Raw genomic sequence first — 93592 nt, 5'->3', positions numbered from 1 at the left:
TCAGAAGTGAAACGCCGTAGCGCCGATGGTAGTGTGGGGTCTCCCCATGTGAGAGTAGGGAACTGCCAGGCATCAATTAAGTAGAGAGGCCATCCGCAAGGATGGCCTTTTTGCGTTTATACGCTGCACAAACTAATCCCCCAATACCCTGCTTATACGGTAAACTATCTGCGTTTTTGCATCAGGATAGCGTCTATGAACCACTCCCTTAAGCCCTGGAATACCTTTGGCATTCAACGGAATGCTAAGAACATTGTACGTGCCGATACTGCACAGCAACTGCTGGATGCATGGCAAAGCGCAACAGAAAATAATGAACCCGTACTGATTCTGGGCGAAGGAAGTAATGTCCTGTTTCTTGAAGATTTTTCGGGAACGGTGATCGTTAACCGCATCATGGGAATTGATGTGGAAGAGCGTGCCGATACCTGGCATGTGCATGTGGGGGCCGGAGAAAACTGGCATCATCTGGTGCAATTTACCCTCGAAAAAGGGATGCCGGGTCTGGAAAACCTCGCGCTTATTCCAGGCTGCGCCGGATCGTCACCCATTCAAAACATCGGTGCCTACGGCATCGAACTGAAACATGTCTGTGAATATGTCGACTGCATCGAGCTCGCAACCGGAACGGCTAAACGTTTAACGGCTGAACAGTGCCGTTTTGGCTATCGTGACAGTATCTTCAAACATGAGTATCAGGATTGCTATGCGATCGTCGCCGTGGGTCTGCGTTTGTCGAAGAACTGGCAGCCCGTATTGACCTACGGTGATTTAACGCGTCTCGATCCGGCTACCGTTACTCCCCGCGATGTTTTTGATTCGGTTTGCCATATGCGGATGACCAAACTTCCTGATCCAAAAATCAATGGAAATGCAGGAAGCTTCTTCAAAAACCCGGTTATCAGCAGCGAAAATGCAAAAGTCCTTCTTGGTGGATGGCCAACTGCGCCACATTACCCTCAAGTGGATGGCAGCGTGAAGCTGGCTGCAGGATGGCTTATCGATCAATGCCAGCTAAAAGGCACTTCTGTTGGAGGTGCTGCCGTTCATCAACAGCAGGCTCTGGTACTGATTAATCAATGCGATGCGACCAGCGATGATGTTGTACAGCTGGCACATGATATTCGCCAGCGTGTGGGTGAAAAGTTTAACGTCTGGCTGGAGCCAGAAGTTCGCTTCATTGGCCGCACAGGTGAAGTTAATGCCGTGGAGGCTATCGCATGAAAGACAATACCATCCCCTTAACCCTGATTAGCATTCTCGCTGACGGTGAGTTTCATTCTGGCGAGCAGTTGGGTGAGCAGCTAGGCATGAGCCGTGCCGGTATCAATAAGCATATTCAGACGCTCCGCGACTGGGGTGTTGATGTGTTCACGGTACCCGGAAAAGGGTACAGCCTGCCGGAGCCTATTCAATTGCTGAATGAAGAAGCGATCCGCAGCCAGATTGGACACGGCAATATTGCGGTGCTGCCGGTGATTGATTCGACGAACCAGTATCTGCTGGATCGTCTGCCCGAGCTGAAATCCGGCGATGCCTGTGTTGCCGAGTATCAGCAGGCCGGGCGTGGTCGTCGCGGCCGCAAATGGTTCTCACCATTTGGCGCGAATCTCTATCTCTCCATGTACTGGCGCCTGGAGCAGGGGCCTGCCGCTGCCATTGGCCTGAGTCTGGTCATCGGCATTGTTATGGCAGAAGTACTGCACGATCTGGGTGCGGATAAAGTCCGTGTAAAATGGCCGAATGATCTTTACCTAAACGATCGTAAACTTGCCGGCATTCTGGTCGAACTGACGGGAAAAACCGGTGATGCAGCGCAAATTGTCATTGGCGCGGGCCTGAATATGGTCATGCGCAATGTACAAAATGATGTGGTGAATCAGGCCTGGACTAACCTTCAGGAGGCGGGCATCGTTATCGATCGTAACACCCTCGCCGTGCGTATGATTAAAGAGTTGCGCAGCTCACTCACGCTTTTTGAACAGGAAGGGCTGGCACCGTTCCTGTCTCGCTGGGAAAAGCTGGATAACTTTATCAACCGTCCGGTGAAATTGCTTATTGGTGATAAAGAGATCTACGGTACCTCCCGCGGTATTGACGCTCAGGGCGCGTTGCTCCTGGAGCAGAATGGCGTGATCAAACCCTGGGTGGGCGGTGAGATTTCACTGCGAAGTGCTGAATAACCGGATTGAGTTAATTATGCGAAAACCCGTCTGCGCTACGCTGGCTGTGATGATGAGTGTGCTGTTCTCTCCTCTCTCTCATGCAGGTCAGGCCTGGGAAAGTTACAAGGCACGCTTTTTCAAACCGGACGGCCGCATTGTCGATACCGGCAATGGCGGCGTTTCGCATACGGAAGGTCAGGGTTTTGCCATGCTGATGGCAGTGGCCAATGACGATAAAGCCACGTTCGATAAGCTCTGGCAATGGACAGACAGCCGGCTGAAGAACAAAGAGAACGGCCTGTTTTACTGGCGTTATAACCCCGCAGAGACCAACCCGATCGCCGACAAAAACAACGCCGCAGATGGCGATGTGCTGATAGCCTGGGCGTTGTTAAAAGCCGATGCTCGCTGGCATGACAAACGCTACAGCGCCGCATCGGATGCGATTACAAAAGCACTGATTGGCCACAACGTGATCCGCTATGCGGGTTACCGCGTGATGTTGCCCGGCGCCCAGGGATTTAAGCTTGAGGGTGAAGTGGTCCTTAATCCTTCCTATTTTGTGTTTCCGGCCTGGCAGGCTTTTGCCGGGCGCAGTCATTTGCCGGTCTGGCGTGAATTAATTAAAGACGGGAAACGTCTGCTGGTCAAAATGGGCTCGGGTAAAGCAAATCTGCCCGCTGACTGGGTTTCACTGGCATCAGGTGGCAAGCTGGCACCGGCCACAGGCTGGGCGCCGCGCATGAGCTACGACGCGATTCGTATTCCGTTGTACGTAGCCTGGTCCGATAAACAAAGCCCGTTGCTGACGCCATGGAAAGCCTGGTTCGGTCAGTTCCCTCGGGAACAAACGCCTGCCTGGGTTAACGTCACGACCAACGAATATGCTCCCTACATGATGGAAGGCGGTCTGCTGGCTGTACGCGATTTAACAATGGGACAGTCTTCCGGAGAACCCGAAATCACGTCTAAAGACGACTACTATTCGGCAAGCCTGAAAATGCTGGTGTGGATCGCCCAGCAATAATGTCGATCTTGTCCCTCTCCCAGACAGGGAGAGGGACGTCATACCCTATTACTGCGGATACGGTACCCAATCCCCGCCGTTCAGGCGAACGTACGGTTTATTCTGATACTGAATCACCACCGCGTTGGCGTTCTCGGAGACTTCTGCCGTTTGCGGCAGTTTGCTGGTGAGCTGATCCCAGTTAACGCTATCTTCTACAAACAGCTTCCCGTCAACGGCACGGGCAACCAGTTCTGAGATCGCCAGATAGCTGGTTGGTTGGGTGATCTCAATCGGTGCGCCCTGATGCGGTGCCTTCATACCAAAGAACTTAATGCCTGCCGGCACGTTGGTAATCGACGGGCTTGGGATATCACGCAGACCTGAAACCTGCATTCTGTCACCTTTCAGCGCGCCACCGTGCTCAGGCACCACAACCACCATCACTTTACGGCCTGATTTTTCCAGCTCCGTGAAGAATGCGTCCAGCTCGTCAAAGAATTTCTGCGCACGCACTTTATAATCCGCCGTTTTGCTCACGCCCGGGAAGTGGTTACCGTCGTGAAGTGGCAGGGTGTTAAAGAACGTCGCACTGCGCGGATTACTGTCTTTTTCGATGGTCTGCAGCCAGCGTTGCAGTACGGCGGTATCGTCATAAACGGGCGAGCCGTCGAAGCCCAGCAGAGAGACCGGCAGCCCGGTTTGATCCATCAGCGGTGCCTGCATGCCACCCTGTTCGCGAACCTCTTTCAGGAAGTTACCGAACTGGCCGTTATGTCCCAGCATCAGATGCTGCGTAAAGCCCAGTTTTGAGAGGTTATCGAACAGATAACACTGGTTGCCGGCGGGTTGATACAGATTTTTATGCGATGCCTGACCACAGCTTGCACGGAGCAGGCGGATCGCCGCCGGGCCGCTGTACGAGGTGGCAGAGTTGAAATCTTTAAACTGAATGTCGAAATGCGACCACAGCGGATGAGACGTCAAACCGGCGGCATCCACGTCGGCCCAGGAGAGAGAGCAGATGTTGATCACCAGCAGTTCAAACGGCTGAGCATCTGCCGGCAGCGCGTCCGGGAATTTCGTCTGTCGCTTGTCTTCCGCAGTATAGAAACTGGAGAGCCAGGCGTTCAGATTGGTGGAGGTCGGCGGGGCCGTCTGGGTTGGGATATCGCCTACTACAGGCGTATCGCCTGCCGTTGTGACGGTTGCCGCTGCGCTTCCCCCGGTGGTGGTCACCGTGGTGGTCGGCTGTCCGGCAGGCCACAGCGAAAAGTTTGGTCCAGCCAGCGTCAACACGTTAAGCCAGATCATAATCGCGACGACAAACACCGTGACGCGGATCCACTGTGACAGGAACAGCCAGGCAACCAGCAGCACAAATACTGCGCCTATCATCTGCCAGTTAATAAAACGCTCGGTCAGGTCGAGGACGTAGCTGGCACTAAACCCCGCCACCTGCGAGCCCTGGCTCATAATACTGTCCGGCCCCGGTAGCCAGGTATCATGCCAGAACAGCGCAAAGCCGACAGGGATGGCTACCCAGTGGCGTAAGCGATGCAGCCTGATATTCGGCAGAGGCATCAGCAGGAAGGCCATAAATACCAGGTTGAGAAGGGGATGGAAATTCAGGTAGCCTGCCCACAGCAGACCAAACTTCACCAGAAAGTAGAAGTTCCAGCCGGAAAGACCGCGCCAGTATTGCCAGAGCGGCGAGGGTGACGAAGCGGTATAGGTAGAATTAGTCATGTTTTCGGTCTGCCTTGACGTGTGATGCCCGTGTCAGAGTTCCGGCTGGTTTAACATAGCGAGGTTTTATAAACAGCACTCTGGCCGTATCGCGGATACGACGTATGGAATGGCGCGCATAGTAGCCAAGCGGGAAAAAGATCAGCGCACAGAATATAACCAGTTGAATAATATCGCTGATATTCATGATGGTGCGTTCTCCGCGTTGTCTGTTAATAAGCGAAGGGGCTCCGGCACCCGACGCCAGACGTGTCCATCATGTCTGGCATTGAGGATCGGTTTGGCGTCGCTCGTCATCGCGAGCGGTTTAGCCCATTGTTCAGGCTGGAGCGCGCGCATCTGCACCAGCTCCGCGCTGATAGAATTATCTTCGAACCAAATCATACGATTCGAGAAAATATCCCCGGTAGGGAGGGGGAAGATATGGTTAAGCGCCGTATCGAGATCGTTTACCCGACAGAAGGACAAAAACAGTACCAGCCGATTGTCGCCAATGGTCATGATGTCCCCGGTACGGTTCGGGCGACATAAGGTGAGCGCCTGTTCGACGCGGATACCCGGTACAGGACGCAGGGCAACCATGACCCCTTTTCCGTCAGCGGGAAGGAGCGTGTTGTTCATCATGTTCCCAACGGCGTCGCAGAAGGTATCCCATTTTTGGTATCCCCGCAGTTTCATCGGCTGGGTCATGGAGAGCAGCGTAGAAATATCTTCCGGTACATGGCGGCTAAACTGCTGGCCCTGAACGCTTTCGATAAGCGTCAGGCAGCGTGACAACGGGGCATTCCATGGAATAACCATATTGGCACCGCAGCCCAAAAGCAGACGCTCATCGGTGGCGCGCAGGCTGGTATTATTTTCGCGCACGATAATTTTTAACGCGCTTCCACGCTGGCGGCGTAAGGTATGTATTTGCCTTGCCAGCGTCTCAATCTGGTTATTCTGCATCAATGAGAAAATAAGCGTTGCCGCCTGGGTGGTGCGGGCTTCATGGAAAAGGGCTTCGTTTGATTCAAACAGTGACCAGTTTTCCGACAGGGCAGGTGCCCCCTCTAAAACCGCGATATGGCTCAGGATGCGTTTTTCATCGCTGCGCGGTTGCACCACGGTTTCTTCCTGCTGCGCCAGGTGCCACTCGCCCTCAATATGTTTCAGCGTAAGCTGTTGCCTGGCGCTCACGCCTTTTTCATTACACCAGAATGCAATATCGTAGAGATAGCTACCCACCTGGTCACGAACACTTGCCAGACCAAACAGGGAGCGATATTCGCTCATTAACAGTGAGAACAGCTTGTCATTATTACTGCCGGGATTGACTATCAATAGCGTGCAATTTTGAAATTTTGCCCATTTATTGATTTTTTCCAGCCACGGCAGCAATTTTTCAGCAGGGAAATTTTGCAGAATGTTATTTGCACATTTCAGGATCACTAAATAGTGATCGGGATCAATCGTGCACTGAACATCGCGGGACAAAAAGTATAGACTATCGGCTTCCGATGTCATGGAAAATAATCGCACCGTCTGAGGGCCGCGGTTACTTTCAAGCGTGATAATTTTCTTCGGGTCTTCGCCCATGCTAATGACGGCCACGCGGGAATCCTTATCCTGAGCAGCAATTGTCTGGTTTACCAGACTGATAGCATCTTCATTACGGTCCGTATTAATCCACCAGACTCCTCCGACTGGCATGTGGCTCAATTCGTCCCATAATGACTGGATGCCAATAGAAAATATGGAGTCCACGGTGTCCCTCTTTTCGTCTAATTTATCTGTATCTCAGTTTACTAGCGAAAGCGTAGAAATAAACCTAACATTGAAATTAAAGAACATCAGATTTAGCATGTAAATGAAATTTCATAGGGCAGGATGCCTCGCTACTTCTGATCGGGCGATTCTACGCAAAGGGATGGAAAAAGAATGGATCATAATGAACCCGGTACCCCAGTCGATTCGACTCTGGGTTACACATTCCAAAACGATTTTCTGGCGCTGACGCAGGCCTTTTCTTTACCTGAAATAGATTACACCGATATTTCCCAGCGTGAACAGTTGGCTGCGGCTATTAAACGTTGGCCGTTATTAGCTGAATTAGCCCATCAACAATAAGGGAGCCATTGATGGCCATACTCGGATTACAGGGTGTCCGTGGCGGTGTGGGTACCACATCTGTTACCGCGGCGCTGGCGTGGTCATTACAGCTTTTAGGTGAATCGGTGCTGGTTATTGACGCCTGCGCCGATAATTTGCTGCGTATGTCGTTTAACGTCGACTTTACCCGCGATGAGGGCTGGGCCCGCGCGCTATTGGATGACAAAGACTGGCGGGATGCAGGTATGCGCTATACCTCCCAGCTTGATTTGCTGCCGTTTGGTCAATTGACCACAACGGAACGCGAGAATGAAGCCGCGTATCAGCGCCTGTTTTCTCAGTTCACGCTTGCGCTGCAGAGCCTGAAAGAAAAGGGGCACTACCAGTGGATCCTGCTGGATCTGCCGCACGGTGCCGGCACGCTGACCCGACAGCTTATCGCACAGTGCGATCAGGTACTCTCGATCGTCAACGTTGATGCGAATTGCCATATCCGTCTGCATCAGCAGGGGCTACCGCAAAATGGCCATATCCTGATTAACGATTTGCGCATTGGCAGCCAGATCCAGGACGATCTGTATCAGGTCTGGCTGCAAAGCCAGCGCCGTCTGCTTCCCATTGTCATCCATCGTGATGAGGGAATGGCGGAATGTCTTGCGTCCAAGCAACCGCTCGGCGAATACCGCAGCGATTCACTGGCGGCAGAAGAAATTCTGACGCTGGCTAACTGGTGTCTGCTGAACTTCGCCAACAGGGCGGAGCCTGCAGGGAGTTCTGTATGAGTCGTCTCGCCAGCTGGTTACTCATCCCACCGGTCAGTTCGCGTTTGAGCGAACATTACCGGCATTTCCGCCGGCATGGTGCTTCGGCATTTAGCGCCGCGCTCGGCTGTTTCTGGATGATTCTGGCCTGGATGTTCATTCCACTTGAACACCCGCGCTGGCAGCGCATGCGTGCACGACACAGTGAATTATATCCGCACATTAATCCCGATCGGCCGCGGCCTCTGGACCCGGCGCGTTATCTTATTCAGGCCATCTGGCTGGTGGCCACTTCCTCCCGTTCGGAGAAAAAAACGCCGCACTGGCGCAGCTTCTCCCGCGTGCAACAGTTACGTGAACGCTACCATCAGTGGCTGGACAGACTGCCCAACAGCGTGAGCGATAAGACCAGCCATCTGGATAACCATAAAGAACTCGGACATCTCCACCCGGGCTTGCGGCGTTTTATTCTCGGCGTCATCGTCGTGTTCTCGCTCATACTGGCGCTGGTCTGTATTACGCAACCCTTTAACCCTCTGGCGCAGTTCACCTTCCTGATCCTGCTGTGGGGCGTGGCGCTGCTGGTCCGCCGTATTCCGGGCCGCTTCTCGGCGCTGATGCTGATTGTGCTGTCGTTGACCGTCTCCTGTCGCTACATCTGGTGGCGTTATACCTCAACCCTGAACTGGGACGACCCGGTCAGCCTGGTGTGCGGCCTGGTGCTGCTGTTTGCTGAAACCTACGCCTGGATTGTGCTGGTGCTGGGCTACTTCCAGGTGATTTGGCCGCTCAACCGCCAGCCGGTGCCGCTGCCAAAAGACACCACGCAGTGGCCGACCGTCGATCTCTTCGTACCGACCTACAACGAAGACCTGAGCGTGGTAAAGAACACCATCTATGCCGCGCTGGGCATCGACTGGCCGAAGGATAAGCTTAAAGTCTGGGTCCTGGATGACGGCAACCGTCCGGCGTTTCGCCAGTTCGCAGAGGAAGTTGGCGTCGAGTACATCGCTCGCCCGACTCACGAGCATGCTAAAGCCGGGAACATCAACAACGCGCTGAAGTATGCCACAGGGGAGTTTGTCTCGATCTTTGACTGTGACCACGTGCCGACGCGCTCCTTCCTGCAGATGACCATGGGCTGGTTCCTGAAAGAGAAAGAGCTGGCGATGATGCAGACGCCGCACCATTTCTTCTCACCGGATCCGTTCGAACGTAACCTTGGTCGTTTCCGTAAAACCCCGAACGAAGGCACGCTGTTCTATGGCCTGGTGCAGGACGGTAACGACATGTGGGATGCCACCTTCTTCTGCGGCTCCTGTGCGGTTATCCGCCGTAAACCGCTGGATGAAATTGGCGGTATTGCGGTCGAAACGGTCACGGAAGATGCGCACACCTCTCTGCGCCTGCACCGTCGTGGCTATACCTCCGCCTATATGCGTATTCCTCAGGCAGCCGGTCTGGCAACGGAGTCACTGTCGGCGCACATTGGTCAGCGTATTCGCTGGGCTCGCGGCATGGTGCAGATTTTCCGTCTCGATAATCCACTGATAGGGAAAGGGCTCAAGCTGGCGCAACGTCTTTGCTACGTCAACGCCATGTTCCACTTCTTATCCGGTATCCCGCGGCTGATCTTCCTGACCGCGCCGCTGGCGTTCCTGCTCCTTCACGCCTATATCATTTACGCCCCCGCGCTGATGATTGCGCTGTTTGTTCTGCCGCACATGATCCACGCGAGCCTGACGAACTCGAAGATTCAGGGTAAATACCGCCATTCCTTCTGGAGTGAAATCTACGAAACGGTGCTGGCCTGGTACATCGCGCCGCCGACAATGGTGGCGCTGATTAACCCGCACAAAGGTAAATTCAACGTCACCGCGAAGGGCGGTCTGGTGGAAGAAGAGTATGTCGACTGGGTGATCTCCCGTCCGTATATCTTCCTTGTGCTGCTGAATATTGTTGGCGTCATCGCGGGTATCTGGCGTTACTTCTACGGCCCTGAAAACGAGATCCTGACGGTATTCGTGAGTATGGCCTGGGTCTTCTACAACCTGATTATCCTCGGTGGCGCGGTGGCGGTATCGGTGGAGAGCAAACAGGTTCGTCGCGCGCATCGTGTGGAAATCTGCATGCCTGCGGCGATTGCCCGTGAAGATGGACATCTCTTCTCCTGTACCGTGCACGACTTCTCTGACGGTGGTCTGGGGATCAAAATCAACGGTCAGGCGAAGGTGCTGGAAGGGCAGAAAGTGAACCTGCTGCTTAAGCGCGGTCAGCAGGAGTACGTTTTCCCGACGCAGGTCGTTCGTGTGACGGGCAATGAAGTCGGTCTGCAACTGATGCCGTTGACCAAAAAGCAACATATCGATTTTGTGCAGTGTACGTTTGCTCGCGCGGACACGTGGGCTCTCTGGCAGGACAGCTTCCCGGAAGATAAACCTCTGGAAAGCCTGCTGGATATTCTGAAGCTGGGGTTCCGTGGCTATCGTCACCTTGCAGAATTTGCCCCGTCGTCGGTGAAATTAATTTTCCGGTCACTTACTTCGCTGGTTTCCTGGGTCGTGTCGTTCATTCCTCGTCGTCCTGAGCGGGATGAGGCGAAGCAGGCGGACCCGGTTATGGCTCAACAATGATGATAACGCGATGAAAACAAAACTTTCCTGGTTATGTGCAGTGGCAATGGGGATGAATGCCCTCCCCGCAACAATGGCTAACGCAGCACCTGGTAACGCAGCGGCAACGCCTGCGCCAACGGTACCTGTCGTCGCGCAAGCAACCGATCCGGTTGTCACTGCGGCACCTGGTCAAACAGAAAACATCATGCCGAACCAGCCAACGGAGGGGAACACCCTGCCGGCAGACAGCCAGGTCATCGGGCAGGTGATGCCGGGCGTCCGGGGTGCGAATGCGCCAGTCGTCGCGGACAACGCGCCGTCGCGGGACGTGAAGCTGACCTTCGCGCAAATTGCGCCGCCTCCGGGCAGTATGGTGCTGCGTGGCATCAACCCTAACGGCGGCATAGAATTTGGCATGCGCAGCGATGAGGTCGTCTCTAATGCGGTGCTGAACCTTGAATACACCCCGTCGCCGTCTTTGCTGCCGACACAGTCTCAGCTGAAGGTCTACCTGAATGACGAGTTGATGGACGTACTGCCGGTCACGAAAGAGCAGCTCGGTAAGAAAACCCAGGCGCAGGTGCCGATCAACCCGCTGTTCATTACTGATTTTAACCGTATCCGTCTGGAGTTTGTCGGTCACTACCGTGATGTCTGCGAAAACCCTGCCAGCAACACGCTGTGGATGGACGTCGGGCGTAACTCCTCGCTGCAGATGACCTACCAGTCGCTGGCGCTGAAAAACGATCTGTCGGCCTTCCCGGTTCCGTTCTTTGATCCACGTGATAACCGTCCGCTCACCCTGCCAATGGTGTTTGCGTCGTCCCCGGACGTGACCGAGCAACTGGCGGCCACCATCGTGGCGTCCTGGTTTGGTTCACGTGCCGGCTGGCGTGGACAGAGCTTCCCGGCGATGTACGACAAACTGCCGGACAGAAATGCCATTGTGTTTGCAACCAACGCCAAACGCCCGGCCTTCCTGCGCGATCATCCGGACGTCAAAGCGCCGACTGTGGAAATGATAAGCCACCCGGAAAATCCGTACGTGAAGCTGCTGGTGGTCTTTGGTCGTGACGATAAAGATCTGGTGCAGGCAGCAAAAGCGATTGCCCAGGGCAATGTTCTTTTCCGTGGCAACAGCGTTGTGGTTGATGAGGTCAAACCGCTGCTGGCCCGTAAACCTTACGATGCGCCAAACTGGGTGCGTACCGATCGTGCGGTAACATTTGGCGAACTGAAAACCTATGAAGAACAGCTGCAGGCGACGGGGCTTGAGCCCGCGCCGATTAGCCTGTCAATGAATCTACCGCCGGATCTGTACCTGCTGCGTACCAACGGCATTGATATTAATCTGAACTACCGTTATACCGCGCCAGCGACCAAAGACAGCTCGCGCATGGATATCAGCCTGAACAACCAGTTTCTGCAATCGTTCAGCCTGCAAAGCACGCAGGATACTAACCGACTGATGCTTCGCCTGCCGGTGTTGCAGGGTCTGCTGGACGGTAAAACGGATGTCTCTATCCCGGCGCTGAAGCTTGGCGCGATAAACCAGCTGCGCTTTGACTTCCAGTACATGAACCCGATGCCTGGCGGTTCGGCTGAGAACTGCATCACCTTCCAGCCGGTTCAGAACCACGTCGTGATTGGTGATGAGTCGACCATCGACTTCTCGAAGTACTATCACTTCCTGGCGATGCCGGATCTGCGTGCCTTTGCCAATGCGGGCTTCCCGTTCAGCCGCATGGCCGACCTCTCTGAGTCCATTGTAGTGATGCCAAAAGCGCCAAACGAAGGACAGGTGACAACCCTGCTGGACACCATGGCGACCGTTGGGGGGCAGACAGGATTGCCGGCAATTAACGTCACGTTAACGGACGATGGCAGCCAGATTCAGAACAAAGACGCTGATATCCTGGTGATCGGGAGCATCCCGGACAAGCTGAAGGATGACAAACGTATCGATCTGCTGGTGAAAGCGGCCCAGTCCTGGGTTAACACGCCGCTGCGCCAGACCGAGTTCCCGAGCATTATGCCGGATGTGAACGATCGTCAGGCCAGCGCACAGACAACCGTAACGTCTCAGGGGGCAATGGCCGCGGTAGTGGGCTTCCAGTCCCCTTACAACGAACAGCGCAGCGTGGTGGCTCTGCTTGCGGACAGCCCGCGCGGGTATGAACTGCTTAATACGGCCATGAACGACAGCGGTAAACGTGCCGCGATGTTTGGCTCTGTGTCGGTGATCCGTGAGTCCGGCGTCAATAGCCTGCGAGTGGGCGATGTGTACTATGTGGGCCATCTGCCGTGGTTCGAACGCCTGTGGTATGCGATGTCTAACCATCCGGTTCTGCTCGCCATCCTGGCTGCGGTCAGTGTGGTATTGCTGGCATGGGTACTGTGGCGTCTGCTGCGAATCATCAGCCGTCGTCGTCTGAACCCGGATGAGTAAGATGTGATGAAAGCCTTTCGCTGGTGTGCATTAGCAGCGTTGATGCTGGCGGCGCTCCCTCTTCGCGCCGCCTGTACCTGGCCTGCCTGGGAGCAGTTTAAAAAGGATTACATCAGTGAGGGCGGGCGTGTCATTGATCCCAGTGACACGCGCAAAATTACGACCTCGGAAGGGCAAAGCTACGCCTTGTTCTTTGCCCTGGCGGCGAACGATCGCAACGCGTTTGATCAACTGCTGACGTGGACGCGCGATAATCTTGCCAGCGGTAATCTCAACGACCATCTTCCTGCCTGGCTATGGGGCCAGAAAGATAAAGAAAAGTGGGCGGTCATTGACACTAACTCCGCCTCCGATGCCGATGTCTGGATCGCCTGGTCACTGCTCGAAGCGGGTCGGTTGTGGAAACATCCGGACTATACCCGCACGGGTAAGGCACTGCTGAAACGCATTGCCAGCGAGGAAGTGGTGAAAGTGCCGGGGCTCGGCGTAATGCTGCTTCCTGGTAAAGTTGGTTTTGCCGATGAAAACGTCTGGCGCTTTAACCCCAGTTATCTTCCTCCCCAGTTAGCGAGTTATTTCACGCGTTTTGGTACCCCGTGGACCCAGCTTCGTGAAACCAATTTGCGCCTGCTGCTGGAGAGCGCGCCGAAAGGTTTTTCGCCGGACTGGGTGCAGTATCAGAAAAACAGAGGCTGGCGGTTACAGCAGGATAAGTCGCTGGTGGGTGGCTACGACGCCATCCGCGTTTATCTCTGGGTGGGAATGATGAGTGATAAAGATCCTCAGAAAGCCCGGCTGCTGACGCGCTTCAAGCCGATGGCGGCAAAGACAATGAAACGGGGTGTGCCGCCGGAGAAAGTGGATGTGGCGACGGGTAAACGCACCGGGAATGGCCCGGTCGGGTTTTCTGCCGTCATGCTGCCGTTTTTACAACAGCGTGATGCCCAGGCGGTTCAGCGCCAGCGCGTTGCAGACCATTTTCCCGATAACAATGCCTATTACAGTTACGTACTGACTCTCTTTGGTCAAGGATGGGATCAGCATCGTTTTCGCTTCACCGCTAAAGGTGAATTAATACCGGATTGGGGCCAGGAATGCGCAAGTTCACAGTAAATCTACTCAGTTTATCGCTTGGCCTGGCGCTTATGCCGTGGGCCCAGGCCGCCAACTCTCCGCAGCAGAAACAGTTGCTGGAGCAGGTTCGTCTGGGTGAATCGACACAGCGTGAGGATTTGGTTCGTCAGTCGCTCTATCGCCTTGAGCTGATTGACCCGAACAACCCTGACGTGATTGCCGCACGCTTTCGCTATCTGCTGCGTCAGGGCGATAACGCCGGCGCGCAAAAAGAGCTGGATCGTCTGAAAGGGATCGCACCGGGCTCGAGTGCGTACCAGTCCTCGCGCAACACGATGTTGCTTTCCACCCCGGATGGTCGCCAGCAGCTTCAGCAGGCGCGATTGCTCGCCACAACGGGACACACGCAGGAAGCCATTGCCGCCTATGACAAGCTGTTTGACGGCAACCCGCCGGGTGGCGACGTGGCGACGGAATACTGGAACGTCGTGGCGAAAGATCCTGCCCGCCGCAGTGCGGCTATCAACCAGCTCAAGAAAATAAATACCAGCAGCCCCGGAAATACACAGCTGCAGGCGACGCTGTCCCAACTTCTGTTCCAGAGCGGACGACGTGATGAAGGCTTTGCGGTGTTGCAGGAGATGGCCAAATCTACCAGTGGCCGCAATCAGGCGTCTGATATGTGGTATGACCAAATTAAAGGCCAGCCTGCCAGCAGCGCCAGCGTCAGCGCGCTGCAAAAATACCTGAGCGTATTCAGCGACGGTGATAGCGTTGCGGCGGCGCGTGCCCAGCTTGAAGCGCAGCAAAAACAGCTCGCTGACCCGGCGTTTCGCGCGAAAGCGGAAGGGCTGGCGGCGGTGGATGCCGGTCAGGGCAATAAGGCGGTGGCGGAGTTGCAAAAAGCCGTCAGCGCCAACCATACCGACAGTGAAGCGGTGGGTGCCCTTGGACAGGCTTATTCCCAGAAAGGCGACCGTGCCCGCGCGGTGGCACAGTTTGAAAAGGCGATTGCCCTCGATCCGCAGAGCGATAACCGGGGAAAATGGGACAGTTTGCTGAAGGTTAACCGTTACTGGCTGCTGATCCAGCAGGGCGATGCGGCGCTGAAGGCGAATAACCCGGCTCAGGCGGAGCGTTACTACCAGCAGGCACGCAATATCGATAATACCGACAGCTATGCCGTGCTGGGGCTGGGAGATGCCGCCGCGGCACGTAAAGATAACGACGCGGCGGAACGTTATTATCGCCAGGCGTTGCGTATGGACAGCGGCAACAGCAATGCGGTCCGCGGCCTGGCCAATATTTATCGCGCGCAGTCGCCGGAGAAAGCCTCGCAGTTTATCCAGTCTCTCTCCGCCAGCCAGCGCCGCAGCATTGATGATATTGAACGTAGCCTGACTAACGAGCAGCTGTCCGCCCAGGCAGAACAGCTGGAGAATCAGGGTAAATACGCGCAGGCAGCAGATATTCAGCGTCGTCGTCTGGCGCTCTCTCCGGGCGACGTGTGGATAACGTACCGCCTCTCGCGCGATCTCTACAGCGCAGGCCAGCGCAGCCAGGCGGATACCCTGATGCGTCAGCTTGCCAGCCAGAAACCGGCCGATCCGGATCAGGTTTATGCCAACGGGCTGTATCTTTCCGGAAACGATCAGGACCGGGCCGCGCTGGCGCATCTGGACACGCTGTCGCGCAGCCAGTGGAACGGCAATATTCAGGAGCTTGCCGACCGCCTGCAAAGCAATCAGGTGCTGGAAACCGCCAACCGTCTGCGTGACAGCGGCAAAGAGCAGGAGGCGGAGAATCTCCTTCGCCAGCAGCCGACCTCTACCCGTATTGACCTCACGCTGGCGGACTGGGCGCAGCAGCGTGGCGATCTCGACGCGGCGAAAACGGCCTACAGCACTGTGCTGCAGCGCGAGCCGCAGAACGAAGACGCGATCCTCGGCCTGACCGAAATCTACAGTGCGCAAGGCGACAAAGACGCTGCGCGCGCGGAGCTGGCGAAACTGCCCGCCGCGCAAAACGGCCAGCCGTTGTCGCTCAATATGCAGCGCCGGATTGCGATGGCGCAGGCAGGCCTGGGCGATTCCGCCGCCGCAGAGCAGACCTTCAACAAAATTATTCCGCAGGCTAAATCGCAGCCCGCCTCTATGGAAAACGCGCTGGTGCTGCGTGATGCCGCGCGTTTCCAGGCACAAAATGGCCAGCCCCAGCAGGCGCTGGAAACCTATAAAGATGCGATGGTGTCGACTGGCATTACGACGACGCGTCCGGCTGACAACGACAGTTTCACCCGCTTGACGCGTAACGATGAAAAAGATGACTGGCTGAAGCGCGGCGTGCGTAGCGACGCCGGTGACTTGTACCGTCAGCAGGATGTTAACGTCACGCTGCAGCATGATTACTGGGGCTCCAGCGGTACGGGCGGGTATTCCGATCTGAAAGCACATACCACCATGCTACAGGTTGATGCGCCGCTCTCTGATGGACGGATGTTCTTCCGCAGCGATCTGGTCAATATGGATGCCGGTTCGTTTGCGACGAAAGACGGGAAGTACGATCCGAACTGGGGTACCTGTTCTGCGACGCCGTGTAGCGGCAATACCCATCAGTCAGACAATGGCGCGAGCGTTGCCGTCGGCTGGCAGAACAAAACCTGGGCAATGGACATTGGTACCACCCCAATGGGCTTTGACGTCGTCGACGTAGTAGGTGGCGTCAGCTACAGCAGCGATCTGGGGCCTATCGGCTATACCGTTAACGCCCATCGCCGGCCAATCTCCAGCTCTCTGCTGGCCTTCGCCGGGCAAAAAGATACCAATACCGGCACCACGTGGGGCGGTGTTCGCGCCACCGGCGGCGGCGTAAGTATGAGCTACGACAAAGGGGAAGCGCACGGCGTCTGGTCAAGCCTGAACGCGGAAACGCTGACGGGTAAAAATGTGGAGGATAACTGGCGCGTCCGCTGGATGACGGGTTACTACTACAAGCTCATTAATAAAAATAATGAGCGCCTGACGGTCGGCGTCTCCAATATGCTCTGGCACTACGACAAGGACCTGAGCGGTTATACCCTGGGTCAGGGCGGTTATTACAGCCCGCAGGAATATGTCTCCTTTGCACTGCCGGTAACCTGGCGTAAACGCACGGAGAACTGGTCCTGGGAGCTGGGTGGCTCGGTGTCCTGGTCCCATTCAAAAACCAAAGACGGGATGCGTTATCCTATCCAGAGTCTGATCCCGGATAACCAGGTCGATGCCAATGGCGACCCGATGTATTCCGATAAACACGATCCCGAAACGGGCAGCTCGTCCTCAGGCACCGGTTACACCGCGCGGGCCATTATCGAGCGCCGGGTAACATCCAACTGGTTTGTCGGCGTGGGCGTGGATATCCAGCAAGCGAAAGACTATACCCCAAGCCATGCGCTGTTATATGTACGCTACTCTGCTGCAGGCTGGCAGGGCGATATGGACTTACCGCCGCAGCCGCTCATCCCTTACGCGGACTGGTAATCGGATTTTCCTTAATCCATTTGTAAGTCTCTCTTAATAGCGCAGCAATCGGGTATACTCAGGCGCGCCAGGTTTACACCCTGGTGCGCCCTGCGCTTTGAGTTTTGTGGAGAGTCATTTTGCGTGTCAGCCGTTCTTTAACGATCAAACAGATGGCGATGGTGTCTGCCGTCACCATGCTGTTTGTACTGCTCTTCTGCGTAATTTTGCTGTTTCATTCCGTACAGCAGAATCGCTATAACACGGCTTCGCAGTTAGAAAGTATCGCCCGCTCGGTGCGCGGCCCGCTTTCAGCCTCTATCCTGAAAGGGGATATTCCCGAAGCGGAAACCATTTTAAAACGTATTCAGCCAGCCGGTATTGTCAGCCGGGCGGACGTCGTGTTGCCCAACCAGTTTCAGGCGCTGCGGATGAGCTTTATCCCGGAGCGTCCCGTCCCGATGATGGTGATGCGCCTGTTCGAACTGCCGGTACAAATTTCGCTTCCCGTCTATTCGCTCGAACGCCCTGCGAATCCACAGCCGCTGGCCTACCTGGTGTTACAGGCGGACTCCTACCGCATGTATAAATTCGTCATGAGTTGGGTGGTTACGTTAGTGACTACTTGCTTACTTATGACGCTTATTCTCAGCGTGGCGCTGACCTGGTGCATTAACCGGCTGATTGTCCACCCGCTGCGCCATATTGCCCGGGAGCTGAACACGCTCTCTCCACAGGATCAGATGGGCCATCAGCTTAAGGTGCCGCGTCTTCATCATGATGACGAGATCGGTATGCTGGTGCGCAGCTACAACCTCAACCAGAAGCGCATCCAGCGCCAGCAGGATGAGTTAAACAGCAGCGCCACGCGCTTTCCGGTGTCGGAGCTTCCCAATAAAGCCTTCCTGATGGCGATGCTTGAGCAGACCGTTGCCCGCCAGCAAACCACGGCGCTGATGGCGATCGCCTGTGAAACCCTGCAGGACACGGCGGGTGTACTCAAGGAGAGCCAGCGCGAAATGCTGCTGCTGACCCTGGTGGAAAAAGTGAAGTCTGTCCTTGCCCCACGCATGGTGCTGACCCAGGTCAGCGGTTACGACCTGGTGGTGATCGCCAACGGCGTGAAAGAGCCATGGCATGCGATCACATTAGGTCAGCAAGTACTCACTGTCATTAATGAGCGGCTGCCCATTCAGGGTATCCAGCTTCGTCCAAGCGCCAGTATCGGTATCGCGATGTACTATGGCGATTTAACGGCGGAACAGCTTTATCGGCGCGCGTTCTCGGCGGCGTTCACCGCCCGGCGCAAAGGAAAAAATCAAATTCAGTTCTTCGAACCGGAAGAGATGGAAAAGGCGCAGCAGCGCCTGACGGAAGAGAGCGACATCCTGACCGCGCTGGATAACCACCAGTTTGCCCTCTGGCTACAGCCGCAGGTGAATTTGCTGACGGGAGAAGTGAAAAGCGCCGAGGCGCTGCTGCGCGTGCAGCTGCCGGATGGTTCATGGGAGCTGCCGGAGGGGCTGATTGAGCGCATTGAGTCCTGCGGCCTGATGGTCACTGTCGGCTATTGGATACTGGAAGAGTCCTGCCGTCAGCTTGCCGCCTGGCAGGGGCGTGGCGTGACGCTGCCGCTGTCGGTCAATTTGTCTGCCCTGCAGCTCATGCACCCGACCATGGTTTCAGAGATGCTGGAGCTGATCCACCGTTACCGGATCAAGCCTGATACGTTGACCCTGGAAGTAACAGAGAGCCGACGCATTGACGACCCCAATGAGGCAGTCGCGATTCTGAAGCCGCTGCGTAACGCCGGCATTCGCATTGCGCTGGACGATTTTGGCATGGGATACGCCGGGCTGCGCCAGCTCCAGCACATGAAAACCCTGCCGGTGGATGTATTAAAAATTGATAAAGCGTTTGTCGACGGCCTGCCGGGTGACAGCAGCATGGTGCAGGCGATTATCCAGATGGCGCGCAGTCTCAATCTGCATCTTATTGCCGAGGGGATTGAAACCGAAGCGCAACGCAGCTGGCTGGCAGAGGCGGGCGTGGAGAGCGGGCAGGGCTTCCTTTTTGCGCCTGCTGTACCTTCGGATGTCTTTGAAGAACGATACCTTTCTGGCAGTGAGAATCACGCAAACGTGTAATTTTGTTGCTGGCTTGTGCGAGCCAGCTCAAAGTTCTTAACATTTGTGTTTCAAATTTGAACTGAGTTTATTTCTGTCCTGTTATGTGGGTGTTATTTTAAAGCCGCAGGTTAACCATAACCTTACAAAGCCTGTGGTTTTTCTTCCCAAGGACACCTTATGAAAACCTCACTCTTCAAAAGTCTTTACTTCCAGGTCCTGACAGCCATCGCCATCGGTATTCTGCTGGGTCACTATTACCCCGAACTGGGCGCGCAAATGAAACCGCTTGGCGACGCGTTCGTTAAGCTCATCAAAATGGTCATCGCCCCGGTGATCTTCTGTACGGTAGTGACGGGCATCGCTGGCATGGAAAGCATGAAGGCGGTAGGTCGTACCGGTGCAGTGGCGCTTCTCTATTTTGAAGTGGTCAGTACCCTTGCGCTGATTATCGGTCTGATCATCGTCAACGTGGTGCAGCCAGGCGCGGGTATGAACGTTGACCCGTCGACGCTGGATGCCAAAGCGGTCGCGGTTTATGCCGAGCAGGCGAAGGATCAGGGCGTGGTAGCCTTCCTGCTGGACATAATACCTGGTAGCGTCATTGGCGCGTTCGCCAGCGGTAACATCCTGCAGGTGCTGCTGTTCGCCGTGATGTTTGGTTTTGCCCTGCACCGTCTGGGTAGCAAAGGCCAGCTTATCTTTAATGTGATCGAAAGCTTCTCGCAGGTGATCTTCGGCATCATCAATATGGTCATGCGCCTGGCGCCGATTGGTGCCTTCGGTGCGATGGCCTTCACCATCGGTAAGTATGGCGTCGGTACGCTGGTGCAGTTGGGTCAGCTGATTATCTGCTTCTATATTACCTGTATCCTCTTCGTGGTTGTGGTTCTGGGCTCCATTGCCCGCGCGACAGGCTTCAACATCTTCAAATTTATCCGTTACATTCGCGAAGAGCTGCTGATTGTGCTGGGGACGTCCTCTTCAGAATCGGCTCTGCCGCGCATGCTCGATAAGATGGAAAAGCTGGGGTGCCGTAAATCGGTGGTCGGGCTGGTGATCCCGACGGGTTACTCTTTTAACCTTGATGGTACCTCGATCTACCTGACGATGGCGGCCGTGTTCATCGCGCAGGCGACCAACAGCCATATGGACATTTTCCATCAGATTACCCTGCTGGTGGTGCTCCTGCTCTCCTCTAAAGGCGCAGCAGGCGTGACGGGCAGCGGCTTTATCGTGCTGGCTGCCACCATCTCAGCAGTGGGTCACCTGCCGGTGGCGGGTCTGGCGTTGATTCTGGGTATTGACCGCTTCATGTCTGAAGCGCGTGCGTTAACCAACCTGGTGGGTAACGGCGTGGCAACGGTTGTGGTGGCGAAATGGGTGAAAGAGCTGGATCACAAAAAGCTCGACGATACTCTGAATAACCGTTCAACTGACAGCAAAAATCCTGGCTTATCCTCTTAATCTTGTCACAAATGCCCGTATTCCCTTGTCGGGATGCGGGCTCCTGCGCATAATAACTGTTCGTACCTGTCATAATTCGACAAGATTTTTTTTGGGTATATTTCACTTCTGACCGTGACGTTTTGCCGAACGCGCGGTCTAATCGACGTGTTTTCATCGTCATCTTTAAGAGTGAAGCGCGTCGCGAGACACTCTTTTTTAACCAGGAATGTTGATCAGGGGTTCACATGCAGGGCACAAAAATTCGACTCTTAACCGGCGGTTTGCTGATGATGGCAGCAGCCAGTTATGTGCAGGCAGATGCGCTCCAGCCAGACCCGGCCTGGCAACAAGGGACATTAGCGAACGGTTTTCAGTGGCAGGTGTTAGCCACTCCGCAACGTCCCAGTGACCGTATTGAAATCCGTCTGTCTGTTAATACCGGCTCCCTCACGGAAAGCACCCAGCAAACCGGTTTCAGTCACTTTATTCCCCGGCTGGCGCTCACTCAGAGCGGCAGCCTGCAAGCGGTTCAGGTGCGTTCGCTTTGGCAACAGGCCATCGATCCGAAACGCCCACTTCCACCTGCTGTTGTCTCATATGACTACACCATGTTTAACCTGAGCCTGCCTAATAACCGTAACGATCTGCTTAAAGAAGCGCTGACGTATCTCTCCGATGCCTCTGGCAATCTGGCGATTACACCAGACACCGTCAACTATGCGTTGAGCAACAGTGACATGGTGGCGACCTGGCCTGGGGATACCAAAGAGGGCTGGTGGCGTTACCGCCTGAAAGGCTCGACGTTACTGGGGCACGATCCAGCCGAACCGCTGAAACAGCCCGTGGACGCCGAACAGGTAAAATCGTTCTACCAGAAATGGTACACCCCGGACGCGATGACGCTGATCGTGGTGGGTAACGTGGACAGCCGCGCGGTGGTTGAGCAGATCAACAAAGCGTTTGGTGATCTAAAAGGCAAGCGTGAATCGCCAGCCCCTGTCCCGACGCTCTCCCCACTGCGTGCAGAGCCTGTCAGCATTATGACGGACACCGTGCGCCAGGACCGCCTCTCTGTGATGTGGGATAACGCCTGGCAGCCAATCCGTGAGTCCGCGGCGATGTTGCGCTACTGGCGTGCCGATCTGGCGCGTGAAGCGCTGTTCTGGCATGTTCAGCAGACGCTCAGTAAGAACAACGTGAAGAATATCGGCCTTGGCTTTGACTGCCGCGTGCTGTTCCAGCGTGCGCAATGCGCCATTAATGTTGAATCGCCTGGCGATAAGCTGAATGCGAATTTGGGTGTGGTCGCGAAAGAGCTGGCAAAAGTGCGTAAAGAAGGGCTTTCCGAAGAGGAATTCAACGCGCTTGTGGCTCAGAAAAAACTCGAGCTGCAGAAGCTTTTTGCGACCTACGCTCGCGCCGATACCGACATTCTGATCAGCCAGCGTATTCGCTCCCTGCAGAATCAGGTAGTGGACATTGCGCCGGAACAGTACCAGAAGCTTCGTCAGGACTTCCTGAACGGTCTGACCGTCGACATGCTCAATCAGGACCTCCGTCAGCAGCTGTCGCAGGAGATGGCTTTAATCCTCCTGCAACCGAAGGGCGAGCCGGAATATGACATGAAGGAACTTCAGACAACCTGGGATTCCATTATGGCTACTGCGTCGCAGCCGGCGCAGGCCGCCACGGCTGATGATTTACACCCGGACGCGACGGATATTCCGCAGGGGCAGTAGTGAATGAAAATTCCCTCTCCCACCGGGAGAGGGTTAGGGTGAGGGCATCAGCCCGCACCCTACTTAAGCAGGCATCGCTTCACGCGGAATAATCGCCCCGCGATACTGAATAACGGTGCTGGCCGTCAGGTGCCCACGCTGTGCCGCCGCTTCCGGGGTACCGCCCGTCAGACGAACCGCCAGATAGCCCGCGCTGAATGAATCACCCGCCGCCGTGGTATCAATCACTTTCTCTTTGGCAAGCTTCACCGCCGGGACGTCAACCACCGCTTCACCCGCCACTGCGACCAGGCATGAATCCGCACCGCGCTTAATCACCACTTCGCTTACGCCAGCCGCCTGCGTGCGTGCAATCACCTCATCAACCGGCTTCTCACCCCACAGGGCGTCTTCGTCGTCGAGCGTCAGGAAGGCGATGTCAGTGCATTGCAGCATCTGCTGATAGACCTGCTGCGTCTCTTCGCTGCTGGCCCACAGGCGCGGACGGTAGTTGTTATCAAAAATAACCTTCCCGCCGTTTGCACGGCATTCGCGCAGCAGCGAGAGCAGCTTTTCACGGCTGGTGGGGCTCAGGATCGCCAGACTGATCCCGCTCAGATAAAGATAGTCAAATGTCGCCAGCGCTTCGCAGATGCCAGCGGCCGCGTCGCTCTCCAGCCAGAATTTGGCTGCGGCTTCGTTACGCCAGTAATAAAACGTGCGCTCGCCGGTGCTGTCGGTTTCGATGTAGTAAAGCCCCGGGAGGCGGTTTTCCATACGCTGGATCAGCGACGTTTCAACATGTTCACTCTGCCAGGCCTCCAGCATTTGCTGGCTGAAGCTGTCCGTGCCGAGGGCGGTAACGTAGTTCACGGTGAGCGCCTCAGGCGTAACCTGACGGGCAATATAAACGGATGTGTTTAACGTATCGCCACCAAATCCGCGGCTAACTTCCGCGCCTTTTTGTGACAGCTCAATCATGCATTCGCCAATCACGGCAATTTTTTTGGACATAGTCGTGAACCTGAACAGAAGAATTATCAGCAGTGTGCGCTGAGTGAATTAACCGGTCAACTATATTAAAACAACGTTCCATTATTTTATTTGAGCCAGCGCGTATTCCTGCCCATTTCTGTCATCTTAATTTCATTTTCCCGGTGAATTGAACATAAAGTTCTCAATTGTCGCGCCGATAATCCTTTGACGAGTCCAGAAAGGCCATCCCAACAACAGGACATCTGAAATGAAGTCAGAGCAGGTTATCCAGCGGCTGAGCACTACGCCTGAGGCAAGTATTGAGAACTTGCAGGAGCATCGCTACTGGCTGCAATGTGAGCGTGCGTACACCTATCAGCCGATCTATCGAACCGATGGTCGACTGATGGCCATTGAAATTTTGACCGTTGTGACGCATCCATCAAACCCTTCTCAGCGTATCGCACCTGATCGCTATTTTGCCGAGGTGGCCGTTCGCCAGCGTCTGGATGTGCTGGAAGAGCAGCTCCGTATGCTGGCGACGAAGCAGTCCTTTTTCGAACAGCACGATATCCTCGCCTCGGTCAACGTCGATGGTCCAACCCTGCTGGCGCTGCGTCAGAACGCGACCTTGCAGGAGCTGATCGCCACCCTACCGTGGATGCGCTTTGAGCTGGTGGAGCATGTCCGCCTGCCGCAGGACTCCTCGTTTGCGTCGATGTGCGAATTTGGCCCGCTGTGGCTGGATGACTTTGGCACCGGCATGGCGAACTTCTCTGCCCTGAGTGAAGTGCGTTACGACTACATTAAAGTGGCCCGCGATCTGTTCATTATGCTGCGTCAGACCCCGGAAGGGCGGAATCTCTTTACGCTGTTATTACAGTTGATGAACCGCTATTGCCAGGGCGTGATTGTTGAAGGCGTGGAGACGCTGGAAGAGTGGCGTGATGTGCAAAACTCTCCCGCCGCCGCGGCGCAAGGCTATTTCCTCTCTCGCCCGGTACCCATGGATCGCCTCGATAGCGTGATAACGACCCTCTGATAAGCCCGCTTCCCTTTGTCTGGACTATAGTTTTACAGGACAGGTCATCAGGAAAGGGGATAAAAAATGACTAAAACAACCAGGGTAATCTCCTGGACAGCAGGGATTTTCTTGTTGTTGATCGTGGTCGTCGTCATCATTATTGCGACGTTTGACTGGAACCGTCTTAAGCCGACCATCAACCAGAAAGTCTCAACCGAACTGAATCGCCCCTTCGCCATACGCGGTGATTTAGGGGTGGTGTGGGAGCGTCAGAAAGAGGAGCCCGGCTGGCGAAGCTGGATCCCCTGGCCACACGTCCATGCCGACGACATCATTCTCGGTAACCCGCCGGATATTCCCGACGTCACAATGGTTCATCTGCCGCGGGTTGAAGCCACGCTGGCTCCGCTCGCGCTCTTCACCAAAACGGTCTATCTGCCGTGGATCAAACTTCAGCAGCCCGATGCGCGCCTGATCCGCCTCTCAGAAAAAAACAACAACTGGACGTTTAACCTTGCCAGCGATAGCGAAAAAGATCCGAATGCCCAGCCCTCTTCCTGGTCATTCCGTCTCGACAATATTCTCTTCGATCGCGGGCGGATCGCCATCGACGATAAAGTCAGCAAAGCGGATGTGGAGATCCTGGTCGATCCGCTGGGCAAGCCGCTGCCGTTTAGCGAGGTCACGGGCACCAAAGCGAAAGGCGACACCGCCAACGTGGGTGACTATGTATTCGGCCTGACGGCAAAAGGGCGTTACAACGGCCAGCCGCTAAGCGGAAAAGGGAAAATGGGCGGCATGCTGGCGCTCCGGAGCGAAGGCACGCCGTTCCCGGTGCAGGCGGACTTCCGTTCCGGGAACACCCGCGTGGCGTTCGTGGGGACGGTCAACGACCCGATGAACATGGGCGGCGTAGACCTGCAGCTCAAATTTGCCGGTGATTCGCTGGGCGAGCTGTATGATCTGACCGGTGTACTGCTGCCGGATACCCCACCGTTCGAAACGGACGGGCATCTGGTCGCCAAAATCGACACCGAAAAATCGTCTGTTTTTGACTACCGGGATTTTAACGGCCGCATCGGCGACAGCGACATCCACGGCTCGCTGACCTACACCACCGGAAAACCGCGCCCGAAACTGGAAGGGGATGTCGAGTCCCGCCAGCTGCGGCTGGCCGACCTGGGCCCGCTGATTGGCGTTGATTCCGGTAAAGGCACGAAGTCGAAAGAGGTGAAGAAAGATCTCCAGCCGGCCGGGAAAGTGCTGCCCTATGACCGCTTTGAGACGGACAAGTGGGATGTGATGGACGCGGACGTGCGCTTCAAGGGCGGAAAAATTGAACATGGCAGTTCTCTGCCAATCAGCAATCTTTCGACCCATATCCTCCTCAAAAATGCCGACCTGCGCCTGCAGCCGCTGAAGTTTGGCATGGCGGGCGGGACGATTTCTTCGAACATTCACCTCGAAGGCGATAAGAAGCCGATGCAGGGTCGAGCCGAAATTCAGGCCCGCAGGCTCAAGCTGAAAGAACTGATGCCCAACGTGGAGCTGATGCAGAAAACCCTCGGTGAAATGAACGGTGATGCCGACATCCGCGGCGTGGGGAATTCCGTGGCGGCCCTGCTGGGAAGCAGTAATGGCAACCTCAAACTGCTGATGAACGACGGGCTGGTGAGCCGCAACCTGATGGAGATCCTGGGCCTGAACGTGGGTAACTATGTTATCGGGCAAATCTTCGGTGATGATGAGGTGCGGGTGAACTGCGCGGCGGCCAATCTGGATTTGGTCAACGGCGTGGCGCGTCCGCAGATTTTCGCCTTCGACACGGAAAATGCGGTCATTAACGTGACCGGTACCGCCAGCATGGCCTCGGAGCAGCTTGATTTGACGATTGACCCGGAAAGTAAGGGGGTTCGTATCATTACCCTGCGCTCGCCGCTTTATGTGCGCGGAACCTTCAAAAATCCGCAGGCGGGCGTGAAGCCTGGCCCGCTGATTGCGCGTGGTGCGGTAGCTGCAGCCCTCGCGACGCTGGTCACCCCAGCCGCAGCGCTGCTGGCGTTGATTTCGCCGTCAGAAGGCGAAGCGAATCAGTGTCGGAATATTTTGTCGCAGATGAAGAAATAAGGTGCGGCCTGTTATTGCCGGGTGGCGCTGCGCTTACCCGGCCTACATTTGAATCGTAGCCGCCACCCGGCATTAGCTTACAGAGCCTGATGCTTAGTCTCATGTGTCAGCAGCAGCGCAATCAGCGTCAGCGCCGCCATGGCCGCCAGATAGACGCCAACATAGAACAGACCATAGTTCGCCTGCAGCCAGGTAGCGATATACGGCGCAACGGACGCGCCCAGAATAGAGGCAACGTTGTAGGAGAACGACGCGCCCGTGTAACGCACTTCCGTCGGGAACAGCTCCGGCAGCAGCGCACCCATCGGACCAAAGGTCAGCCCCATCAGGCTCAGGCCAATCAGCAGATAGGCCATGACCAGCGCCGGGCTACCTGATCCCAGCAGCGGTGGGAAGACGAACAGGGCAAACAGAATGATGAGCGTGGTGATCACAATCATGCTTGAGCGGCGACCAAACTTATCCGCCAGCAGACCCGCAATCGGTACCATCACACCAAACCCGATCACTGCCATCATCAGCATCCACAGCACTTCGTTACGCGGCAGCCCCAGCCCAACCGGCGCGGCGGCGGTACTGAACGTCATAGAGTAAACCGTCATGATGTAGAACAGCGTGTAGGTTGCCAGCATGATAAATGTGCCCAGCACGGTCACGCGGACGTGTTTGGTCAGCAGCGTACCCAGCGGCACTTTCACCTGTTTATTCGCCGCGGCAACTTTCGCGAAAACAGGAGTCTCATGCAGGGAAACGCGGACGTACAGGCCAATCAGCACCAGCACGGCAGAGAACACAAACGGGATACGCCAGCCCCAGTTCATGAACTGCTCATCCGTTAGCAGCCAGGAGAGCAGCAGGAACGTCCCGTTCGCAAAGAAGAAGCCAATCGGTGCGCCAAGCTGCGGGAATGAACCATACAGCGCGCGTTTACGCGCCGGGGCGTTCTCGGTGGCCAGCAGCGCCGCGCCACCCCATTCACCGCCCAGGCCCAGACCCTGACCAAAACGTGCCAGCGCCAGCAGGACCGGTGCCAGAATACCGATGGTTTCATAGGTCGGCAGCAGGCCGATCGCCACGGTGGAAATACCCATGGTCAGCAGCGAAGCCACCAGCGTCACTTTACGGCCAACGCGATCGCCAAAGTGACCAAAGACCGCTGAACCAATCGGACGCGCCACAAACGCGATAGCAAAGGTGGCCAGAGACTGCAGCGTGGCCGCCGTCGGGTCACCCTGCGGGAAGAAGATATGCGGGAAGACGATGACCGCAGCGGTGGCATAAATATAAAAGTCGAAGAACTCAATGGCGGTGCCAATCAGCGATGCGACGACAACTTTATTGCGCGAGTTTACCGGAACGTTTTCCGTTCCCGGGTCGAGTGTGGTGGCTGTTGCTTGCATAATATTTTCTTATTTTTGTCGAACGAAAGGCCATATTACGCATAGCAAAAGCGACATTTCAATCTGTAACAAAGCCTCGCGCTGGCGATAAAAGCAACAAAAAGCGGATAATTTTCAGTCCAGCCAAAACTCGTCTATGAAATGCTTCACAGTTTTTAGATATCAGTCAATAAAACTGGTTTTTGGTTAAATAAAAGTTACGGGCTGGATTTATATGCTGAAATGATGATTCGGGCTGAAATTTCAGCCCGAGAGTGGGATTACCGGTGCGTTTTGCCCGGCATCCGTGGGTCATCTTTGTACTCGGCCGTGGCAATCCACGCCGCGCAGAACAAGGTCAGACGGGCGAAGAAATAGAAGAACGCCATCAGCCCCAGCACCGAGCCAAACGCCGCGCCAGAAGGGGATTTCACCAGTGACGGCAGAGTGTAAGTCATCACGATTTTGATGACTTCAAAGCCGATCGCCGCAATCAACGTGCCGCGGATCAGCGCCTTTTTACGCGGGCGATGACGGGGCAAGCGCCAGAAGATCCAGAAGAACAGCAGGTAGTTGGCGAAGATGGAAATGGCCAACCCAATGCCGCGCCAGGCAGGTTTCAGCCACTCAATATAATCAAGATAGAGTGCAGAGATAATCATCTGCTGCGCCGAGCCTGCCACGGAGGTAATGGAGAGCGTCACGATGAGGGCGACCAGCAGGCCAATCAGCGAAATAAAGTCGCGGAGGTACTTAACCCAAATTTTCTCCTGGTCCTGTGGCTTACGCTCCCAGACATCGCGCGACTGGGCGCGAATGGCCTCGCGCAGGTTGCCCATCCAGTTAACGCCGGAGTAAAGGGCAATCAGCAAACCGACGATACCGACCGTAGTACGCTGCTGAACGGCGGTATTGATGGTGCTTTTGAGCGTGCTGGCAAGGGTCGGGTCGCTGACGTTATTCAGGATCTTATTGAAGATATCCTGCAGCAGCGTCGGGTGGGAGGCGAGCACAAAGCCGGCCGCCGCAAATGACACCATCAGGATCGGGATCATCGACAGGAAAGAAAAATAGGTGATGGCGGCACCAAACTGGTTCCCCATGCGGTCATTAAAGCGCTCGGTCGCACGGATCAGATGCGCCACCACGGGGAACTGCTGAATTCTCGCGACTATGCCGGTGACGGTTCCCAGCGCTTTGCCGGCGGTGCCTGGCGATTTGGCCTCTTCTGGCTCGGTTTCCATCTTTTTGATGGGATCATACTCTAAATGTTGGGTGGGTCGTTGCGGGTTGTTTTCCGGCGTCACGCGTCTTTTCCTTTTCGTTTGGCTGGATGTTATTGAATTATAGCTTGCGACTAATCCACGTAAGCTTTTGTGAGTTCGGTAAGCCACTCCATAAACAGATGTACGCGACGGGAGAGGTTACGTCGGTGAGGATAAATCAGGGAAACAGGCATTGGCTCAGCCCGGTATTGTGGGAGGATCTCAACCAGTTTTTTCGCCCGCAGAGAATCACGCACCCCCACGCGCGGAACCTGAATGATGCCCAGTCCGGCAAGGCAGGCTGCATGGTAGGTTTCTGTGCTGTTAACGGTTAATACCCCGCCCGTTTTTATCCACTGTGTCGTACTGCCGTTATAAAATTCAAAGCCCTGCGGGCGGCTTCCCAGCGTGGCGGCGTAGTGAATAACGGCGTGGGAGCCTAAATCGTCCAGCGTTTCCGGGTAGCCAAAACGCGCCAGATAATCCGGGCTGGCGCAGTTTATCACCGACAGCTTGCCCAGCTGACGGGCGATAAGCCCCGAATCCTTCAGCGTGCCGACGCGCACAACGCAGTCAAACCCTTCGCGGATGACATCCACCAGACGATCGCTGCTGCTGAGTTCCAGCTCAATGCCCGGATAGTGCTGCAGAAAAGCAGGCAGTTTGGGGATGACTAAATTTCGCGCAACGCCAACGGGCATATCCACGCGGAGCCGTCCGCTGATGCTGGAGGGATCGTGCTGAAACATACCGTCGAGTTCATCAAGGTTTGAAAGCAGATCTTTTGCCCGTTCGTAATAGACCATGCCGTCCTGCGTCAGGCTGACGCGCCGCGTGGTGCGGTGCAAGAGCTGGGTGCCAAGCCGGTTTTCCAGGGCCTGAATTTGCCGTGAAACGCTGCCTTTTGGCAGGGTTAATGTTTCTGCCGCGCGGGAAAAACTCTCCAGCTCCGCGACGCGGACAAACAACTGCATTGCGTGAATTTTATCCATAGACGAAGCTCATTGTTGTCTCTGTTGAAACAGTGAAGCGTTTTAAACCCTCTTTATTGATTTTCTATCACCTAATAAGCTCTTTCTCAATCTCCATAACAGCCAAAACGAGGTTTATGATGACTGAACGTATCGCATTAGTGACGGGTGGTAGCCGTGGACTGGGTAAAAACGCTGCTTTAAAGCTGGCGGCAGACGGCACCGGAATTATCCTGACCTACAACCGTAGCCAGCAGGAAGCGCTGGAAGTTGTACACCAAATTCAGGCAAAAGGCGTTAACGCAGCGGCATTACAGCTCAACGTCGGGGATGTTGCCAGTTTCGATCATTTTGCCCGGCAGCTTCAGGAAACCCTTAAGACGGTCTGGCAGCGTGAAAACTTTGATTATTTATTAAACAATGCCGGGACGGGGTTATACGCGCCCTATACCGACACGACGGAAGCCCAGTTTGATGAGGCGTTAAACATCCATTTCAAGGGCCCCTTCTTCCTGACGCAGCGCCTGTTGCCCTTGCTGAATGACGGTGGGCGGATCCTCAACGTCTCCAGCGGGCTGGCCCGTTTTACCCAGCCGGGCTCAGCGACCTACGCGGCCATGAAGGGGGCGATGGAAGTGCTGACGCGTTACCAGGCGAAAGAGCTGGGCGCGCGCGGGATAGCCGTCAATATCATTGCGCCCGGTGCGATAGAAACGGACTTTGGCGGCGGACGCGTTCGCGACGATACGCAGCTGAATCAGATGCTGGCTGCGCAGACGGCGCTGGGACGGGTGGGGCTGCCGGACGATATTGGCGATGCCATTGCGGCGCTGCTCAGCGATAAACTGGGCTGGATGAATGCGCAACGTATTGAAGTATCAGGTGGGATGTTCCTGTGATGCATACGCTTAAGGGGAAGGAACCTCTTAAGGAAATCCTTAACGTGAATGTGTCTAAATACTGACAGATATAAAGAACCCGGGGGGATTTGTAACGTCTCCATTCGTTGAGTTTTTTCTTAAATACAGCCTCTGTAGAATCCCCCTTCGCTATTCTCAGAGGGAGAAAAACGATGCGAGTAATCATGTTTGACAGGCAGTCAATATTTATTCATGGAGCGATACACAGTCTGCAGAAGCTCATTCCGGAAATAAATATGACAGGGACCGGTCAGGCAGAAGATTTATGGGCTCAGGTATCCGCTTCGCCGTCTGCTATCGTCCTGATTGACGGGAATTTAATTCAGAACGAGGAGACCGCGTTGCTGGAAGCGCTCATGCATCGCTTTCCGGCGATACGCGTGGTGATGGTGTTGGCGAAAAAAGAGGCCAGATGGGTGGAGCAGTTGCGGCAGCGAAACGTCATGGCCATTATTCCCCGAAACGCCAGCCCCGAGCGCTTTTCCGCCGTGCTGGACTCGGTATCCAGAGGGATGGTCTGTTTTCCGGGAGAGTGGATCAAACAACCGTCGTCCCCAGAGGCGTTATTAGCGTTAAGCGAGCGCCAGCGGGAGGTGTTAAAACTGCTGGCGGCGGGGGAGTCAAACAAAGAGATTGGACGCAATCTCAACATCAGTGCGGCCACGGTAAAAGCGCACCTCGAAGCGCTTTTCCGGCGGCTGGACGTGAAAAACAGAACGCAGGCTGCCATGTTCTATACCCGGGCGATGGCCTGAAAATTCGCTTTCTGGGGTGAAGGTGCCTCTTCAGAACTGAATATCATCATTACCAGCGCGTCATGCTGCTGTTGGGTTAATGGGCGTATACACATTTCCCGCAGCAGCGTCTCACACAGCTGAATATCTTCCTGGAGTAAATATTCCGCCTGCAGGGGCGTAATAAGGCCGCAGAATTTTTCCCTCTCGCGGATCGCATGTCCATAGCCGATAACCCATAATCCATTTTCGTCACGGTATTTCTCCAGCGAAAGACCCTGATGTTTTTTAATTAACGCAATGGCGGCAGAAGATATTTTCAGCGCATGACCTTTCATATTCGTTTCCTCTTAAGTCGCGACACTGTAGAGGAAACGATGGCCGAGAAATATCCGCCAAATGGCTGTTGATCAGGAATGGTTATTCAGATATTCCTGCCGTAATAAGCCAAATAACCAGTCATTATGCCAGCGCCCCGCGAGGAAATAGCTCTCACGTAATTCCCCTTCCAGGCAAAAGTAGGCTTTTTCCAGCAAACGTCTTGAGGCGATATTCCCCGCCGTGACGGTGGCGGTGAGTCGGCGTATACCTCCTTCTTCAAAGGCATAGCGGCAAAGCGCCTGCAGGGATTCGAAGCCGTAGCCTTTTCCCTGCGCCTCGGGTGCGAAAAGAAAACCCACTTCAGCGCAGTCCTCCTCCCGATGAATATACCCGGTGACGCCCAGCGGAGCCCGGGAGAGGGCATCACGTACGATGAGACACAGCCAGTGTGCGCTGCCTGGCGTCCAGGGCGTCAGACGGGCATCAAACGCCTCGCGGATGGCGGCGACGGGGCGGTCTTCCGCGACAAAGCGCATGACGTCTGGGTGCTGCTGCAACGCCAGAAAAAAGGGCCAGTCCTGTTCCTGCAGAGGCGAGCAGTGAAGGCGGGGGGTGATTAAAACAGGCATTCAGATTCTCCTGACACTTTTTAAATGATTTTAGGGTTGTCACTTTATTTCAACAGAAAGTCAGGTATGGTTAACCTCGTATAAATAAAAAGAAAAACGGCCGTCACGTGCCCATTCAGATGTATTCGTTGTCACTTAAGGAAAATAATGACTCTCAGCACATCACATCATATTCGCGAACAGTTTGAACACTGTCTGGCGGTCATTCGCCATGCGTCGGTGGAAATTTTGCTTCTTCTGAATGTACATGCTTCTGAGGGCAAAGATCCACGCTGGTTCCTGGAACAGCTGGACAGCGCGCGATTAGCCCTGGGAGGCTGGGGTGCCGTTGCCAAGACGCTCAATCTGAATGATGCCGAGATGTCGGAATTTACGCTCCAGCTGCGCCTGCTGCAGCAGCGCGTACCGCAGTATGAAAGCGGACAGGATGTGAGTGAAAACCAGCTTATTGCGGCGATGCGCTTTGTGACCGCGCTGGAACATCTTCGCCTGCAGCAGCCGCTGTTGACCTACAGCACCGATCTGGCACCGGGAAGCGAACTTCAGCAGCAGCAGGCGCAAAAGCAGGTACGCGCGATAGAGCTGATGATAAAAGGGCTCATCCAGCAGGCCTGGCCCGATCAGGTGCGGCTGAATAATCATCTGAAGACCCTGTTCAACGCTGACCGCGTAAGACGCTGGCTGAAACTCGGCGAGATCAACGATGTCCTGAGCGGCATGATGTTCAGTGAACTGGCGCAGATGCTGGTGGATAAAAAAGAGTTCAGCCGTTATTACGCTTCGCTGTTCAGCGATCCGTCCATGCTGACGCTGCTGGTTGAACCGCGTAAAACCCTGCAAACCTTCCTCGACGACATTCGGCAAATCCGCAACAACATTACCGTTCAGAAAACGTTAAGTTCGGCGCAAATTCAGCTGCTGGATAACTACTACACGCAGATCGCGCGACCGGTTCAACGCGCGTTTGAAGAGGGCAGAACGCGCGTCAACCCGGCCGGTTTTATGGCGGTGGATGCCAGCGAGTTACACACTTTCTGGGAAAAAGCGCAGAAAATGGATCGGGTCACCGGCGGGGATTTGTTTGAAGTCCGTGACACCATTGAAAAGCCGACCCAGCGCGCGCCGCGCACTCCCGAACAACGCGAGCAGCTCATTTCCGGTGCGTTATGGGGGGCGGTTGGCGTCATGGTGATTGCCATCGTGGCGGGGGGATTCTGGCTGGTGACCAGCAGCAAACCGCAGCCTGCGACCGTCAGCGTTGCAGAAACGGCGCCTCCACAGGAAATGCGCGAGACGCCTTCCTCGCGTGAGACGCTAACGCGCATGGGCGTGACCTGGGACGAGAATAACTTCCGCTCGGCTATTAACCGCAACGATACCCGCGTGGCGCAGCTCTTTTTGCAGGGCGGTATGGACTGGCAGCTCTCCTGGACCGAAGAGGCGATGTCGGCAGGCTATGACGATGTGCTGGAGCTAATGTTACGCTACCGGCAGAACATGGTGGAAGAGAAGCCGTGTCGACGCTTCATCAACACGCTCAGCCACGCCATGTCAAACGGCGAGTCTCTGACCTCAGTACGTAAAGAGTATCTTAAAGCCTTCTGCACCGTGCCTGCCGTGGTGAAACGCCAGCAGCATGATGCCGATATGGCGAAACGCCGTGCCCAGGCACAACCGGGCTCAGAGACGAAAAAATGGCAGGCTATTCAGACTGCCATTTATGAAGTGATCCGCTGATCGATTCTCCCTCTCCCACCGGGAGAGGGGATCAGACCGCACCCCACTCAAGGTTCCCCATACAACCCAATCAGCCGGCGCACCACGCCGTTGGTCCAGCCGAAGCCATCCTGCAGGGGATACTCACCCCCGCCCCCTTCGCGCGGCGTACTGCTGGCGATGTGGTACTTCTCAATCAGCTTATGATGCGTCTTATAAAAATGGTTCACCGTATGCAGCCAGCTCCAGGCAATCTCATCACCCAGCGAGTCATTGCCATACTGCTTGAACCCCTGAATCGCCATCCACTGCAGCGGTGCCCAGCCGTTGGGTTTATCCCACTGCTCGCCAGTTTCGTACTCGGTTGCCAGAATCCCGCCCGGCGTCAGCAGCCGCGATTTGACGGCATCAGACAAGCGCTCGGCCTGCTCATGGGTCGCCATGCCAACGTACAGAGGCACAATGCTGGCTGCCGAGAACAGGGCCTGTTCTTCGCGTCGCCAGTCGTAATCGCGGTAGCAGCCGCTCTCGTCATCCCACAGATAGCGGTTCACCGCGGCCCGGCGATCGCTGGCTTTCTGGCGGAACAGGTCTGCCGTCTCTTTATCTCCTTTCGACGCCGAGATGTTAGCGATAGCGCTTTCCAGTTTGAACAGGAAGGCGTTCAAATCGATAGGGATAAACTGCGTGGTGCGAATGCTGGCAAGCCGGCCCGGCTCGCGCAGCCAGCGGGAGGAGTAATCCCAACCGGAGGCCGCACCCGCGCGCAGATCGCGATACACTTCGTTCGGTGGACGACCGGAATGGCGGGCCGTCTCCACATCCTCAATCCACGATTCGTCGCGCGGCGTATCGCGGTCGTCCCAGTAGCGGTTCAGCAATGAGCCATCCGGCATACGCACCGCACTGCGGTAAGCCTGGTTAAGCAGCAGCGACTCCGCGCCGTCCATCCAGAAGGCGTGCTCCATTTTGAGGTGCTCAAGGTAGCGTTTCGCACCGCGCACCCCGTCCTCTTCAAACAGCTCCACCATCAGCGCAAAGACCGGCGGCTGAGAGCGGCTGAGATAATAGGTACGGTTGCCGTTGGGGATATGCCCGTAGCGCTCAATCAGCCAGGCGAAGTTATCCGCCATACACTTCAGCAGATCGTTACGGCCACTCTCCGCCAGCCCCAGCATGGAGAAGTACGAATCCCAGTAGTAGGTCTCGCTGAATCGTCCGCCGGGAACGATATAAGCCTGCGGCAGCGCCAGCAGGGAAGACCAGGGAATATGATCCTGCGGCTCGCGCGTCAGCACGGGCCACAAATTATCAATGTGCTCTTTCAGGGACTGGCCCGGGTCGGAGACATATTCTGAGCCGTACGTTTCCGGCATCCAGAAGTGGTTCTCCACAAACTGGCGCAGGTCGAAATCCCGGTGGCGTCTGACCTTACGATAGCGGATCAGGATATCCAGCGGGTCCATCTTCGGCGCGCAGTCGGGAAAGGTTTTGCTGTCCGCGAACAGCCGCGACGACTGCACGTGTTCAAACAGTTCAAGATAGCGGTCTGCGGGCGTCAGCGCATCCGACGCGGGCAGCCCTTCAATCATCTCCGGTTCCGGCTCCGCCTCGATCATCTCATCCAGTTTTAACTCGCAGGGATCGGTCTCGTAGCGCAGCTCTTCTGCAATCTCGAACTCGATGTTCTCGGTAGCCTGTAGTTTCTGGTTGAACATGGTGATAAGGACCTCCGGTTGTGTGTTCAAAAGACAGGTTTATCCGGGCGTCTTATAAGCGTAGACATTCGCTTCGGTAGATGGGGAGGGAAATGTGCGGTAGATCACTATTTTCGGAGCATTCGTTTGCAACGAATTATGTAAATAAGCCCGAACATGGCGTCGTCCGGGCGCCATCCGGCGTTCAGTACAGATAATTCCGTTTTGCCAGATCCACCAGCTCCGCCAGACGGGTCATTTTAAATTTTGCCATGATGCGCTGCTTATACGCGCTCACTTTTTTATTATTCATATTCAGCATCGAGGCGATAATTTGATTGCTGTAGCCCGCAGAAATATAGCGCAAAATACAGATGTCAATATGCGACAGCGATAATAACAGTGATGCATCCCGGGGATACCGGGCGTGGTGTTGCCATAGCTCTGAGCCATAGCAATATCCACCGGATGTGATTTTGTTGACGGTACTAATGATTTTCTCTAACGAACTGTTTTTATTTATATAGCCTGATGCACCGGCCCGTCGGCTCAACTGAATATGAAAATCGCTGGAGGACGAAGACAAAATAAGAACCTTAATATCAGGGTAGGCTTTTCTTATATGTACCAGTTGAGAGAAAACATCGGGGCTCTGTTGCAGATGCTCCATAATAATCAGGTCAGCCTGTAACATCGGCAACGCGCTGAGCATTGCCTCAATCGTGAGGAATTGTGCCGCTGTCTGATAACCGTGTTCTGCTAATAAACCCTGGATGCCTGTCCGGAGTAATGAACTGGCATCCATGAGAATGACTTTTTTATCTGACATTCCTGATTGTCCTGATTGAGTGACAAAAATGTCATTTTCCATCCACGCAAAAAAAAGTTGACTAAGACTTGTCTTTATCTTCGCCATTATTTTCTGGCGTCCATATACCGTCAGATGACAGTGCCACTTTCCCCCTCCTGAGACATATAAGACCGGTTTGCGACAGGTCTTATTAAGCCAAAACTTGCCAGCCGGGAAGATAGCGTCAGCCAGGGAATGTATCCCGTATGGAAGTGCGTCTGGCGCGTTGCGCGGACACAGATCGATTATTTACACGAGAATTTAAACATGACTCTCAAGCCAGTAAATATTGCAGTCGTTGATAAAGATACGATTGTCAAAGCTGACGTTCTGCGCAGTGAAAAGGTTGGCAGTGCTGTCAAAATCAAAGCCATCCCGAATGCAAAATACATTCTTGCTGAAGGGGAAAATGGCGTCGCGCCAGAAAACATTACGCTGAAACGCGTAGGCAAAGACTTGTTCGTCATGCTGGAAGGCACTGACGAGGATCAGCCACAGCTGATCATTGAAGACTATTTCGATAACCCAGGTGAGCTGGTCGGTAAAGGCGAAGATGGTCAATGGCATGAGTACATTGCCACTGACGGCGACGACGACCACAAAGCTGCATTCCTGCTGGATGGCGAATCCTCCGCTCAGGCGCTGGGTGCAGGTGCCATTGCGGGCCTGGACGGTCTGGCCGTTGCGGGTACCGCATTCTCTCCTGCCTTGCTGGCGCTGGGTGCGTTAGCCGGGATTGGTGCGCTGGTGGGCCTGGGCGCCATCATTCGTCATAACCGTGACGATGGCGGAGACAAAAAAGGCACCGTTGCGCCTGTCACCACCCCTGAACTGACCGACGTGCACGACGATTTCGGCACGAAAACCGGCTCGATCCCACAAAACGGCGTGACCGATGACGCCACGCCAACGTTTAGCGGTAAAGGCAAAGCGGGCGATATCGTTGAGTTCTGGGAAAACAACGTCAAGCTCGGCGAAACCCGTGTGGGCGCAGACGGCACCTGGACCTGGACGCCGGAAACCCCGCTGGCGCACGGCGACCACAGCATTGTGCTGATCGGTAAAGGCCCGGATGGTCGCACCAGCGCGCCGAGCGATTCTTTTGATTTCACCGTCGATCTTGAAGCGCCTGTTAAGCCGATCATTGGCGAAGTGGAAGACGACGTTGGCGCGGTAACGGGCCCAATCCATAACGGCGATGCGACTGACGATAAACAGCCGGTCTTCCACGGTGAAGGTGCCACGCCTGGCGATACCGTACGCCTGATCGTTGACGACGAAGTGGTCGGTACCGCTATCGTCGGTGAAGACGGCAAATGGGAAGTGACGCCTGAGAAACCACTGCCGGAAGGCAGCCACGCCGGGAAGGTGATCATTACCGATCCGGCCGGGAACGACAGCGAACCGTCTGATGACTTCAAATTTATCGTGACGCCAGAAAAACCGATCATCGGGGAAGTGGAAGATGACGCCGGTACCGTGGTGGGCCCAATCCAGAACGGCGGCGCGACTGACGATACGCAGCCGACGTTCCGCGGTGAAAACGGCACGCCTGGCGATACCGTCAGACTGATCGTGGACGATGAACTGGTCGGCACCGCGATCGTTGGTGACGACGGTAAGTGGGAAGTGACGCCTGAGAAACCGCTGCCGGAAGGCAGCCACACCGGGAAAGTGGTGATTACCGATCCAGAAGGCAACGCCAGCGAACCGTCTGATGATTTCGAATTTATCGTTGATCTGCAAGGCCCTGACAAGCCGGTCATTGGTGACGTTGAAGACGACCAGGGACCGGTTGTGGGTCCTATACACGATGGTGATACCACCGACGACACCCAGCCGGTATTCAGTGGCGACAACGGTACGCCAGGCGACACTGTGCGTCTGATTATTGACGATGAAGTCGTCGGTACCGCGATTGTCGGCGATGACGGTAAGTGGGAAGTAACGCCTGAGAAACCGCTGCCGGAAGGCGAACATGAAGCGGTTGTGGTGATCACCGATCCGGTGGGTAACGACAGCGAGCCGTCCGATCCGATCGGTTTCATCGTAGACACCACGCCGCCGGCAAAACCGACGATTGACAGCGTGTTTGATGATGCTGGCCTGAAAACGGGCAATCTGGCCAACGGCGATATCACCGATGACAGTACTCCGACCTTTACCGGTACCGCTGAGAAAAACAGCGTAGTGCGCATCATCGTTAACGGTAAGGAAGTGGATTCCGTTACCGCTGACCCGACAGGCAACTGGACCTGGACGCCATCTCCGGCGCTGATGAACGGCCACTACGATGTGAAAGTGGTTGCCGATGATAAGGCAGGTCTGCGTTCTGAACCGTCTGACGCGTTCGCGTTTGAACTGGTGGCAGGCGGTATTCCTCCTGCTCCGGCGATCACGGACGTTATCGACGATGTCGATGCTCATGTTGGTACCGTACAGCAGGGTGGCATCACGAACGACGACAAACCGACCATCACCGGTACGGGTCAGGACGGTACGACGATTTACCTGTACGACGGCACTAACCCGACGCCGATCGGTAGCGCTGTGGTTACGGGTGGCACCTGGACTATCGATTTCGACACTGCACTGGCACAGGGCGAGCACCGCTTCCACGCGGTCGCGGAAAACGCCGTGGGCAACCGCAGCCCGGAAACCGGCGAGTGGGTGATTATTGTGGATTCCGTTGATCCGCTGGCACCTACGGATATTGAGCTGTGGGACGACTTCGGCACGCCGGGCATTATTGCGGATAACGGCACCACCGACGACAACACCCCAACCTACCGTGGTAAGGGTGAACCTGACGGTACCGCGATCATCGATCTGGGGAACGGCACCACCGTGCGCGTGCCGGTAGATGGCAGCGGTAACTGGAGTTATACCCCGGCACCGGCCCTGGCGGACGGTGATTACACCTGGAAAGTCTCGATTGAAGACAAAGCCGGTAACGTCGGCCCGGAGTCTGCTCCGATCCACTTCATCGTGGACACCAGCCTCAACGGCGTGTCTATCAGCCACGTGGAAGACGATGAAGGGGCGCTGAAGGGCAATCTGGCCAGCGGCAGCCATACCGATGACACGACACCTACCGTTGTGGGCCGCGCGACGCCTGGTGCTGAAGTGAAAGTGTATCTGGACGGCAAGTTTGTCGACACCGTGATCGCTGACCCGGCTACCGGTGCGTGGAAATACACCTTCAACCCGGCGCTGACCGCTGATGGGACGTACCAGATCACCGCCAGTGAAAATACCGGCACCGGTGACAGCGCGCAGACGGCGCCGTTTGAACTGACGCTGGATACCCGCGTACCGGTTGGCTCATTCGATAGCGTATCGGATGACGTAGGGCTGGTGCAGGGCGACCTGGCGAACCCGGCGGTGACCGATGACACCACGCCAACCCTGCACGGGACCGGCGTCGCGGGTGATGTCGTGTTTATTTACGACGGCACCACGCTGCTCGACTCCGTGACCGTAGGGCCGGGTAACACCTGGAACTACACCCTGCCTGCGCAGAACAACGGTACCGAGCTGGCGCTGAAAACGGTATTCCAGAGCCCGACCGGCGTACAAAGCGCGCCGTCGGCGGAATGGAAAATCATCATTGATACCGACGCGCCAACCAGCAACGCGGTGGTCGATGCGATGACCCATGACTCCGGTGTCAACGGCAACGACTTCATCACCAACAGTGGTCAGGTGGGTAGCCTGGTCAGCGGCCATCTTTCGGCCCCGCTGGAAGCGGGCGGGAAAGTGCTGGTCTCCACTGACGGTGGGAAAACCTGGCTGGAAGCCATGGTTGACGGCGACAAATGGGCGTTTGTCGATGGCCAGGGGCATAGCGCGGACTGGACTGTCCTGACGCGCGTGGTCGATATCGCCGGGAACTACACCGAATCCTCGCAGAAGGTGGTGCTGGATCAGGTGGCGCCGGATGAGCCGACCGACGTGGTGCGCAGCGGTAACGACGTGACGGTGACGCTGCCGGGCAGCGGGATTGTCGAGGGCGACACCGTGCTGGTGAAGAGCGGCGACATTACCGTGACCCATACGCTGACGGCCGCCGACATCGCTAACGGCAACGTGACCCTGAGTCTGCCACCGGGCGGCTACACCGATATTCCGGTGGGCGCGGCGATTGTTGACGCGGCGGGTAACAGCTCAAGCTACCGCACCAGCGCGTTCACCAGTACCAATAGCTTCGAAGACGATACGGAGTTCGCGGACATTAATGCGGGCGCATGGGTGCACGGGATGCGTTTCTCCCACACTCCGGATACCGGCACGGCGGATTATGAATTCGACAAACAGGTCATCGGGACGGGAAGCACCAACAGCCTGTATTTGTACAGCACCTCAACGGATACCGGGATGCAAGCCAGCATGTTTGTTGACTTCCAGTATGGCGCTAAAACGATCGATTTCGTTTTCAACCCGCGTTTTGCCGGCCCGTCGACGGTGGTGACGTTCTACGACATTAACGGCAAGGAGATTGGATCTCAGTCGGTGAGCGCCTTCCTCCCTAACCGTAACGTCCCGGTGTCGTTTACCAGCCCGGATGATACGCCGGTTTACCGGATGGAGATCCACCACGAGGAACAGGCGACCAGCTCCGGGTTTGGCTTCAGCATCGATAACCTGGTGGTAAGCGGAACGGCGAAAACCGTCACCCCAGGCGAGTTCCTGGCGGATAACCTGGGCGATGTCTGGTACGGCGACGCGGCGGACAACCTGTATCAGGTTGCGGATGTGACCAGCCTGACCGACGCGGTGATTCAGGGTGGCGAAGGCACCGACACGCTGAAGCTGCTGGGGGCGGATCAGCACCTCGACCTGAGCGCGCTGACCCATCCTGTCCAGTCAGTGGAAGTGTTCGACATTACGGGAACAGGCAACAACACCCTGACGCTGAGCGCGGGTGATGTGCTGGAAAACGCCACGCAGAACCTGTTCCACGACAACGACTTCAACCAAATGATGGTGAAGGGCGACGCGGGCGACACGGTGAATCTGAGCGACCTGCTGCCGAACGGTATGGACCCGGGGAACTGGACCGATGGCGGGACGGTGAATGTTGGGGGAGTGGAGTATCAGTCTTATCAGATGGATAGCCTGAATACCGAGATCCTCGTTCAGATGGGAGTCACGGTCACGCTACAGAACCATTAATTGATGCCAGGAAAGTGAGGCTCCTGAACCGGAGCCTCCGGAAGCTTTTAGACCAGAACATAAACAGAATTCATTTGGAAAATTGTATGAAAAAGACCATTACTTCGAACAACAATACCGAAAATATCGCCGCAATGGCGACGTTGCCCCCGCTGCCTACAGACGTTTTACTGTGGAACGACTACCAGTTCCCGCGTGAAATTAACAACGGCGATCCGAGCGAAGATAACACCCCAACCTTTAGCGGTAAGGGTGAGCCGGGCATGACGGCGGTGATCGACCTCGGTGGCGGCCAGAGCGTTCGCGTACCGGTTGATTCAACCGGTAACTGGAGCTGGACCCCAGCGCCTGCGCTGGCGGACGGGTCTTATACCTGGTCTGTTTCCCTGGAAGACGCACAGGGCAACCGCGGTCCCTCTACTCCGCCAATCAGCTTCACGATTGACACGGTGGGTAACGCGGTCTCCATCAGCCACGCTGAAGATAACACCGGTACGCTGACTAACCCGCTGGCGAGCGGCAGTAGCACGGATGATGTGAACCCGGTTATCGTCGGGACGGCGACGCCTGGCTCTGTGGTGACCCTGTATGTGGACGGTAACCCGGTTGGCTCGATGACTGCTGACCCGGTAACCGGCGAGTGGGCGATTGAGATCAACCCGGCGCTGGAATCCGGTAAAACTTACGAAATCACCGCAGGTGAATACAGCGGTCCAGGTGAGATCCCTGCGCCGACGCGTCCGTTCCTGCTGACCGTTGATACCGTCGTGCCGACCGGCTCTTTCGATCGTATTGAAGACAATGAAGGCCGCTACCAGGGCGACGTGGCGAACCCGGGTGTGACCGATGACACCACCCCAACCCTGCACGGCACTGGCCGTCCTGGGGATATCGTCTACGTTCGCAACGGCAGTGACATCATCGATTCGACCACCGTACGTGCCGATGGCAGCTGGGAATACACCCTGCCTGAGCAGACGAACGGCACTGCGCTGGATGTGAGCGTCGTATTCCGTGGCCCGACCGGGGTGGAAAGCGCGCCGACCGCACCGTGGAAGCTGGTTATCGATACCGACGCGCCAAACAAACCGATCATTGGTGACGTTGAGGACGATCAGGGTCCGGTTGTCGGCCCTATTCACAACGGTGACACCACGGATGACACGAAGCCGGTATTCAGCGGCGAAGGCGCCGTGCCTGGCGATACCGTTGAACTGGTTGTTGACGACGAAGTCGTGGGCACCGCGATTGTCGGTGACGACGGTAAATGGGAAGTGACTCCGGAAAACCCACTGAAAGACGGTGAGCATGAAGCCGTGGTGGTCATTAGTGACCCGGCGGGTAATGCCAGCGAACCGTCTGACCCCATCGGCTTTATCGTCGATACTCAGCCGCCGGCAAAACCGACGATCGATACCGTGTTTGATGATGCGGGTCAGCAGACCGGCAATATCGCCAACGGCGGCATTACTGACGACAGCACCCCGGACTTTACCGGTACTGCCGAGAAGGGCAGCCTGGTGTTCATCATCGTGAACGGGAAAACCGTTGACTCTGTGACCGCTGACGCCGCTACCGGGGTCTGGACCTGGACGCCAGCGCTGGGCCTGGCCAACGGCCATTACGATGTCACCGTTGTGGCGCAGGATAAAGCAGGGCTGCGTTCCGAGCCGTCTGACGCCTTCTCATTTGACCTGCTGGCGGGCGGTATTCCAACGGCACCGGCCATCACTGACGTGATCGACGACGTTGATGCACATCTGGGTACGATACAGAACGGCGGTATCACGAACGACGCGCGCCCGACCATTACCGGTACCGCACAGGATGGCACCACGGTCTATCTGTACGATGGCACTAACCCGAACCCGATCGGCAGCGCCGTGGTGACGGGTGGTCGCTGGACCATTGAGTTCGACGCCGATCTGGCGCAGGGCGAGCACCGTTTCCGCGCGGTTGCAGAAGATGTGACAGGCAACCGTAGCCCGGAAACCGGCGAGTGGGTGATTATTGTCGATTCCGTTGATCCGCTGGCAGCTACCGACATTGAACTGTGGGACGACTTCGGCACGCCGGGTCTCATCGCCAATGACGACACCACCGATGACAACACCCCAACCTACCGTGGTAAGGGTGAAGCGAACGGTACCGCGATTATCGATCTGGGTAACGGCACCATCGTGCGCGTCCCGGTAGACGATAAGGGTAACTGGAGCTATACCCCGGCCCCGGCGCTGGTGGATGGCGACTACACCTGGAAAGTCTCGATTGAAGATAAAGCCGGTAACGTCGGCCCAGAGTCTGCTCCGATCCACTTCATCGTGGATACCAGCCATAACGGTGTTTCCATCAGCCACGTTGTGGACGATCAGGGTGACATCACCGGCAATCTGGGCAGCGGTAGCCACACCGACGACACGACCCCTACAGTGGTGGGCCGTGCGACGGCGGGTGCCCTGGTGAAAGTGTATGTTGATGGCAAATACATCGACAGCGTGCGCGCTGACGCCGTGACCGGTGAATGGCAGTACACCCTTAACCCGGCACTGACTGCGGATGCAACCTATAAGATCACCGCCAGCGAAGACGCAGGCGCAGGTGAGAGTGCGCAAACCGCGCCGTTCGAGCTGACGCTGGATACCCGTATCCCGACAGGTTCTCTGGACCGCGTCGCGGATGACGTGGGGACGATTCAGGGCGATCTCGCGAACCCGGGCGTGACGGATGACACCACGCCGACCCTGTACGGTAAAGGTGTGGCAGGTGATGTGGTCTTCATTTACGACGGTACCCGACTGATTGACTCCGTCACCGTAGGGCCAGCGAATACCTGGAACTATACGCTGCCACAGCAGAACAACGGCACTGAGCTGTCTCTGACGGCGGTATTCCAGAGCCCGACCGGCGTGAAGAGCGCGCCAACGGCAGCGTGGAATCTGACTATTGATACCGAAGCACCAAACGCGCCGGCTATTACAGGCATGTATGACGATGCGAACACGCTGATCGCTGACGGCAGCCGCTCACGCGACACCACGCCAGAGCTGCGTGGTACCGCTGAGAAAGACAGTCTGGTGAAAATTTACGTTCCGGGTAGCAATGTGCCGGTTGGTTCGGTATATGCCGATGCAAATGGCGACTGGAAATGGACCTCACCAACCCTGTCTGATACGCAGCACAACTTCTTTGTGAAGGCGCAGGATCAGGCGGGAAACCTGTCGGGTGAATCCAACCATTACGGTCTGGAAGTCGACACGAAAGCGGCCACGCCGGTCATTCTGGGCGCGTACGATAACGTGGAAGGCGGCATCTACAACGGACTGGTACCGAACGGTGGGCTGAGCAATGACGGCAGTATGGAACTGCGCGGTACGGCGGAAGCGAACAGCATTATCTATATCTACAACGCCTATAACGACGGCGTGCTGGATACAGTAAAAGCTGATGCTAAGGGTAACTGGAGCTGGTCGCGTTCGGTCGCGGATACTGCTGCGGGTCGCCCACATATGTTCTACACCATTGCCAAAGACGATTTGGGCAACGTTTCCGGTAAATCGGCGACCTATTCACTGAATGTGGATACGGTCAATGCCGCACCAGTGATTACCGGTGCGTATGACGATGTTGCGGGTGGCGTGTATAACGGCCTGGTGGCGAATGGTGGCGTGACGAACGACAAGACACCAGAACTGCGTGGTACCGCTGAGCCGGGTAGCGTGGTGTACATCGTCATCGATAACTATGGCACTGTTGCGGGTTCCGTGAAGGCGGATGCAAATGGTAGCTGGAAGCTCCCGATCGCGACTAACTACAACCAGCAATACAACTTCCATGCGTACTCTGTCGATCCGGCTGGCAACCGTTCGGCAGATTCTGCGAAGTTTGCAATTACGGTTGATACGGTCAATAACGCGCCAGTGATTACTGGCTCCTGGGATGATGTTCAGGGGGGCGTGTATAACGGTCTGGTGGGTAACGGTGGCGTAACCAACGACAGAACGCTGGATTTACGCGGCACGGCGGAAGCGGGCAGCGTGGTGTATATCATCAACCCGGCAAACGGTGGGGTTCATGGTTCAACCACTGCGGGTGCGAATGGACAATGGTCTTTCCCGCTGACGACCAACTATAACCAGACGTATAACTTCCAGGCTTACTCTGTTGATAAAGCCGGGAACCGTTCGGTGAACTCCACCAACTTCGCGATTACCGTGGATACCGTGGTGGCCGCACCGAACGTAACGGTTATTACTGATAACGTGGCGGGCGGTAAAGTCGGTAACCTGGTTGACGGGGAGCGTACCAACGACAACCGTCCGACCATCACCGGTAACGGTGCGGAAGCGGGCGCGAAGATCGAAATCGTGCTGGCGCTGGGTAATCAGGGGTGGAGTAATAACAACCTCGTGTATACCACCACCGCCAAAGCGGACGGTACCTGGAGCCTGGAAATTCCGAAGGCATTGCAGGATGGCACCTGGTACTTCCGTGCCAATCAGACTGACCAGGCGGGCAACAAGAGCGCTCTGGGTAACCAGCACTATGTTGTGGTTGATACGGTCGCGGCTGCACCTGTCATTACAGCAGTCGTCGATAACGTTGCGGGCGGCAAGGTCGGTAACCTGGTTGACGCAGAGAAGACCAACGACAACCGTCCGACCATCACCGGTAACGGCGCGGAAGCGGGTGCGAAGATCGAGATCTGGCTGGCGGGTCCAACGACTGGGTCTGGATGGACAAGCGGTAAGAACATTATCTACACCACCACGGCCAAAGCAGATGGTACCTGGAGTCTGGAAATTCCAACGGCGTTGCCTGATGGCACCTGGTATTTCCGTGCCAAGCAGATTGATACCGCAGGCAACAGCAGTGCGTTAGGTGCCCAGCGTTATGTGACCGTGGAAACCTGGTCGCCTGAAAACTTCCTGATCACCAGCGTCAGCGGTGGTGGGTACTTTGATGTCGTCGGTGAAGTGATTACGGTTAAAGGTGTGGGAGGGATTCCGGGCCATACTGTCAGCCTGAGAGGCGGTTTGACGCCTACGCTGGCAGGTACAACCGGGCGGGTGCTGGATGATGGTACCTGGACCGTTACCTTAACGCTGGCGCAGTGGCGTGCTATCGGATTGTCTGCTCCAGGGAACGGCAACGGCTTTGCGGCAGTGTTTACCGTTGTAGATGTCGCGGATACCAGCATTCACACATACAACGGGGTACCGATCACTGTTGATGGCATGCTGCTGCGCAATAGCCGCAGTATGCGTTCCTTCAGCGTTGAGGAAAACACCCAGCCTGTTCATGAAGAACAGCGTGTGACCAGCGAGGAAAACAAACCGGCAAAAGCGCCTGTTGTGGCTCAGAACGAAGACGATAACGCGTCTAAGCAGGATGCATCGACAGAGCAGAAAGGCGTTGAGCACGTTGGCCAGGCAACCGAAGGATATGATGCCGTCAATCATACGCTGACGTTAGCGGGCGACGCGAAGGACAGCATCGATCTGAGCAAGCTGGTCGGCAAAGATCAGCAGGTTTCAACGATTGATATGAACAACGGCAAAGCGGATGTGCTGAATATCAACGTGAACGACGTGCTGACCCACGCTGAGAAAGACATGTTTATCGCCGACGGCAATAAACAGCTGATGGTGCAGGGGAATAAAGGCGATGTGCTGAACCTGAACGACCTGCTGCCTGACAACAGCGATCCGGGTAACTGGACTAACGCAGGTAACGTCAAGGTGTCTGGCGTCGAGTACCAGGTGTACCAGATGGAAAATCTGGACGTGGAACTGCTGGTGCAGAACGGCGTCACCGTCAACGTGAATAATCACTAACTTAAACTTTTCCAGGCCTCCTTTCGGGGAGGCCCATGGAGGATTTATGACTTTTTTCAAGACCTCTTTATTCGCGGCGCTGTTTACCACCTCCGCATTTGTTATTCACCCGGCGCTGGCGGCGGAGAATTTTGGTAAGACGTATCAGCCTGTCGCCCCCGTCGGCCAGACGCAGACGCAGGTGGTTTACTACCGTGACGCCAGCAACACCACAGGCGGCGCGGCGCATATCTATGTCGATAACGAGTTCCACGACGCGCTGCTGCCGGGCGGTTTTACGACCTTCTGTCTGGCACCGGGTAAGCACAATCTGGGCGCCTATCAGAACGATGCGCCGGAATATCGCGGCAAAGAGCAGGGCTACAACGTCGAGATGAGCGGCGGTCAGACCTACTTCGTACGCGTCAGCCACACGCTGAACGCGGTGCCGGAAGCCCGTACCCGCGAGCAGGCGGAAAAGGATCTCGCTGGCCTGCGTGAGCAGACTCACGTGCTGTCCCGTGCCTCAAGCGTAGAGGCCTGTAAGAACCTTGCGCCGCAGTACAAAGATTACACCCTCTCGGGTGATGTGATGTTCCGCTTCGGTCAGTCCAGCGAGAAAGGCGTTTCTGCCCAGGGCCATCAGGCGGTGAAAGATCTGGTGACGACGATCAAACGTGAAAACGTTGAACTCAAGCAGATCCAGGTGATCGGCCACACGGACGCCATTGGCAGCGATCGCAGCAACTATGCCCTTGGTCTGAAGCGTGCGCAGACTGTCCGCACCATGCTGGCTGAAAACGGTCTTCCGGCTCGCCTGATGAGTGCCTCCAGCGTGGGCAGCAGTGAGCCCGTGGTGAACGACTGCGCGGCATCCAGTAAAAAAGCCCTGATTGCCTGCAATGCGCCGAACCGTCGTGTTGTGGTGCGCGTGAGCGGCGACCAGGACGTGTCGGCACAAGCACAAAAATAGTGTTACCTTTCAGCGACTCTTGCCGGGTGGCGCTTGCGCTTACCCGGCCTACAATCACCAATATTATCAATCTATTACGACATTCATTGTAGGCCCGTGCAAGCGCGGCGCCGCCGGGCAAAACCCCCACTCATTCCTTTTTCGTGACAAAAAATAAGCAGTTCCATTGAGACAGGTCTCATTAAGGCAAGACCATTCCGCGTGACAGAATATTCCTAATTCATCTCAGAAAGTTAATTTATCTTTTTGATTTAACTGACTTTTAACAACCAGGAACACGCGAAATATGGAATCCTCAATGGCCAATACCCAGGAGGAACAGCTGCACACCATCGCCCGTGATACCCGACTTAATGACGACTCTCTGCTCAGAAGCATTGCCTGGCTGTCTGAGCATTATGGTCTGGGTAAGAGCGACGATGTCTTGCTGGCTGGTCTGCCTGTCGAACAAACTCTCACACCCTCTTTAGCGCTTGATGCGCTCAAAAACGCCGGTATCACCGGGGGGCTCATCAAGCGTAACAGCGCTGAACTGCCCGAGCAGGTTTTCCCCATGATTCTGCTGCGCAAAGGTGCGGGCGGCATGGTGCTGCTTGCGCGCGAGCGTCGTAAAAATGCTGAGGATAAATGGGATCTGTTCTACTCCCTGATCATGCCGGAAGTGGGCGATGAGCCGGTTGAGCTGAACCATGAGGCGCTTAGCGAGCTGTATGTCGGCTATGCCATTGCGGCGAAACCGACGGCGCGCATTGACAGCCGGGTCAGCGATATCGCGCCGCCGCAACCAAAAGGTCACTGGCTGTTCAGTACCCTGTGGCGCTATCGCAGCTACTACCGCAGTGCGGCGCTGGCGTCGGTGCTGGTAAACGTGCTCGCGCTGGCCACGGTATTCTTTACCATGAACGTGTATGACCGCGTTATCCCTAACCAGGCGTTTACCACGCTCTGGTCGCTGGCGATTGGCGTGCTGGTGGCGATGGTCTTTGAGGCCATCACCCGTACAGTGCGTGCGCATCTGCTTGATACCGCCGGAAAGAAAGCGGATTTGATTGTCGGTAGCGTCCTGTTCCGTCAGTCGCTGGCGGTAAAAATGGAGCATAAACCGGCCTCGTCCGGCTCGTTTGCCAACCAGTTGCGCGAGTTTGAATCCGTGCGTGACTTCGTCTCTTCCGCCACCCTGGCGACCATTGCCGATCTGCCGTTCGTGCTGCTGTTTATCGGCATTATTTTTGCCATCGGCGGTTCGCTGGCCATTATTCCAATGCTGATGTTGCCGATGATCCTGATTGTCAGCCTGCTGATCCAGTGGCCGCTGGCGAAGGTGATGAAAGCCAGCCTGCAGGAAGCCTCGTTAAAGCAGGGCGTACTGATTGAATCCATTGAAGGTATGGAAACCCTGAAATCGGTTGGCGGCGAATCCTGGATGCAGAGCCGCTGGCAGAAATTCAGCGCCATGCAATCTTCCAGCGCGGCGGCGTCAAAACATTACTCGGCGCTGGCGATGAACTCGGTGAGTTTCCTGCAACAGTTGCAGACAGTGATGCTGATTGTCACCGGCGTATACCTGATCGATGCCGGTAACCTGACTCAGGGTGCGCTGATCGGTACCGTGATGCTGGCCGGTCGCGTGACCGCGCCATTAAGCCAGGTGATTGGTCTGGCCGTGCGTTATCAGCAGGCGAAAGCCGCGCTGGGCTCGCTGAACAGACTGATGGCGCACCCGACCGATCGCAGCAGCGACATTGATTACATCAAACAGCCTGAGCTGAATGGCGATATTGAGTTGAAAGGTGTGACCTTCTCCTACCCGGCACCGCCGATGCAGCCTAACCCGGAGATCCTCAAAGGCGTCAACCTGACGATCAAACCGGGTGAGCGCGTGGCGATTGTCGGCAAAATCGGCAGCGGCAAATCGACCCTGCTGCGCATCATTGCGCGCCTCTATACCCCGGTGAAAGGACAAATATTCAGCAGCGGGCTGGATGTGAACCAGATTGAGCCGTCCGACTGGCGTAACAACGTGGGCTTTGTCGGCCAGGAAGCGCGTCTGTTTTACGGCACCCTGCGTGAAAACATCATGATTGGCCGCCAGAACGCCTCCTCCGATGAATTCCTGCACGTGCTGCGTCTGACCGGGCTGGATCAGATTGCCGCGCGTCATCCACGCGGGATCCACATGCCGGTGGGCGAGCAGGGGAACAGCCTCTCCGGTGGACAGCGTCAGCTGGTGTCACTGGCCCGTACGCTGCTGGCGCGACCGAATCTGCTGCTGCTGGACGAACCGACCAGCGCGATGGATTCCCAGACGGAAGCCCTGTTCTTACAACACCTGAAAGTCGCGACCGCCGGGCACACGCTGGTGGTGGTCACCCATCGCCCGTCGCTGCTGGCGCTGGTGGATCGCATGGTGATTATTGATGACGGCAAAATTGTGGCTGATGGTCCTAAACAGCAGGTGCTTGCCGCACTGAACGGCGCACCGGCAAACGACAGTGCCCCTGCAAAAGCCGCTACTGGAAAACAGCCCGTGGAGGCCAGCGCATGAAATTCTTAAAGCGTAACAATAACAAGGCATTATCCGCACGCGATGCCGCCTGGATGAGCGATATTCAGGAGGCGCTCTTCTCCCAGACCACGCCAAAGTCACGCTTGGTGTTATGGCTGATCCTGCTGGTGTTCGCCGGGTTTTTAACCTGGGCGCATTTCGCCAAAGTGGAAGAGGTCACCAAAGGCGACGCGAAAATCGTCTCGAAAAGCCGTGAGCAAATTATCCAGAGCCTGGAAGGCGGCATTCTCGAAGAGCTGAACGTCCGTGAGGGCGACATCGTTGAGCCGGGGCAGGTGCTGCTGAAAATCGACCCGACCCGCGCCCAGTCCAGCTATCAGGAGACGCTGCGTAAAGTGGTGGCGCTGGAAGCGACCGTCAACCGTCTGCGTGCTGAAGCCTACGGCCTGCCGCTGACCTTTAGCGACCGCGTGAAACAGTATCCTTCCGAAGTGGACCTGGAAACCCGCGCCTACAACAGCCGTAAGCAGGCGCTGGAAGAGGGCGTGGCTTCGCTCGAGAAAAGCTACCGCCTGGCGCAGAACGAAATTGCCATGTCAGAGCCGCTGGCCGCGCGCGGCCTGCTCTCTGAAGTAGAACTGCTGCGTATGCGTCGTCAGGCGAATGACCTGCAATCGCAAATTGTCGAGCGTCGTAACCGCTACCAGGCGGATGCCAACGCCGAACTGATTCGCCAGGAGCTGGATCTGGTGCAGGCCGAAGAGAGCCTGACTGGGCGCGCCGACGTGGTGAGCCGGACCACCATCACCGCCCTGGTGAAAGGCACGGTGAAAAACGTGCGCGTCACCACAATCGGCGGCGTTATTCAGCCGGGTGAACACATTATGGAAATCGTGCCGCTGGAAGACCAGCTGCTGGTGGAAGGGAAAATCAAACCGTCTGACGTCGCCTTCCTGCATGCCGGATTACCGGCGATGGTGAAGATCACCGCCTACGATTTCGGTATTTACGGCGGTCTGAAAGGGCAGGTTTCGCTGGTCAGCCCGGACACGCTCAAAGATGACGCCAAAGCCGCCGCGGGTCGTCCTGATGATACCTATTACCGGGTGATGGTCCTGACCGACAGCAGCACGCTGACGGCGGGCGGAAAATCCCTGCCGATTATTCCCGGCATGATTGCCACGGTCGAAATCCGCACCGGTGAAAAAACCATTCTTGATTATCTGTTGAAACCTATCTTCAAAGCGAAGGAAGCATTCCGCGAGCGTTAATATGAAAAGTGATTCAATCTTTATGCAGCGCCGTCTGGCGGCGCTGCTGACGGCCGCGGCTTGCCTGGCATCGGCTAAAAGTGCAGCAAATAGTGACGGCTTATTAGCCTTTGCGCCTGTGGACCCTGTGGTAAAATCTCGCATGGTGATGGCCTCCACACCACCCGCGCCGGCCGCTCCGTTAGTGGAGCAGGCACCTGTGACACGCGCGGTCGCCGCGCCGAAACGCGATAAAACGGCCCGGGCGCCCAGTGAAGGTGAGATCCGCACTCTGTTTAATGATGCGGTGAATACCGCGCTGAGCATCAGCCCCGAAGTGCGCGGCGCAAATTACAATACGGAAGCGGCAGAAGCCAACGTTGACGAAGCCAAAGGCCAGCGCTGGCCGCAAATTGATGTCGGCACCCGCTCTAAAAGTTATCAGTTTGGTGGCGGTGAACATCGCTACAGCGACAGTCGTCCGGCGGTCACCGTCAATATGGCGACCACCCTGCTCGATTTTGGCCGCACCAGCAACACCATTAAAAGCCGTGAAGCCCTGCATGATGCGGCGAGAAATAACGTTGATGCCCAGGCGGAAGATATCGCCTGGCAGGTCAGCAGCGCGCTCATCGAACTGAGCAAGCAGCGCCAGATTATCCGTCTGAGTCAAAAGTATGTGGCGCGGATGAACGAGCTGGTTGAGATGCTGGATGGGATCGTGAAGGTCGATCAGGGCCGTCGCAGCGAGCTGACCCAGGCCCGCGGGCGGCTGCTCCAGGCGCAATCATCGCTGGATACCGCCGTATCACGTGCGCGTGATACTGAAATTACCCTTAACCGCCTGCTGGGGGACAAAAAAGTGCCCCTGCCAGCGGCGACCGTCTGGAACCTGAAGCCAGGTGAACTGACGACACAGCTCACGGCCATCGACACGCATCCGACGATTCGCCAGGCGCAGGCAGAGACCGCGTCGGCGCTGGCGGATGCGGATGCCGCGCGTTCGGCGTCCTTCCCGACGGTGACCTGGAACGTGGGCAAAAGCACCGGGCGCGACGAGCTGGGGCGTGAACAGTCCTGGGAGACGGGCGTGAACGTGAGCTGGCCGATTTTCCGCGGCGGTTCTCAGCGAGCCGCTGAACTCTCTGCCGCGCGTCGTGCGGACGCCAGCAGAGAAACCATTGAAAAACAGTTACGCGATCTGGATAACCGCGTGCGTGCGGCCGATCAGGATGCCCGTAGCATGCTGGAGCGCGCAGAGTTGTACCACGACTTAGCCTTTGAATCCGATCGCATTCGCCATGATTTCTTCGATCAATGGTACCACCTTGGCAAACGAACCCTGCTGGATGTGCTGAGTGCAGAAAGTGATTATTACGGTAACCAGGTCGCAGAAGCCACCAACCGCTTTGACGCTTACGCTGCTATTTTTCGTAGTTATGCCAGTGCGGGAACATTATTGCAGTGGCTGAGAAAGCCGTAATCAGCCATTTTTATAATGAACCACACAGCAGGCACAGGAAGAGAGTGCAGATGAATCAGTATTCAGGAAAGAAAATTTATATCGCCTTACTCGACGATCATCCGATTGTGCGCAAGGGGCTGGAGATTATTTTCAGCCAGGAGCCGGATTTCGAACTGAAGGGCAGCTTTGCCAGCCGCATTGACCTGATTAATTTTTTACGTACCAACCGTATTGATGTGCTGATCCTCGATTATTTACTCGGTGATGAAGACATCGACGGATTACCGATGATTAAGCAGCTGATGAGCAATTTTCCCTGGCTGAAAATTTTGATCTCATCGACCCTGGAAAATACCGCCATTGTCCGTATGGCGCTGAAGGCCGGTGTGCGCGGGCATATCGGTAAAAGCCGTGACGCCTCGGAAGTGGTCGATGCGGTGCGCCGGGTGGCGGCGGGCCATATTTGCCTCTCTGAAAGCATGGAGAAGGAGTTTTATCTTATCTCTGAGCCGTCTGCACCCGGTGACGTTGAAGATGAACAACATGTGATCGACGGCATTGGCCGTCTGGATCAGCTCTCGGCGCGGGAACTGGAGGTGTTACGCCTTTTCCTTTCCGGTATGTCGGTGCTGCAAATTTCCGAGAAGTTCAGCCGTAGCCGCAAAACGGTAAGCGGCCAAAAGAAATCCGCGATGAAAAAGCTGGGCGTGAAAACCGACCCGGAACTGTTCCTCTGGCACGACCAGCTGCTGTGACTCTCCACTGAGAGCCGCTTTTCTTGCCGGGTGGCGCTGCGCTTACCCGGCCTACTCTTCTTTGTAGGCCCGTGCAAGCGTAGAAGTACTGTTGCGCAGCGCCGTCGCGAGATCGCTAATCGAGCACGGCTTAAACAGACAATCATTCATTCCCGCCTGCAAACACCGCTCCGTAATCTCATGCATCGCATTGGCAGTAAACCCGATAATCCAGGTGGGGGCCCGACCTTGCTCACGCTCGGCGTTACGCATCATGCCCGTCAGCTGATAGCCGTTGATGCCCGGCATATTGCAGTCGGTGATGACCACATCAAACGCGGTATCAGCCCAGATTTTGAGTGCCTCATCGCCGCCGGAAGCCAGATGCGCGTGCTGTCCCAGCCAGGCCAGCTGTTTGGCCAGCAGGATCCGGTTTGCCGGATTGTCATCCACCACCAGCACGTTAAGCACCGGTAACTTTTCATCTTCCTCATCAGGCTGGGCACATGGCGTAACGACACGGGTGACTTTAGGCAGGGAGAAGGTCGCCCTGACGGTGGTACCAACATGTTTTTCACTGGCGAGCGTGAGCGTGCCATTCATGCTTTCACAGATGGTACGGCTGATATATAACCCAAGGCCGGTTCCCGCCCGGCGATTGTCCGCCTGGCTGAACGGCTTAAAGAGCGCGGCCTGCTGGCTGGCGTCAATACCAATCCCGCTGTCCTGTACCTCAATAACAAACTGAATGTTATCGGTGCCGGGCTCCTCACGCTGCGATAAGGTCAGCGTCACGCTGCCGCGGTCGGTAAACTTAATGGCGTTGCTCAGCAGGTTGGAGAGCACCTGCTTGATACGCAGCGGGTCGGCATAAACCTCATACAGCGCGTCCGTCGGGAAGACTTTATTCAGCTGGATATTCTTTTCAATCGCCACGCCCTGGAACACCCGCATCATGTTGTCGATGAGTTTTCCGAACTGCACGGGTTCCGGGTTGAAATCGAGATGCCCGCCCTCGATCCGGGAGATATCCAGAATATCGCCAATCAACCCCACCAGACCTTCTGCCGAGTCGTAAGCCACTTCCAGCGCCTGAAGATCGTGTTCGCCATGGCGTCCTTTTTTCAGGACGATGTCCAGCATGCCGATGATCGCGTTCATCGGGGTGCGGATCTCATGACTCATGGTTGACAGGAACACCGATTTTGCCCGGTTGGAATCTTCGGCGCGATCTTTCGCCTCGCTCAGCTCCGCCAGCAGCGACTCACGTTCCGTGAGCATCTCGCGCAGCTGGGTGAGCTGCTCGTTCAGCTGCCTGCGCAGTGCCGCTTTACGCACAATCTGCCGACGTAAATAGAGCGCCCAGCCCAGCGCCAACAGCACCAGTACGCCGCTGAAGACGCCGGTAGCGATCAGCACCTCGCGATAGCGATACCAGAAGCTGTCGACCACCACCAGCTCGTTGGGTCGCCAGCGGTTCGCCAGATTTTCCAGCTCAATAGGAGAGATACTCAGCAACACTTTATCCAGAATGCTCTGTAGCTCCGGACTTGCCAGCCCTACGCCAAAGGAGACCCAGACCGGTGAATCGCCAACGATAGCAACCACCTTCAGCTTATCCTGGAAGTTGGTATAGATCTGATAATCCGTCATCACCAGAATACCGACGGCGGCATCAGCATCTCCATTGGTGACGCTCGAAAGCAGCTGCGACTCATTGCCGACATGTACAATTTTGATTTCCGGGTAACGTTCGCGTATCAGGCGTTCGACGCCAATATTTTTTACCAGCGCCAGGCGCTTGCCGCGCAGGTCGGCCAGGGTGTGAATATCGTTGCGCGAGGTCGATGTGGCGAGAGAAAACGCGCTGCGTAAGTAGGGGCGCGTAAAGAGGATCTGATCCTGGCGCGCTTCGCTTGGCGTTACCGACGCGAGCATATCTGCCTGTCCATGGTTGACCTTAGCAATCAGGTCATCTGTGGTATCGCCGGTCTCAAAACGAAAGCGCAACCCGGTACGCAGTGACACCACGGAAAAGAGATCCGCCACGACCCCGCGCAGCACACCCTTGTTATCAATAAAAGAGACCGGTGCGGCATTATCCTGGCTGTAGATCAACACGCTCACGTCAGGATGACGCGCGATCCACGCTTTCTCCTGGTCGGTAAAATCCAGGGACTTGGTTCCCTGTGCAATATCGACACGATCGGGCTGCCAGCGGCGATAGAGATCCAGCTTTTCCTCTTCCGGTACGGCACGAATGGTTGCGTTGATCAGCTGGTTAAGCTGCGGGTTACTCTGGCTGAGCGCGAAACCGACTTCACGGTTGGGCAGGCGCGAGAAACGTTCGATGTGTATATTGTTGAGATAATTTCGGCTCAGCGAATAGCTGTTGCCCAGATAGGCGCGTGACTGCCCAAAGGCCACGGCGCTGAGCGCTTCCTGGTAGCTGTCAAACAGACGAAAACGCGCGTTGGGATACGCCGCTTTCACCTGCGCAAGCGGCAGGTAGTCTCTGACCATCGCCACATCCGTATTGGCAAGATCTTCCGCCAGCGGCTGGGTGTCTCTGTCATTAATACCCAGCACGGGTTTGTCGCTGGCATAAGGCGTGGAGAAAACAAACGCGTCATTCGCCTCGAAGGCGGCGACCGACGGAATAAGATCGATATCTCCGCGCGCGAGCGCCTGCCACAGCTCTTCCGGTGAATCGTACATGTTGACCTGCACTGGCAGATTAAGCTGCCAGGACACCAGGCCGAGATAGTCAGCGCTCAGCCCCTCATATTCATGGCGCATATTGCGCATACCAAAGGGGGGCGCGTCATAGCGTGTGATACCCACCGTCAAATTTTGCCTGTGCTTCAGCAGCGTTGCCTGCTCCGCGCTGAGCGGCAATCGACTCATGCCCTCAATAGGGGTGCGCATCAGAATCTTATATTCTTCGCTGTGCGCCGATGGCATCACGAGTAAAAATAGAACCAGAAGCAAAAAACGACGAAGGTAGTGGCGCATAACTTTTTATAACGCTCCTGAGAATAAGGTACTGAAAGTGATATTCTGATTAAACGGTACATGTATTGTTATAAGACAAGGCTTGGTTATTATTCTGGCAATCGTTAATAACAAAAAGCGCAATGTCTGGTCAGGAACGTTATTATTTCTACGCTATCCTCTCAATACTAATATAAGCGTGCATTTTCACCTGCTTTTTGCGGTATAAATCTAACGTCAGCATTGGTTGCCGGAAACATCAAGACCGGTCTTGTCGCTTACTTTACAGGCGAAGGGGACAATAATGCGCACGTTTATTTGATTATTGAGCCTGGACGATGCGCCGATCCTTTCCTCCTCATTCCTCTGCTGCAAAACACGACGCAATGCGTCAGACATTTACTGCGCTGGCGGAGCAGTACCGCCACGCAATGGCCGCGACGGATTATGCGACGGCCTCTCGCTGCTGCGAAAAAGCGCTGGCTGTTCTGCCGCACAATATGTCGGTGCAGAGCGATTACGCCCTGAGCCTGATGCGTGAGGGAAAACATGACAAGGCATACAAGGTCTATCGTAAGATTTATCAGTCGCCCCGCCGTCATGAAGCGTCAGAAACCTGGCTCGATGGCCTGGCAGAATTGTGCGGCCATATGGGCAAAAAGGATGAAATGCGCGCCTATGGTCTGGAGTCATTGACCCTTTCTGACCAGCGTTTTCGTCAGGGAACCGTCTGGCCGCTGCCCCTGACGCCACCGCCGGCTTTCCGGGCAGATCGCCCCGAAAAGAACATCATCGCATTCAGTCTGTATGGCGATCGGCCGCGCTACTGCGAAACCTTAATTAAAAACGTTGAGGCCGCCGCCGGGCTGTTTCCAGCCTGGCGCTGTCGTGTCTATCTGGATGACACCGTGCCGCAGCACGTCTGGCAGCGGCTGGCGCAGGCGGGAGCCGCGCTGGTGGATATGAGCCAGGAAAAGCACATCTACCCAACCCTGTGGCGTTTTCTGGTGATGGATGACCCACAGGTCGAGCGTTTTTTAGTGCGTGACGCCGATTCCCTGCTCTCCGAGCGGGAGCAGGTCTGCGTGGAAGCCTGGCTGCGCTCGCCGTTTTATTTCCACCATATGCGCGACTACTTCACCCATACCGAGCTGTTGCTGGCGGGAATGTGGGGCGGCTGCGGCGGCACGATCCCGAACGTAGAGGGAATGATGCGTCAGTTTGTGGCAGGCTACCGGGGGAGCGCACGCTTTACCGATCAGTATTTCCTCAAAGTGGCGCTCTGGCCTACGGTCCGACAGAGCATTCTGAATCATGATGAGATCTTTGCGTTTCATCATGCTCAGCCCTGGCCTGCGCATCCGCCAATTCGCTGGAATGCAGAACATTTTCACGTTGGCAGTAACGCCGGGTTCACCGTGCTGGCGGGACCGAGTGAGAAAGCCGACGGTGAAAAGCAGGCGGCCACACTACGGATTAAGGGGGAGAGCTATCACTATACGGCGGAGGTGCGCGACGGACAATGGCGATTGCCTATCCCATTCTTCCTCGCCGACGGTTTTCGTGCGGGCGAGGTGCAGGTTGAGGTTATCACTTAGCCCGATCACGTCTGAGGGACAACGTCTAAACCTGTCTGTACGAGCAGCTCCGTCTCATTACCCGAATGGTGATAAACCTCATATTGCACACCATCCACTGTGACGGAGCCTCTGGCTTTCATCCAGTCTCCGGGCTCCGATTCTGCGGGTAGCAGCTCGCAAAGATTGACTTGCTGCCCGGGTGTGCCTTTTATCAGTAACAGCTGACTGTCGTCGTCGATAAAAAGAGACTCTTCCCCTGGCATTAAAATATCGCCGAGGTCAATCTCGACCAGGGCAGGGAATGTGTTATTCATTTTTTGAGAACCTGTTTACGCATAGCAAATCTGCTGCGTTTTTACCTTCCTGGGGGAGAGGGGACAATAAGTCCGGTCTTATAAAAAGCCTCTGACGAGAGTTTTTAAAAACAAGACCGACCTTAATCCCGGCCAGCCCGCCGATTGCTAAAATTCCCTCAAATTATGACGGGTATCCAGACAATGCAGAATGACGCGCGGTTGCTAAAATTAAGGTTGCACCCGTCTGCCTATTTTCAGCTCTCATCTTTCAGGGAACGATTCAAACGATGCGTTTTATCACTGCCCGGTTAATTAGCCTTTTTTTACTGCTTTGCAGTATCGGGCAGATTCAGGCCCAGGAACTGACTCTGCAACGCCGCGTGCAGGTCAATGCGCCGCATGTTCAGTTTAGTGATGATGTTCAGCAATGGTTGAATAACAATCAGACGCTTCATGTGGGCGTCTGGGGACAGCCGCATCCTCCTCTCAGCGAAGGGATGGAACACGGGATTTTCAACGGGATTGCGGCTGATTATCTGGCGCTGCTGGAAGATAGTCTGAAGGTCAACGTCAAACTCCACTATTACAGCCAAAGTCGCGATGCCTTCCAGGCGCTGCGCCGCCATGACATTCAGATGGTAGCGATGTGGAACCCGGAGCTGTGGCCAAACCCCGATCTGGTGACCACACCGCCATGGCTGCTGGATAAGGCGGTCTTAATGACCACCCGCGAGCGGGCCGATGACGCACCCGAAGAGAGCCCTAAGACCGTCGGCCTGATGACTGATACCAACGCCAGCCCGGCGCTGCGGCGTTACTATCCCGGCAGCACGCTCCGTTTCCAGTCCTGGTATCCTTCAGCCGTCAGCGCGCTGGCGTTTAAGCAGATAGACGCGCTGTGGATTAACCGGGCCAGCGCGGAGTATCTCACTCAGTATCATCAGGCTCAGGGGCTACGCTGGCACTACAGCCCGGCACTGCCCAATCTGAACATGAGTTTTGGGGTGGATCGCCAGTTGCCGCAACTGGCGGAAGCCATCGACACGGTGTTCAAACATATCCCGTTAGCCAGCCGTTTGCGTATCACCACCAGTTGGGGGCTTAACCGGAGCTTCGTGATCACGACGAACCCGCTGGGTCTTGATCAGGAGGAAGAGGACTGGCTGCGCAAACATAGTCAGATTCAGGTCATTCTTGATAATCGCCAGCGGCCGCTGGCGTTTCTGGAAGACGGAACGCCTGCGGGTCTGGTGATCGATTTGCTCAATCAATTTAGCGAGCAGTATGACATTCACTTCACCATCATGATGGCGGGTAGCGACGACGAACTGAATGCGTTAAAGCGGGATAACCCGGATGCGCTGGTGCTCAGGCAGCAGGTCAACGTGGCGCAAAAAAACGCAACGTCCAGCGCGATAACCCCACCATTGCTCACCACGCCCGTCGTGGTGGTGATGGATCAGGAGATCAAACGGCCGGACGATTTTTCCCAGTTGAAGGGCGAAAAGCTGGCGATTATGGCCGACGATCCGCTGCTCCCCTGGCTGGAAACCTGGTATCCCACGATCAAACTGGTGCCGTTGACCCATATGGACGACGCGCTCGCGCGGCTGAAAAAAGGCGAGATACGCGGTGTGATTGCGCCACAGTTTATCGCTAACTATCTGGTCACGCGCCACCATCCCACCCGTTTTCATCTGGCAGTGACGGTGCCCGTGCCCCCTATTGATGTGGTTATTGCCGCGCAAACCGACACCAGCCAGCCGATCAATATTCTCAATAAAGCGCTGGCGGATATGCAACCGCAGGCATTGATGCAGCTGGCGGGTGACTGGCGACAAGCGGCCATCGACAATAGCGAAACCTGGGCACAAAGTTCATTACTCAATTCACTGGTCTGGGGCGTATTGCTTCTGCTGGTGGTGACAGGGTGTTGGCTGTGGATACAGTATCTGCGCGCCGCGCTGCGTCGCGGCAACGTCTTGCAGCAACAGCTTACTGAACAGTTACGTTTTACCCAGGCACTGATCGACGCCTCGCCCGTGGCGCTCTACGTCCGCGATCGCAACGGCCATCTGCTGCGCTACAACCAGGCCTGGGCGGATGCCATCGGCCAGCCGGGCGATGCCTTCCAGGGGCAGCCGGTGACGGCAATCGACATTGCCGAACCGGCGGTGCTGGCAAACCTGGAGGCGAAATACCAGCAGGCGTTGCAGGATGGGCAACCGCAGAACTGGTCTGACAGTTTTACGATAAACGACCAGACGCGCTACCTGCAGGGCTGGGTTGTGCCGTGGCACGACAGCCAGGGGGAGATTGGCGGCCTGATTGGCGGCTGGCTGGATGTCACCGAAAAAGAGCAGTTGATTGCTCAGCTCTCTGAGACCAAAAGTAATCTGGAGCAGGCGATAGGCAGCAAGAATGCCTTTATGCAGACGATGGGGCATGAAGTGCGTACCCCGCTCAGCGTGATCACCGGCCTGCTGGAGATGGAGCTTCAGGCGCTGGATGCGCGGCATGAGCATAATGAAAACCTGAACCTGATATGGGAATCCTCCCTCAATCTGCTTTCGCTTATCGGCGATATGTTCGATGTCTTCCGTGCCGATAACCCGCAGCTGAACGGAACGACGCGCAGCACGCACCTGCCGCAGTTAATCCACAGTACGGTGGCGCTCTACCGGCAGCAGGCGGAAGCGAAGGGGATCACCCTGAACGTGCTGATCGAGCTCTCTACCGAGCGCTTTACCACCGATCCGCTGCTGATTATTCGCATCCTCTCCAGCCTGCTGCGTAACGCCATCAAGCATTCTCACTGTCATGAGATTGACGTTGAGGTGTATGAGGGCAGCAGAGAGCCGAATACCACGACGATCCCGCTGGTCATTGAGGTGTGCGATCGGGGCGAGGGCATTGGCGGTCATCTGCTGGATGAGATTGCCGGACGGGCGCACCACGTGACGCTGAAATCTGAGTGGACTGACACCGGGTTCAGTTTACCCGCATGCCTGTATATGGCGCAGGCTGCAGGTGCCGAGGTGCGTATCGACAGTGAACCCCATGAGGGCTGCGTGGTGAGTCTTCACTTCAATGCCGAGCCAGCTGCCAGCAAAGTATTGACCCCTCCGCCCGTCGAACAGACGCGCAGCCTGCATATTCTTGGCGTGGATGACTATCCGCCCGCACGCCGCGCGCTGCAGCAGCGGCTGGAGTCCTGGGGGCACCGGGTGTCACTCGCGACGCAGGGCGCGGAGGCGCTGTCGATGTGGCAGCAAAATCCTGAACGCTATGATGTCATTATTACCGACTGCACGATGCCAGAGATGGACGGTTATGAGCTGGCGCAGCAGATCCGCCATACTGAGCAACTCAATGGATTGCCGCCGATTCCGGTCTTTGGTCTGACGGCGATGAGCGGATCAGAAGCGGCAGAGCGCTGTATTGATGCCGGGATGAATGAATATCTGGAAAAACCGCTGACGGCGGAGAAACTCCAGACGCTGCTGGATCGCTATTTTGCGACCAGCAGCGCAAAACCCGACCTGGTGAATGATGCCACGCGGGCGCTGCAGGCCGAAATGGTTGAGGTCAACAAAGAAGATGCCAGCCAGCTGACGCAGTGGCTCGCGCAGAAAAATCGCGACAAGGTGGGCCGTATGGCGCACCGTATCAACGGCGGGGCGCGGATGATGAACATGACGGCCCTGCAGAAAGCCTGTGAACAACTGGAAACGGCCTGTAATGCAGAGCGCAGCTGGCAGGAGATTGAATCCCTCGTCAACCGCGTGCTGGAAGAGATGGCCCGATTTAATCAGCAGTTGACGTTAGACGAAGAGCCAGGATGAACGTACTCCCCTGTGCACAAAAACAGATCCAGACCGCCTGCGCGCTTATCGAAAACATCCTGGGAAGCGAGCTGATGGCGATTCACTTATACGGTTCGGCGATGGAGGGGGGGCTGAAACCGCTGAGCGATATTGACCTGCTGGTCACAGTGCGTTCGCCGCTGCGGGATGAACAACGGCGTACCTTAATGCAGAAGCTGCTTGGGATTTCGGCCTGGCCCGGCACGTCGGAGGTTTACCGGGCGCTGGAGGTGACGGTTGTCGTCTGGTCGCAGATTGTGCCATGGCAATTTCCGCCCGTGCGGGAACTGCAGTTTGGAGAATGGCTACGGGACGATATTACAAACGGCGAATACGAACCGGCGCAGCCCGACCCCGATCTGGCGATTTTACTGACCAAAGCGCGTCAGAACAGCTTCCCCCTGCGGGGAGAAGCGGCCAGCACGCTGTTTGAGGCGGTTCCTGAACGCGATCTGCAGCATACGTTTCGCCAGACCCTCGCGCTGTGGAACGGGGCCGACGATCTGGAGGGTGACGAGAGACATATCCTCCTGACGCTGGCGCGCATCGGGTATAGCGTTGAGACCGGTAAGATTGCGTCTAAAGACGAGGCGGCGGCCTGGCTGCAGCCGCAACTGCCTGAAGCCCATGCGAAACTGCTGGGGGAAGCGCGGGCAGAGTATCTCGGGTTGGTCACTGTGGATTGGGCAGAAAAAATGCCTCAGGTTGAGGCATTTGTCCGCGAGGTCAAAAAAGCGATCCAGGAAAAACTGGCGTAACGCCGTCCGGCATTATCGCATCGTCACAAACTCTTCCGCGGCCGTCGGGTGGATTGCCACCGTGTTGTCGAAGTCTTTCTTCGTTGCGCCCATCTTCAGCGCCACCGCAAAGCCCTGCAGGATCTCATCCATGCCGAAGCCAATGCCGTGGATACCGACAATTTTCTCTTCCGGGCCTACACACACCAGCTTCATGCGGCACGGCTGGCGGTGAGAGGTGACGGCGGTATACATCGCGGTGAACGCCGATTTATACACTTTCACCTGGTCGTCGCCGTACTGCTCGCGCGCCTGCGGCTCGGTTAAGCCGACGGTGCCGATTGGCGGGTGGCTGAAGACGACGGTTGGGATAAGGTTGTAATCCAGATGCTCGTCCGGCTTGTTGTTGAACAGGCGCTCGGAGAGACGACGGCCCGCCGCAACGGCAACCGGGGTCAGCTCAACCGCACCGGTATTATCGCCGACCGCGTAAATGCCCGGTACGCTGGTGTTCTGGAACTTATCAACGACGATGTAGCCTTTATCGTTGGTTTTCACGCCCGTTACAGCCAGGTTGAAGTTATCGTTCGCCGGTTCACGACCGATCGCCCAGATCAGGCAATCGACGGTCTGGCTGCGGCCATCTTCCAGCTCCAGGGTCAGGCTGCCGTCTGCATTTTTCACGACCGCTTTTGGTACGGCGTTGGTGTGCAGGGTTGGGCCTTCGGTGTTCATCACTTCGACCAGGGTATCGACAATCAGCGGGTCAAAGCTGCGCAGCGGCGCGTGTTTACGCACGAACAGGTGCGCCTCAGCGCCCAGCCCGTTAACCACGCCAGCCAGTTCAACCGCAATGTAACCCGCGCCGACAACGGCAACGCGTTTTGGCAGGGCAGGCAGCTCGAAGAAACCGTCGGAGTCGATACCGTATTCTACGCCCGGGATGTTCGGATGGCTCGGGCGGCCACCGGTGGCGATCAGGATGTGATCGGCGGTGATCGTCTCGCCGTTCACTTCGATCGTTTTCGCGTCCACGAAGCGGGCGAAACCGTGGATCACGTCGACGTTATTCTTGCCCAGCACGTTGTCGTACGAGGTGTGAATACGGTCGATGTAGGCGGTACGGCTGGCGATCAGCTTATCCCAGTCGAAGTGGTTGATGGTGGTATCAAAGCCGTAGTCCGGGCCATACATATGAATAGCTTCACGGATTTGCGCCGCATGCCACATCACTTTTTTCGGTACACAACCCACGTTCACGCAGGTGCCGCCCAGCGCTTTGGCTTCAATCAGCGCGCACTTCTGGCCGTACATGGCCGCACGGTTGATGGAGGCGATGCCGCCGCTGCCGCCGCCGATTGCGATGTAGTCATAATGCTTAGTCATAGCTTTTGTCCTTAATCGTGAATTGCCGCGATTGTATACCTGAAATCAATAGTTTCCACCGATGGCTGCGATTACTCCGGCACGATCCAACGGACGGTCGCGTGGCCTGTACCGGCTGGCACCAGCTTTTTATGCAGCCACGGCAGCACGTTGTTCATTTGCGCTTCGAGTTTCCACGGCGGGTTGATGACGATCATGCCCGAGGCGGTCATGCCGCGCTGGTCGCTGTCCGGACGTACCGCCAGCTCAATTTGCAGGATTTTGCGGATGCCGGTCGCTTCCAGGTCTTTGATCATGCGTTTGATTTGCGCGCGCAGGACCACCGGATACCACAGGGCATACGTTCCGGTGGCGAAGCGTTTGTAGCCTTCGTGGATGCCGGTCACCACCGCCTGATAGTCGGTTTTGATTTCGTACGGCGGGTCGATCAGCACCAGGCCGCGACGTGAAACCGGCGGCAGTTTGGCTTTCAGCTGCTGGTAACCGTCGGCTTTTTCCACGCGGGCGCGGTTATCTTTCTGGAATTCAGAACGCAGCAGCGGGAAATCGCTCGGGTGCAGTTCGGTCAGCTGGAGGCTGTCCTGCTCGCGTAGCAGCTGGCGCGCAATCAGCGGCGAGCCTGGGTAGTAGCGCAGCTGGCCGTTGCGGTTGAAGTGATTCACCACACCAATGTATGGCTCCAGTTCGGCAGGGAGGTCGTCCTGCTGCCAGATGCGGGCGATGCCTTCAAGATATTCACCGGTGCGCTCGGCATGTTCGCCGCTCAGCTGATAACGGCCCGCGCCCGCATGGGTGTCCAGATAGAGAAATGGCTTATCTTTCTCTTTGAGCGATTCGATGATCAGGCTCTGAACGGTATGTTTAAGGACGTCGGCGTGGTTGCCTGCGTGGAAGCTGTGGCGATAACTGAGCATGGGTGATGATTTTCCGCTGAATTGACGATTTTCCACAGTTTACAGCAGAACGGCACAGATTACCCGTAGGCCCGGTAAGCGCGGCCATTGAAATCCTCTACACTTAACCCCATTCTAGATCCCATATGCACAGCGCCGGATGCGCGCTTCATTCATCAAATTCAACAGGACAGCGTTTATGACCAATCCATTACTGACGCCTTTTTCGTTGCCACCGTTTTCTAAAATCCTCCCTGAGCATGTGGTTCCAGCCGTTACGCAATCGCTGGACAACTGCCGCGCGGCGGTAGAAAACGTGGTTGCGCAGGGCGCGCCGTACACCTGGGAAAATCTGTGTCAGCCGCTGGCCGAAGTGGATGACGTTCTGGGACGTATTTTCTCCCCGGTGAGCCACCTGAATTCGGTAAAAAACAGCCCGGAACTGCGCGAAGCCTACGAACAAACCCTGCCGCTGCTCTCTGAGTACAGCACCTGGGTCGGCCAGCATGAAGGGCTCTACAAGGCGTATCGCGACCTGCGCGACGGCGACCACTATGCCGAACTGAACACCGCGCAGAAAAAATCCGTCGATAACGCCCTGCGTGATTTCGAGCTTTCCGGGATTGGCCTGCCAAAAGAGAAGCAGACCCGCTACGGTGAAATTGCCGCGCGTCTCTCCGAGCTGGGCAACCAGTACAGCAACAATGTGCTCGACGCTACCATGGGCTGGACGAAGCTGATCACCGACGAAGCGCAGCTAGCCGGAATGCCGGAAAGCGCGCTGGCGGCGGCAAAAGCGCAGGCCGAAGCGAAAGAGCAGGAAGGCTTCCTGTTAACGCTGGATATCCCAAGCTATCTGCCGGTCATGACCTACTGCGACAACCAGGCATTGCGCGAAGAGATGTACCGCGCGTACAGCACCCGCGCTTCCGATCAGGGGCCGAATGCCGGTAAGTGGGACAACAGCCCGGTGATGGCGGAAATTCTCGCACTGCGTCACGAGCTGGCCCAACTGCTGGGCTTTGAAAACTACGCCGATAAATCTCTCGCTACAAAAATGGCGGAGAACCCGCAGCAGGTGCTCGACTTCCTCACCGATCTTGCGAAACGCGCCCGTCCGCAGGGTGAAAAAGAGCTGGCCCAGCTGCGCGCCTTCGCCAAAGCGGAGTTTGGCGTGGACGAGCTTCAGCCGTGGGATATCGCCTACTACAGCGAAAAACAGAAGCAGCACCTCTACAGCATCAGCGACGAGCAGCTGCGCCCGTACTTCCCGGAAAACAAAGCCGTTAACGGCCTGTTTGAAGTGGTAAAACGCATCTATGGCATCACCGCGAAAGAGCGTACCGATATCGACGTCTGGCACCCGGACGTGCGCTTCTTCGAGCTGTATGACGAGAAAAACGAACTGCGCGGCAGCTTCTACCTCGATCTCTACGCCCGTGAGAACAAGCGCGGCGGGGCGTGGATGGATGACTGCGTCGGCCAGATGCGTAAAGCCGATGGATCTTTGCAAAAGCCGGTTGCTTACCTGACCTGTAACTTCAACCGCCCGGTGAGCGGCAAGCCTGCGCTGTTTACCCACGACGAAGTGATCACCCTGTTCCACGAGTTCGGTCACGGTCTGCACCATATGCTGACCCGCATCGAAACTGCAGGCGTGGCCGGCATCAGCGGCGTGCCGTGGGATGCGGTCGAGCTGCCGAGCCAGTTTATGGAAAACTGGTGCTGGGAGCCGGACGCGCTGGCGTTTATCTCCGGTCACTATGAAACCGGCGAACCGCTGCCGAAAGAGCTGCTCGATAAAATGCTGGCGGCCAAGAACTACCAGGCGGCGATGTTTATCCTGCGTCAGCTGGAGTTCGGCCTGTTTGACTTCCGCCTGCACGCCGAGTTTAGCCCGGAGCAGGGGGCGAAAATCCTTGAAACCCTGGCCGAGATTAAAAAGCAGGTCGCCGTGATCCCAGGGCCAACTTGGGGCCGCTTCCCGCATGCCTTCAGCCACATTTTCGCAGGCGGCTATGCGGCGGGTTACTACAGCTATCTGTGGGCCGACGTGCTGGCGGCAGACGCTTTCTCTCGCTTCGAAGAGGAGGGGATCTTCAACCGCGAAACCGGCCAGTCGTTCCTCGACAACATCCTGACCCGGGGCGGTTCTGAAGAGCCAATGGTGCTGTTCAAACGCTTCCGCGGCCGCGAGCCTCAGCTGGATGCGATGCTTGAGCATTACGGGATCAAAGGCTGATTGTTACGTGAAGATCTGCTTAGTAGATGAAACAGGCGCCGGAGACGGCGCCTTATCTGTTCTGGCGGCCCGCTGGGGGCTGGAGCACGATGAAGAAAACCCGATGGCGCTGGTGATGACTACAGCGCATCTCGAATTACGCAAGCGCGACGAACCGAAGCTCGGCGGGATTTTTGTCGATTTTGTCGGCGGCGCCATGGCGCACCGGCGCAAGTTTGGCGGCGGTCGCGGTGAGGCTGTTGCCAAAGCAGTCGGCATCAAAGGGAGCTACCTCCCGGACGTGGTCGATGCCACGGCGGGGCTGGGGCGCGATGCGTTTGTGCTGGCGTCTGTCGGCTGCCGCGTGCGGATGCTGGAGCGCAACCCGGTGGTGGCTGCACTGTTGGATGATGGCCTGACGCGTGGCTACGCGGACCCGGAAATTGGCCCGTGGCTGCAGGAGCGGCTGCAGCTGATTCATGCCTCCAGCCTGACGGCGCTGACCGATATCACCCCGCGCCCGCAGGTGGTCTATCTCGACCCGATGTTCCCGCATAAGCAGAAAAGCGCGCTGGTGAAAAAAGAGATGCGGGTGTTTCAGTCGCTGGTGGGACCTGATTTAGATGCAGACGGCCTGCTGGAGCCTGCTCGCCAGCTTGCAACGAAGCGGGTGGTGGTGAAGCGCCCTGACTATGCGCCGCCGCTGGCGGACGTTGCCACGACCAATGCGGTGACCACCAAAGGGCACCGGTTTGATATTTATTCGGGTACGCCGGAATAAAAAAGCCGGGTGGCGGCTTCGCCTTACCCGGCCTACGTTCAGTGCCATTTGTAGGCCCGGTAAGCGTTAGCGCCACCGGGCTTTTTTGCACTTACTCGTCTTCTTCATCACGCAGTGGAACAATCAGCATATCCACGTGAACGGTATTAATCAGCTGGCGCGCTGAAGACATCAGCTTGCTCCAGAAGTCCTGATGGTGACCGCAAACCACCAGGTCCATGTCATATTTCTTAATCGCATCCACAAGTACCTGACCCAGGTCGCCGCTGCCGCTCAGGGTTTCGGTAATCGGATAACCTGCGTTGGTGGACAGTTCGCTCAGGGCGTGGTGCGTCTCTTCCGAGATGCGTTTCTGCATATCGCCGAGATTCACGTCGATCAGACCGGTATAGAGATCGGAGTAATTCACATCAACGTGAATCAGGGAAACTTTCGCGTTGTAGGGACGTGCCATGGATACCGCTTTATCAACCAGCACTTTGCTCTCCGGAGAGAGGTCTACCGCGATGAGAATGTGTTTGTAAGCCATAGTGTTACTCCTTCCTTAAGTTATCGATGACTAAATGAGAATGCCGTCGTCTGATACTTTCATTACGGCCCAGTTAAACATATTTTTCAAGCTTTGGTGTTGATAACGATTAACCTTGTGGCAAAAAAATTAACGGATCTCCTACACTATTTAATGAGCCGTTCGGATATTAAAACGCGAACCGGATCGAATTTTGGTCATTCTTTCACTGAACTGTCTGTCAGGGCATTGGGGTGCGGTAGCTCAGAAGCCTTGCTTCGTGGGTGGACGCCGGGGAGGATGTATGATTAGCACCGTCGCATTGTTTTGGGCGTTATGCGTAGTTTGCATAGTGAATATGGCGCGCTACTTCTCATCGTTACGTGCGCTGTTAGTGGTACTTCGTGGTTGCGATCCGTTGCTTTATCAGTATGTGGACGGTGGAGGGTTCTTCACCTCGCATGGACAGCCCAGCAAGCAGATGCGTCTGGTGGGATATATCTACTACCAGCGCTACCGCGATCATCACGATGAAGAGTTTATCCGTCGTTGCGAGCGCCTGCGTCGTCAGTTCATTTTGACCAGCGCCCTGTGCGGGCTGGTCGTGGTCAGTATGATTGCATTGATGATTTGGCACTGAGTATCACAGCAGGCGGGGAAAGCCCCGCCTTCTTTCATCTGGCTCAGGGTTTAACTGAGAACCGGAGACTGGAGATATTGTTCTCCATCGAAATAACCTTCCCGCTATAGGCAATTTTCACTTCCCCGCTTGTATCAATACTGGCTGCGGTAATCGTGCCTGTACCTTCGATGACAGGATGCTTCATAGCAAGCTGATGGATAATGTCGATATCTTTCCCTGCGATCTCCCCCGAGAGATAGTAACGGTAGATTGTTGGTACGGTTGTGCCACCCTGATTGTTCACGGTCATATAGAGCCAGACGCTATCGGATAATTTATAAACGCGCTGTAGCTCATCGCTATTTCGCTGATTGGGCTGATGGTTTAACCAGAGAAATCCAATGACCAGAACCAGAAGCGAAACGGTAACAAGGCGATGAATCCATTTAATAGCCGTTTTGAATGGCATACTCTATTCCTTCTCTGATGTTGCATTGGTCCGTTGGGTCGTCTCCGTAAGGTGGTTTTTCGTACCATTTTCCCCATTCCGGTTTTGAGGTACCTGCCCGGCCTTGAGCCCAGCCTGCGCCCATAAGAAGGATGTTTGCAGGGATACCTGCCGCAGTACCTGCGGCTCCGAAGTTGAAGTTACCAAATGCAGCAAAATAAGGGTCGAATTTTTTATAATCCCAGGGACCGCCATTTCGGACTTTTTGGTAGAACCAATAATACGTTGAGGGCGTGGCCATATTGCGTGACATTCCGTTAAGGCGTGCCTCACGCATATTGTTCGCTATAACGATTGAACCCGGTCCTGAGATAGGGACAGAAGCCATACATTCTCCTTTGTCTGGATTTATCTTCTGGCCGCCATGATAGTTTTTTCTGTGTTTTGAAATTGAGCAAAAAATGTTCAGAAAATCCTCATGTTATCAAACACCTCATGGCAAATAGCAGCCATAAAAAAAGCGGGTCAGTTTCCTGACCCGCTTTTTTGTCGCACTCAACCGATTAGATCAGCTTCAGCGAAATCCAGTACAAGCCACCAGACAGCAGGATGGATGCCGGAAGGGTAAACACCCAGGCCATCAGAATGTTGGTCACGGTTTTGCGCTGCAGACCGCCACCGTCAACAATCATGGTACCTGCCACGGACGAGGAGAGTACGTGGGTCGTTGAGACAGGCATACCGGTATAGCTTGCCAGACCGATAGAAACTGCCGCCGTCATCTGCGCGGACATACCCTGCGCATAGGTCATGCCTTTCTTACCGATCTTCTCGCCGATGGTGGTCGCCACACGACGCCAGCCAATCATTGTACCGATACCCAGCGCCAGCGCGACGGCCATGATGATCCAGATTGGCGCGTACTCAATGGTGTTGAGCATATCGCCTTTCAGTTTCTTCAGGAGGCGCTGGTCGTCAGCATTCACGTCAGGCAGTTTCGCCACTTTATCCGTCACATCAGAGATGCACAGCATAATGCGACGCAGCTGACCACGCTGCTCAACGGTCAGTTTGTCATAACTTTCGATATTACCCAGCATGCCTTTCGCACGTTCCAGCGCGTTAATCGCGTTTGCCGGATGGCAATGGAACTCGCCTGGTGCAGTCGTCGCACCCGCTTCCGGAGAAGGGATTAACTGGTCAACGCCGGTCGCCTTCCTCAGCAGTTCGGGATGCTGCTGGAAGTAGGTTTCAACGTTGTTCACTGCATCACGGGTACGGGTGATTTCGTAGCCGGAAGCATTCATGTTGACCACGAATCCTGCCGGAGCGACGCCAATCAGTACCAGCATCACCAGACCAATGCCTTTCTGACCATCGTTCGCGCCGTGTGAGAAAGCCACGCCGATAGCGGAAATGATCAGAGCAATACGCGTCCAGAATGGCGGCTTTTTCTTGCCGTCTTTCTTTTCACGCTCTGCTGGCGTCAGGTGAATACGGGAGCGTTTTTTGGTGTTGCTCCAGTAACGACGCAGGATGAAGATCAACCCGCCAGCCACCACCAGACCCACGATAGGGGAGACGATGAGTGAGGCAAAGATCCCCAGTACTTTCGGGATATTTAACGCATCAACAACCGATGTACCGGTCATCAGGGCATTCGTTAACCCGATACCGATAATCGCGCCGATGAGGGTGTGAGAACTGGATGCAGGCAGGCCGAAATACCAGGTACCGAGGTTCCAGATAATTGCAGCAAGCAGCATTGAGAACACCATAGCGAGGCCATGGCCAGAACTAACGTTAAGCAGCAGATCCGTTGGCAGCATATGCACGATCGCATACGCAACGCTCAGTCCGCCCAGGAGAACACCAAAAAAGTTAAATACCGCCGCCATAACAACCGCAAGCTGCGATCGCATTGCGCGAGTGTAAATAACCGTTGCGACTGCATTTGCAGTGTCGTGGAAGCCGTTGATCGCTTCGTAAAACAGTACAAAAACCAGAGCAAGCAATAATAAAAGCCCGGTATGTAAATCCAGGCCGGCAAACAAATGTAGCATAGGACGTTACGCCATTTTGAGGACATGAACGCGGCGCATTATCCAGGACAAATGCACGGCGGGCAAAGTGAAATATAGACTTTTTTTGACATACCACCTGATTTGGGAAAAGTGCCTGAAAGGATATTCTTTAAATTTCAATGGAATGGCTTTGTAATATCTTTTTACGCTGGTGTGACCACAGAGGAAACTTTACAATCCGCGGCAGTTAACCAAGAGGATTTTGACGTGGAAAGGTTTGATGCCGTGGTAATTGGCGCCGGTGCGGCGGGTATGTTTTGTGCGGCGATGGCCGGACAGGCGGGTCGTCGCGTGCTGTTGCTGGATAACGGTAAAAAGCCAGGTCGTAAGATCCTGATGTCCGGCGGTGGGCGCTGCAACTTTACTAACCTGTATGTAGAGCCCGCGGCTTATCTGAGCCAGAACCGGCATTTTTGCAAATCTGCGCTGGCGCGTTACACCCAGTGGGACTTTATCGAACTCGTGGGTAAGCACGGCATCGCGTGGCATGAGAAGACGCTGGGCCAGCTGTTCTGCGACGACTCCGCGCAGCAGATTGTCGATATGCTGGTAGCCGAGTGCGAAAAGGGTGGCGTGGTGATGCGCCTGCGCACGGAGGTGCTGGAGGTTGCCCGTGATGAACAGGGTTACACGCTGCAGCTCAACGGTGAAAGCGTCAGTGCCGATAACCTGGTGATCGCCAGCGGCGGGCTTTCCATGCCGGGGCTGGGTGCTTCCCCGTTCGGCTATAAGATTGCGGAGCAGTTTGGCCTGAAGGTGCTGCCGACCCGCGCCGGTCTGGTGCCATTTACGCTGCATAAACCGCTGCTGGAACAGCTCCAGACACTCTCCGGGGTGTCTGTTCCGTCAGTGATTACCGCTGAAGACGGTACGGTGTTCCGTGAAAATCTGCTCTTTACCCATCGCGGCCTCTCCGGCCCGGCGGTGCTGCAAATTTCCAGCTACTGGCAGCCGGGGGAGTTTGTCACGGTTAACCTGCTTCCCGATTGCGATCTGGACGCGTTTCTCGACGAGCAACGTGCGGCACACCCTAATCAAAGCCTGAAAAACACGCTGGCAATGCAGCTGCCAAAACGTCTGGTGGAATGTTTGCAGGTGCTGGGGCAGATCCCGGATGTGTCGCTCAGGCAACTTAACAGCCGCGAGCAGGAAACGCTGGTCGAGACGCTGACAAACTGGCGCGTGCAGCCAAACGGCACCGAAGGCTACCGCACGGCGGAAGTGACGCTGGGTGGAGTCGATACGAATGAACTCTCTTCCCGCACCATGGAAGCCCGCAACGTGCCGGGACTCTATTTCATTGGTGAAGTGATGGACGTTACCGGCTGGCTCGGTGGGTACAATTTCCAGTGGGCATGGGCCAGCGCCTGGGCGTGTGCGCAGGCGCTGCAAAATGCGCAATAAATTGCCGGGGAATGATGTTTCCCCGGCAGCGTTGCTGTAATTCAGGTGATGTAAGAATTAATCCGGGATGATGTAATCCGCAATGCGGAAGGTCACTTTACCCGTCCAGCTGTTATCCCGGTAAGAACCAATGGCGAGACTATCCTGCGTAAAGCCATTGAAATTCCCGGCAGCGATAGAGGCGCCAAATTTTTCATACTGATTTTTACCCCAGTAGACTTTCGCAACGCCTTCACTCACCAGCGTACTAATATTGATCATGCCTTCATCATCTGCGTAATCATCCAGGCTTTTGCCTCCGTTGATCACATACACGGCGCCAACCTGAGTGCCGCTGGAGTTCAGCGCATTTGGATCGCCAATCACCAGATCCTTCTTGCCGTCGCCGTTCAGATCCACATTACCGAGAATGCTATTCCCGAACCCTGCCAGTTTGCTGCCTGGTCTGTCGGCGTAGATAGCATAGCCATCCCGCACGCTGAAACTCTTGTTGAAGTTCAGACGTGTGTGCGCCGCATCAAGGAACAGGGAAGATGGCAACTTACTGCCGTCGGTCTTACCTTTAATAATCCAGACCAGTCCGGAACGTTTTTTATCGATGCCAATGTCGGCAGGGGCGCTAATCGCAAAAGCGTTATAGTGAGTACTCAGGAAGTTACCTAACGGCGTGATGGTGCCGTTATTGGGCTTATCCTGCGTGTACGCGCTATGATCGTTATTCCCTTCACCACCTCCTGACTGGCCGCCAAGGAAAGCGTTCCCCATACCGTGGATACGGGTCGCCTGCGTGGCGTTTAACGAGGCGATGTCGAGATTCCCCTGGTTGAAACTGCTGCCGTAGACGAGATATGCCGTGCCGCGTCCGCTAATGCCACTGTTGTCGGAAACGCGGCCTTCATTGACGGATTCCGGGTCGACTATCAGATAATCACTGAAGCCATCGCCGTTAATATCCCCCACATCGCTGATCTGCTGACCCAGGTTGTAATTAAGCGGTTTATCCGGACCGTTGGTAGCGGTCATTTGCGGACGAATATAGGCGCCGGTCGCGGCAGGGATTTCCCAGTCGCCCAGATTGTTGCGCTTAATATCAATGTTCTGCCACTGGTCGCCTGCTTTTTGGGCGCCGTAGATAATCACTGCGCCACCGCGTCCGCCAGTGCCTTCGATATCGCCGATAGCGAGATCGACCATCTTGTTAGCGACGGCAGAATTTTTATATTTAATTGGCCCTACTGCAGCACCAAACCAGCCGCCGGTATTAGCATTGCCTGAAGCATTCACCGTACGGATGCGAATGCCCACGCGAGAGTTGCCGTTATCGATATCATTGAGGTCTATCTGATTAGAAAGACGCGCGCCTGTGCGGTGGTGTGGCCCGCCCCAGATGATATATACCTGGTCATGCCAGTGGGAAGCGATCGCTAAATCGTCATATCCATCACCGTTAATATCCCCAATTTTGCGTACCGCGACGCCCATCCATTTTGTGGTGACTGAGCCCGGTTTATTCGCTTTATTACTGTGGATAATTTTAAGCGCGTTTTGCGGATCGAATTCACCTACGTTATTCACTTCCTGCATGGTTTTTCCACCGGAAGTCCCGAAAATAACGTACGCGATCCCTTTCGCATCATCCCCCCAGGGGGCCGTAATCACAATATCTTCGCCCGCGATATGCGTGCCATTGTCTTTATCGGAAAACTTACCGATCGTGGTCATTGTCATACCGAAATAGTCTTTACTCTTTTCACCTTTGATAGCGAAAGGGGCAGAGTAGGGCTCGATATCGCTGGCAATGACCTGAGATGCCGTGAAGCCTGTACCTAATAAGGCTGCAACGCAAAGTGCTACACGCGTTTTACTTTTTAGTTTCATGCTATATATCCTTATACAAATCCATTTTTAAATACCCGGCAACTCATTTCTATAGCGCCATGAGTTGCAATGAAATAAGACGTTTCTTTAGTGGATTAAGTTTTTTCTTTATTTGAACTCGAAATCCAGGGTTGATGTGGCTTCAAATTTTCCCGGTTCTGGAGATTTTTCTCCCTGTTGCACGGGCGTTGCTGTAATCGTGACATTACCCTCCTGTGTCGGAATGGCCGGACTGCTGCCATCAATTTTATTACCGTTATGTTTTAGTTTTATTCCTAAATCGCTGCGAACCCCTTCATCATTATGGGTTTTGATAAAGCCGGAACCATTAAAATCGGAAGTGCGGAATTTAATACTCACTTTGCTGACATCATCAGGATTTTTGCAACTGACGTGAATATCAAAGTCTTTTTCCTTTTTGGCGGCTTCGGGCTTAAATTCATTTACTGAGATATCGCCAAACGGGACGTTAATGGTTTGTCCATCATTAATAGTGCATTGTGGTGGAATATCAATTGACAATTGAAAATTGAGTTTAACAAAGGGCCTGGAGCGGTCAAAACTACCTGTCTGTTTTTTGGCATAAATGGTAACTAATTCCTGCATAGGAATTTCAATACGGCCCGAAGGAAGCGGTTTAGTTAATTCTAGTGAGACGGTTCCGTTGGAGCCGGTTGCGAACGGATAAGCATCGTTATTATCATCACAATTATTTTTCTCAATATGCCCATTATCAACACCAGCAGTGTTACTTAAATCAACAGGGACTGTTCTTAAATCATCTTTTCCGCCAAGGGCTACATTAATGCCGATATTGATACCCTTGTCCACATCCAGGGGATAATAGATAAAGTCTGCGCTACGTTTACCGCCTCCTGAACCCAGTTTAGAACTTGTAAATAGAAATAATATACTCTCTGCCACGTTGGAGTCTCTGCAGAAGCAGATACCATCAAAATTACCTTTATTCTTCCATGGTGATTGAGTTATGCCGGGAACGTCGTCGGCAGTCAGGTTTTCGATAATATTAAAGTTGTGCGCCACGCCTGATACAGTTGATGTCGGCCAGCAGCTCCCTTCTACAGCGGCAAAGGCAGGCGATCCTATAAATCCACCTGCGGCCAGGCAAACGAATAACGCTAATTTTTTCATGATTAATTCCTTAAATCATTAACGGGTTATTTGCAGGTTTGCGCTAACTGCACAATTCCGCTAATCGTGGGTTCCTGCCCAGAAAGCTGATAGTGAACCTGGCAACGCTGATCGGGTTTCTTACCCCAGCTCACGTCTAACGTCCCTTTTTCCGCCATCCCTGTGAGGAATACGCTCCCTTCATCACCCACAATGCTGCTGGTTGTGTTTTGAGAAACAATAGCGCCGAACGGAACGGGTTTGCCCTGCGCACCTGTCAGCGTCATCATCAGGCGTTTACCCACCGCAGTGGTAAAACGTGCCCGAACGATGGCTCCCCGGGTGGGAACAACTTTATGGCTATTGCTTTCCAGCTCAACATCATCTGGCAGCGTGTCGGGTCTCAGCTGGATTGTGCTCTCCTGATAAGGGGTCAGGTAAGGCACCACGGCATAGCCCCGGGAGTCGGTGCGTACGCCAGCGTGGTTACGGACGCTGACGCCCGCTGCATCCGGCGCTTCAACCAGGGCGACCGTTTCACCCAGCGACTGCGCCAGCGTGACGCCATGCGGGTGAACCAGCACTCCCCCTCGCAGGTTGTAATTCAGCCGCTGTGCGTCCCGGCTATAGCCATACCCGGCGCCAACCTGCGCATAACGTCCGCTATAGCTGAGTGATGCATCGCTGCTGTTTGTCTGGCTGCCAGAGGTGATGTTCTGCTGTACGCTCCAGTTAAGGTTATTGTCCTCAAGGGCACTGCCGCTAAGGGAAACGCTGTGGCCAGGCGAGCGTTTTTCTGCTGCGGAAAAGGTATAACCAGCACGCGTGGAGCGGAGCCATTTGTCCAGCGGAACGCTCATGCTGAGGCTAAACAGGTTGTCCTGGTTATAACGACGCTGGTTATCCTCTTTTGTTACGTTCAGATAGTGGCTGTAATTCAGGCTATAGCTGATACCGTTCCAGCTATTGCCATAGCCCAGCGTGGCGGAGGTCGTGCGTTTGTGGCTGGTGTGGTAGTCCTCGCTGACCAGCATGGCGGAGAGATAGCCAAGGCTTTCTCCCAGGTTTTGGTTTAGCGTCAGTTCTGTACGGCTACGGCGTCGCTCCGGGAGCCAGTTCTGCGAGTTGTAGCTGCCCAGCGTTTCACCCAGCGTGTAGTAATCGGACGTCGAGTAGCGATAACCCGCAATCGCAACGTTAGTGCCGGTAGACAGCAGGCTTTTGTTGTAGCGAAGGCGTAGCGATTGGCCCCGGTTTTTCTCTGCCTGCCTGGTGGTTGCCCAGGCCTGGGTAATATCGAAGGACAGTGCGCCAAAATCGCCCATGTTTTTACCCATGCCAAAGAGCAGGGACTGATATTGACTGGCGGCCTGCATGCCGCCGTATACCGAGGTTTCCCACGGAAGACCGTAAATCAGGCTCCCTTGTGAAAACAGGGCATTCTCAGCATCGCTGCTGCTGGAACGATAGGTACCGCTAATAACTTCATATTTGAATTGACCTTCCCGCTGCATAACCGCTAACGAGGCGTAAGGCACTAAAGAGACTTGCTCGCTGCCATCCGCCTCTTTCACCACAACTTTCAGCTCGCCGCTGCTGCCGAGGTAAAGATCGTTAATGACAAATTCACCGGGCGGTACATAGCTTTGATAGATGCTATAGCCGTTCTGAAAAATAGTGACCTGGGCATTGGTACGGGCAATACCGCGGATCACAGGAGCATAGCCCCGCAGGCTGCCCGGAAGCATCTGCTCATCCGAGTAAAGCTGAACGCCACGAAACGGGGTGCTATCAAAGACTTCAGCGGTAGAGCTATTATCTCCGACAATCAGCTGGCTATTCAGGGTGCTGATATCACGCTGCAGATAGGTATAAATTGATTCCCAGCGGCCGGCTTGCCCCTGGCTGTTGCTCCAGGTCGAAAAATTGCGTAAACGCCATGGGCCAACATTCAGACCCGGACGCAGGCTAAGATAGTGGCTGTCGGTTCCCGAACCATTGTTTGAGGTCCAGCTGGCGCCGCTGTAGTTGTAGCTGAGCGTCAGGCCCGGAATTCCCTGCTCCCGACGTGCGGGATCGATGTAGCCGTGAGCCTGGCTGTCCAGCGCCGCCTGAGGGATGCTAAGTCTTAACGCCTGCTCACTGAAGTCAAACTCGCTGCTCGCCTGTGGGATCGCCGCCAGTTTCGCGCAGCCCTGAGTATCATCCTGCAGCAACGGGAAGGCCCCCGTTTTTACACCAAACGACTGAAGCGTTTCCTTGCTAAGGCACGGAGCCAGAATATTTTTATGCTGCGCGTTCTCTTCGAGTCGAAACGCGATATCACGCGTGTCGATCATTTTATTGTTAACAAAGAGATCAACACGATAAATGCCGGGTGTCTGGCTATTTTTATTCTCAAAGAGAGAAAGATCGACAGCGGTACGTGGCGCACCACCTGTTTCCAGAAAGGCCGGGTCGAAATAATCACTGGCGTATAATGCGCTGGGTAATATCCAGGCAAAGCAAAGCGCTGGACGAATGCCCCAAAATATAGTCATGAAAAATACCCCTGCGAGGTTATTGCGTTAAAATCGTTATTCTATTTTTTGTGTTATTAGCTGGCTGTTGCCGCCATAATCATTGATATATTTCCAATGTACGCTTGCGTTGTTTGTCAGTAGTATATTATTTAGCGTGAATGCTTTACTGCTTTTAGGTGCCAACAGATCAAACTCTGACCATTTTTTGTTATTGATCGTCACCTCCGCAAATGAGATGTGATAAGAAGAATTATTGCGTACGATGAGTTTGTTATTTTCAACTGACCACTGAACATTCTTGCTAATTTCTCCCGGTTCATCCGCTAAATTCGCAGGGCGATAAAATAACTTGATCCGAGTATTAACGGCGATTTGCAGTTTGTTGACATCCTCTCTTGAGGAGGACGGGATCGATTTCACGTTGAGCCAAAAAAGCGACTCGCGATCCCGCGGCAACGCGGTGCCGTTATAGATAATACGTAGCGCATTGGCTTTACCCCCATCAAGGCGAAAAAGTGGTGGGGTCACAATAAACGGGGCTTTGGTTCCCTGTGAATCATTGCCCTGTACCCAGCTCTGCACCAGGAAAGGGCTGTCAGTATTGTTTCTGACGTTAATATTGCTCTCTTTCTTGTCAGCATTATATACCACTCGCGTATTCGATAAGGTCACACTGGCGTGTGACAAACAAGAGCCAAAGAGCAAGGCCAGCAGCGTCAGGTAGCGTTTCCTTAACATAAAACATCCTTGCATTCCGGGCTATTATCCACAGCCCGGAACTGAGTTGAGTAATTTATTTATAGATAATGGTGTAATCCGCAACCGCATCTGCTTTACCGGCGGTCACAGTATCAATGGTTGATTTATAACGGGCTGAATAAAGCAGGGTGGCCGTACCCGCGGTGCCGGCGCCGGTAATAGGGATAAATTTATTTGGATTTTCGCCCAGTTTCAGAGAGGTTCCATCTTCATTCAGGAATTCAATACCCAAACCCGTTGCGGCGTCGCCGCCGGTTTTAAGCGCGAGCAGATTGTTATCATTAGAATCATAAGCACCGCCAAATCGTGCTCCGGCTTCTTTAAGGACGGCGGTATCGCAGTTAGACAGATCTATCTGGATGCGGTGAATACCCGCAACATCCCCTTTTTCTTTAAATGCCGAAGACGAGATGGTGCCCATTTGAATCGTTGGGTTACCTCCCTGACCATTAATATCGACATCACAGGTGCTCGCGGTAATGGTGCCCGTGAAATTGATTTGACCTGCACCTTTACCGGGATCTGCCGCATGGCTGGAAGGGCTGGCAACGGCGGCCAATAATAATCCCATGGCAATGACGGATTTATTCATCTTTAAACTATTCCTCAGTGTGTAAATGTTAGAACATTATTATTTCAGGTTAGTAACTCAATAGAGTTATTGTGACCGCGATATGCGGATATTCCGTTAATGCGAAAAGTTAACGTTGATATTCATAGTTGCTTATCAGTACGTGTGAATAATTTCCATCATCAAAAGTCTTAAAATAGGTGGTGTCAGGTTATCAAGCGCTTTTAGAAAATAAAGTGAGAACGCTATGATTTGACTTTTGTTCTTTATAAATCAATAAGTTGCGTTTAATTTTTCATGATTTTATCAGCATTTTCTCGTGAGAAACTTACGGCTTATTTACTACTTCCTGGGTATCGGGTGCTGTTCTGATAATAAAATTCTCAGAACAATGAAAGAATAATATACGGAAGAACAGTTTGCTTTTTTAAAAATGTGGAGATAAACAGTTTCACCGCCGTAACGTAGTTCGTCCATATCTCAGTGTGCTATGCGTTGTTTTATCTGTTTCGAACTGGATGTTTTTAACATTGCATTTACATTGCCGGACGGGTACGAAGAAGTGTTATTATTATTTGCTTGCCCGGTGATATGGGCGTTTTCTTCTTTTTGCTGCAAACGTTATCTCTGCCATCGCGCAGATGAATGTTAAGGATAGATTCATGGTTTCTGCTCATCTCGGTTTCCCAACTGAAACCGTTGTCGTTTTCGTCGTCATGGCTGTTGGGGCGATGTTCATCGACCTCTTCATGCACCGTCACGATAAACCTGTCTCGCTGAAAAGCGCGGCGATGTGGTCCATCTTCTGGGTGATGATGGCGATGGTGTTCGCCGGGTTCCTGTATGTTCACCACGGTGCAGAGATGGCGAGCCTGTTCCTCACCGGCTATGCGCTGGAAGAGGTGCTTTCCGTCGATAATCTGTTTGTGATGATGGCGATTTTTGCCTGGTTCGGCGTGCCGGATAAGTATCGCCACCGCGTGCTCTACTGGGGCGTGCTGGGGGCGATAGTGTTCCGCGGCATCTTTGTGGCGATTGGGACAAGCCTGTTGAGTCTGGGGCCTTATGTAGAAGTGATCTTCGCGCTGGTCGTCGGCTGGACGGCGGTGATGATGCTCAAACGCAATGAAGAGAGTGACGAAGTGGAAGATTACTCGGGTCATCTCGCTTATCGCCTGGTGAAACGCTTCTATCCTGTCTGGCCGAAAATCAGCAGCAATGCCTTTATTCTGACGCAGAAAGAGGTGGATGCGGAGCTTGAAAAACCGGAAAACCAGGACGTGATGGTGGGACGCGTGAAGAAGGCGAAACGCTATGCGACGCCGCTGCTGCTTTGCGTGGCCGTCGTTGAGCTCTCTGATGTGATGTTCGCGTTTGACTCCGTGCCGGCCATTATTGCCGTGAGCCGCGAACCGCTGATTATCTATAGCGCTATGATGTTCGCCATTCTCGGCCTGCGTACGCTCTACTTCGTTCTGGAAGCGCTGAAGCAGTACCTGGTGCACCTCGAAAAAGCCGTCGTGCTGCTGCTGTTCTTCGTGGCGTTCAAGCTGGGATTAAATGCCACCGATCACTTCTGGCATCACGGTTACAACATTGGGGCCACGGCAAGCCTGTTTGTCGTGCTCGGCGTGCTGGCGCTGGGGATTATTGCGAGCGTGATGTTCCCTGGGAAACGTACTGCCTGATGCATCGCCCGGTGGCGCTTCGCTTACCGGGCCTACGGTTCGAATGTAGGCCGGGTAAGGCGCAGCCGCCACCCGGCAAAAGGCTACTTAATCGGCGAATTCCGGCGCTTGCGCGGATGATGGAAATGCCGCCAGTGCGGATCCTGCGCGGCAGCCAGCAGTTCGTGGTCGCCGCGGGTGTCGCCCCAGGCGCGCAGGTGATAGGCGTTCAGATCGCCATACACTTTTTCCAGTCTTGCCACTTTCTGGGCGCAGCGGCAGTTATTGCCCGTAATGCGCCCTGTCAGCTTGCCGTCTTTCACTTCCAGCTGTGTGCCAATCAGCTTAATGCCCAGTTTGTCGGCCCACGGCTGGAGCACCAGCGCCGGAGACGCAGAGCAAATGGTCACTTCCGCACCGGAATTCACCTCTGCGGCGACGGCCATCACGCCCTCCGGACGCATCAGCTTGCCCCAGTATTTTTCGCAAAACGCCTCCGCCTGCTGGCGTAACCAGTGTTCATCCACGCCCGTCAGGAACGTTTTAATCAGCACTTCCTTCAGCTCATCGCGCGTCAGCTTGCGGCGCACGCAGTGGAGCGTGGGCAGCGCCATACGCACCAGACGACCCGCAAAGTAACGTTTACCAAAGGCAAAACGCAGGAAAGGAATAAAGCTGTCGTGGTGCGTTAATGTCCCGTCAAAGTCAAAGACAGAGAGCACGCTGGATTTCGCCACCGTCTCGTCGGCAATCATATTGGTCATAAATACGTCTTAGCTGAAATACACATTCTGCGAATTAGTTTACCTGCTTTAGCTGGACAGTCCTTACATCACAACCCTTTTTTTCTCAATCTTGCGATCTAAAGTGAGTCCATTTTTGGTCCCGATAAAGATTGGTGAAAAAGTAAGCAGTCTATATTATCGCCACATCGCAAGATATTTAGAGGGAACATTGTCCCTCACAGGTAAGGATAAATTCACTCACAGACTCTCTTTTGATATGACGTTCAGATCGCTTTTTTCAATCCTCACGTTAAGTTTTGCTTCGTTCTCTGCATTAAGTTTTCAACTGCCTGCGTCGATGTTATCGATGAACAGCGAGCTAGCAGCCTCCCCGGCGAAGTCTGCGCTGGTGCACCAGGAAACGGGTCCGCTACGCTCCCGAATTCTTGACCAATACCAGAAATGGAAGGGAACCCAGTACCAGTTGGGCGGAACCACGCAACGTGGGGTGGATTGCTCCGCGCTGATGCAACATCTGTTCAGCGATGCGGTACATCTTGATTTACCGCGCACGACGAGCGAGCAGATCCACCGCGGTGTGCAGGTGGCACAATATCGCCTGAGGCCCGGAGACCTGGTCTTCTTCCAGACCGGTCCGCACCGCAAGCACGTCGGCGTTTATATTGGTGATAGCCAGTTTATTCATGCCTCAAGCAGCCAGGGCGTAACGGTTTCAACCCTGACTGATAGCTACTGGCAGGAACACTTCATCACCGCCCGCCGTGTAGCAGGCGCTGCAGCCTGACGGATCAGATAATGTCATCCACGACGCCGCCGTCGACGCGCAACGCCGCGCCCGAGGTGGCGGAGGCCTGGGTCGAACAGACGTAAATCACCATATTGGCTACCTCTTCAACCGTAGCCGCGCGCTGGATAACCGAGCTGGGGCGGTTGGCCATCACAAACTCTTTCGCCAGCTGCTCCAGCGATTTGCCGGTTTTTTCGATTTCATCCTTCATCATTTCCGCGAAACCGTCTGACATCGTCGGCCCCGGCAATACGCTGTTGACCGTCACTCCGCTTCCCGCCACGAACTTCGCCAGCCCGCGCGCCAGCGAGAGCTGCGCCGTTTTGGTCACGCCGTAGTGGATCATATCCGCCGGGATATTGCAGGCCGACTCGGAGGAAATAAAGACCACGCGTCCCCAGCCTTTCTGCACCATGCCCGGCAGCAGGGCGCGGGAGAGGCGTACACCGGACATAACGTTGGTCTGCCAGTAACGTTCCCAGGTTTCATCGTCGGTGGCATAGAAATCCTGCGGGCCGTAAATCCCGGCGTTGTTGACCAGGATATCGACGTTATTCGCGACCTTCAGAAGCGACTCGACCCCTTCTGCCGTGCTGAGATCGGCAATCGCGGCACGCACCTGCACGCCAGGCACCACCTGCTGGAGTTGTTGAATGCCTTTATTCACCGATTCCGTGCTACGGCCATTGACGATCACTTCCGCACCACTCTCTGCCAGACCTCTGGCAATGGCGAAGCCGATCCCGCCGGTTGAGGCAGTCACCAGCGCCACTTTCCCCGCAAAGTCGATTTTCATCATCTGCTCCTTATCGTTTTAACGTTCGGACCTTAAAGCGTAGCAGGTGAGGATGACGGCTCCTGGCTAAAAAGCCGCAACAGTGCCTCGACCTGCTCATCAAGCGGGGCGAGAGAGCGCTTTACAATCAGGTGAAGCGGCGTTGCCCTGCGCGCGCCGTGGCTCAGCGGCAGCCGTTTCAGCACGCCCCGATCCAGCAGGGGCTGGATGCGTTCCTCCGGCAGCCAGCCATACCCGACCTGAGAGACGACGGCTTCAATGGCGGCATCGATGGTAGAGAAGGTCCACGACTCGCCGGCCGCGCGCGCGGCGGTCTGGTTGTCCGCAATCTGGATGAGCGGCCACGGGCGCAGCATGCCGTCGTTAAGCGGCGCGTCGAGCTGAAAGAGGGGGTGCTGGTGATACGCCACGGCAACAAAGTCGATATTCATCAGCCATTCACCGAGCCCGGTCATGTCCTGGCGGCGGGTTAAGACCATCACGTCGGCTTCGTCATTGATGGCATCGGCGCGGGTATTTTCCAGCACTTCGGTGAGACGGACCTGAGTCTGCGGATACTGCTGCTGGAACTGACGGAGGATGGCGAACAGGCGGCGGCGCGGGAAAATGGAGTCCACCACCAGATCCAGCCGCGTGCGCATCCCGTTGCGAAGAGTCGCTGCGCGCGTCTCAACATACGAAAACGCTTTCAGCAGCGGTTTAACCTGGTTGAGAAGAAGTTCTCCGGCCGGGGTTAACACCGCCCGTCGCCCCTCCGGCACCAGTAGCGCCACGCCCAGCCGCTCCTGCAGCAGCGACAGGTTATAGCTCACTGAGGACTGGCTGCGGTGGGTTTCTTCCGCGGCTTTGGCAAAACTGCCCGCCTCAACCACTTTCGCCAGTAAAGACCATTGTTCCAGCGTCGTCTTATGCATTATTTATCTAAAATTTGGATGGATTTCATTAAAACATAGCGTTATTCATTCATTTTTTGAAGGGGTACGATCGTCTCATCAAAACAAAGGAGACATCTTATGAGCACCTTCGACAAACACGACTTAAGCGGCTTCGTTGGCAAACACCTTGTTTATACGTATGACAATGGCTGGAACTACGAGATTTATGTAAAAAATGAGACCACGCTTGATTACCGTATTCACAGCGGTCTTGTGGCCAACCGTTGGGTGAAAGATCAGCAGGCTTACATCGTGCGGGTAGGGGAAAGCATCTATAAAATTTCCTGGACCGAGCCAACCGGCACCGACGTCAGCCTGATCGTGAACCTGGGCGACAAACTGTTCCACGGCACCATCTTCTTCCCGCGTTGGGTCATGAACAACCCGGAAAAAACCGTCTGCTTCCAGAACGATCACATTCCGTTGATGAACAGCTATCGTGATGCAGGCCCCGCGTATCCAACGGAAGTGATTGATGAATTTGCTACCATCACCTTTGTTCGCGACTGCGGTGCAAATAATGAAAGCGTGATTGCCTGCGCGGCCAGTGAATTGCCGAATGATTTTCCTGCTAATCTTAACTAAGCGCGACAGTTGAATGCGCGACAATTGATATTAATAGAAAGTTCCCGGAGGATGACGGAATTCCCCCCAAACCTCCGGGATTTTTATTTTGGTTGAGTATTCATTTACTTTTCTTATAATTTTAATGGAAACGAAATGAAATAGTAGAGTAATCGCTGTGAGTCCACCCACAAAAAACAAAAAAAATAGTTAGAATCACTATCTTGCTGTTGTAAAACGATTTTCTATTCTCTTCTATGTGCTGTTTCCCTTCTGCTTTTCACCTGTCTTAATTTTTTCCTAAGAAAACGACGTTACTTTTGCTTCAGTTGATGGTTTGTTGACATAACTGGTATAGCGACTTAATTTTATTTGGTCTTTATTTAATAACCATCTTGCATGATCCCATTGAGCTGCCCATGACGACAGCGCAGTAAAAGATGACGCCTTTAATACAGCAAGGAAATTAATAATGAGTGATTTTCTGCCTTTTTCGCGACCGTCGATGGGCGCTGAGGAAATTGCGGCGCTTCAGGACGTTTTGATGTCGGGCTGGATCACCACGGGTCCTAAGAATCAGGAACTTGAAGAGGCATTCTGTCAACTTACCGGGAATCAGCACGCGATTGCCGTCTGTTCAGCCACCGCGGGAATGCACGTCACGCTGATGGCGCTGGATATTGGCCCGGGCGATGAAGTCATTACCCCCTCGCAAACCTGGGTCTCCACCCTGAATATGATCGTGTTGCTGGGCGCAACCCCGGTCATGATTGATGTGGACAAAGATACGTTGATGGTGACGCCACAAGCCGTTGAAGCTGCCATTACCCCGCGTACCAAAGCCATTATTCCCGTTCACTATGCCGGCGCGCCGTGCGAAATCGACGCTATCCATGCCATCGGTGAACGTCACGGTATTCCGGTTATTGAAGACGCGGCCCATGCCGCCGGAACGTACTACAAGAACCACCATGTGGGCTGGAAAGGGACGGCGATTTTCTCCTTCCACGCCATTAAAAATATGACCTGCGCAGAAGGCGGCTTAGTGGTTACGGATAATGCCGAGCTTGCTGCGCGGATCCGCAGTCTGAAATTCCACGGTCTGGGCGTGGATGCCTATGACCGCCAGACGCACGGTCGTGCGCCGCAGGCGGAAGTGATCGCGCCGGGCTATAAATACAACCTGGCGGATATCAATGCCGCGCTGGCGCTGGTGCAGTTGGGCAAACTGAAAGAGGCCAACAAGCGCCGCCAGGACATTGCTGAACGCTACCTGCGAGAGCTTGCCGATACGCCGTTCCAGCCGCTGACTATTCCGTCATGGCCGCACGTTCACGCCTGGCACCTGTTTATTATTCGCGTGGATGAAGCGCGCTGCGGAATTTCCCGCGACAGCCTGATGGCGGCGCTGAAAGAGAAAGGCATCGGTACCGGCCTCCATTTCCGCGCGGCGCACACGCAAAAATACTACCGCGAGCGTTTTCCTGATGTATCGCTCCCGAATTCTGAATGGAATAGCGCGCGTATTTGTTCTCTCCCTCTTTTCCCGGACATGACTCATGACGACACAACCCGTGTCATTACCGCACTCCATCAGCTTGCAGGACATTGATATGTTCAGTGCACCGCCCGTACAAAAAGTTTCCGTGGTCATCCCGGTTTATAACGAGCAGGAGAGCCTGCCCGAACTGATCCGCCGTACCACGGCCGCCTGCGACACGATGGGTAAGGCTTACGAAATTCTGCTGGTGGATGACGGCAGTAGCGATAATTCCGCGCTGATGCTGACCGAAGCCGCTCAGGCTGAAGGCAGCCATATTGTTGCCGTGCTGCTCAACCGTAACTACGGCCAACACTCGGCGATTATGGCGGGGTTTAGCCACGTCACGGGCGATCTGGTCATCACCCTGGACGCTGACCTGCAAAACCCGCCGGAAGAGATCCCGCGCCTGGTTGCTAAAGCTGATGAAGGCTACGACGTGGTCGGCACGGTGCGTCAAAACCGCCAGGACAGTCTGTTCCGTAAGCTGGCCTCGCGGACCATTAACCGTCTTATCCAGCGCACAACCGGTAAAGCGATGGGCGATTACGGCTGCATGCTGCGCGCCTATCGCCGTCATATTATCGACGCCATGCTTCACTGCCATGAACGCAGCACCTTTATTCCGATCCTCGCCAACACCTTTGCCCGTAAGGCAACGGAAATCCCGGTACTGCACGCCGAGCGCGAGCACGGGGAATCGAAGTACAGCTTTATGCGTCTCATCAACCTGATGTACGACCTCATCACCTGCCTGACCACCACGCCGCTGCGTCTGCTGAGCGTTTTCGGCAGCATCATCGCCATTGCCGGGTTTGCGCTGTCCGTCCTGCTGGTCGTGCTGCGACTGGTCTTTGGCCCGCAGTGGGCGGCGGAAGGGGTCTTTATGCTCTTTGCCGTGCTGTTTATGTTCATCGGCGCCCAGTTTGTCGGGATGGGTCTCCTCGGTGAATACATTGGCCGAATTTATAACGATGTTCGCGCGCGTCCGCGCTACTTTATTCAACGTGTCGTCCGTCAGGAACACAAAGCATCTCAAGAGGAAATTCACCCATGAAAGCTGTTGTATTTGCCTATCACGATATGGGGTGCACGGGCACGCTGGCCCTGCTGGAAGCGGGCTATGACATTGCGGCAATCTTTACCCATCCGGACACGGCCGGAGAGAATAACTTTTTCGGCTCTGTGGCGCGTATCGCTGCCGAGCGTGGGATTCCGGTTTATGCCCCGGACGACGTCAACCACCCGCTGTGGGTGGATCGCATTCGCGCGCTCGCGCCTGATGTGATTTTCTCGTTCTACTATCGCAACCTGCTTTCCGACGAGATCTTAGGTCTGGCTGCAAAAGGGGCCTTTAATCTTCATGGCTCTCTGCTGCCTGCCTACCGTGGCCGCGCCCCGCTGAACTGGGTGCTGGTGAACGGTGAAACGGAAACGGGCGTGACGCTGCACCGCATGGTGCGTCGTGCGGACGCGGGCGCTATCGTGGCACAGCAGAAAGTCGCTATTGATGCGGACGAAACCGCGCTGCAGCTGCATCAAAAGCTGAATGCGACGGCACAAACGCTGCTGCGTGATGCACTTCCCGCTATCCTCAGCGGTACCTTCAGCGAAACCGCGCAGGATGAGAGCAAGGCAAGCTGCTTTGGCCGCCGCGCGCCGGAAGACGGTCGTCTGGACTGGAACAAGCCAGCCCGCCAGCTGCACAACCTGGTGCGTGCCGTGACCGATCCATGGCCGGGCGCATACAGCTTTGCGGGCGTGAGCAAATTTATCGTCTGGAAATCTCGCGTGCGTGATGATATTCCGGCCGCCAAACCGGGCACCGTCATCTCTGTCTCCCCGCTGGTTGTGAGCTGCGGCGAGCAGGCGCTGGAGATCGTCACCGGGCAAACCGACAACGGCCTGTACGTTCAGGGCACCCAGCTGGCACAGTCTCTGGGTCTGGTGGCAGGGGCACTGATCACCAGCGCGCCGGTTGTGGCTATCAAACGCCGCACCCGCGTGCTGATCCTCGGCGTGAACGGTTTTATCGGTAACCACCTGACCGAACGCCTGCTCAAAGACGATAACTACGAAATCTACGGTCTGGATATTGGCTCTGATGCGATCAGCCGTTTCCTCGACAACCCGCGTTTCCACTTCGTGGAAGGGGACATCAGCATCCACTCTGAATGGATCGAGTATCACATTAAAAAATGTGACGTGGTGCTGCCGCTGGTCGCCATTGCCACGCCAATCGAGTACACCCGTAACCCGCTGCGCGTGTTCGAGCTGGACTTCGAAGAGAACCTGAAGATCATCCGCGACTGCGTGAAATACGACAAGCGCATCATCTTCCCGTCCACTTCTGAAGTGTACGGCATGTGTACCGACAAAAACTTCGATGAAGATACTTCCAACCTGGTGGTCGGGCCGATCAACAAACAGCGCTGGATTTACTCTGTCTCCAAACAGCTGCTGGACCGCGTGATTTGGGCCTACGGTGAGAAAGAAGGGCTGCGCTTTACCCTGTTCCGTCCGTTTAACTGGATGGGGCCACGTCTGGATAACCTGAACGCGGCGCGTATCGGTAGCTCCCGTGCGATCACCCAGCTGATCCTGAACCTGGTAGAAGGCTCACCGATCAAGCTTATCGAAGGCGGTAAACAGAAACGCTGCTTTACGGATATCAGCGATGGTATCGAAGCCCTGTTCCGCATCATCGAAAACAAAGATAACCGCTGCAACGGTGAAATCATCAACATCGGTAACCCGGATAACGAAGCGAGCATTCGCGAGCTGGCAGAGATGCTGCTGGCCAGCTTTGAGCGCCATCCGCTGCGCGATAAGTTCCCGCCGTTTGCCGGTTTCCGCGAAGTGGAAAGCAGCAGCTACTACGGTAAAGGGTATCAGGACGTTGAGCACCGTAAGCCAAGCATTCGCAATGCGAAGCGCTGCCTGAACTGGACGCCGACGGTGAAGATGGAGTTGACCATTGATGAGACGCTCGACTTCTTCCTGCGCACCGTGGAGCTGTCGGAACAGGACTCATGAAAAAAGTCGGTTTACGCATTGATGTCGACACCTTCAGGGGAACGCGTGACGGCGTACCCAAACTGCTGGAACTGCTGAGCAAGCACGGTGTGCGTTCCAGCATTTTCTTCAGCGTGGGGCCTGACAACATGGGACGCCATTTATGGCGTCTGGTTAAACCGGCATTTTTGTTCAAAATGCTGCGCTCGCGCGCAGCATCCCTTTATGGCTGGGATATTTTGCTGGCCGGCACCGCATGGCCCGGCAGGCGCATCGGCGCGGGTAATGAAGCGGTTATCCGTGAGGCGGCCCAGCATCATGAGATTGGCCTGCATGCCTGGGATCACCATGCCTGGCAAGCCTGGGCTGGCGTCTGGGACATCCCGCGCCTGTCCCGTGAGGTTGAGCGCGGAATGCTGGAACTGGAGGCCATTACCGGCCAGCCCGTGCGCTGCTCCGCCGTGGCTGGATGGCGTGCGGATCAACGCGTCGTGAAAGCCAAAGAAGCGTTCGCGTTTCGCTACAACAGCGATTGCCGCGGAACCGGGCCCTTTTTGCCGCTTTTAGGGGAAAACCGCTACGGTACGGTGCAAATTCCTGTCACGCTTCCTACCTGGGATGAAGTGGTGGGGCGCGAGGTGAACGCTGAGGCGTTCAATCGCTATATCCTTGACTGCATGCATCGTGACGCCGGTACACCGGTGTATACCATCCATGCGGAAGTGGAAGGGATTGCGTATCAGCATGATTTCGATGCGCTGCTGACGATGGCCGCTCAGGAGGGCATTGAATTTTGCCCGCTGAGCGAGCTGCTGCCAGACGACCTCAGTACCCTGCCTGTGGGCAAAGTTGTACGTAATGAACTGGCTGGCCGGGAAGGCTGGCTTGGTTATCAACAAACCGTGAGTTCGGCCCCATGAAAACAGCCCGTTATGGCTTAGCGCTTCTCGCACTGTTTATCGTTTACTACCTCATTCCAGTCGATATCCGCCTGCTGTGGCAGCCTGATGAAACCCGCTATGCGGAAATCAGTCGCGAAATGCTGGCATCGGGAGACTGGGTTGTCCCGCATTTTCTGGGGCTGCGTTACTTTGAAAAACCGATCGCCGGCTACTGGATCAACAGTATCGGGCAATTACTGTTTGGGCATACGAACCTTGCCGTGCGCGCCGGGTCCATATTCTCTACCGGGTTAACGGCGCTGCTGGTTATCTGGATGGCCTGGCGTCTCTGGCGGGATAAGCGGACAGCCATTTTCTCCGGCCTTATCTTCCTGACCCTGTTCCTGGTGTATGGCATCGGTACTTACGCGGTGCTGGATCCCATCATCACCCTGTGGCTGGTGGCGGCAATGTGCAGCTTCTGGCTGGCTTCACAGGCTGAAACCGTTGCCGGAAAAGCGGGTGGCTATGTGCTGCTTGGCCTGGCGTGTGGGATGGGGGTGATGACCAAAGGCTTCCTGGCGCTGGCGGTACCGGTGATTGGCGTCCTGCCGTGGGTGATTGCCCAGAAGCGCTGGAAAGAGGTGCTGATATTTGGCTGGCTCGCAATCCTGAGCTGCGTGCTGATTGTCCTGCCGTGGGCGCTGGCCATTGCGCAGCGTGAGCCTGATTTCTGGCGTTACTTCTTCTGGGTTG

At 55.4% G+C, this 93592-nt stretch carries 66 protein-coding genes (1 of these 66 only partly in view); 39 read left to right on the top strand and 27 right to left on the bottom strand.

Going from position 1 to position 93592, the window contains the following annotated elements:
- The first annotated feature begins 195 nt into the window (after positions 1-195).
- From murB to E3U32_RS07085, 3 genes are read left to right on the top strand one after another with little or no spacing between them, the layout of a single operon-like run.
- A complete protein-coding gene (gene murB / locus E3U32_RS07095; protein WP_134348210.1) occupies positions 196-1224 on the top strand; it encodes a UDP-N-acetylmuramate dehydrogenase in 1029 nt (342 codons plus the stop codon).
- On the top strand, positions 1221-2183 hold the full coding sequence (birA, locus tag E3U32_RS07090) for a bifunctional biotin--[acetyl-CoA-carboxylase] ligase/biotin operon repressor BirA (protein ID WP_134348209.1): 963 nt from the start codon (positions 1221-1223) through the stop codon (positions 2181-2183). Before murB ends, birA begins: the two co-directional genes overlap by 4 nt.
- A gap of 16 nt (positions 2184-2199) precedes the next feature.
- Positions 2200-3192 (top strand): glycosyl hydrolase family 8, encoded by a 993-nt coding sequence (locus E3U32_RS07085; protein ID WP_134348208.1) that lies wholly within the window; start codon positions 2200-2202, stop codon positions 3190-3192.
- Between the two features lie 48 nt (positions 3193-3240).
- On the opposite strand, the gene bcsG is transcribed toward E3U32_RS07085, so the two are convergent.
- From bcsG to bcsE, 3 genes are read right to left on the bottom strand one after another with little or no spacing between them, the layout of a single operon-like run.
- Entirely contained in the window at positions 3241-4920 is a 1680-nt protein-coding gene (bcsG, locus tag E3U32_RS07080) for a cellulose biosynthesis protein BcsG (RefSeq protein WP_134348207.1), read from the bottom strand.
- Positions 4913-5110: a cellulose biosynthesis protein BcsF gene (gene bcsF, locus E3U32_RS07075; protein ID WP_024908822.1), complete on the bottom strand. Its 198-nt coding sequence runs from the start codon at positions 5108-5110 to the stop codon at positions 4913-4915. Before bcsF ends, bcsG begins: the two co-directional genes overlap by 8 nt.
- Positions 5104-6666 (bottom strand): cellulose biosynthesis c-di-GMP-binding protein BcsE, encoded by a 1563-nt coding sequence (gene bcsE / locus E3U32_RS07070; RefSeq protein WP_134348206.1) that lies wholly within the window; start codon positions 6664-6666, stop codon positions 5104-5106. Before bcsE ends, bcsF begins: the two co-directional genes overlap by 7 nt.
- Positions 6667-6840: 174 nt before the next feature.
- On the opposite strand from bcsE, the gene bcsR reads away from it, so the two are divergent.
- The 9 genes from bcsR (at position 6841) to E3U32_RS07025 (ending at position 22721) form a co-directional block, all read left to right on the top strand.
- Complete coding sequence (gene bcsR / locus E3U32_RS07065) at positions 6841-7029, top strand: cellulose biosynthesis protein BcsR (RefSeq protein ID WP_134348205.1); 189 nt, start codon at positions 6841-6843, stop codon at positions 7027-7029.
- Positions 7030-7040: 11 nt separating this feature from the next.
- Entirely contained in the window at positions 7041-7793 is a 753-nt protein-coding gene (gene bcsQ / locus E3U32_RS07060; RefSeq protein WP_134348204.1) for a cellulose biosynthesis protein BcsQ, read from the top strand.
- Positions 7790-10405, top strand: coding sequence for a UDP-forming cellulose synthase catalytic subunit (gene bcsA, locus E3U32_RS07055; protein ID WP_134348203.1), 2616 nt, complete (start codon positions 7790-7792; stop codon positions 10403-10405). Before bcsQ ends, bcsA begins: the two co-directional genes overlap by 4 nt.
- Positions 10406-10415: 10 nt before the next feature.
- The gene (gene bcsB / locus E3U32_RS07050; protein WP_134348202.1) at positions 10416-12836 is read left to right on the top strand and encodes a cellulose biosynthesis cyclic di-GMP-binding regulatory protein BcsB; all 2421 of its coding nucleotides are present in this window, start codon (positions 10416-10418) and stop codon (positions 12834-12836) included.
- A gap of 6 nt (positions 12837-12842) precedes the next feature.
- Positions 12843-13949 (top strand): cellulose synthase complex periplasmic endoglucanase BcsZ, encoded by a 1107-nt coding sequence (gene bcsZ / locus E3U32_RS07045; RefSeq protein WP_134348220.1) that lies wholly within the window; start codon positions 12843-12845, stop codon positions 13947-13949.
- Positions 13931-17428, top strand: a complete 3498-nt coding sequence (gene bcsC, locus E3U32_RS07040; protein WP_134348201.1) for a cellulose synthase complex outer membrane protein BcsC — start codon at positions 13931-13933, stop codon at positions 17426-17428. The genes bcsZ and bcsC overlap by 19 nt, the downstream gene beginning before the upstream one ends.
- Positions 17429-17547: 119 nt before the next feature.
- Positions 17548-19554: a biofilm formation regulator HmsP gene (gene hmsP, locus E3U32_RS07035; RefSeq protein WP_134348200.1), complete on the top strand. Its 2007-nt coding sequence runs from the start codon at positions 17548-17550 to the stop codon at positions 19552-19554.
- Between the two features lie 159 nt (positions 19555-19713).
- On the top strand, positions 19714-21000 hold the full coding sequence (locus tag E3U32_RS07030; RefSeq protein WP_134348199.1) for a dicarboxylate/amino acid:cation symporter: 1287 nt from the start codon (positions 19714-19716) through the stop codon (positions 20998-21000).
- Between the two features lie 227 nt (positions 21001-21227).
- Positions 21228-22721 carry a M16 family metallopeptidase gene (locus E3U32_RS07025; RefSeq protein ID WP_134348198.1) on the top strand — a complete coding sequence of 498 codons (1494 nt, stop codon included), beginning with the start codon at positions 21228-21230 and terminating at the stop codon, positions 22719-22721.
- A gap of 63 nt (positions 22722-22784) precedes the next feature.
- Here the strand turns inward: E3U32_RS07025 and E3U32_RS07020 are convergent, their stop codons facing one another.
- Positions 22785-23714 (bottom strand): sugar kinase, encoded by a 930-nt coding sequence (locus tag E3U32_RS07020; protein WP_134348197.1) that lies wholly within the window; start codon positions 23712-23714, stop codon positions 22785-22787.
- Between the two features lie 229 nt (positions 23715-23943).
- On the opposite strand from E3U32_RS07020, the gene pdeH reads away from it, so the two are divergent.
- Positions 23944-24717 (top strand): cyclic-guanylate-specific phosphodiesterase, encoded by a 774-nt coding sequence (gene pdeH / locus E3U32_RS07015; protein WP_134348196.1) that lies wholly within the window; start codon positions 23944-23946, stop codon positions 24715-24717.
- A 66-nt stretch (positions 24718-24783) separates the two neighbouring features.
- Positions 24784-26826 carry an AsmA family protein gene (locus tag E3U32_RS07010; protein ID WP_134348195.1) on the top strand — a complete coding sequence of 681 codons (2043 nt, stop codon included), beginning with the start codon at positions 24784-24786 and terminating at the stop codon, positions 26824-26826.
- A 77-nt stretch (positions 26827-26903) separates the two neighbouring features.
- On the opposite strand, the gene E3U32_RS07005 is transcribed toward E3U32_RS07010, so the two are convergent.
- From E3U32_RS07005 to E3U32_RS06995, 3 genes are all read right to left on the bottom strand, one after another.
- The gene (locus E3U32_RS07005; RefSeq protein WP_134348194.1) at positions 26904-28226 is read right to left on the bottom strand and encodes an MFS transporter; all 1323 of its coding nucleotides are present in this window, start codon (positions 28224-28226) and stop codon (positions 26904-26906) included.
- Positions 28227-28486: 260 nt separating this feature from the next.
- Positions 28487-29512 (bottom strand): inner membrane protein YhjD, encoded by a 1026-nt coding sequence (gene yhjD / locus E3U32_RS07000; RefSeq protein WP_134348193.1) that lies wholly within the window; start codon positions 29510-29512, stop codon positions 28487-28489.
- A gap of 50 nt (positions 29513-29562) precedes the next feature.
- Complete coding sequence (locus E3U32_RS06995; RefSeq protein WP_134348192.1) at positions 29563-30462, bottom strand: LysR family transcriptional regulator; 900 nt, start codon at positions 30460-30462, stop codon at positions 29563-29565.
- Between the two features lie 119 nt (positions 30463-30581).
- On the opposite strand from E3U32_RS06995, the gene E3U32_RS06990 reads away from it, so the two are divergent.
- A complete protein-coding gene (locus E3U32_RS06990) occupies positions 30582-31340 on the top strand; it encodes an SDR family NAD(P)-dependent oxidoreductase (protein WP_134348219.1) in 759 nt (252 codons plus the stop codon).
- Between the two features lie 173 nt (positions 31341-31513).
- Positions 31514-32116, top strand: a complete 603-nt coding sequence (locus E3U32_RS06985; RefSeq protein ID WP_134348191.1) for a response regulator transcription factor — start codon at positions 31514-31516, stop codon at positions 32114-32116.
- On the opposite strand, the gene E3U32_RS06980 is transcribed toward E3U32_RS06985, so the two are convergent.
- Together E3U32_RS06980 and E3U32_RS06975 are read right to left on the bottom strand one after the other, a co-directional pair.
- Positions 32095-32433, bottom strand: coding sequence for a lysozyme (locus E3U32_RS06980; RefSeq protein WP_134348190.1), 339 nt, complete (start codon positions 32431-32433; stop codon positions 32095-32097). The two genes, E3U32_RS06985 and E3U32_RS06980, sit on opposite strands and share 22 nt — an antisense overlap.
- A 72-nt stretch (positions 32434-32505) precedes the next feature.
- Positions 32506-33045, bottom strand: coding sequence for a GNAT family N-acetyltransferase (locus E3U32_RS06975; RefSeq protein WP_134348189.1), 540 nt, complete (start codon positions 33043-33045; stop codon positions 32506-32508).
- A 147-nt stretch (positions 33046-33192) separates the two neighbouring features.
- Between E3U32_RS06975 and E3U32_RS06970 the strand changes: the two genes are divergently transcribed.
- Positions 33193-34782 carry an STY4199 family HEPN domain-containing protein gene (locus E3U32_RS06970; RefSeq protein ID WP_134348188.1) on the top strand — a complete coding sequence of 530 codons (1590 nt, stop codon included), beginning with the start codon at positions 33193-33195 and terminating at the stop codon, positions 34780-34782.
- 47 nt (positions 34783-34829) lie between these two features.
- Here the strand turns inward: E3U32_RS06970 and E3U32_RS06965 are convergent, their stop codons facing one another.
- Positions 34830-36479 (bottom strand): alpha,alpha-trehalase, encoded by a 1650-nt coding sequence (locus E3U32_RS06965; RefSeq protein ID WP_134348187.1) that lies wholly within the window; start codon positions 36477-36479, stop codon positions 34830-34832.
- Positions 36480-36663: 184 nt separating this feature from the next.
- Complete coding sequence (locus E3U32_RS06960) at positions 36664-37374, bottom strand: response regulator transcription factor (protein WP_286164215.1); 711 nt, start codon at positions 37372-37374, stop codon at positions 36664-36666.
- 201 nt (positions 37375-37575) lie between these two features.
- On the opposite strand from E3U32_RS06960, the gene E3U32_RS06955 reads away from it, so the two are divergent.
- The 7 genes from E3U32_RS06955 to E3U32_RS06925 all read left to right on the top strand — a co-directional run bounded on the left by E3U32_RS06955 (position 37576) and on the right by E3U32_RS06925 (position 55245).
- The gene (locus E3U32_RS06955) at positions 37576-42483 is read left to right on the top strand and encodes an Ig-like domain-containing protein (protein WP_286164213.1); all 4908 of its coding nucleotides are present in this window, start codon (positions 37576-37578) and stop codon (positions 42481-42483) included.
- An 86-nt stretch (positions 42484-42569) separates the two neighbouring features.
- Positions 42570-48317, top strand: coding sequence for an Ig-like domain-containing protein (locus E3U32_RS06950; protein ID WP_134348185.1), 5748 nt, complete (start codon positions 42570-42572; stop codon positions 48315-48317).
- A 46-nt stretch (positions 48318-48363) separates the two neighbouring features.
- Entirely contained in the window at positions 48364-49269 is a 906-nt protein-coding gene (locus tag E3U32_RS06945; protein WP_134348184.1) for an OmpA family protein, read from the top strand.
- Positions 49270-49555: 286 nt separating this feature from the next.
- Entirely contained in the window at positions 49556-51814 is a 2259-nt protein-coding gene (locus E3U32_RS06940) for a type I secretion system permease/ATPase (RefSeq protein ID WP_134348183.1), read from the top strand.
- Positions 51811-53046: an HlyD family type I secretion periplasmic adaptor subunit gene (locus E3U32_RS06935; protein WP_134348182.1), complete on the top strand. Its 1236-nt coding sequence runs from the start codon at positions 51811-51813 to the stop codon at positions 53044-53046. The genes E3U32_RS06940 and E3U32_RS06935 overlap by 4 nt, the downstream gene beginning before the upstream one ends.
- A 1-nt stretch (position 53047) precedes the next feature.
- Positions 53048-54508 carry a TolC family protein gene (locus E3U32_RS06930; protein ID WP_134348181.1) on the top strand — a complete coding sequence of 487 codons (1461 nt, stop codon included), beginning with the start codon at positions 53048-53050 and terminating at the stop codon, positions 54506-54508.
- A gap of 50 nt (positions 54509-54558) precedes the next feature.
- Positions 54559-55245, top strand: coding sequence for a response regulator transcription factor (locus E3U32_RS06925; protein WP_134348180.1), 687 nt, complete (start codon positions 54559-54561; stop codon positions 55243-55245).
- Between the two features lie 51 nt (positions 55246-55296).
- Here the strand turns inward: E3U32_RS06925 and E3U32_RS06920 are convergent, their stop codons facing one another.
- Complete coding sequence (locus E3U32_RS06920) at positions 55297-58152, bottom strand: transporter substrate-binding domain-containing protein (protein ID WP_286164212.1); 2856 nt, start codon at positions 58150-58152, stop codon at positions 55297-55299.
- A 452-nt stretch (positions 58153-58604) separates the two neighbouring features.
- Between E3U32_RS06920 and E3U32_RS06915 the strand changes: the two genes are divergently transcribed.
- Entirely contained in the window at positions 58605-59816 is a 1212-nt protein-coding gene (locus E3U32_RS06915; RefSeq protein ID WP_134348178.1) for a tetratricopeptide repeat protein, read from the top strand.
- A 5-nt stretch (positions 59817-59821) separates the two neighbouring features.
- Here the strand turns inward: E3U32_RS06915 and E3U32_RS06910 are convergent, their stop codons facing one another.
- Complete coding sequence (locus tag E3U32_RS06910; RefSeq protein WP_134348177.1) at positions 59822-60112, bottom strand: Biofilm associated protein A; 291 nt, start codon at positions 60110-60112, stop codon at positions 59822-59824.
- Between the two features lie 269 nt (positions 60113-60381).
- On the opposite strand from E3U32_RS06910, the gene E3U32_RS06905 reads away from it, so the two are divergent.
- Together E3U32_RS06905 and E3U32_RS06900 are read left to right on the top strand one after the other, a co-directional pair.
- Complete coding sequence (locus E3U32_RS06905) at positions 60382-63939, top strand: response regulator (RefSeq protein WP_134348176.1); 3558 nt, start codon at positions 60382-60384, stop codon at positions 63937-63939.
- Entirely contained in the window at positions 63936-64718 is a 783-nt protein-coding gene (locus E3U32_RS06900) for an aminoglycoside adenylyltransferase family protein (RefSeq protein ID WP_134348175.1), read from the top strand. Before E3U32_RS06905 ends, E3U32_RS06900 begins: the two co-directional genes overlap by 4 nt.
- Positions 64719-64730: 12 nt before the next feature.
- On the opposite strand, the gene gorA is transcribed toward E3U32_RS06900, so the two are convergent.
- Positions 64731-66083: a glutathione-disulfide reductase gene (gene gorA, locus E3U32_RS06895; protein WP_134348174.1), complete on the bottom strand. Its 1353-nt coding sequence runs from the start codon at positions 66081-66083 to the stop codon at positions 64731-64733.
- Between the two features lie 71 nt (positions 66084-66154).
- Positions 66155-66997, bottom strand: coding sequence for a 23S rRNA (adenine(2030)-N(6))-methyltransferase RlmJ (locus E3U32_RS06890; protein WP_134348173.1), 843 nt, complete (start codon positions 66995-66997; stop codon positions 66155-66157).
- Between the two features lie 178 nt (positions 66998-67175).
- On the opposite strand from E3U32_RS06890, the gene prlC reads away from it, so the two are divergent.
- A complete protein-coding gene (gene prlC / locus E3U32_RS06885; protein WP_134348172.1) occupies positions 67176-69218 on the top strand; it encodes an oligopeptidase A in 2043 nt (680 codons plus the stop codon).
- A gap of 7 nt (positions 69219-69225) precedes the next feature.
- Positions 69226-69978, top strand: a complete 753-nt coding sequence (gene rsmJ / locus E3U32_RS06880) for a 16S rRNA (guanine(1516)-N(2))-methyltransferase RsmJ (protein WP_059311430.1) — start codon at positions 69226-69228, stop codon at positions 69976-69978.
- A 91-nt stretch (positions 69979-70069) separates the two neighbouring features.
- Here rsmJ and uspA read toward each other — a convergent pair whose 3' ends face one another.
- Positions 70070-70507, bottom strand: coding sequence for a universal stress protein UspA (gene uspA, locus E3U32_RS06875; protein ID WP_003861223.1), 438 nt, complete (start codon positions 70505-70507; stop codon positions 70070-70072).
- A 283-nt stretch (positions 70508-70790) separates the two neighbouring features.
- Here uspA and uspB point away from each other — a divergent pair, with 283 nt between their 5' ends.
- Complete coding sequence (gene uspB / locus E3U32_RS06870) at positions 70791-71126, top strand: universal stress protein UspB (protein ID WP_003861224.1); 336 nt, start codon at positions 70791-70793, stop codon at positions 71124-71126.
- A 43-nt stretch (positions 71127-71169) separates the two neighbouring features.
- On the opposite strand, the gene E3U32_RS06865 is transcribed toward uspB, so the two are convergent.
- The 3 genes from E3U32_RS06865 to pitA form a co-directional block, all read right to left on the bottom strand.
- Positions 71170-71577, bottom strand: coding sequence for a hypothetical protein (locus tag E3U32_RS06865; RefSeq protein ID WP_134348171.1), 408 nt, complete (start codon positions 71575-71577; stop codon positions 71170-71172).
- A complete protein-coding gene (locus tag E3U32_RS06860) occupies positions 71555-71944 on the bottom strand; it encodes a polymorphic toxin type 44 domain-containing protein (RefSeq protein WP_208527903.1) in 390 nt (129 codons plus the stop codon). The genes E3U32_RS06865 and E3U32_RS06860 overlap by 23 nt, the downstream gene beginning before the upstream one ends.
- Before the next feature lie 175 nt (positions 71945-72119).
- On the bottom strand, positions 72120-73619 hold the full coding sequence (pitA, locus tag E3U32_RS06855) for an inorganic phosphate transporter PitA (protein ID WP_134348170.1): 1500 nt from the start codon (positions 73617-73619) through the stop codon (positions 72120-72122).
- Positions 73620-73847: 228 nt separating this feature from the next.
- On the opposite strand from pitA, the gene E3U32_RS06850 reads away from it, so the two are divergent.
- The gene (locus tag E3U32_RS06850) at positions 73848-75044 is read left to right on the top strand and encodes an NAD(P)/FAD-dependent oxidoreductase (protein WP_134348169.1); all 1197 of its coding nucleotides are present in this window, start codon (positions 73848-73850) and stop codon (positions 75042-75044) included.
- 57 nt (positions 75045-75101) lie between these two features.
- Here E3U32_RS06850 and E3U32_RS06845 read toward each other — a convergent pair whose 3' ends face one another.
- The 5 genes from E3U32_RS06845 to E3U32_RS06825 all read right to left on the bottom strand — a co-directional run bounded on the left by E3U32_RS06845 (position 75102) and on the right by E3U32_RS06825 (position 81926).
- Positions 75102-76922 carry an integrin alpha gene (locus E3U32_RS06845; protein ID WP_134348168.1) on the bottom strand — a complete coding sequence of 607 codons (1821 nt, stop codon included), beginning with the start codon at positions 76920-76922 and terminating at the stop codon, positions 75102-75104.
- Positions 76923-77030: 108 nt separating this feature from the next.
- A complete protein-coding gene (locus tag E3U32_RS06840) occupies positions 77031-78074 on the bottom strand; it encodes a fimbrial protein (RefSeq protein WP_134348167.1) in 1044 nt (347 codons plus the stop codon).
- Between the two features lie 26 nt (positions 78075-78100).
- On the bottom strand, positions 78101-80593 hold the full coding sequence (locus E3U32_RS06835) for a fimbria/pilus outer membrane usher protein (protein ID WP_134348166.1): 2493 nt from the start codon (positions 80591-80593) through the stop codon (positions 78101-78103).
- A gap of 36 nt (positions 80594-80629) precedes the next feature.
- Complete coding sequence (locus E3U32_RS06830; protein ID WP_166790913.1) at positions 80630-81313, bottom strand: fimbrial biogenesis chaperone; 684 nt, start codon at positions 81311-81313, stop codon at positions 80630-80632.
- A 55-nt stretch (positions 81314-81368) separates the two neighbouring features.
- Positions 81369-81926: a fimbrial protein gene (locus E3U32_RS06825; RefSeq protein WP_134348164.1), complete on the bottom strand. Its 558-nt coding sequence runs from the start codon at positions 81924-81926 to the stop codon at positions 81369-81371.
- 641 nt (positions 81927-82567) lie between these two features.
- On the opposite strand from E3U32_RS06825, the gene E3U32_RS06820 reads away from it, so the two are divergent.
- Positions 82568-83593 (top strand): TerC/Alx family metal homeostasis membrane protein, encoded by a 1026-nt coding sequence (locus E3U32_RS06820; protein ID WP_134348163.1) that lies wholly within the window; start codon positions 82568-82570, stop codon positions 83591-83593.
- Between the two features lie 83 nt (positions 83594-83676).
- On the opposite strand, the gene E3U32_RS06815 is transcribed toward E3U32_RS06820, so the two are convergent.
- Positions 83677-84336: an HAD family hydrolase gene (locus tag E3U32_RS06815; protein WP_134348162.1), complete on the bottom strand. Its 660-nt coding sequence runs from the start codon at positions 84334-84336 to the stop codon at positions 83677-83679.
- A 319-nt stretch (positions 84337-84655) separates the two neighbouring features.
- Here E3U32_RS06815 and E3U32_RS06810 point away from each other — a divergent pair, with 319 nt between their 5' ends.
- A complete protein-coding gene (locus E3U32_RS06810) occupies positions 84656-85102 on the top strand; it encodes an NlpC/P60 family protein (protein ID WP_286164207.1) in 447 nt (148 codons plus the stop codon).
- Between the two features lie 4 nt (positions 85103-85106).
- Here the strand turns inward: E3U32_RS06810 and E3U32_RS06805 are convergent, their stop codons facing one another.
- Complete coding sequence (locus E3U32_RS06805) at positions 85107-85901, bottom strand: SDR family NAD(P)-dependent oxidoreductase (RefSeq protein ID WP_045403298.1); 795 nt, start codon at positions 85899-85901, stop codon at positions 85107-85109.
- A 32-nt stretch (positions 85902-85933) separates the two neighbouring features.
- On the bottom strand, positions 85934-86815 hold the full coding sequence (locus tag E3U32_RS06800; protein WP_134348160.1) for a LysR family transcriptional regulator: 882 nt from the start codon (positions 86813-86815) through the stop codon (positions 85934-85936).
- A gap of 99 nt (positions 86816-86914) precedes the next feature.
- Between E3U32_RS06800 and E3U32_RS06795 the strand changes: the two genes are divergently transcribed.
- The 6 genes from E3U32_RS06795 to arnT all read left to right on the top strand — a co-directional run.
- Positions 86915-87421, top strand: a complete 507-nt coding sequence (locus E3U32_RS06795; RefSeq protein WP_023333739.1) for a phenolic acid decarboxylase — start codon at positions 86915-86917, stop codon at positions 87419-87421.
- 451 nt (positions 87422-87872) lie between these two features.
- Entirely contained in the window at positions 87873-89012 is a 1140-nt protein-coding gene (gene arnB, locus E3U32_RS06790) for a UDP-4-amino-4-deoxy-L-arabinose aminotransferase (RefSeq protein ID WP_134348159.1), read from the top strand.
- Position 89013: 1 nt separating this feature from the next.
- Positions 89014-89997, top strand: coding sequence for an undecaprenyl-phosphate 4-deoxy-4-formamido-L-arabinose transferase (arnC, locus tag E3U32_RS06785; protein ID WP_134348216.1), 984 nt, complete (start codon positions 89014-89016; stop codon positions 89995-89997).
- Entirely contained in the window at positions 89994-91976 is a 1983-nt protein-coding gene (arnA, locus tag E3U32_RS06780) for a bifunctional UDP-4-amino-4-deoxy-L-arabinose formyltransferase/UDP-glucuronic acid oxidase ArnA (RefSeq protein WP_134348158.1), read from the top strand. The genes arnC and arnA overlap by 4 nt, the downstream gene beginning before the upstream one ends.
- Positions 91973-92875, top strand: coding sequence for a 4-deoxy-4-formamido-L-arabinose-phosphoundecaprenol deformylase (gene arnD / locus E3U32_RS06775; RefSeq protein WP_134348157.1), 903 nt, complete (start codon positions 91973-91975; stop codon positions 92873-92875). Before arnA ends, arnD begins: the two co-directional genes overlap by 4 nt.
- A protein-coding gene (gene arnT, locus E3U32_RS06770) for a lipid IV(A) 4-amino-4-deoxy-L-arabinosyltransferase (RefSeq protein ID WP_134348156.1) crosses the window boundary here: on the top strand, positions 92872-93592 show its start. It continues 935 nt past the right edge of the window; 721 of the gene's 1656 nt are visible here — the first part of the coding sequence; its start codon is at positions 92872-92874; the stop codon falls past the right edge of the window. Before arnD ends, arnT begins: the two co-directional genes overlap by 4 nt.

Source organism: Lelliottia nimipressuralis (assembly GCF_004402045.1).
In the GTDB taxonomy this organism is placed as follows: Bacteria; Pseudomonadota; Gammaproteobacteria; order Enterobacterales; family Enterobacteriaceae; genus Enterobacter; species Enterobacter chinensis.
The sequence above is the reverse complement of the archived record's forward strand: the minus strand, read 5'-3'. Positions and strand labels throughout refer to the sequence as shown.

Coding starts and splice junctions, on each gene's coding strand:
- murB (WP_134348210.1), top strand. CDS start 196: ATGAACCACTCCCTTAAGCCCTGGAATACCTTTGGCATTCAACGGAAT.
- birA (WP_134348209.1), top strand. CDS start 1,221: ATGAAAGACAATACCATCCCCTTAACCCTGATTAGCATTCTCGCTGAC.
- E3U32_RS07085 (WP_134348208.1), top strand. CDS start 2,200: ATGCGAAAACCCGTCTGCGCTACGCTGGCTGTGATGATGAGTGTGCTG.
- bcsG (WP_134348207.1), bottom strand. CDS start 4,920: ATGACTAATTCTACCTATACCGCTTCGTCACCCTCGCCGCTCTGGCAA.
- bcsR (WP_134348205.1), top strand. CDS start 6,841: ATGGATCATAATGAACCCGGTACCCCAGTCGATTCGACTCTGGGTTAC.
- bcsQ (WP_134348204.1), top strand. CDS start 7,041: ATGGCCATACTCGGATTACAGGGTGTCCGTGGCGGTGTGGGTACCACA.
- bcsA (WP_134348203.1), top strand. CDS start 7,790: ATGAGTCGTCTCGCCAGCTGGTTACTCATCCCACCGGTCAGTTCGCGT.
- bcsB (WP_134348202.1), top strand. CDS start 10,416: ATGAAAACAAAACTTTCCTGGTTATGTGCAGTGGCAATGGGGATGAAT.
- bcsZ (WP_134348220.1), top strand. CDS start 12,843: ATGAAAGCCTTTCGCTGGTGTGCATTAGCAGCGTTGATGCTGGCGGCG.
- bcsC (WP_134348201.1), top strand. CDS start 13,931: ATGCGCAAGTTCACAGTAAATCTACTCAGTTTATCGCTTGGCCTGGCG.
- E3U32_RS07030 (WP_134348199.1), top strand. CDS start 19,714: ATGAAAACCTCACTCTTCAAAAGTCTTTACTTCCAGGTCCTGACAGCC.
- E3U32_RS07025 (WP_134348198.1), top strand. CDS start 21,228: ATGCAGGGCACAAAAATTCGACTCTTAACCGGCGGTTTGCTGATGATG.
- E3U32_RS07020 (WP_134348197.1), bottom strand. CDS start 23,714: ATGTCCAAAAAAATTGCCGTGATTGGCGAATGCATGATTGAGCTGTCA.
- pdeH (WP_134348196.1), top strand. CDS start 23,944: ATGAAGTCAGAGCAGGTTATCCAGCGGCTGAGCACTACGCCTGAGGCA.
- E3U32_RS07010 (WP_134348195.1), top strand. CDS start 24,784: ATGACTAAAACAACCAGGGTAATCTCCTGGACAGCAGGGATTTTCTTG.
- E3U32_RS07005 (WP_134348194.1), bottom strand. CDS start 28,226: ATGCAAGCAACAGCCACCACACTCGACCCGGGAACGGAAAACGTTCCG.
- E3U32_RS06995 (WP_134348192.1), bottom strand. CDS start 30,462: ATGGATAAAATTCACGCAATGCAGTTGTTTGTCCGCGTCGCGGAGCTG.
- E3U32_RS06990 (WP_134348219.1), top strand. CDS start 30,582: ATGACTGAACGTATCGCATTAGTGACGGGTGGTAGCCGTGGACTGGGT.
- E3U32_RS06985 (WP_134348191.1), top strand. CDS start 31,514: ATGCGAGTAATCATGTTTGACAGGCAGTCAATATTTATTCATGGAGCG.
- E3U32_RS06980 (WP_134348190.1), bottom strand. CDS start 32,433: ATGAAAGGTCATGCGCTGAAAATATCTTCTGCCGCCATTGCGTTAATT.
- E3U32_RS06975 (WP_134348189.1), bottom strand. CDS start 33,045: ATGCCTGTTTTAATCACCCCCCGCCTTCACTGCTCGCCTCTGCAGGAA.
- E3U32_RS06970 (WP_134348188.1), top strand. CDS start 33,193: ATGACTCTCAGCACATCACATCATATTCGCGAACAGTTTGAACACTGT.
- E3U32_RS06965 (WP_134348187.1), bottom strand. CDS start 36,479: ATGTTCAACCAGAAACTACAGGCTACCGAGAACATCGAGTTCGAGATT.
- E3U32_RS06960 (WP_286164215.1), bottom strand. CDS start 37,374: ATGGCGAAGATAAAGACAAGTCTTAGTCAACTTTTTTTTGCGTGGATG.
- E3U32_RS06955 (WP_286164213.1), top strand. CDS start 37,576: ATGACTCTCAAGCCAGTAAATATTGCAGTCGTTGATAAAGATACGATT.
- E3U32_RS06950 (WP_134348185.1), top strand. CDS start 42,570: ATGAAAAAGACCATTACTTCGAACAACAATACCGAAAATATCGCCGCA.
- E3U32_RS06945 (WP_134348184.1), top strand. CDS start 48,364: ATGACTTTTTTCAAGACCTCTTTATTCGCGGCGCTGTTTACCACCTCC.
- E3U32_RS06940 (WP_134348183.1), top strand. CDS start 49,556: ATGGAATCCTCAATGGCCAATACCCAGGAGGAACAGCTGCACACCATC.
- E3U32_RS06935 (WP_134348182.1), top strand. CDS start 51,811: ATGAAATTCTTAAAGCGTAACAATAACAAGGCATTATCCGCACGCGAT.
- E3U32_RS06930 (WP_134348181.1), top strand. CDS start 53,048: ATGAAAAGTGATTCAATCTTTATGCAGCGCCGTCTGGCGGCGCTGCTG.
- E3U32_RS06925 (WP_134348180.1), top strand. CDS start 54,559: ATGAATCAGTATTCAGGAAAGAAAATTTATATCGCCTTACTCGACGAT.
- E3U32_RS06920 (WP_286164212.1), bottom strand. CDS start 58,152: ATGCGCACCCCTATTGAGGGCATGAGTCGATTGCCGCTCAGCGCGGAG.
- E3U32_RS06915 (WP_134348178.1), top strand. CDS start 58,605: ATGCGTCAGACATTTACTGCGCTGGCGGAGCAGTACCGCCACGCAATG.
- E3U32_RS06910 (WP_134348177.1), bottom strand. CDS start 60,112: ATGAATAACACATTCCCTGCCCTGGTCGAGATTGACCTCGGCGATATT.
- E3U32_RS06905 (WP_134348176.1), top strand. CDS start 60,382: ATGCGTTTTATCACTGCCCGGTTAATTAGCCTTTTTTTACTGCTTTGC.
- E3U32_RS06900 (WP_134348175.1), top strand. CDS start 63,936: ATGAACGTACTCCCCTGTGCACAAAAACAGATCCAGACCGCCTGCGCG.
- gorA (WP_134348174.1), bottom strand. CDS start 66,083: ATGACTAAGCATTATGACTACATCGCAATCGGCGGCGGCAGCGGCGGC.
- E3U32_RS06890 (WP_134348173.1), bottom strand. CDS start 66,997: ATGCTCAGTTATCGCCACAGCTTCCACGCAGGCAACCACGCCGACGTC.
- prlC (WP_134348172.1), top strand. CDS start 67,176: ATGACCAATCCATTACTGACGCCTTTTTCGTTGCCACCGTTTTCTAAA.
- uspA (WP_003861223.1), bottom strand. CDS start 70,507: ATGGCTTACAAACACATTCTCATCGCGGTAGACCTCTCTCCGGAGAGC.
- uspB (WP_003861224.1), top strand. CDS start 70,791: ATGATTAGCACCGTCGCATTGTTTTGGGCGTTATGCGTAGTTTGCATA.
- E3U32_RS06865 (WP_134348171.1), bottom strand. CDS start 71,577: ATGCCATTCAAAACGGCTATTAAATGGATTCATCGCCTTGTTACCGTT.
- E3U32_RS06860 (WP_208527903.1), bottom strand. CDS start 71,944: ATGGCTTCTGTCCCTATCTCAGGACCGGGTTCAATCGTTATAGCGAAC.
- pitA (WP_134348170.1), bottom strand. CDS start 73,619: ATGCTACATTTGTTTGCCGGCCTGGATTTACATACCGGGCTTTTATTA.
- E3U32_RS06845 (WP_134348168.1), bottom strand. CDS start 76,922: ATGAAACTAAAAAGTAAAACGCGTGTAGCACTTTGCGTTGCAGCCTTA.
- E3U32_RS06840 (WP_134348167.1), bottom strand. CDS start 78,074: ATGAAAAAATTAGCGTTATTCGTTTGCCTGGCCGCAGGTGGATTTATA.
- E3U32_RS06835 (WP_134348166.1), bottom strand. CDS start 80,593: ATGACTATATTTTGGGGCATTCGTCCAGCGCTTTGCTTTGCCTGGATA.
- E3U32_RS06830 (WP_166790913.1), bottom strand. CDS start 81,313: ATGTTAAGGAAACGCTACCTGACGCTGCTGGCCTTGCTCTTTGGCTCT.
- E3U32_RS06825 (WP_134348164.1), bottom strand. CDS start 81,926: ATGAATAAATCCGTCATTGCCATGGGATTATTATTGGCCGCCGTTGCC.
- E3U32_RS06820 (WP_134348163.1), top strand. CDS start 82,568: ATGGTTTCTGCTCATCTCGGTTTCCCAACTGAAACCGTTGTCGTTTTC.
- E3U32_RS06815 (WP_134348162.1), bottom strand. CDS start 84,336: ATGACCAATATGATTGCCGACGAGACGGTGGCGAAATCCAGCGTGCTC.
- E3U32_RS06810 (WP_286164207.1), top strand. CDS start 84,656: ATGTTATCGATGAACAGCGAGCTAGCAGCCTCCCCGGCGAAGTCTGCG.
- E3U32_RS06805 (WP_045403298.1), bottom strand. CDS start 85,901: ATGAAAATCGACTTTGCGGGGAAAGTGGCGCTGGTGACTGCCTCAACC.
- E3U32_RS06800 (WP_134348160.1), bottom strand. CDS start 86,815: ATGCATAAGACGACGCTGGAACAATGGTCTTTACTGGCGAAAGTGGTT.
- E3U32_RS06795 (WP_023333739.1), top strand. CDS start 86,915: ATGAGCACCTTCGACAAACACGACTTAAGCGGCTTCGTTGGCAAACAC.
- arnB (WP_134348159.1), top strand. CDS start 87,873: ATGAGTGATTTTCTGCCTTTTTCGCGACCGTCGATGGGCGCTGAGGAA.
- arnC (WP_134348216.1), top strand. CDS start 89,014: ATGTTCAGTGCACCGCCCGTACAAAAAGTTTCCGTGGTCATCCCGGTT.
- arnA (WP_134348158.1), top strand. CDS start 89,994: ATGAAAGCTGTTGTATTTGCCTATCACGATATGGGGTGCACGGGCACG.
- arnD (WP_134348157.1), top strand. CDS start 91,973: ATGAAAAAAGTCGGTTTACGCATTGATGTCGACACCTTCAGGGGAACG.